Source organism: Micromonospora sp. NBRC 101691, from assembly GCF_030269285.1.
In the GTDB taxonomy this organism is placed as follows: Bacteria; Actinomycetota; Actinomycetes; order Mycobacteriales; family Micromonosporaceae; genus Micromonospora; species Micromonospora echinospora.
In genome coordinates this window covers 56,120-168,800 of record NZ_BSTB01000016.1, presented here as the reverse complement: position 1 = coordinate 168,800, position 112,681 = coordinate 56,120, and the positions used below count along the sequence as shown (strand labels likewise).

Annotated in this window: 107 protein-coding genes and 1 tRNA gene; 51 read left to right on the top strand and 57 right to left on the bottom strand. The window is 71.7% G+C overall.

Translation table 11 applies throughout. The features are described from left to right. Positions 1-107: 107 nt before the first annotated feature. From QSK20_RS23145 to QSK20_RS23135, 3 genes are all read left to right on the top strand, one after another. A complete protein-coding gene (locus tag QSK20_RS23145; RefSeq protein ID WP_285790690.1) occupies positions 108-1,145 on the top strand; it encodes a lactonase family protein in 1,038 nt (345 codons plus the stop codon). A 146-nt stretch (positions 1,146-1,291) separates the two neighbouring features. Then, positions 1,292-3,025: a VWA domain-containing protein gene (locus tag QSK20_RS23140; protein WP_285790689.1), complete on the top strand. Its 1,734-nt coding sequence runs from the start codon at positions 1,292-1,294 to the stop codon at positions 3,023-3,025. A gap of 206 nt (positions 3,026-3,231) precedes the next feature. Next, entirely contained in the window at positions 3,232-4,713 is a 1,482-nt protein-coding gene (locus tag QSK20_RS23135) for a sugar transferase (protein WP_416902665.1), read from the top strand. 91 nt (positions 4,714-4,804) lie between these two features. Here QSK20_RS23135 and QSK20_RS23130 read toward each other — a convergent pair whose 3' ends face one another. Beyond that, positions 4,805-5,935 carry a PP2C family protein-serine/threonine phosphatase gene (locus QSK20_RS23130; protein ID WP_285790688.1) on the bottom strand — a complete coding sequence of 377 codons (1,131 nt, stop codon included), beginning with the start codon at positions 5,933-5,935 and terminating at the stop codon, positions 4,805-4,807. A 57-nt stretch (positions 5,936-5,992) separates the two neighbouring features. Here QSK20_RS23130 and QSK20_RS23125 point away from each other — a divergent pair, with 57 nt between their 5' ends. Further along, the gene (locus tag QSK20_RS23125; RefSeq protein ID WP_285790687.1) at positions 5,993-6,628 is read left to right on the top strand and encodes a MarR family winged helix-turn-helix transcriptional regulator; all 636 of its coding nucleotides are present in this window, start codon (positions 5,993-5,995) and stop codon (positions 6,626-6,628) included. A gap of 137 nt (positions 6,629-6,765) precedes the next feature. Here QSK20_RS23125 and QSK20_RS23120 read toward each other — a convergent pair whose 3' ends face one another. From QSK20_RS23120 to QSK20_RS23110, 3 genes are all read right to left on the bottom strand, one after another. Then, complete coding sequence (locus QSK20_RS23120; RefSeq protein ID WP_285790686.1) at positions 6,766-7,764, bottom strand: cobalamin B12-binding domain-containing protein; 999 nt, start codon at positions 7,762-7,764, stop codon at positions 6,766-6,768. Then, positions 7,761-9,449 carry a SpoIIE family protein phosphatase gene (locus tag QSK20_RS23115; RefSeq protein ID WP_285790685.1) on the bottom strand — a complete coding sequence of 563 codons (1,689 nt, stop codon included), beginning with the start codon at positions 9,447-9,449 and terminating at the stop codon, positions 7,761-7,763. The genes QSK20_RS23120 and QSK20_RS23115 overlap by 4 nt, the downstream gene beginning before the upstream one ends. Positions 9,450-9,577: 128 nt before the next feature. Further along, a complete protein-coding gene (locus QSK20_RS23110; RefSeq protein WP_285790684.1) occupies positions 9,578-10,816 on the bottom strand; it encodes an ROK family transcriptional regulator in 1,239 nt (412 codons plus the stop codon). A gap of 79 nt (positions 10,817-10,895) precedes the next feature. On the opposite strand from QSK20_RS23110, the gene xylA reads away from it, so the two are divergent. The 4 genes from xylA to QSK20_RS23090 are packed head-to-tail and all read left to right on the top strand — an operon-like array spanning position 10,896 to position 16,240. Then, complete coding sequence (gene xylA / locus QSK20_RS23105) at positions 10,896-12,083, top strand: xylose isomerase (RefSeq protein ID WP_285790683.1); 1,188 nt, start codon at positions 10,896-10,898, stop codon at positions 12,081-12,083. An 11-nt stretch (positions 12,084-12,094) separates the two neighbouring features. Further along, entirely contained in the window at positions 12,095-13,546 is a 1,452-nt protein-coding gene (xylB, locus tag QSK20_RS23100; protein WP_285790682.1) for a xylulokinase, read from the top strand. Positions 13,547-13,586: 40 nt separating this feature from the next. Next, positions 13,587-14,783, top strand: coding sequence for a DUF5925 domain-containing protein (locus QSK20_RS23095; RefSeq protein ID WP_285790681.1), 1,197 nt, complete (start codon positions 13,587-13,589; stop codon positions 14,781-14,783). 53 nt (positions 14,784-14,836) lie between these two features. Next, positions 14,837-16,240, top strand: a complete 1,404-nt coding sequence (locus QSK20_RS23090) for an MFS transporter (RefSeq protein WP_285790680.1) — start codon at positions 14,837-14,839, stop codon at positions 16,238-16,240. A gap of 128 nt (positions 16,241-16,368) precedes the next feature. Here QSK20_RS23090 and QSK20_RS23085 read toward each other — a convergent pair whose 3' ends face one another. The 5 genes from QSK20_RS23085 to QSK20_RS23065 form a co-directional block, all read right to left on the bottom strand. Further along, positions 16,369-18,027, bottom strand: a complete 1,659-nt coding sequence (locus QSK20_RS23085; RefSeq protein ID WP_285790719.1) for a glycoside hydrolase family 13 protein — start codon at positions 18,025-18,027, stop codon at positions 16,369-16,371. 78 nt (positions 18,028-18,105) lie between these two features. Beyond that, positions 18,106-19,131 (bottom strand): LacI family DNA-binding transcriptional regulator, encoded by a 1,026-nt coding sequence (locus QSK20_RS23080; RefSeq protein WP_285790679.1) that lies wholly within the window; start codon positions 19,129-19,131, stop codon positions 18,106-18,108. Positions 19,132-19,195: 64 nt separating this feature from the next. Further along, complete coding sequence (locus QSK20_RS23075; RefSeq protein ID WP_285790678.1) at positions 19,196-20,164, bottom strand: carbohydrate ABC transporter permease; 969 nt, start codon at positions 20,162-20,164, stop codon at positions 19,196-19,198. Position 20,165: 1 nt separating this feature from the next. Next, a complete protein-coding gene (locus QSK20_RS23070; protein WP_285790677.1) occupies positions 20,166-21,218 on the bottom strand; it encodes a carbohydrate ABC transporter permease in 1,053 nt (350 codons plus the stop codon). Positions 21,219-21,290: 72 nt separating this feature from the next. Next, positions 21,291-22,637 (bottom strand): ABC transporter substrate-binding protein, encoded by a 1,347-nt coding sequence (locus QSK20_RS23065; protein WP_285790676.1) that lies wholly within the window; start codon positions 22,635-22,637, stop codon positions 21,291-21,293. Positions 22,638-22,895: 258 nt separating this feature from the next. On the opposite strand from QSK20_RS23065, the gene QSK20_RS23060 reads away from it, so the two are divergent. Further along, the gene (locus tag QSK20_RS23060; RefSeq protein WP_285790675.1) at positions 22,896-23,672 is read left to right on the top strand and encodes a M23 family metallopeptidase; all 777 of its coding nucleotides are present in this window, start codon (positions 22,896-22,898) and stop codon (positions 23,670-23,672) included. Between the two features lie 201 nt (positions 23,673-23,873). On the opposite strand, the gene QSK20_RS23055 is transcribed toward QSK20_RS23060, so the two are convergent. From QSK20_RS23055 to QSK20_RS23035, 5 genes are all read right to left on the bottom strand, one after another. Next, a complete protein-coding gene (locus QSK20_RS23055) occupies positions 23,874-24,362 on the bottom strand; it encodes a TspO/MBR family protein (protein ID WP_285790674.1) in 489 nt (162 codons plus the stop codon). Positions 24,363-24,531: 169 nt separating this feature from the next. Next, a complete protein-coding gene (locus QSK20_RS23050) occupies positions 24,532-24,675 on the bottom strand; it encodes a GPGG-motif small membrane protein (RefSeq protein ID WP_170107875.1) in 144 nt (47 codons plus the stop codon). A 41-nt stretch (positions 24,676-24,716) separates the two neighbouring features. Continuing rightward, the gene (locus QSK20_RS23045) at positions 24,717-25,439 is read right to left on the bottom strand and encodes a metallophosphoesterase family protein (protein ID WP_285790673.1); all 723 of its coding nucleotides are present in this window, start codon (positions 25,437-25,439) and stop codon (positions 24,717-24,719) included. Between the two features lie 13 nt (positions 25,440-25,452). Continuing rightward, complete coding sequence (locus QSK20_RS23040) at positions 25,453-25,728, bottom strand: hypothetical protein (RefSeq protein WP_285790672.1); 276 nt, start codon at positions 25,726-25,728, stop codon at positions 25,453-25,455. Beyond that, positions 25,725-26,306 carry a nucleotidyltransferase gene (locus tag QSK20_RS23035; RefSeq protein ID WP_088982430.1) on the bottom strand — a complete coding sequence of 194 codons (582 nt, stop codon included), beginning with the start codon at positions 26,304-26,306 and terminating at the stop codon, positions 25,725-25,727. Before QSK20_RS23035 ends, QSK20_RS23040 begins: the two co-directional genes overlap by 4 nt. Positions 26,307-26,457: 151 nt before the next feature. On the opposite strand from QSK20_RS23035, the gene QSK20_RS23030 reads away from it, so the two are divergent. Next, positions 26,458-27,186, top strand: a complete 729-nt coding sequence (locus QSK20_RS23030) for a dTMP kinase (RefSeq protein ID WP_285790671.1) — start codon at positions 26,458-26,460, stop codon at positions 27,184-27,186. Between the two features lie 16 nt (positions 27,187-27,202). Here QSK20_RS23030 and QSK20_RS23025 read toward each other — a convergent pair whose 3' ends face one another. Next, positions 27,203-27,880: an SDR family oxidoreductase gene (locus QSK20_RS23025; protein ID WP_285790670.1), complete on the bottom strand. Its 678-nt coding sequence runs from the start codon at positions 27,878-27,880 to the stop codon at positions 27,203-27,205. A 212-nt stretch (positions 27,881-28,092) separates the two neighbouring features. Between QSK20_RS23025 and QSK20_RS23020 the strand changes: the two genes are divergently transcribed. The 4 genes from QSK20_RS23020 to QSK20_RS23005 all read left to right on the top strand — a co-directional run bounded on the left by QSK20_RS23020 (position 28,093) and on the right by QSK20_RS23005 (position 32,524). Next, a complete protein-coding gene (locus QSK20_RS23020) occupies positions 28,093-29,100 on the top strand; it encodes an NAD-dependent epimerase/dehydratase family protein (RefSeq protein ID WP_285790669.1) in 1,008 nt (335 codons plus the stop codon). Between the two features lie 172 nt (positions 29,101-29,272). Further along, positions 29,273-30,142, top strand: coding sequence for a MurR/RpiR family transcriptional regulator (locus tag QSK20_RS23015; RefSeq protein WP_285790718.1), 870 nt, complete (start codon positions 29,273-29,275; stop codon positions 30,140-30,142). Further along, complete coding sequence (gene murQ, locus QSK20_RS23010; RefSeq protein ID WP_285790668.1) at positions 30,139-31,074, top strand: N-acetylmuramic acid 6-phosphate etherase; 936 nt, start codon at positions 30,139-30,141, stop codon at positions 31,072-31,074. The genes QSK20_RS23015 and murQ overlap by 4 nt, the downstream gene beginning before the upstream one ends. A 460-nt stretch (positions 31,075-31,534) precedes the next feature. Further along, entirely contained in the window at positions 31,535-32,524 is a 990-nt protein-coding gene (locus QSK20_RS23005; RefSeq protein ID WP_186543066.1) for a sigma-70 family RNA polymerase sigma factor, read from the top strand. Positions 32,525-32,617: 93 nt separating this feature from the next. Here QSK20_RS23005 and QSK20_RS23000 read toward each other — a convergent pair whose 3' ends face one another. The 3 genes from QSK20_RS23000 to QSK20_RS22990 form a co-directional block, all read right to left on the bottom strand. Further along, a complete protein-coding gene (locus QSK20_RS23000; protein WP_285790667.1) occupies positions 32,618-33,589 on the bottom strand; it encodes a C40 family peptidase in 972 nt (323 codons plus the stop codon). Positions 33,590-33,700: 111 nt separating this feature from the next. Then, positions 33,701-34,024: a DUF3817 domain-containing protein gene (locus QSK20_RS22995; protein WP_285790666.1), complete on the bottom strand. Its 324-nt coding sequence runs from the start codon at positions 34,022-34,024 to the stop codon at positions 33,701-33,703. A gap of 25 nt (positions 34,025-34,049) precedes the next feature. Beyond that, a complete protein-coding gene (locus QSK20_RS22990) occupies positions 34,050-34,541 on the bottom strand; it encodes a hypothetical protein (protein WP_285790665.1) in 492 nt (163 codons plus the stop codon). Positions 34,542-34,673: 132 nt separating this feature from the next. Between QSK20_RS22990 and QSK20_RS22985 the strand changes: the two genes are divergently transcribed. From QSK20_RS22985 to QSK20_RS22975, 3 genes are all read left to right on the top strand, one after another. Then, positions 34,674-35,018, top strand: coding sequence for a DUF6158 family protein (locus QSK20_RS22985; RefSeq protein ID WP_285790664.1), 345 nt, complete (start codon positions 34,674-34,676; stop codon positions 35,016-35,018). Continuing rightward, complete coding sequence (locus tag QSK20_RS22980) at positions 35,015-35,350, top strand: SRPBCC family protein (protein WP_285790663.1); 336 nt, start codon at positions 35,015-35,017, stop codon at positions 35,348-35,350. The genes QSK20_RS22985 and QSK20_RS22980 overlap by 4 nt, the downstream gene beginning before the upstream one ends. 61 nt (positions 35,351-35,411) lie before the next feature. Continuing rightward, positions 35,412-35,954, top strand: a complete 543-nt coding sequence (locus QSK20_RS22975) for a DUF1360 domain-containing protein (protein WP_285790662.1) — start codon at positions 35,412-35,414, stop codon at positions 35,952-35,954. A 93-nt stretch (positions 35,955-36,047) separates the two neighbouring features. On the opposite strand, the gene QSK20_RS22970 is transcribed toward QSK20_RS22975, so the two are convergent. The 3 genes from QSK20_RS22970 to QSK20_RS22960 form a co-directional block, all read right to left on the bottom strand. Next, positions 36,048-36,242, bottom strand: a complete 195-nt coding sequence (locus tag QSK20_RS22970) for a hypothetical protein (RefSeq protein ID WP_285790661.1) — start codon at positions 36,240-36,242, stop codon at positions 36,048-36,050. A gap of 38 nt (positions 36,243-36,280) precedes the next feature. Further along, entirely contained in the window at positions 36,281-36,463 is a 183-nt protein-coding gene (locus QSK20_RS22965; protein WP_088985577.1) for a hypothetical protein, read from the bottom strand. Positions 36,464-36,853: 390 nt separating this feature from the next. After that, positions 36,854-37,966 (bottom strand): 3-deoxy-7-phosphoheptulonate synthase, encoded by a 1,113-nt coding sequence (locus QSK20_RS22960; RefSeq protein ID WP_285790660.1) that lies wholly within the window; start codon positions 37,964-37,966, stop codon positions 36,854-36,856. Between the two features lie 591 nt (positions 37,967-38,557). Here QSK20_RS22960 and QSK20_RS22955 point away from each other — a divergent pair. The 9 genes from QSK20_RS22955 (at position 38,558) to QSK20_RS22915 (ending at position 47,482) form a co-directional block, all read left to right on the top strand. After that, positions 38,558-38,776 carry a hypothetical protein gene (locus tag QSK20_RS22955; RefSeq protein ID WP_285790659.1) on the top strand — a complete coding sequence of 73 codons (219 nt, stop codon included), beginning with the start codon at positions 38,558-38,560 and terminating at the stop codon, positions 38,774-38,776. 174 nt (positions 38,777-38,950) lie between these two features. Then, positions 38,951-40,243, top strand: coding sequence for a M16 family metallopeptidase (locus QSK20_RS22950; RefSeq protein ID WP_285790658.1), 1,293 nt, complete (start codon positions 38,951-38,953; stop codon positions 40,241-40,243). 49 nt (positions 40,244-40,292) lie between these two features. Beyond that, entirely contained in the window at positions 40,293-41,639 is a 1,347-nt protein-coding gene (locus tag QSK20_RS22945) for a M16 family metallopeptidase (protein WP_285790657.1), read from the top strand. A 73-nt stretch (positions 41,640-41,712) separates the two neighbouring features. Then, a complete protein-coding gene (locus QSK20_RS22940) occupies positions 41,713-42,738 on the top strand; it encodes an aspartate-semialdehyde dehydrogenase (protein ID WP_285790656.1) in 1,026 nt (341 codons plus the stop codon). Positions 42,739-43,075: 337 nt separating this feature from the next. Next, positions 43,076-43,516, top strand: coding sequence for a PPOX class F420-dependent oxidoreductase (locus QSK20_RS22935; protein ID WP_285790655.1), 441 nt, complete (start codon positions 43,076-43,078; stop codon positions 43,514-43,516). A gap of 100 nt (positions 43,517-43,616) precedes the next feature. Further along, complete coding sequence (locus QSK20_RS22930) at positions 43,617-44,033, top strand: CBS domain-containing protein (protein ID WP_088982448.1); 417 nt, start codon at positions 43,617-43,619, stop codon at positions 44,031-44,033. A gap of 215 nt (positions 44,034-44,248) precedes the next feature. After that, a complete protein-coding gene (locus QSK20_RS22925; protein ID WP_285790654.1) occupies positions 44,249-44,620 on the top strand; it encodes an SCP2 sterol-binding domain-containing protein in 372 nt (123 codons plus the stop codon). Next, on the top strand, positions 44,620-46,677 hold the full coding sequence (locus QSK20_RS22920) for an amylo-alpha-1,6-glucosidase (RefSeq protein WP_285790653.1): 2,058 nt from the start codon (positions 44,620-44,622) through the stop codon (positions 46,675-46,677). Before QSK20_RS22925 ends, QSK20_RS22920 begins: the two co-directional genes overlap by 1 nt. A gap of 58 nt (positions 46,678-46,735) precedes the next feature. Continuing rightward, positions 46,736-47,482, top strand: coding sequence for a lysophospholipid acyltransferase family protein (locus QSK20_RS22915; protein WP_285790652.1), 747 nt, complete (start codon positions 46,736-46,738; stop codon positions 47,480-47,482). Between the two features lie 18 nt (positions 47,483-47,500). Here the strand turns inward: QSK20_RS22915 and QSK20_RS22910 are convergent, their stop codons facing one another. The 7 genes from QSK20_RS22910 to yidD form a co-directional block, all read right to left on the bottom strand. Continuing rightward, positions 47,501-50,815, bottom strand: a complete 3,315-nt coding sequence (locus QSK20_RS22910) for an NACHT domain-containing protein (protein WP_285790651.1) — start codon at positions 50,813-50,815, stop codon at positions 47,501-47,503. A 98-nt stretch (positions 50,816-50,913) separates the two neighbouring features. Beyond that, positions 50,914-51,636, bottom strand: a complete 723-nt coding sequence (locus QSK20_RS22905) for a hypothetical protein (RefSeq protein ID WP_285790650.1) — start codon at positions 51,634-51,636, stop codon at positions 50,914-50,916. Positions 51,637-51,717: 81 nt separating this feature from the next. Next, the gene (locus tag QSK20_RS22900; protein WP_285790649.1) at positions 51,718-52,428 is read right to left on the bottom strand and encodes a response regulator; all 711 of its coding nucleotides are present in this window, start codon (positions 52,426-52,428) and stop codon (positions 51,718-51,720) included. Next, entirely contained in the window at positions 52,398-53,597 is a 1,200-nt protein-coding gene (locus QSK20_RS22895; RefSeq protein WP_285790648.1) for a hypothetical protein, read from the bottom strand. The genes QSK20_RS22900 and QSK20_RS22895 overlap by 31 nt, the downstream gene beginning before the upstream one ends. Further along, the gene (locus QSK20_RS22890; RefSeq protein ID WP_285790647.1) at positions 53,587-54,816 is read right to left on the bottom strand and encodes a sensor histidine kinase; all 1,230 of its coding nucleotides are present in this window, start codon (positions 54,814-54,816) and stop codon (positions 53,587-53,589) included. Before QSK20_RS22890 ends, QSK20_RS22895 begins: the two co-directional genes overlap by 11 nt. Positions 54,817-54,919: 103 nt before the next feature. Then, positions 54,920-55,246 (bottom strand): hypothetical protein, encoded by a 327-nt coding sequence (locus QSK20_RS22885; RefSeq protein ID WP_285790646.1) that lies wholly within the window; start codon positions 55,244-55,246, stop codon positions 54,920-54,922. Between the two features lie 104 nt (positions 55,247-55,350). Continuing rightward, positions 55,351-55,752, bottom strand: coding sequence for a membrane protein insertion efficiency factor YidD (yidD, locus tag QSK20_RS22880; RefSeq protein ID WP_285790645.1), 402 nt, complete (start codon positions 55,750-55,752; stop codon positions 55,351-55,353). Between the two features lie 152 nt (positions 55,753-55,904). On the opposite strand from yidD, the gene QSK20_RS22875 reads away from it, so the two are divergent. After that, positions 55,905-56,420 (top strand): M23 family metallopeptidase, encoded by a 516-nt coding sequence (locus tag QSK20_RS22875; RefSeq protein WP_285790644.1) that lies wholly within the window; start codon positions 55,905-55,907, stop codon positions 56,418-56,420. Between the two features lie 75 nt (positions 56,421-56,495). On the opposite strand, the gene QSK20_RS22870 is transcribed toward QSK20_RS22875, so the two are convergent. The 3 genes from QSK20_RS22870 to QSK20_RS22860 all read right to left on the bottom strand — a co-directional run bounded on the left by QSK20_RS22870 (position 56,496) and on the right by QSK20_RS22860 (position 58,604). Then, a complete protein-coding gene (locus QSK20_RS22870) occupies positions 56,496-57,398 on the bottom strand; it encodes an NlpC/P60 family protein (RefSeq protein ID WP_285790643.1) in 903 nt (300 codons plus the stop codon). A gap of 131 nt (positions 57,399-57,529) precedes the next feature. Further along, complete coding sequence (locus QSK20_RS22865; protein ID WP_285790642.1) at positions 57,530-57,724, bottom strand: DUF397 domain-containing protein; 195 nt, start codon at positions 57,722-57,724, stop codon at positions 57,530-57,532. Beyond that, a complete protein-coding gene (locus QSK20_RS22860; protein WP_285790641.1) occupies positions 57,717-58,604 on the bottom strand; it encodes a helix-turn-helix domain-containing protein in 888 nt (295 codons plus the stop codon). The genes QSK20_RS22865 and QSK20_RS22860 overlap by 8 nt, the downstream gene beginning before the upstream one ends. Before the next feature lie 307 nt (positions 58,605-58,911). Here QSK20_RS22860 and QSK20_RS22855 point away from each other — a divergent pair, with 307 nt between their 5' ends. The 3 genes from QSK20_RS22855 (at position 58,912) to QSK20_RS22845 (ending at position 60,121) form a co-directional block, all read left to right on the top strand. Further along, positions 58,912-59,091, top strand: a complete 180-nt coding sequence (locus tag QSK20_RS22855) for a hypothetical protein (RefSeq protein ID WP_285790640.1) — start codon at positions 58,912-58,914, stop codon at positions 59,089-59,091. A gap of 104 nt (positions 59,092-59,195) precedes the next feature. After that, positions 59,196-59,465 carry a hypothetical protein gene (locus tag QSK20_RS22850; RefSeq protein ID WP_285790717.1) on the top strand — a complete coding sequence of 90 codons (270 nt, stop codon included), beginning with the start codon at positions 59,196-59,198 and terminating at the stop codon, positions 59,463-59,465. A gap of 23 nt (positions 59,466-59,488) precedes the next feature. Further along, positions 59,489-60,121: a hypothetical protein gene (locus QSK20_RS22845; protein WP_285790639.1), complete on the top strand. Its 633-nt coding sequence runs from the start codon at positions 59,489-59,491 to the stop codon at positions 60,119-60,121. Between the two features lie 61 nt (positions 60,122-60,182). Here the strand turns inward: QSK20_RS22845 and QSK20_RS22840 are convergent, their stop codons facing one another. From QSK20_RS22840 to QSK20_RS22825, 4 genes are all read right to left on the bottom strand, one after another. Beyond that, positions 60,183-61,601: a hypothetical protein gene (locus tag QSK20_RS22840; RefSeq protein WP_285790638.1), complete on the bottom strand. Its 1,419-nt coding sequence runs from the start codon at positions 61,599-61,601 to the stop codon at positions 60,183-60,185. Between the two features lie 152 nt (positions 61,602-61,753). Continuing rightward, a complete protein-coding gene (locus QSK20_RS22835) occupies positions 61,754-62,194 on the bottom strand; it encodes a hypothetical protein (protein WP_285790637.1) in 441 nt (146 codons plus the stop codon). Between the two features lie 85 nt (positions 62,195-62,279). Then, the gene (locus QSK20_RS22830) at positions 62,280-63,104 is read right to left on the bottom strand and encodes a hypothetical protein (protein WP_285790636.1); all 825 of its coding nucleotides are present in this window, start codon (positions 63,102-63,104) and stop codon (positions 62,280-62,282) included. Between the two features lie 193 nt (positions 63,105-63,297). Continuing rightward, on the bottom strand, positions 63,298-64,323 hold the full coding sequence (locus tag QSK20_RS22825; RefSeq protein WP_285790635.1) for a hypothetical protein: 1,026 nt from the start codon (positions 64,321-64,323) through the stop codon (positions 63,298-63,300). A 149-nt stretch (positions 64,324-64,472) separates the two neighbouring features. Here QSK20_RS22825 and QSK20_RS22820 point away from each other — a divergent pair, with 149 nt between their 5' ends. The 3 genes from QSK20_RS22820 to QSK20_RS22805 all read left to right on the top strand — a co-directional run bounded on the left by QSK20_RS22820 (position 64,473) and on the right by QSK20_RS22805 (position 68,230). Continuing rightward, the gene (locus QSK20_RS22820; RefSeq protein ID WP_285790634.1) at positions 64,473-65,129 is read left to right on the top strand and encodes a TetR/AcrR family transcriptional regulator; all 657 of its coding nucleotides are present in this window, start codon (positions 64,473-64,475) and stop codon (positions 65,127-65,129) included. A 776-nt stretch (positions 65,130-65,905) separates the two neighbouring features. After that, the gene (locus tag QSK20_RS22810) at positions 65,906-67,315 is read left to right on the top strand and encodes an SIR2 family protein (RefSeq protein ID WP_285790633.1); all 1,410 of its coding nucleotides are present in this window, start codon (positions 65,906-65,908) and stop codon (positions 67,313-67,315) included. 15 nt (positions 67,316-67,330) lie between these two features. After that, positions 67,331-68,230, top strand: coding sequence for a DNA-processing protein DprA (locus QSK20_RS22805; protein WP_285790632.1), 900 nt, complete (start codon positions 67,331-67,333; stop codon positions 68,228-68,230). A 749-nt stretch (positions 68,231-68,979) separates the two neighbouring features. Here the strand turns inward: QSK20_RS22805 and QSK20_RS22800 are convergent. Next, a complete protein-coding gene (locus QSK20_RS22800) occupies positions 68,980-69,711 on the bottom strand; it encodes a primase 1D-like protein (RefSeq protein WP_285790631.1) in 732 nt (243 codons plus the stop codon). Positions 69,712-70,352: 641 nt separating this feature from the next. On the opposite strand from QSK20_RS22800, the gene QSK20_RS22795 reads away from it, so the two are divergent. Then, the gene (locus tag QSK20_RS22795) at positions 70,353-71,054 is read left to right on the top strand and encodes a hypothetical protein (RefSeq protein WP_285790630.1); all 702 of its coding nucleotides are present in this window, start codon (positions 70,353-70,355) and stop codon (positions 71,052-71,054) included. Between the two features lie 434 nt (positions 71,055-71,488). Here the strand turns inward: QSK20_RS22795 and QSK20_RS22790 are convergent, their stop codons facing one another. The 11 genes from QSK20_RS22790 to QSK20_RS22740 all read right to left on the bottom strand — a co-directional run bounded on the left by QSK20_RS22790 (position 71,489) and on the right by QSK20_RS22740 (position 79,558). Continuing rightward, entirely contained in the window at positions 71,489-73,444 is a 1,956-nt protein-coding gene (locus QSK20_RS22790) for a DUF3987 domain-containing protein (RefSeq protein ID WP_285790629.1), read from the bottom strand. 38 nt (positions 73,445-73,482) lie between these two features. Further along, a complete protein-coding gene (locus tag QSK20_RS22785) occupies positions 73,483-73,785 on the bottom strand; it encodes a hypothetical protein (protein WP_285790628.1) in 303 nt (100 codons plus the stop codon). Then, complete coding sequence (locus QSK20_RS22780; protein WP_285790627.1) at positions 73,782-74,069, bottom strand: DUF4326 domain-containing protein; 288 nt, start codon at positions 74,067-74,069, stop codon at positions 73,782-73,784. Before QSK20_RS22780 ends, QSK20_RS22785 begins: the two co-directional genes overlap by 4 nt. Further along, positions 74,066-74,305, bottom strand: coding sequence for a hypothetical protein (locus tag QSK20_RS22775; protein WP_285790626.1), 240 nt, complete (start codon positions 74,303-74,305; stop codon positions 74,066-74,068). Before QSK20_RS22775 ends, QSK20_RS22780 begins: the two co-directional genes overlap by 4 nt. Before the next feature lie 147 nt (positions 74,306-74,452). Beyond that, complete coding sequence (locus tag QSK20_RS22770; protein WP_285790625.1) at positions 74,453-76,639, bottom strand: FtsK/SpoIIIE domain-containing protein; 2,187 nt, start codon at positions 76,637-76,639, stop codon at positions 74,453-74,455. Positions 76,640-76,735: 96 nt separating this feature from the next. Continuing rightward, a complete protein-coding gene (locus tag QSK20_RS22765) occupies positions 76,736-76,933 on the bottom strand; it encodes a hypothetical protein (protein ID WP_285790624.1) in 198 nt (65 codons plus the stop codon). After that, the gene (locus QSK20_RS22760) at positions 76,930-77,769 is read right to left on the bottom strand and encodes a hypothetical protein (RefSeq protein WP_285790623.1); all 840 of its coding nucleotides are present in this window, start codon (positions 77,767-77,769) and stop codon (positions 76,930-76,932) included. The genes QSK20_RS22765 and QSK20_RS22760 overlap by 4 nt, the downstream gene beginning before the upstream one ends. Continuing rightward, on the bottom strand, positions 77,769-78,443 hold the full coding sequence (locus QSK20_RS22755; RefSeq protein ID WP_285790622.1) for an NUDIX domain-containing protein: 675 nt from the start codon (positions 78,441-78,443) through the stop codon (positions 77,769-77,771). Before QSK20_RS22755 ends, QSK20_RS22760 begins: the two co-directional genes overlap by 1 nt. Next, positions 78,440-78,766 (bottom strand): hypothetical protein, encoded by a 327-nt coding sequence (locus QSK20_RS22750; RefSeq protein ID WP_285790621.1) that lies wholly within the window; start codon positions 78,764-78,766, stop codon positions 78,440-78,442. Before QSK20_RS22750 ends, QSK20_RS22755 begins: the two co-directional genes overlap by 4 nt. Positions 78,767-78,778: 12 nt before the next feature. Then, on the bottom strand, positions 78,779-79,027 hold the full coding sequence (locus QSK20_RS22745) for a DUF6284 family protein (RefSeq protein ID WP_285790620.1): 249 nt from the start codon (positions 79,025-79,027) through the stop codon (positions 78,779-78,781). 363 nt (positions 79,028-79,390) lie between these two features. Continuing rightward, positions 79,391-79,558: a hypothetical protein gene (locus QSK20_RS22740; RefSeq protein ID WP_285790619.1), complete on the bottom strand. Its 168-nt coding sequence runs from the start codon at positions 79,556-79,558 to the stop codon at positions 79,391-79,393. A 214-nt stretch (positions 79,559-79,772) separates the two neighbouring features. Between QSK20_RS22740 and QSK20_RS22735 the strand changes: the two genes are divergently transcribed. Continuing rightward, positions 79,773-81,050: a hypothetical protein gene (locus QSK20_RS22735; RefSeq protein ID WP_285790618.1), complete on the top strand. Its 1,278-nt coding sequence runs from the start codon at positions 79,773-79,775 to the stop codon at positions 81,048-81,050. Here QSK20_RS22735 and QSK20_RS22730 read toward each other — a convergent pair. Next, positions 81,030-82,064 (bottom strand): NAD-dependent epimerase/dehydratase family protein, encoded by a 1,035-nt coding sequence (locus QSK20_RS22730; RefSeq protein ID WP_285790617.1) that lies wholly within the window; start codon positions 82,062-82,064, stop codon positions 81,030-81,032. The two genes, QSK20_RS22735 and QSK20_RS22730, sit on opposite strands and share 21 nt — an antisense overlap. A 310-nt stretch (positions 82,065-82,374) precedes the next feature. On the opposite strand from QSK20_RS22730, the gene QSK20_RS22725 reads away from it, so the two are divergent. Further along, positions 82,375-83,898 (top strand): serine/threonine-protein kinase, encoded by a 1,524-nt coding sequence (locus tag QSK20_RS22725; RefSeq protein ID WP_285790616.1) that lies wholly within the window; start codon positions 82,375-82,377, stop codon positions 83,896-83,898. 43 nt (positions 83,899-83,941) lie between these two features. On the opposite strand, the gene QSK20_RS22720 is transcribed toward QSK20_RS22725, so the two are convergent. The 4 genes from QSK20_RS22720 to QSK20_RS22705 form a co-directional block, all read right to left on the bottom strand. Beyond that, a complete protein-coding gene (locus tag QSK20_RS22720; protein WP_285790715.1) occupies positions 83,942-85,381 on the bottom strand; it encodes a tyrosine-type recombinase/integrase in 1,440 nt (479 codons plus the stop codon). A gap of 102 nt (positions 85,382-85,483) precedes the next feature. Then, positions 85,484-85,556: transfer RNA gene (locus QSK20_RS22715), tRNA-Arg, on the bottom strand. 119 nt (positions 85,557-85,675) lie between these two features. Next, on the bottom strand, positions 85,676-86,632 hold the full coding sequence (locus tag QSK20_RS22710; RefSeq protein ID WP_285790615.1) for an alpha/beta hydrolase: 957 nt from the start codon (positions 86,630-86,632) through the stop codon (positions 85,676-85,678). 113 nt (positions 86,633-86,745) lie between these two features. Then, positions 86,746-87,168: an HPF/RaiA family ribosome-associated protein gene (locus tag QSK20_RS22705; RefSeq protein ID WP_285790614.1), complete on the bottom strand. Its 423-nt coding sequence runs from the start codon at positions 87,166-87,168 to the stop codon at positions 86,746-86,748. A 415-nt stretch (positions 87,169-87,583) separates the two neighbouring features. Between QSK20_RS22705 and ssb the strand changes: the two genes are divergently transcribed. The 3 genes from ssb (at position 87,584) to QSK20_RS22690 (ending at position 91,391) form a co-directional block, all read left to right on the top strand. Then, positions 87,584-88,450 (top strand): single-stranded DNA-binding protein, encoded by an 867-nt coding sequence (gene ssb / locus QSK20_RS22700; RefSeq protein ID WP_285790613.1) that lies wholly within the window; start codon positions 87,584-87,586, stop codon positions 88,448-88,450. Positions 88,451-88,707: 257 nt separating this feature from the next. Next, the gene (locus tag QSK20_RS22695; protein ID WP_502888991.1) at positions 88,708-89,853 is read left to right on the top strand and encodes a cobalamin biosynthesis protein; all 1,146 of its coding nucleotides are present in this window, start codon (positions 88,708-88,710) and stop codon (positions 89,851-89,853) included. After that, complete coding sequence (locus QSK20_RS22690; RefSeq protein ID WP_285790612.1) at positions 89,850-91,391, top strand: cobyric acid synthase; 1,542 nt, start codon at positions 89,850-89,852, stop codon at positions 91,389-91,391. The genes QSK20_RS22695 and QSK20_RS22690 overlap by 4 nt, the downstream gene beginning before the upstream one ends. A 23-nt stretch (positions 91,392-91,414) precedes the next feature. On the opposite strand, the gene QSK20_RS22685 is transcribed toward QSK20_RS22690, so the two are convergent. Beyond that, the gene (locus QSK20_RS22685) at positions 91,415-91,816 is read right to left on the bottom strand and encodes a rhodanese-like domain-containing protein (RefSeq protein ID WP_088982465.1); all 402 of its coding nucleotides are present in this window, start codon (positions 91,814-91,816) and stop codon (positions 91,415-91,417) included. A gap of 92 nt (positions 91,817-91,908) precedes the next feature. Here QSK20_RS22685 and QSK20_RS22680 point away from each other — a divergent pair, with 92 nt between their 5' ends. The 4 genes from QSK20_RS22680 to QSK20_RS22665 all read left to right on the top strand — a co-directional run bounded on the left by QSK20_RS22680 (position 91,909) and on the right by QSK20_RS22665 (position 96,014). Continuing rightward, on the top strand, positions 91,909-92,562 hold the full coding sequence (locus QSK20_RS22680; RefSeq protein WP_285790611.1) for a nucleoside/nucleotide kinase family protein: 654 nt from the start codon (positions 91,909-91,911) through the stop codon (positions 92,560-92,562). Next, positions 92,559-93,926 carry a dipeptidase gene (locus QSK20_RS22675; RefSeq protein ID WP_285790610.1) on the top strand — a complete coding sequence of 456 codons (1,368 nt, stop codon included), beginning with the start codon at positions 92,559-92,561 and terminating at the stop codon, positions 93,924-93,926. Before QSK20_RS22680 ends, QSK20_RS22675 begins: the two co-directional genes overlap by 4 nt. A 67-nt stretch (positions 93,927-93,993) precedes the next feature. Then, positions 93,994-94,200 carry a hypothetical protein gene (locus QSK20_RS22670; RefSeq protein ID WP_285790609.1) on the top strand — a complete coding sequence of 69 codons (207 nt, stop codon included), beginning with the start codon at positions 93,994-93,996 and terminating at the stop codon, positions 94,198-94,200. A 230-nt stretch (positions 94,201-94,430) separates the two neighbouring features. Further along, on the top strand, positions 94,431-96,014 hold the full coding sequence (locus tag QSK20_RS22665) for an ATP-dependent DNA ligase (protein WP_285790608.1): 1,584 nt from the start codon (positions 94,431-94,433) through the stop codon (positions 96,012-96,014). A gap of 22 nt (positions 96,015-96,036) precedes the next feature. Here the strand turns inward: QSK20_RS22665 and QSK20_RS22660 are convergent, their stop codons facing one another. After that, on the bottom strand, positions 96,037-96,927 hold the full coding sequence (locus QSK20_RS22660; protein ID WP_285790607.1) for an SURF1 family cytochrome oxidase biogenesis protein: 891 nt from the start codon (positions 96,925-96,927) through the stop codon (positions 96,037-96,039). A gap of 362 nt (positions 96,928-97,289) precedes the next feature. Between QSK20_RS22660 and QSK20_RS22655 the strand changes: the two genes are divergently transcribed. Both QSK20_RS22655 and QSK20_RS22650 read left to right on the top strand, forming a co-directional pair. After that, entirely contained in the window at positions 97,290-98,738 is a 1,449-nt protein-coding gene (locus QSK20_RS22655) for a cobyrinic acid a,c-diamide synthase CobB (protein ID WP_285790606.1), read from the top strand. Then, positions 98,735-99,304 carry a GNAT family N-acetyltransferase gene (locus tag QSK20_RS22650; protein ID WP_285790605.1) on the top strand — a complete coding sequence of 190 codons (570 nt, stop codon included), beginning with the start codon at positions 98,735-98,737 and terminating at the stop codon, positions 99,302-99,304. Before QSK20_RS22655 ends, QSK20_RS22650 begins: the two co-directional genes overlap by 4 nt. 27 nt (positions 99,305-99,331) lie before the next feature. On the opposite strand, the gene QSK20_RS22645 is transcribed toward QSK20_RS22650, so the two are convergent. Next, positions 99,332-101,464 carry a transglycosylase domain-containing protein gene (locus QSK20_RS22645; protein WP_285790604.1) on the bottom strand — a complete coding sequence of 711 codons (2,133 nt, stop codon included), beginning with the start codon at positions 101,462-101,464 and terminating at the stop codon, positions 99,332-99,334. 155 nt (positions 101,465-101,619) lie between these two features. Between QSK20_RS22645 and cobC the strand changes: the two genes are divergently transcribed. The 3 genes from cobC to cobA all read left to right on the top strand — a co-directional run bounded on the left by cobC (position 101,620) and on the right by cobA (position 105,262). Next, positions 101,620-102,711, top strand: coding sequence for an Rv2231c family histidinol phosphate aminotransferase CobC (cobC, locus tag QSK20_RS22640; RefSeq protein ID WP_285790603.1), 1,092 nt, complete (start codon positions 101,620-101,622; stop codon positions 102,709-102,711). Continuing rightward, positions 102,705-103,778, top strand: a complete 1,074-nt coding sequence (gene cobT / locus QSK20_RS22635; RefSeq protein WP_285790602.1) for a nicotinate-nucleotide--dimethylbenzimidazole phosphoribosyltransferase — start codon at positions 102,705-102,707, stop codon at positions 103,776-103,778. The genes cobC and cobT overlap by 7 nt, the downstream gene beginning before the upstream one ends. 257 nt (positions 103,779-104,035) lie before the next feature. After that, positions 104,036-105,262 (top strand): uroporphyrinogen-III C-methyltransferase, encoded by a 1,227-nt coding sequence (cobA, locus tag QSK20_RS22630; RefSeq protein ID WP_285790601.1) that lies wholly within the window; start codon positions 104,036-104,038, stop codon positions 105,260-105,262. A gap of 171 nt (positions 105,263-105,433) precedes the next feature. Here the strand turns inward: cobA and otsB are convergent, their stop codons facing one another. Next, on the bottom strand, positions 105,434-108,037 hold the full coding sequence (gene otsB / locus QSK20_RS22625; RefSeq protein ID WP_285790600.1) for a trehalose-phosphatase: 2,604 nt from the start codon (positions 108,035-108,037) through the stop codon (positions 105,434-105,436). Then, the gene (locus QSK20_RS22620; RefSeq protein WP_285790599.1) at positions 108,034-109,434 is read right to left on the bottom strand and encodes an alpha,alpha-trehalose-phosphate synthase (UDP-forming); all 1,401 of its coding nucleotides are present in this window, start codon (positions 109,432-109,434) and stop codon (positions 108,034-108,036) included. The genes otsB and QSK20_RS22620 overlap by 4 nt, the downstream gene beginning before the upstream one ends. Positions 109,435-109,763: 329 nt before the next feature. On the opposite strand from QSK20_RS22620, the gene ettA reads away from it, so the two are divergent. The 3 genes from ettA to QSK20_RS22605 are packed head-to-tail and all read left to right on the top strand — an operon-like array spanning position 109,764 to position 112,587. Next, positions 109,764-111,440 carry an energy-dependent translational throttle protein EttA gene (gene ettA, locus QSK20_RS22615; RefSeq protein ID WP_285790598.1) on the top strand — a complete coding sequence of 559 codons (1,677 nt, stop codon included), beginning with the start codon at positions 109,764-109,766 and terminating at the stop codon, positions 111,438-111,440. A gap of 2 nt (positions 111,441-111,442) precedes the next feature. Then, entirely contained in the window at positions 111,443-111,895 is a 453-nt protein-coding gene (locus QSK20_RS22610) for an acyl-CoA thioesterase (RefSeq protein WP_285790597.1), read from the top strand. Then, positions 111,892-112,587, top strand: coding sequence for a DUF8185 domain-containing protein (locus tag QSK20_RS22605; protein WP_285790596.1), 696 nt, complete (start codon positions 111,892-111,894; stop codon positions 112,585-112,587). Before QSK20_RS22610 ends, QSK20_RS22605 begins: the two co-directional genes overlap by 4 nt. Positions 112,588-112,681: the final 94 nt, after the last annotated feature.

Below are 112,681 nucleotides of genomic sequence, written 5' to 3'. Positions count from 1 at the left end.
GGGGGATTCCCCGGGACCGGGCGGAAAAGTCCGGCGCAGCGGGTTCACCGGCGGGTGATCGTGGGAAGGCTGGTGGGATCGACCCGGACGGAAGGAGAGGCGACGCCGTGACCGACCAGGGGGACGTCGTCCACATCGGCGGCTACACCAGGGAGAGCGGCGGGACGGGTGACGGCATCGTCGCGGCCCGCCGCGACCCGGAGACGGGAGCGCTGACGCCGCTCGGCACGGTGGCGGTCACCGCGTCGCCGTCGTTCCTGGTCCGGCATCCGACCCTGCCGGTGCTCTACGCGGCGAACGAACTGCCCGAGGGGCAGGTCAGCGCCTGGCGGATCGGCCCGGACGGCGACCTGGCCCCGCTCGGCACCGGCGACACGGGCGGGGCGGAGCCCTGCCACCTGGCGGTCACGCCGGACGGCCGTCACCTGGTCGCCGCCAACTACGGCGGGGGGAGCGTGGCGGTCTTCCCGCTCGACGGGGCGGGGGCGCCGGCCGGGCGCAGTGACCTGGTGGTGCACTCCGGGCACGGCCCGGACCCGGAACGGCAGGAGAAGGCCCACGCGCACATGGTCTCGCCGGACCCCGACGGCGGGCCGCTCTACGTCGTCGACCTGGGCACCGACGCGGTGTACCGGTACGACCTGGACGCCACCACCGGCCGGCTGACGCCCCGCGCTCCCGAGGTGCGGACCCAGCCCGGAACCGGGCCCCGGCACCTGACCCGCCACCCGGACGGCCGGCGGGTCTACCTGGTCGGCGAGTTGGACGGCACGGTCACCGTCCTGGCGCGGGACGCCGAGGGGGCGCTGTGCCAGCGGGGGCGGGTGCCGGCGAGCGGCCGGGCCGGACACGTCCAGCCGTCCGAGATCGCGGTGGGGCCGCAGGGCAGGTTCCTCTACGTCGCCAACCGGGGCGTCGGCACGCTCGCGGTCTTCGCCATCGACGGCGAGCTTCCGGAACTCGTCGCCGAGGTGGACACCGGCGGGGAGTGGCCCCGGCACTTCGCCTGGTCCGGGCGGGACCTCTACCTGGCCGACCAGCGGGCCGACATGGTCCGGGCCTTCCGCGTCGACCCGGCCACCGGCGTGCCCGAGCCGGCGGGCGAACCGGTACCGGTGCCGAGCCCGAGCTGCGTCCTGCTGTGATCCCGTCACCACCTGTTCATGACCCTGCGTGAAGGATTGTGAATAACCGCAGGTCAACTGTTCATCCTGTGTAACTTTCGTCCGAACGGTGGTAGCCGCGTCGTTCATCGGTCCGCAACATGGTCAGGGTGTCGGGCCGCCATCGCATGCGTTCGGGTTTTCGCGGAGCAGGCGCCGTCGCGTCAGCGACGGCGCTTGTCGTCGTCGTCGCCGGGTCGTGGTTCGGCTACCGGCAACTGGCCCGGCCGGGCTGCTCCGGCCAGGTCGAGCTGACCGTCGCGGCGGCCCCCGAGATCGCCCCCGTGGTGCAGGCGGCGGCCGCGCAGTGGGCGGACGGGGGCGCGGCGGCCGGGGGCACCTGCGTCACCGTCCAGGTCTCCGCCCAGGAGCCGGTCGAGGTCGCGGCGGCGGTCGCCGGCAAGCACGGCGTCACCCTGTCCGGCGTCGGCCAGGCCAGCGGTACGGCGATCACCCCCGACGTCTGGGTGCCGGACTCGTCGACCTGGCTGCTGCGGATCAGGAACAGCGGTGCCACCGCCTTCGCCCCCGGCAACGGCGGGTCGATCGCCCGGAGCCCCGTCGTGGTCGCCATGCCGGAGCCGGTCGCCACCCGGCTGGGCTGGCCGCAGCAGAAGCTGACCTGGACCGACCTGGTCCGGCAGATGAACACCGACTCGAAGCTGCGGACCGGGATCGTCGAACCGACCCGGGACGCCGCCGGCCTCGCCGGGCTGCTCGCCCTCACCGCGGCGGCGGGCGCGGGCGGGGAGGACAGCCAGCAGGCCAAGACGGCCGCCCTGCGGGCACTGGCCACCGGCCGGTCCGCGCTGCGGCAGGACCTGCTCGCCCGGTTCCCCCGCTCCACCGATCCGGCCGCCCTCGCCGCCGGTCTCGGTGCCGCCGCCCTCTCCGAAGAAGACGTGATCGCCTACAACCGGACCCAGCCGCCGGTACCGCTCGCCGCGCTCTACCTGGACCCCTCGCCGTTGCCACTGGACTACCCGTACGCGGTGCTGCCCGGAATCGAGCCGGCCAAGGCGTCCGCCGCGGAGGTGCTGTTCGGGGCGCTCACCGCCCCGGCGTTCCGGGACCGGTTGGCCGGAGCGGCGCTGCGCGGGCCGGACGGGGTCGGCGGGGCCGGGTTCGACGCCCCGGCGGGGGCGCCGGCCGGGGACGTGGTCCCGCAGGGCAGCGGCGGCACGGCGGCCGGTGGGCCGGATCCCTCGGCGGTCGACGCCGCCGTGTCGGGGTGGTCGATCGCCACCCAGTCCGGTCGGATGCTCTGCGTCATCGACGTCTCCGGCTCGATGAAGCAGCCGGTGCCGACCGCCGGCAACGCCACCCGCGAGCAGGTCACCGTCGCCGCCGCCCTCCGGGGCATGGAACTCGTCGACGACTCGTGGGCGGTCGGGCTGTGGACCTTCTCCACCGAGATGGTCGGCCGTCGCGACTACCGGGAGCTGGTGCCGATCGGGCCGCTCTCCAACCAGCGGAGCCAGCTGAAGACCGCGCTCGAGGCGATCCGTCCCACGCCGGACGGGGACACCGGCCTCTACGACACGGTGCTCGCCGCCTACCGGACGGTCCAGGACGACTGGGAGCCCGGTCGGGTCAACTCGCTGGTGCTCTTCACCGACGGCAAGAACGAGGACGCCGACGGGATCAGCCAGCGGGAGCTGCTCGCCGAGCTGGCCCGGATCGCCGACCCGGACCGACCCGTCCAAGTCGTGATCATCGGGATCGGCGGGGACGTCAGCCGTGCCGAGTTGGAGGCGATCACCAAGGTCACCGGTGGCGGGGTCTTCGTCACCGAGGACCCGAACAAGATCGGCGAGATCTTCCTCCGGGCGGTCGCGCTCCGGCCGAACGCACCGCGCTGACCGGCCGGACAGGTGACGGGCGGCTCCGGGGCGTCAGGTGCGGACAGCGCGCCGCCAAGGTCCACATCGGACACTCCTACTGACGGCATTCCGTCCGTGGCTACCCTCACCGATGGCTGTTGGGGGAAGATGTCCCGGTGCTCCGCGGCACCGGCCACCGGGGGCCGGTCCGGGCGGGGTGCCATCGACGCTAGTGGGGAGGGTCGTTGACCTCGGCGCTGTTGACCCCCGCCTCGATGTCGTCCGCGTCCGCCGGTAAGCGGTCGACGCGGGCGGCCCGAGCCGACGAACGGGCCTACATCCGGACGTTGGTGGTGCTCGACACCGCCATCATCGCCATGGCCGTCCTGGTGGGCTACGTGACCCGGTTCGGTGAGTACGAGCCGCGCGGCTCCGAGATCCCGTACGTCCTGGTGGCCCCCGGGCTGATGATCGCCTGGCTGCTCTCCCTGAAGGTCCTGCGCTGCTACGACGACCGACTCCTCGGCTACGGCGCCGACGAGTACCGCCGGGTCACCTCGGCGAGTCTCCGGCTGGCCGCGACGATCGCCATCACCGGTTACATCGCCGACGTGGGTGTCTCGCGTGGTTTCCTCGCGATCACCCTGGCGGTCGGCACCGTCGGACTGCTGGTGGCCCGGTTCGCCGCCCGCAAGCGGCTGCACCTCGACCGCTGCCGGGGGGCCGGTTGGTCCCGGCGCGTGCTGGCGGTGGGGGACACCCCGCACGTGCTCGAACTCGTGCACACCCTGCGCCGCGAGCCGTACGCCGGCTACCACGTGGCCGGTGCCTGCATTCCGGACGCCCTGCTCGCCCCGGTCCCGCAGCGCCTGGGTGACGTGCCGGTGGTCGGGTCGTTCCGGGGCATCGTGGAGGCGGCCGAGGCCATCGGGGCGGACACCGTGGCGATCACCGCCTCGGCCGAGCTGACCGCGGCCCGGCTGCGCCGGCTCGGCTGGCAGTTGGAGGGCACCGGGATCGACATGGTGCTGGCTCCGGCGCTGACCGACGTGGCCGGCCCGCGTATCCACACCCGGCCGGTCGCCGGTCTGCCGCTGATCCACGTGGAGGCCCCCGAGTTCCGGGGCGCCCGCAAGCTGGTCAAGGGGCTCGTCGACCGGTCGATCTCCCTGTTCGCGTTGGCCCTGCTGGGGCCGCTGCTGGCGTTGATCGCCCTGGCGATCCGGTTGGACAGCCGGGGCCCGGTGCTGTTCCGGCAGGTCCGGGTCGGGCAGGGCGGACGCGAGTTCGGCGTCTTCAAGTTCCGCACCATGGTGGTGAACGCCGACGCGATGCTCGCCGGGTTGGCCACCCGGAACGAGACCGACGGGCTGCTGTTCAAGATGCGCGACGACCCCCGGGTGACCCGGGTCGGTCGGTTGCTGCGCAAGTGGTCCCTCGACGAGCTGCCCCAGCTCGCCAACGTGCTGATCGGGCACATGAGCCTGGTCGGTCCGCGTCCGCCACTCCCCTCCGAGGTGGCCCGCTACGACGGCGACGTCGCCCGCCGGTTGCTGGTCAAGCCGGGCATGACCGGGCTCTGGCAGGTCAGCGGCCGATCGGATCTGAGCTGGGAGGACGGCATCCGGCTCGACCTCTACTACGTGGAGAACTGGTCCCTGGCGGCCGACCTGACGATCCTGTGGAAGACGTTCGGCGCGGTGGTCAACAGCCGAGGCGCCTACTGACCGGTCGACCGCCGTCCCGCCTCCCCGGCGGACGGCGCCTCCCGTCTGCGGCGCCTCCCGTCAGTCGCTGCCGACCGGGAGAGCCCGGCCGTCAGGGCTGGGGGCCGGTCCAGTCCAGACACACCACGACCGCGTCGTCGATCAGGTCCCCGGCGACGAAGGCGCGCAGGTCGCCGATGAGCGACCGGACGGCGTCCAGTGGTGCCATCGGGCCGGTCCGGCGCAGGAACCGGGTCAGCGCCGTGTCGCCGTACCGGACGTCCTGTCCGGCGGCTTCGACCACCCCGTCGCTGACCACGAAGAGCCGGTCGTCGCGTTCCAGCCGGAACTGCTGGGAGTCGTAGTCGGTCCCGTCGAACATGCCGAGCGGGAACTGCGCCTCCAGCGGCTGTTCGTGCACCTCGCCCCCGCGCAGCAGCACCAGCCGGGGCGATCCCGCGTCGACCACGGTCACCGTCCCCTCCCGCAGGTCCAGCTCCAGCAGCAGCACCGAGAGGTGCTGGTCGCCGTGGTGCAGCGCGTAGACCGCCTGGTCGGCCAGTGCGGCCTGGTCGGCCAGGCCCAGCCCGGCCCGCCTGGCGTTGCGCAGCGCGTGCACGACGAGCGAGGTCAGCATCGAGGCGGCGACGCCCTCGCCCATCCCGTTGATCACCGACAGCCAGAGCCGGGTCCCGTCGTCGGACCAGTCGAAGCTGTCGCCGCGCACCGCGTACGCCGGTTCGAGCTGCCCGGCCAGGCTGAACGAGGGCCGGACCCGGCTGCGTCCGGGCAGCAGCTCCCACTGCATCTCGGCGGCGAGAGTGAGTCGCCGGCTGCGTCGTGCCGTGCGGTAGACGTCGGTGCCCGCCGACACGGCGGACAGCTCGTGCCCGAGCACGGTGGCGATCTCGGCCAGTTCGGCGACGACCACCGGGTCCTCCGGCACCGGGGCCAGCTGGAGCACGCCACGCCGCTCGCCCCGCATGCCCACCGGGAAGTAGCCCGTGCCGGCGACCAGGACCGGCTCCTGGTGGTCGAAGCAGCGCCAGCCGGGGTGGCCGGGCTCGGAGAGCGGCTTGCCCTCGCGCAGCGGCAGCAGCACCGACAACCGGTAGTCGACCTGGAACAACTCGGCGCTGGTGATCGCATACGACCGGGCCAGTTCGGCGGCGACCCGGTCCAGCAGGAGATCCGCTGGCGCGTCGGTCAGGACCGTACGTGCCCGGTTGACCGGTTCGCTCATGGCCGCTCCTTCGGAAAGTCCGCTCACCAGCGGTTCAGGGGTAGTCTCAGGCACACGATGGCCGAAGAACACCGTCCGCCGGAACCAGAAACGAGTATGGCCGCCGCGCTCGACGACGCGGTGGCCACCCTGTTGTCCGTGTGGGAGGAAGCACGGGAGCGGACGACGAACCGACTCTCCACCGCGCAGCTCCGGGTCGTCATGGTGGTGGAGCAGCACGACGGGATCAACCTCCGGCGGTTGGCCACCACCCTCGGGATGCTGCTCTCCTCGGCCAGCCGGCTGTGCGACCGGCTGGTCGCCGCCGGCATGCTCGAACGCGAACCCGGCCGGTCCGACCGCCGGGAGATCTCCCTGCACCTGACCCCGGAGGCCGCGCGGCTCCTCGCCGCGCTGCGGGCCGACCGGCAGGCGCGACTGGCCGAGGTGATCGCGGGCATGAGCCCGGCCGGGCGGGAGGCGCTGCGGAGCGGGCTCGGCGAGTTCCGGGAGGCCGCCCGCCGGTCCGCGCAGGCCGGGCCGCGCCACTTCCCACCTGGTCCCCGTGGCCCCGGGGGCGAGCCACGCTCCCCGGAGGAGCCACCGGAGCCGCACCGCCCCCCGCCCGGACTGCCCGAGCAACGGTCCACGGCCGTACCGGTCGACCGGCGTCGGACGTACGAGCCGCCGACCTCCACCGCCCGTCCCGCCTGAGCCCACCGACGGGCGGACGCGGACGGCCACCGGCACCCTGCCGGCCGGCCCGCCACCGTCGGCCGGCCCGCCACCGTCGGCCGGCCCGCCACCGTCGGCCGGCCCGCCACCGTCGGCCGGCCCGGCACGGCTGCCGGTCACCCGTCGGATCGGGCGAGGCGCAGGTAGCGGAGAGCGCGGGGGTGGTCGGTGAGCGCGGTGGCGTAGCCCGTCAGGAGCGGCTCGACCAGGGAGCCACGGTCGCCGAGGGCCTCACGCTGCCACCGGACGAATCCGGTGAGCAGTTCGGGGTCGCCGACCAGGAGCGCGGCGGCGAGCGCGTCCAGCACCTGGGCGGCGGCATGCGCCACCGGCTCCGCGTCGGTCCCGGCCAGGCCCAGCGCCCCGGTGACCCCCTGCACCACGTCGCGACGGCGGCGCAGCACCGCGACGTGCTCGTCGTCGGCCGGTGCCGGCTCACCCGTGGGGCCCCGGTGGTCGTGGCGGTCCAGCAGCCGCACCGCGTCCCGCGCGGAGGCGCCCCATGCGGCGGCGCCCACCGCCGTGGCCCAGCGGCCGTCCGCCCCGAAACCGGGCCCACCGGCCACGACCGGGACGTCCGCCGCCCGGCACGCCGCGATCATCCGGGCGGCCCGGATCAGCCGGGTCGACTGCACGCAGCTCAGCAGCACCGCGTCCGGACCGGTCTGGTGCAGGTAGCTGACCAGGTGGCGGGGCGGCACACTGGCGCCGAGGAAGGTGACCCGCCGGCCGCTGGCCCGGACCACCTCGGCGACGATCCGCGCGGCCAGCGCGTGCCACTCACCCTCGACGCAGGCCATGACCACGTGACCGGGGCCGGACGGACGGCCGGTCCGGCGGCTGACGGCGGCCACCACCTGCTCGCTCACGTGGGTCGCGGCGTGCTCCTGGACCACGCTCCACCGTCCGGCCAGCCAGCGCCGGCCGATCTCCCGCTGCGCGACGGCCACCACGTCGACCAGGACGTCCGCGACCGACCAGCCCCGGTCGAGCAGGTCGAGCGCGAGCCGGACGGCACCCTCCGGGTCCACCCGGTCCAGATGGTCCAGGTACGAACCGACGGTCCCCGGGTCGGACGTGGCCTCCCCGAGCGCCGTCGCGCCGTCCCCGGTCACGGCCCGGGGTGGTTCGACGTCGGGGCGATGGCGAGCATGGCGATGTCGTCCTGGCTCTGCCCGTCGAGCCACTCGTCGACCAGTTGCAGCACCCGGTCGATCATGGCCCGGGGCGGTAGTCCGGCCCCCGAGGCGAGCGCCTGGTGCAACCGGGCCTCGCCGAACATCTCCAGCACCCCCGGACCGCCGCGCGCCTCGGTCACCCCGTCGGTGTACGCCAGCAGCAGTTCCCCGGGGGCGAGCCGGATCCGCGTCTCGACGAACCGCGCGGAGGCCAGCGCCCCGACCGGCATCCCGCCGACGGTGGCCGGCCGGACGTCGCCGTCGGCCCCGACGACCAGCGGTGACGGATGTCCGCCCCCGGCGACCCGCAGGCACAGCGCGCCGTCCGGCTCCACGGTGAAGGTGCCGAGCAGCAGCGTGGTGAACTGGCTGCGCCGGGTCGCCTCGGGCGCGTCGAACAGGGCCCGGTTGAGCAGGGCCATCAGCTCCAGCGGACGCGGCTCGACCAGGCGCAGGGTCTGGAGGGACTGGCGCACCCGACCGGTGAGCACGGCCGCGCCGACCCCCTTGCCGCAGACGTCACCGAGGGCGAACGTGCCGCCGTCGGCGGTGACCGAGACGTCGTAGAAGTCGCCCCCGATGCGCAGGCTGTCGCCGGCCGCCCGGTAGCCGCCGGCCAACGACACACCGGGGACCTCGGGCAGTTCCGGCGGGAGCAGGCTGGTCTGGAGCACCCGGGCCAGGTGGGTCTGCTCACCGTAGAGGTCGGCGGTGGCCAGGGCCGCCCCGGCCCGCGCGGCGAACTCCCGGACCACCTCGACGTCGCGCCGGTCGAACCCGGCCCGGCCCGGTCGGCGTACCACGATCAGCGCTCCGGACGCGCCACCCGCCCCGAGCATCGGGGTGACCAGGGCGCTGCCGGGACGACCGAAGCCCGCCGGCAGCACGTGACCGAGGTCGGACAGTTCGGCGTCGAGGTACGGGCTGGCGTCGGTCCGCTCCCCGTCGAGCGCCTCGGCGAGTCCGGGCACCGAACCGGGGAGTCCGGCCGGGCCGCTCCCGCTGACCGGCGCGGGGTCACCGTCGGCGAACCGTACCCAGACCGGCCCGGCGTCGGCCGGGGCGGGCGGTGGGGGACGGTGGACGACCACGGCGGCGTCGGCGAGGTAGGGCACGGCCAGCGTGACCGTCGTCCGCAGCGTCTGCTCCCGGTGCAGGGAGAGCCCGAGCCGGCTGCCGGCCCGGGCGAGGAACGCGGTGCGGGAGCGTTCGGCCAGCAGCGCGTCGGTGCGGGTCCGTTCGTCGGTGACGTCTCGTACGTACCAGGCGCAGCCACCGGCGCGCAGGGGTCGGCAGACGCCGCGCAGTTGCCGCCCCCGGTGCTCGGCCTCGAAGCTGGCCGCGCCGTCCCGGGCCGCCTCGGCGAGCGGCGGCACGGCGACCCCCGCCAGCGTGCTGCCCGGGGTCACCTCGGGCAGCAGTTCGGCGGCCATCGCGTTGGCCAGGCTCACCACGCCCCGCGCGTCGGCGGTGACGACCGCCTCGGCCAGCCCGTCGAGCAGCTCACGGGCGAGTGTGTCGCCGGGAACGCTCCGGTCGGCGGCGGGGCGGTCGGCGGATCGCGGGGCCCGCCCGGTGTCGCTGACCGGGCCGGCCTGTCCTCCGCGGCGGGTGGTGGTCACCGTCGGTCGCCGGACGCCCTGGTCGGCTGGCCTGTGCACATGCTGGGGCGGAACTCCTCGGGTCCGGAAAGTTGCTTGGCGGCAAGCGTACCGAGCCCGGCGGCCGGACGCCCGCCGGCCGACGTGGGTCAGCCGGCGCGGGCCAGCCAGGCGGTGGGCCGGGCGACGACCCGGCGTACCACCGACCCCGCCGCGCCGATCACGGCGGCGTCCCCGCCGAGCAGCGCGGGGCGGACGGTGACCGGGGACCAGGGTGCGGCGAGCACCCGTCGGGACAGCTCGGTGGTCACCGGTGGAGTCAGCCACCGGGCGAGCGGGGCGTAGCCGCCGCCGAGGACCACGGTGTCCAGGTCGAGCAGGTTGACCACCCCGGCGACCGCCACGCCGAGCGCCGTCCCCGCCCCGGCCAGCGCGGCGAGGGTCGCCGCGTCGCCCCCGGTGGCGAGCCGGGCCAGCCGGACGGCGTCGCCGGCCACGTCCGCCCCGGTCAGGCCGGCGGCGGTGAGGATCGCCTCCTGGCCGGCGTACGGCTCCAGGCAGCCGCGCCCGCCACAGCGGCAGGGGCGGCCCTCCGGGTGGACCGGGAGGTGGCCGATCTCGCCGCTGAACCCGCGCGCGCCCCGGTACAGCGCCCCGTCCAGCACGATCCCGGCCCCGATGCCCACCTCGCCGGACACGTAGAGGAAGTCGGTGACGCCGGGCTCCCCGGCGTGCAGCTCGCCCAGGGCGGCCAGGTTGGCCTCGTTCTCCACCACCAGCGCGGGCAGGCCGGGCACCGCCCCGGTGAGCGGGGGATGGGCGGCGAGCAGCGTGGGCACGTCCACCTCCCGCCAGCCGAGGTTGGGGGCGAGCCGGACCACGCCGTCGGCGTCCACCAGGCCGGGTACGGCGAGCGCGGCTCCGGCCAGCGTGAGACCCTGCGCCTCGGCGTCGGTCCGGGCCCGCCGGGCCAGCTCGGCGACGCGGGCGAGGGTCTCGGTGGGGGAGAGCGGTCGCAGGTCGGCCCGGTGCACGGTGCGGTGGCGGACCGCGCCGGCCAGGTCGAGCACGCAGACCGCCAGGTAGTCGACGTTGATCTCCAGACCGAGACCGGCCGGGCCGTGTCCGGCGAGCAGCAGCCCTCGGGCCGGTCGGCCCGCCCCGGTGCGCGGCGCGGGCTCGGCCTCGGTGACCAGCCCACCGCCGATCAGGTCGTCGACGACGGCGGAGACGGTCGCCCGGGTGAGCCCGGTCGCGGCGGCCAGGTCGGCGCGGGACGGCGGTCGGGGCGCGGCGGCGATCCGCCCGAGCAGCAGGGCGAGGTTGATCTCGCGGAGGCTGGCCTGGCGGACCGCCCCGCCCGGCACGGGATCGGCGGAACTGCTCACAGCCTTGACACTGCCACACCGCGACCAAATAATTCAACCGGTGAACAAATAGCCCCCGTCCCCACCCCGGAGGTCCGCCATGGCACCCCGTCCCACCCCCGCCGACAAGTTCTCCTTCGGGCTCTGGACGGTCGGCTGGCCGGGCCGCGACCCGTTCGGCGACGCCACCCGCCCCGACCTGGACCCGGTCGAGGCGGTGCACCGCCTCGCCGAACTCGGCGCGTACGGGATCACCTTCCACGACGACGACCTGGTGCCCTTCGGCGCGGACGCGACCACCCGGGACGCGGGGATCGCCCGGTTCCGCAAGGCCCTGGCCGACACCGGCCTGGTCGTGCCCATGGTCACCACCAACCTCTTCACCCACCCGGTCTTCAAGGACGGCGGCTTCACCAGCAACGACCGGCAGGTCCGGCGGTACGCGCTGCGCAAGGTGCTGCGCAACGTCGACCTCGCCGCCGAACTGGGGGCGAAGACCTTCGTCATGTGGGGCGGCCGGGAGGGCGGCGAGTACGACGTCGCCAAGGACGTCCGGGCCGCGCTGGACCGCTACCGGGAGGCCGTCGACCTGCTCACCCAGTACGTCGTCGACTCCGGTTACGACCTGCGCTTCGCCCTCGAACCCAAGCCGAACGAGCCGCGCGGCGACATCCTGCTCCCCACCGTCGGGCACGCGCTGGCGTTCATCTCCACCCTGGCCCACCCCGACCTGGTCGGCCTCAACCCCGAGGTCGGGCACGAGCAGATGGCCGGGCTGAACTTCGTGCACGGCATCGCCCAGGCGCTCTGGCAGGACAAGCTGTTCCACATCGACCTCAACGGCCAGCGCGGCGTCAAGTACGACCAGGACCTCGTCTTCGGCCACGGCGACCTGCTCAACGCGTTCGCCCTGGTCGACCTCCTCGAACACGGCGGCGTCACCGGCGCCCCCGGCTACCACGGTCCCCGGCACTTCGACTACAAGCCCTCCCGCACCGAGGACGTCACCGGGGTGTGGGCGTCGGCGGAGGCGAACATGCGGACGTACCTGCTGCTCAAGGAGCGGGCGGCGGCGTTCCGGGCCGACCCCGAGGTGGCCGGGGCGCTCGCCGCCAGCCGGGTCGCCGAGTTGGCCGAGCCCACCCTCGCCCCCGGCGAGACCACCGCCGACCTGCTCGCCGACCGCTCCGCCTTCGAGGACCTGGACGTCGACGCGGTGGCCGCGAAGGGCTTCGGCTTCGTCCGGCTCAACCAGCTCGCCGTCGAGCACCTGCTCGGCGCGCGCTGAGGAGGCCGCCGATGCCGCTCGTCGCGGGCGTCGACTCGTCGACGCAGTCGTGCAAGATCGTCGTCCGGGACGCGGAGACCGGCACGCTGGTCCGGCAGGCCCGGGCCCCGCACCCGGACGGCACCGAGGTCGACCCGGAGGCCTGGTGGCACGCGCTGACCACCGCCGTCGCCACCGCCGGCGGCCTGGCCGACGTGGCCGCCGTCTCCGTGGCTGGGCAGCAGCACGGCATGGTCTGCCTGGACGACGCCGGCCGGGTGGTCCGGCCCGCGCTGCTCTGGAACGACACCCGCTCCGCTCACGCCGCCGCCGAGCTGGTCGCCGAGGCCGGCGCGGGGGAGACCGGCCGGCGGTTCTGGGCCGACGCGGTCGGCACCGTGCCGGTGGCCAGCCTGACCGTCGCCAAGCTGCGCTGGCTGGCCCGGCACGAACCGGCCCACGCCGACCGGGTCGCCGCGGTCTGCCTGCCGCACGACTGGCTGACCTGGCGGCTCGGCGGCGGCGCGGCCCAGGGCCGTTCCGGCGCGCGCGACCTGTCCGCCCTGCGCACCGACCGCAGCGACGCCAGCGGCACCGGCTACTGGTCCCCGGCCACCGGCGAATACCGGCTCGACCTGCTCGAACAGGCCCTCGGCCGGCGACCGGAGGTGCCCGTCGTGCTCGGCCCCGCCGAATCCGCCGGCACCCTCGGCGGGCTGCCCGGCGGGGCGCTGCTCGGCCCCGGCGCCGGCGACAACGCCGGGGCGGCGCTCGGCGTCGGGGCACGCCCCGGTGACGTGGTCGTCTCCATCGGCACCTCCGGCACCGTGTTCAGCGTCGCCGACACCCCGGCCGCCGACGCCACCGGCACGGTCGCCGGATTCGCCGACGCCACCGGCCACTACCTGCCCCTGGTCTGCACGCTCAACGCCGCCCGGGTGCTGGACGCCGCCGCCGCGCTGCTCCGGGTCGACCTCGCCGGCCTGGCCGACCTGGCGCTCGCCGCCCCACCCGGGGCGGACGGGCTGGTCCTGGTGCCCTACCTGGAGGGCGAGCGGACCCCGAACCGGCCGGACGCCAGCGGGGCGGTGCACGGGCTGACGCTGCGCACCTCCACCCCCGCTCACCTGGCCCGCGCCGCCGTCGAGGGGATGCTCTGCGCGCTCGCCGACGGGCTCGACGCCCTGCTCGCCCAGGGCGCCCGGGTCGAGCGGGTGGTCCTGGTCGGCGGGGGCGCGCGGTCGGCGGCCGTCCGCCGGATCGCGCCGCAGGTCTTCGGCTGCCCGGTGCTCGTCCCGCCGCCCGGCGAGTACGTCGCCGACGGCGCGGCCCGCCAGGCCGCCTGGGTCGCCCTCGGTGGCGCGGAGCCGCCCCGGTGGTCGGTCGGCGACACCGGGGAGTACGCCGCCGAACCGGTCCCGGCGATCCGCGAGCGGTACGCCGAGGCGCGGGAACGGTTCCTCGCCCGCCCCGCTGACGGGTAAACGACTGTACGGGGGAGGCCGGGCTCGCGATTATCGACAGATGTCGTCGCTCGACCTCCCCACCCCGTCGCTCGACCTTCCCCACGCGCCCGCCCCCGCGCCGGCGGCCGTCCCGGCCCTGCCGTCCGTCCTGCGTCACGACGACACGGACACCCCGTGCGACGTCATCGACGCGTTGGCGCTCGCCGACTTCATCACCGGGCGGCACCCCTGGTCACACACCGTCCGCCTGCCCCGCGCCCGCCCCGACGCGCAGCTCGTCCCCGCCGACGGGCGGCTGCTGCGCACCGCCATCGAGGCCCGGCAACGTTCCCAGTTGCTCGGCGGCGACGGCTGGACCGCGCGGGTGGTCACCTGGAAGGGCTACGGCGCGGAGGTGACCGTCACCGCGGTCAGCGGTGAGATCGGCCAGGCCGCGCTGGACCGGATCGTGGCCGGGGCGACCGCCCCGGAGGACGCCGGATCGGGCCGGATCGGCTTCTGGCACCAGAACCCGCGCCGGGGCGCGCAGCGGGACGTGCGGACCGTGGTCACCCCCGAGTGGGCCACCATCCGGGGCAACTACACCGCCACCGCCCGCCGCGAGCTGGACCGGCTGATGACCGTCACCCCGGAGAGCGTGGTGGGGCGACTGGTGCTCCTGCACGGCGCGCCCGGCACCGGCAAGACCACCGCGCTGCGTGCCCTCACGCACGCCTGGCGGCAGTGGTGCCAGGTGGACTGTGTCCTCGACCCGGACGTCCTCTTCGCCGACGCCGGTTACCTCTCCGAGGTGGCGGTCGGCAACGAGGACGAGCCGGAGGGCGGCCCCCGCTGGCGACTGCTGATCGTCGAGGACTGCGACGAGCTGATCCGGGGCGAGGCCCGGCAGACCTCCGGCCAGGCCCTGTCCCGGCTGCTGAACCTCACCGACGGGCTGCTCGGCCAGGGCCGGGACGTCCTCGTCGCGATCACCACCAACGAGGACCTGTCCCGGCTGCACCCGGCGGTCACCCGTCCCGGCCGGTGCCTGGCCCGGATCGAGGTGGGCCCGCTGTCCCACCGGGAGGCGACCGACTGGCTCGGTGCCGACACCGGCGACGACGCGGCGTCGCCCGGCGAGAGCACCGGGGCGTCGTCCGGCGGGGCCACGGTGGTGGTGCCGCCCGGCGGGGCCACCCTCGCCGAGCTGTACGCGCTGCGCGCCGGGGCCACGACCCCGCCCGCCGACCGGTACGAGCCGGGCGGATACCTCTGAGGCGCCCGCGCGTCGTCACCCGGTCGTTATCTGACCCTGGTTCAGTGCCGGACATGACCACCACCAGCGGCGGTACGCGGGCACACCGGCTCTACACCGTCGTCGTCTTCGTGCTCCTCGCCTCGCTGGACAACGTCGCGATCGGACTGGTCCCGCCGCTGTACGGTCCGATCGCCGACTCGCTGGACGTGCCGCAGCGCATGGTCGGGCTGGTCACCGCGGTGACCTTCCTGGTCAGCGCGGTGGCCGCGGTCGGCTGGGCGTACGTCGGCGACCGGACCAACCGCAAGCCGCTGCTCATGGCCGGCACACTGCTCTGGGCGGCCGGTACGGCCGGCAGCGCGTTCGCCCCCGGCTACGCGGTCTTCCTGCTGGCACAGCTGGTCGCGGCGGTCGGGCTCGGCGCGGTCGGCTCGGTCGGCTTCTCGGTGGTCACCGACCTGATCTCGCCCCGCCGCCGGGGCCTGGTGATGAGCTTCTGGGGACTCTCCCAGGGCATCGGCACGCTCGCCGGCACCCTGGTCGGCGGGATCCTCGGCGCGGCGGAGTGGCGTCGGCCGTTCCTGCTGCTCAGCGTGGTCGGTCTGGCCGCCACGGCGGCCTACCTGTTCACCTACGACGTCCGGCGGGGACAGAGCGAACCGGAGCTGGCCGGCGCGCTCGCCCACGGTGCCGAGTACGACTACCGGATCAGCCGGTCCGACCTGCCCCGGATCCTGGACCGGCGGACCAACCGCTGGCTGATCCTCCAGGGACTCACCGCGCAGGCCGCCTTCGGCTCGTTGGTCTGGCTGCCGGTGCTGTTCACCGAACGGGCCGAGGACCAGGGATACTCGGCGGCCACCGCGATCGTGGTGGGCAGCGTCTTCGCCACCCTGTTCCAGCTCGGCGGGGTCTTCTCCATCATCGGCGGGCTGGTCGGCGACGCGCTGCAACGGCGTACCCCACGGGGCCGGGCGCTGGTCGCCTCGGTCGGCATCCTCGCGGCCGTCCCGCTGTACGTGGTGCTCTTCTTCGTGCCGATCCGGATCGACGTGCCGGACGGCGCGGGCGCCGGCGCGGTGACCGTCGCGGTGCTGACCAGCGTGCTGACCGAACCGACGGTCGGGCTGAGCCTGCTCACCGCCGTCCTGGCGCTCGCCCTGACCTCGGCGAACTCGCCGAACTGGTTCGCCCTGATCGCCGACGTCAACCCGCCCGAGCACCGGGGCACCGTCTACAGCCTCGGCAACCTCGTCAACGGGGTCGGCCGGGCGGCCGGGAACGGCCTGGTCGGGGTGGCCTTCCACGCCCTGCGGGGGGCGTTCCCGCCGCCGTTGAACTTCGCCGTCGGGCTGGCCGCGTTCCAGCTCTTCTTCGTGCCGACCGGGATCATGTACTGGCTCGCCTCGCGGACCTCGCCCCGGGACATCGCCGACGTGCACACCCTCCTGCACACCCGAGCCGAACGCCTCTGACCGCCCCCTCCGCCGCACCCGCCCAGGTGGTAGCAGGGGTCCCCTGCTACCCGTCGGGTGGTAGCAGGGGACCCCTGCACGTCAAAAAGCGGTAACAGGGGGCCCCTGCTACCACCACCGAAACCACCTCAGGCGCGGTACCAGACGGTGACGTCGGTGGGGACCAGGCCGTCGTCGAGCGGGCCGCTGGCGTGCACCGGCTCCACGCCGTCCGGCAGCGGAACCGACGTCGCGCCGAAGTTGGTCAGCACGCCCAGCGGGCCGTTGCGGAAGTGCAGCACCTCGTCGCCGGAGGTCAGCCAGCGCAGGGCGCCCCGGCCGAGCCCGTGCTCCCGGCGCAGGCGCAACGCGGTGCGGTACAGCTCGTACGTCGAACCGGGGACGTCACGCTGCCGGTCCAGTGCGTACTCGGCCCAGAGCGGCGGCTGCGGGAGCCAGCTCGCGTCGGTCGGCCCGAAGCCGTACGACGGGGCGTCGGCCTCCCACGGGATCGGCACCCGGCAGCCGTCCCGACCCCGCTCGGTGTGTCCGCTGCGTTCCCAGGTCGGGTCCTGCCGGACCTCGTCGGGGAGCGAGGTGTGCTCGGGCAGCCCCAGCTCCTCACCCTGGTAGAGGTAGGCCGAGCCGGGCAGGGCGAGCATCAGCAGGGTGGCCGCCCGGGCCCGGCGCAGGCCGAGCGCGGCGTCCGGCTGCGGGTCGTCCACGCCGATGCCGTTGGGGCGGGGCGTGCCGACCGGCAGCCCGAGCCGGGAGGCGTGCCGGACCACGTCGTGGTTGGAGAGCACCCAGGTGGTCGGCGCGCCGACCCCGTCGGTGGCCTCCAGCGAGCGGGTGATCACCGCGTACTGGGCCGGCGCGGTCCAGGCGGCGAGCAGGTACTCGAAGTTGAACGCCTGGTGCATCTCGTCGGGCCGGACGTAGCGGGCCAGGCGCTCGGCCGGCTCCACCCACGCCTCGGCGACCAGGATCCGCTCGCCGTCGTAGCCGTCCAGCAGGCGACGCCAGTCGCGGTAGATGTCGTGCACGCCCTCCTGGTCCCACATCGGCGGGCGGGGCTTGTCGACGTCCTGGCCCGAGGAGAGGATCTCCTGCGGCTCCTGCCAGTTCGCCAGGTCGGCCTGCTTGACCAGGCCGTGCGCGACGTCGACCCGGAAACCGTCGACGCCCCGGTCCAGCCAGAACCGCAGCACGTCCAGGAACTCCGCCCGGACCTCGGGGTTGTCCCAGTTCAGGTCGGGCTGGGCGGTGTCGAACAGGTGGAGGTACCACTGCCCGTCGTCCACCCGGGTCCACGCCGGTCCGCCGAAGACGCTCTCCCAGTCGTTCGGCGGCTCCGCGCCGTCCGGGCCGAGGCCGTCCCGGAAGACGTACCGCTGCCGTTCCGGGCTGCCCGGCGCGGCGGCCAGCGCCGCCCGGAACCAGGCGTGCGCCGACGAGGTGTGGTTGGGAACCAGGTCGACGATCACCCGCATACCGCGGGCGTGCGCGTCGGCGATCAACCGGTCCGCGTCGGCGAGCGTGCCGAAGAGCGGTTCGACGTCCCGGTAGTCGGCCACGTCGTAGCCGGCGTCGGCCTGCGGCGACGGGTAGAACGGGGACAGCCAGACCGCGTCCACCCCGAGGTCGGCGAGGTGTCCGAGGCGGGCGGTGATGCCCGGCAGGTCACCGATGCCGTCGCCGTCGGAGTCGGCGAAGGAACGCGGGTAGATCTGGTAGATGACGGCTTCGGTCCACCAGCCGGTGGCCGGGCCACCGGCTGGTTCCTGCGGGTCGTGGTGGGTGTTCAGGGCCTTCTCCCGAGTGTCGAGCCGGACGGGTTCCCACCGGCCGTCGCCACGCTGCCCGGCCGGGGCGGTCGAATCCGTTCAGTGTGCCCGCGGAGGGGCGGTGGAATCACGCACCACCAGACGAGTGGGGAGAATCACCGAGGAGGCGGGCCGACCGGCCCCGGCGTCGCCGACGAGCGGGTCGAGCACGATCCGGGCGGCGAGCTGACCCTGCTCGGCGGCGGGCTGCGCCACCGTGCTGAGGCCCAGCACGACCGAGAGGTCGTGGTCGTCGATGCCGATGACGCTGACGTCCTGCGGCACCCGCAGCCCGGCCTCGCGGAGCGCGGCGATCGCGCCCATCGCCATCTCGTCGCAGGCGGCGAAGATGGCCGTCGGCGGGTCACCCCGGCGGAGCAGCTCGACCGTGGCCTGGTTGCCGCCGTCGATGGTGAACTGGGACTCCACGTCCAGGCGCGGGTCCGGCTGCACCCCGGCCGCCCGCAGCGCCTCCTGGTAGCCGCGCCGCCGGTCGATGTGGGTGGTGAACGCCAACTCGTCCTCGGGGTCGCCGGAGAGGTGCGCGATCCGGCGGTGGCCGAGGTCGAGCAGGTGACCCGTGGCGGTCCGGGCGGCGGCCACGTCGTCGATCCGTACGGCCGGCCAGCCGGGGACGACGGTGCCGGAGCTGACGATGACGCCGGGCAGGTCGAGCGTGGTGAGCGCGGTCAGGTCCGCCGACCGCAGGGGGGTGGCGACCAGCAGGACCCCGTCGGCCCGCTTGTGCAGGTTGGCGGTGCGCAGCACCCGCTGCCGGGCCTGGGCCTGGCCGCCGAGGTTGTAGAGGAGCAGGTCGTACCCGGCGGAGTGGAGGACCTCCTCGACCGCCTCGACCACGGTGCCGAAGAACCACCGGGTGATCCGGGGAACGACCACCGCGACCGTGCCGGTGCGGCCACCGGCCAGGCGGGAGGCGCTCGGTGAGATGGTGTAGTCGAGTTGCTCGGCGGCGGCGAGCACCCGTCTTCGGGTCGCCGCCGACACGGTGGGAAGGCCGCGCAGCGCCCGGGACACGGTGGCCGTGGAGACCCCCGCGAGCCTGGCAACGTCATCAATCCTGGTCACGGTCTCCCCGATCCGCTTACGTCGGCCGCCGCCCGTATGCCACGGGCGGCGGCCGACGCCGGAATCAGCCCTTGACGCTACCCGCGAGCAGGCCCCGCACGAAGTAACGCTGCAGGGACAGGAACACGATCAGCGGTACGACGATGGAGACGAACGCCCCGGCGGTGAGCCGCTGCCACTCGTTGCCCCGGGTGCCGGCCATCTCGGCCAGCCGGACGGTGAGTGGCGCCGTCTCGTCGCCGCCACCGGCGAAGATCAGCGCGACGAGCAGGTCGTTCCAGACCCAGAGGAACTGGAAGATGCCGAAGGCCGCCAGCGCGGGGGTGATCAGCGGCAGTACGACGGTGCGGAAGATCTTCGGGTGGGTGGCCCCGTCGACCCGTGCCGCCTCCATCAGGTCCTTCGGCAGCTGCGAGATGAAGTTGTGCAGCAGGAACACCGCCAGCGGCAGCGCGAAGCAGGTGTGCGCGAACCAGACCTGCACGAACTTCTGCTCGTCGGCGAGGTCCCACGCCGGCATCAGGGTGATGCCGCCGACGCTGACCCCGTTGGAGAAGAAGCTCAGCAGCGGCACCAGGGCCATCTGGAGCGGCACGATCTGCAACGCGAAGATGGCGATGTAGACCCAGTCCCGGCCCCGGAAGTTGATCCAGGCCAGGGCGTACGCGGCGAGCGCCGCGAAGGCCAGCGGGAAGAGCACCGACGGCAGCGTGATCACCAGCGAGTTGATGAAGTAGCTCGCCAACTGGCCGGAGGAGGACGACCGCCCGAAGAGGACCTGCTGGTAGTTCTCCAGGGTGACCTGCGGGTCGGTGAAGAACGTCCACCAGCCGGTGGACTTGATCTGGTCCTCCGGACGGAAGGACGAGATGAAGAGACCGAAGGTGGGGATGGTCCAGACGACCGCGATGACGATGGAGACCAGCGTCGCGGTCCGGCTGCTCAGCCGCTTGCGGACCCGGGCGGCGGCGGTGGTCCCGCCTCCGCCGGTCTTCTGGGCGCCGGCGGCGACCGGGGGAGTGGTGGTGGTCATCTCAGCCCTCCCGCTGCTGCCGCAGGTTGCGGATCTGGTAGATCACGATCGGGATGACCAGGACGAAGAGGAAGACCGCCAGCGCGGCGCCCTGCCCGTTCTGGCCGTACCGGAACGCCTGGTTGTACATCTCGTTGGCGACCACGCTCGTGTCGTAGTTGCCGTTGGTGCTGGTCCGGACGATGTCGAAGACCTTCAGCGTGGCGATCGAGATGGTCACCACGACCACGATCAGGGCGGGTCGGATGCTCGGCAGGGTGACCTGCCAGAACATCTGCCACGGGTTGACGCCGTCCAGCCGGGCCGCCTCGACGATCTCGGCGGGAATGGCCTTGATCGCCGCGGAGAGCACCACCATGGCGAAACCGGCCTGGATCCACACCATGATCACGATGAGCAGGAGCGTGTTCAGCGGCGACTCGAGCAGCCACTGCTTCGGCTCCCCGCCGAGGCTCACCACGATCTGGTTGAGCAGACCGATCTGCTCCTGGTCCTCGCTGCGGTAGGCGTAGACGAACTTCCAGATGATGCTGGCGCCGACGAACGAGATCGCCATCGGCATGAAGATCAGGGACTTGGCGAGCGCCTCCATCCGCGCCTTGTCCACCATCACCGCGTAGAGCAGGCCGATGGTGGTGGCGACCAGCGGCACCAGCAGCACCCAGACCATGGTGTTGATGATCACGCGCAGGATCTCGTCCTGGGCGAAGAGCCAGCCGTAGTTACGCAGTCCCACCCAGTTCTCGCTGCCGCCGTCCATGAACGACAGGATCGTGGTGCGGACCGCCGGCACGACCAGGCCGATGGTGAGCAGCAGCACGGCGGGCAGCAGGAAGAAGAGCGCGAAGACGCCCTCCCGTGGCTTGGCGCGTCGACGGGACAGCGGCGCTCCGTTGGCCGCTGCGGCGACCAGCTGGGCCTCCCGACGACGGGCGAACCAGGCCGGGACCGCGTCCAGCAGCAGGAGCAGACCACCCACCACCACGACGAAGGCCACCAGGCCGTACAGCAACATGACGAGCTTCGGTGACTCGTCGGCGAAGTCGAAGTTCATCCGCACTCCCAGGGAATCGCGGCCCGGCACCGGGGGTCCGGCCCGCGTGGCGCGGACCGGACCCCGGGCGACTTACTTGGGCCAGCTGCTCTCGATGGTGGAGAGCACGGTGGCGGTGTCCTTACCGTTGATCCACTCGATCATGCCCTTCCAGAAGGTGCCCGAGCCGACGGCGGCGGGCATCAGGTCGGAGCCGTCGAACCGGAAGACCGTTCCCTTGTCCTGGAGGATCTGGACGGAGAGCTTGTCGATCGGGTTGGCCACGTTCGCCGCGTCGAGCTTGTTGTTCGCCGAGACCCAGTTGCCGAGCTTGGCGCGGGCGTTGGCGTACTCACCGGAGGCGAGGTACGTCTGCACCGCCTGGACCTCCGGACGGTCGGCGAAGGCGGCGGTGAACTCGCCGCCACCGAGCACCGGCTTGCCCTTGGCCTCGTCGATGGCCGGGAAGTAGAACGCGAAGACGTCGCCGTCCTCGGCCACCTTGGTGCCCTCGGGCCACTGGTTGGCGTAGAAGGACGCCTGCCGGTGCAGGGCGCACTTGTTCTGCAGGATCGGCGTGCCGGCCTCCTGGAAGGAGGTGGTCGGGATGCTCTTGACGCCGCCGAAGCCGCCGTTGACGTACTTCTCGTTCTTGAGGATCGTGCCGGCCCGGTCGAGCGCCTCGGCGACCTTCGGGTCGTTGAACGGAATGCCGTGCGTGGTCCACTGGTCGTAGACCTCGGGGGTCTGCGTACGCAGCATCAGGTCTTCGATCCAGTCGGTGGCCGGCCAGCCGGTCGCGTCACCCGACTCGATGCCGACGCACCAGGGCTTGGTGCCGTCCGCCGCGATCTTGTCGCTCAGGGCGATGAGCTGGTCCCAGGTGGTCGGAACCTCCCAGCCCTTCTCCTTGAAGGTCTTCGGCGAGTACCAGACGAACGACTTCACGTTCGAGCCCAGCGGGGCGCCGTAGAACTTGCCGTCGACGGTGCTGTACTTCAGCCAGTCGGGCGAGTAGTTCTGCTCGGCCATCGACCTGGTGTCGGCCGACGCCTCCTTGAGCTTGCCGGCCTGGGCGAACCGGGCCAGCAGGCCGGGCTGCGGGATGAACGCGATGTCCGGGGCGTTGCCGCCGTCGACGCGCACCTGGAGCTGCGCCTCGAACTCGCCGCTGCCCTCGTAGTCGATCTCGATGCCGGTGCAGTCCACGAACTGCTCCCAGGACTGCTCGAGCAGGTCGGCCTCGGCGTCCCGGATGGACGCGTAGATCGAGACCTTCTTGCCGTCGTTGCCCTTGTACTTCTCGTATGCCGAGCACTCCGCCGAGTTGGCGTTGTTGCCGCTGCTGTCGTCGTCGCTGCCGCAGGCGGTGGCGGCGAGCGCCAGTCCGAGGGCACCGATGATCGCGATGGCCTGGCGTGGTCTGGCAGAGACCGCCATGCCGTCCTCCTTCAGTAGGCGGCGCGGTCGTAGCGGTGACCTCGCCGATCCGATTAGGCGTCTCCATATGTAAGCGCTTGCATTCGCATCGGTCCACCCCCTGTCGGACACGAGCAGGTAACAATCCCGAAACCCTGAAGTCGGTCCGGACCGCACCCCTACCAGCCGAGGAACCTTTGATCGATCCCTTTCGACGGCTGGAGTTTTCTGTCACTCTGTCATCCAGCAATGGAAAGCTTTCGACATAGGAGGCTCTGGATGCGTAAGCGTTTGCTCACCCTGGCCGCGGCGGCCGGGTTGCTGGCCGCGACGGTCGTGGCGCCGGCGGCCCCGGCGATGGCGGCACCCACCTTCAAGGTGCCGTTCAAGTGCGGGCAGGCCTGGTCCGGCCAGACCCGCACCAACCACAGCCCGGCGTACTCCATCGACTTCAACCGCACGGACGACCTCGGCGACCCGGTGGTGGCCAGCGCCCCCGGCACGGTGGACCGGGTGACGGACCTCGGTGGCACCAGCTACGGCAAGTACGTCCGGATCAGCCACAGCGGCGGCTACCACACCTACTACGCGCACCTCAACGGGTTCAACGTCTCGGTCGGCCAGTCCGTCGGCTACGGCTCGGTGATCGGCTACGTCGGCAGCACCGGCGGGTCGACCGGCCCGCACCTGCACTACGAGCAGCGGCTCAACGGCAACGACATCCAGATCCGGTTCAACGGCGCTCTCGCGCTGTACTGGGGCACCAAGACCTACACCAGCGACAACGGCTGCTCCGGTTCGGGCGCCACCGGCACGGTGAACACCAGCGGCACCCCGCTGACCGTGCGCTCCGGCCCGGGCACCGGCTACAGCGCGGTGGGCACGGTCGCCGACGGCACCCGGGTCACCATCCAGTGCCAGACCACCGGCACCACCGTCACCGGCACCTACGGCACCAGCAACATCTGGGACCGGATCGGCTCCGGTCGCTTCATCTCCGACGCCTACACGCACACCGGCTACGACGGCTTCATCCCCGGCGTGCCACGCTGCTGACCTCGCCCGTCACCGTCCTCCCGGGCTGCCGGCAGAGCTGAGCCGACAGCCCGGGTCGCGGTGCTTGCAGGCTGCGGCGCTTGTTACTGCGGTGCTTGCTGATGCTGAGGTGGTTGCAGGGGTCCCCTGCTACGCAGAAAGCGGTAACAGGGGGCCCCTGCTACCAACCGAGCGCCAACCCCTACCACCACCGGCTCGCGGTCAGTTCAGCTGCCAGATCGCGAAGTTGAGGCACGCGGCGAAGGTCACCCAGGCCCAGTAGGGCAGCATCAGCAGGGTGGCCGGTCGGGACACCCGCCGGAAGAGGGCGACGGTGAGCCCGATCAGCAGCCAGAGCACGACGATGTCGAGGAAGGCCAGGCCGTACCGGCCCGCGCCGAAGAAGATCGGGGTCCAGAGCGCGTTCAGTACGAGCTGCGCCGTCCATGCTCCGAGTGCGGGACCGAAGCCGACCCGACGCCACACCAGCCATCCGGACACGGCGATCATGGCGTAGAGCAAAGACCAGACCGGACCGAACAGCCACGACGGGGGCGCCCAGGCGGGCTGGCGCAGGCTGGCGTACTCGCCGGAGGTGTCGGAGACACCGAGCACCCCGATGCCGGCGGCGACGACCACCGCCGCGCCGAAGCCGAGCAGGGCGAGCCAGGGGCGGCCGTGCGTCCGGGTCGCGCTGTGGGTCGTCGTCATGTCCGGAATGGTCCCCGGACGCGCCGTACGGCAAACCCGCCGACGCCGACGGACCGGCCGCCGACGCGAAGCGCCGGGGTCGTCGGTCCGGGTTCTCCTGTCGGGAGGACGGAGATCCCGGTACGACGACCCCGGCGGGTCCTCGGGATACGGACTACGACTACGGACGTCAACTGAAGATGCTGACGCCACCCGGGCCGACCAGCAGGCCCACCACGATGAGGACGACGCCCCACAGGATCTGCCGGCGGAACAGCGCCATGATGCCGGCGACCACGAGTACGACTGCGAGAATCCAGAGAATCAGCTCCATGACCGCTGAGTACCCGACCGTCTGATTCGGGAAACCTGCGCTCAGTCGGTGTGGTTGCCCAGGTGGAAGATGCTGTAGGCCTGCTTGATCACGGGGTGCGCGACGTTGCGGACCCGGACCCCGCCCGGGGTGGTGCCGCGCTCGCTGCCGGCGTGCGCGTGCCCGTGCAGGGCCAGCGCGGTGGGCGCCGAGTCGATCGCCTGGCCGAGCTGGTACGCGCCGAGGAACGGGTAGATCTCCAGCGGTTCCCCGGCGAGGGTGTCCGGCACCGGCGCGTAGTGCGTCAGCGCCACCAGCACGTCGCACTCCAACCCGCGTAGCGCCTCGGCCAGCCGGTCGGCGCTGTCGGTGGTGGTCCGGACGAACGCCTTCATCTCCGGTTCGCCGAAGTCGCTGGCGCAGCGCCCGGCGAAGCCGCCACCGAAGCCCTTCACCCCGGCCACCCCGAGCCGGTGGCCGCCGCAGTCCAGCACCACGCCGTTGCCCTCCAGGACGGTGATGCCCGCGTCCTCCAGCACCTTCACCACCTGCGGCACCTGGTCGCACTGGTGGTCGTGGTTGCCGAGCACGGTGATGACCGGCACGCCGAGCCCGCCGAACTCCTCGGCCACGCAGCGCGCCTCGTTCTCGGTGCCGTGCCGGGTGAGGTCACCGGCGAGCAGCAGGACGTCGGCGCAGTCCGGCAGTTCCTCCAGGGCCGGCCGGAAGCGGCCCACCACGTCCTCGTCCAGGTGTACGTCGCCGACGGCGGCGATCCGGATCATGCGGTACTCCTCCTCACGGCAGCTCCTCGACCTCGGTGGGAGCCTGGGCCCGGATCACCCCGATGTCGCTGGTGACCGGTACGTCCGGAAAGCGCTCGGTCACCCGGCGCAGGATCTCGTCGCAGCGGTGCTCGCTCTCCACCTCGCCGGAGAGCACCAGGCCGTGTTCCCGCCGGGCCACGGTGATGCCCTGCTCGGCGATGTCCGGGTCCTCGGTCAGCAGTCGCTGGATCTCGGCCTCGACGTACTCGTCGGGCGGTCCGGTGGCGGCGCTGAGGTGGTCGGTCACGGTTGCTCCCTTCCTTCCGGGCCGGAGTACGGCACCACGTCGAGCCGGTCCAGCAGCACCAGGAACGCCTCGGCGTACGGGGAGTGCTGGGTCTCCTTCCGTACCCGTTCCCAGTCGATCTGCTCCCGCAGGGAGCGGGCGAGGGGGAGTCCCCGGGCGAAGTCGCAGTAGTGCTGGGAGAAGCTGAGCAACTTGTGCACCATGAGCTGGCTGGCCGACAGCACCGGCATGTGGATGGCGTCGACCGGCCGGACCACGGTGTCGGAGAAGGTCTCCTCGGTCACCGGGGTCTCGATCGGCCGGTGGATCAGGTCCACCATGCGGCCGTCGTCGTAGACCTTGACCAGCCAGTCCTCCGGCGGGCGCTCGGCGGTGAAGCCGTCGGCCACCAGCGCCTCCAGGGCCGACTCGACGTCCTGGTGGCGGATCAGGAAGTCCACGTCGTGCTCGCTGGAGTGTCCGCCGTGCGCGTAGACGGCGAAGCTGCCGCCCAGGGCGAAGGGGATGTCGGACTGCTTCAGCACAGCGGCGACCCGCTTGAGGGTGTGCAACAGACTGGCGTCCCCGTTTTGTGCCATCGAAGTCTCCCTGGTCGGTGGGCGGAACAGGTGCTCGCAGTGAAGTTGCGTACCCGGCATTCCGATCGGCCACACCTGTCACGGAGGCGGAGCCTGGACAGAAAACGAGCTAAGTCTTATTTGTGTGGTTATGACCGTAGGTTGACTATCTATGAAGCAGGCGTCGGATATCCTTTGGAGGGTGGCCAGATCACTGGGGGCGCGGCGCGGCACGGCCCGACTGCGCGCCGTCGCCCTGATCGGCATCGACGGCTCGGGCAAGACGACCCAGGCGCACCGGCTCGCCGACGCCCTCACCCTGGCCGGGCTGCCGGCCACCTACCACCGCAACGCGGGCGGACGCGCCTGGCTCGGCCGGCTCGCCCAGCGGCTCGGCCGCCGCGACGCCCAGGCACTGCTGGGCAACCGGGTCATGCTCGCCGTCGAGTCGATCCTGCGCTGGCTCGCCATCGCGCGGGCGCTGCTCGGCACCCTGCTCACCCGCCGGACGGCGGTGATGGACCGGTACGCCGTCTGCCAGTACGCCAGCATCCGGGCCCATGACGGCCGGCGGCGGGGCGAGCGGCTGGCCCGGATCGCCTACCGGCTCTTCCCGGCACCGCAGATCACCTTCCTGCTCGCGGTCGAGCCGGCGGAGGCGTACCGGCGGATCGAACGGCGCGGTACCGACCACGAGCCGATCGAGTACCTCGTGGCGGCCGACGCGGCGTACCGCTCGCTGCCGGAGTTCCCGACGTTCGTGGTGATCGACGCCAACCGGACCCCGGACGAGGTGACCCGGCAGATCCGCGACCACCTGGCGGCCTGGTTGCCGGCCACCGGTTCGCCGGTGTCCCGGCCGCCCCTGCTCGCCCCACTGGCGGCCCCCGCCCGCTCGTGACCCCCGAGGGGAGCGGTCAGGCGCGGCCGTGCACCGGAACGGCCGCGCCGCTGGTCGGCGCGGACTCGTCGCTGGCCAGGAAGCGCACCACCGGGGCGATCTCCGCCGGGTCGACCCACCGGCTGTGGTCGGCGTCGGGCTGGGCGGCCCGGTTGGCCGGGGTGTCGATCACGCTCGGCAGGACGGTGTTGCAGCGCACCCCGCTGGCGCGGTACTCCACCGCGACCGCGTTGGCGAACGCCAGCACCGCGGCCTTGGCCGTGACGTAGCCGGCGACGCCGGGGAAGGGCGCGAGCGCGGCCCGCGCCGACACGCAGACCACCGCGCCGCCGCCGGCCGCCGTCAACCGGGGCAGCGCCGCCCGGGTGACCAGGTACGTCGGGCGCAGGTTCAGGGTGAGCATCCGCTCGAACTCGTCGACCGGTGTCTCGTGCACCAGCCCGCCGCTGGCGTACCCGCCGACCAGGTTGACCACCGCGCGCAGCGGGGCCGACGGTTCGCCCGCGGCCACCTCCACCGCCCGGGCCGCCCCGGCCGGATCGGTGAGGTCGGCGGCGACGGTGAGCGGCCCGCCCCCGTCGCCCGGACGCAGGTCGGCGACGACCACCCGCCAGCCCGCCGCCGTGAAGGCGGCGGTCACCGCGCCGCCCAGCCCGCCCGTGCCGCCCGTGACCAGTACGCTCCGCTCCGCCATGCGGCACACGCTAGCGGTTCCGTGCCGGTGCCGGTGGCCGCCCGTGCTGTCGACGGAGGTTCCGGGCGACCGGTGCGGGCGCCACCGGCGTCGGCTCGGGCGTGCGCGGTGGCGGATCCGCGCCGGGACCCGGTTGCGCCCAGGGCGTAACCCTTCTGCCCAGGGCTAACCGGCCTGGTGGTTCGTTCTGCCCGGGGCGCAGCATCGTCGCCATGCGACTCCTCATCCTCGGCGGTACCCAGTTCCTCGGTCGGGCGGTGGCGCGGCTCGCCGTCGCGCAGGGGCACGACGTCACCTGCGTCGCGCGGGGCACCTCGGGCGCACCCGTGGCCGGCGTGCGCTTCGTCGCGGCGGACCGGTCCGACCCGGCCGGGCTCGCACCGCTCGACGGCGAGCGGTTCGACGCGGCGATCGACGTGACCCGCTGGCTGGACCAGGCCCACCACGCCATCGCCGCCCTCGCGGGCCGGGTCGACCACTGGTCCTTCGTCTCCAGCATCTCCGTCTACGCCGGGTTCGCGGCCCCCGGCGGGGGCGTGGCGGACACCCCGTTGCTGCCGCCCGCCCCGGAGGGCGTGACCGGCCCCGGCCCGGACTTCAGGTGGTACGGCGAGTGCAAGGTCAGCATCGAGCGGGCGTACGCCGAGGCGGTGGAGCGGCTCTTCGTCTGCCGCGCCGGCCTGATCATCGGACCCGAGGACCCGAGCGACCGGTTCCCGTACTGGGTGCGGAGGCTCGCGGCCGGCGGCGAGGTGCTCGCCCCCGGGGCGCCGGACGACCCGGTGCAGTACGTCGACGTCGACGACCTGGCCGCCTGGCTCCTGCACGCCGCCGTGACCGACCTCACCGGCACCTACGACGGCATCGGCGCGGCGGTGCCCCGGGTGGCGGCCCTGCGCGGGATCGCGGCCGGTGTCGGCTCACCCGAACCGCGATTGACCTGGGTGGATGCCGACTTCCTCCAGTCCCGGGAGATCCGTCCCTGGTCCGGGGAGCGGTCCCTGCCGCTGTGGGTGCCCGGCACCGACTGGGCCGGGTTCCTCGCCCGGGACGCTCGCCCCGCGCTCGCGGCCGGACTGGTCACCCGGCCGGTGGCGGAGAGCGCCCGGAGGACCCTGACCTGGATGGACGCCGATCCCGGAGCCGTCCGTCAGGGTGGACTCGACCCCGTGGACGAGGCGGCCGTCCTGCGGGAATGGCACGCTGGCGGTGGGCGGTGACCACTCGGAACGAGTTTTCCCGATAAGCCGGATCGTGGTTGACGCCTACGCCTGATGAAAGTAAGTTTCATCCGTGGCGAAGAGTCCGAAGATTTCCGCGAGGAGCGAGCCCGGTGATCCAGCGCGAAGCGGGCCGGGCGGTTCCGCGAGCCGGAGTCACGAGCCCGGGGGCCTGATCGTCCACATCAGCGGCCTGCTGCCCTCGCTCTCCCCGGCCGAACAGCGGGTCGCCCGCCTGGTCGTCGCCGACCCGGCCGATGCCGCGCGCCGGACCATCACCGACCTCGCCACCGCCGCCGAGACGTCGGAGGCGACGGTCATCCGCTTCTGCCGCTCGGTCGGCATGGACGGTTACCCGCAGCTGCGGATCCGGCTCGCCGCCGAGGCGGCGCGCCGGGTCGAGCCGCCGGACGCCCGGGTCGTCGGGGGTGACATCCCACCCGGCGCCGACCTCGCCCAGATCATCGCCACCATCGCGTTCAACGACGCCCGCGCCGTCGAGGAGACGGCCGAGCAGCTCGACCCGGCCGTGTGCGAGCAGGTGGTGGAGGCGATCTCCCAGGCCGGCCGGGTCGACATCTACGGCGCCGGAGCCAGTGGGTTCGTCGCCTCGGACTTCCAGCAGAAGCTGCACCGGATCGGCCGCACCGCCTTCTACTTCCCCGACGTGCACACCGCGCTCACCTCGGCCGCCCTGCTCGGCCGGGGTGACGTGGCGCTGGGCATCTCGCACACCGGGACGACCTCGGACGTCATCGAGGTGCTGGAACAGGCGCGCGCCCAGGGGGCGGCCACCGTCGCCCTGACCAACTACCCCCGGTCGCCGATCACCGAGGGCGCGGACTTCGTCCTCACCACGGCGGCCCGCGAGACGACGTACCGCTCCGGGGCGATGGCCAGCCGACTCGCCCAGCTCACCGTGGTCGACTGCCTCTTCGTCGGGGTCGCCGCCCGCAACCGTGCCAAGGCCCGGAAGGCCCTGGAGGTCACCGCCGACGCGGTCCGCTCCCACCGTGTCGGCTCCACCCGGAGGAAGGCATGACCACCGACCAGGTGCCGTCCGAGGTCCGTCCGGTGGTCCGGGTGGGTGCGCCGACCGAACGGCGTAATCCGCTCAGCGCCGACCTCGACCTGATGTCCACCCGGGACATGCTCGCGGTCATCAACGAGGCGGACCGACGGGCGCCGGCCGCCGTCGCCGAGGTGCTCGACGAGATCGCCGCCGCCGTCGACCTCGCGGTGGCCGCGCTGCGCGACGGGCACCGGGTGCACTACTTCGGCGCGGGCACGTCGGGCCGGCTCGGCGTGCTCGACGCGGTCGAACTCATCCCCACCTTCAACACCCCCCGGCACTGGTTCTGCGCCCACCTCGCCGGCGGTCAGGGGGCGATGTGGCAGGCGGTCGAGGACGCCGAGGACAACCACCCCCTCGGGGCGGCCGAGGCGAACGAGTGCGTGGCCCCCGGTGACGTCGTGGTCGGCCTGGCCGCCAGCGGACGCACACCGTACGTTCTCGGGGCGCTGGCCGCGTCCCGGGCCCGGCAGGCCGCGACGGTGCTGCTCTGCGCCAACCCGGAGGCCGAGGCCGCCCGGGACGTGGACGTCTTCATCGGCGTCGACACCGGCCCCGAGGTGGTGACCGGGTCGACCCGGATGAAGGCGGGCACCGCGCAGAAGCTGGTGCTGAACGCGTTCTCCACCGCCGTGATGGTCCGTCTGGGCCGGGTCTACTCGAATCTCATGATCGACGTGGTGGCGACCAACGCCAAGCTCCGGGGACGGATGATCACGATCCTGGTCGAGGCGACCGGATGCAGCGAGGAACTCTGCCGGCAGGCCCTGAACGCGGCCGACGGCGACCTGAAGACCGCCCTGGTCTCGCTGGTCTCCGGAGCCGACGTGACCCGGGCGCGGGCCGCGTTGGCCAGCTCCGCCGACCAGGTACGCGGCGCGCTCGCCCTGCTCGCCACCTAGCCCCGACCGGCGACGCCGTCCCGGCCCCCGGATCGAGCGCGTCCGCTCCCGCTCGCGTCCCGTGGGCCACCCGATCGGCCGGCTCCGCTCCGACGGCGGGATACTTCACCGGACGCCGGGGTATTCATCCGGGTGTGGATGAACCGACCGCTCCGCCCGTGCGTCTGTCACAGTGACCGGAATCGCAGTTCGGCGGTGACGTGCGTCGCTGTGCGGGACGGGTACCCGATGGTGCCATGACAGGGAGCGCCCGACCGTCGCGCCGCCCCGCACCGTGCCCGCCGACGACCATCCGGCGGGGTGTTGACAGCAAACGTCAACCGTGCTTTCAGCTAGCACTCAGGCATTCGTGACAGTTTCGACTCATGACATGGAATCCCCGACGCGTCCCATCTGTTGTGTAGGTGTCAGCACCGGTGGGCACAGCGGAGATTACGGGGGAGGGCTGATGGACGTGGGGATGGCAAGGAACCGGGCAACCGGCGCGAGCGAGGGGACCGTGGGCAAAGTGGACAAGAACATCGGCATGCGAACCGACGAGGTTGCCGAGGAGCGCGACCTGGTCGGAGTCTACCTGCACGAGATCTCCCGGACGCCGCTGCTGGACGCCGCCCGGGAGGTCGACCTCTCCAAGGCGATCGAGGCGGGCCTCTACGCCGAGCACCTGCTCGGTGAGGACCGGATCCCCGCTGGCGTCGACCGGGACGACCTGGAGCGCCTCGTCGTCGAGGGGGAGCGGGCAAAGGACCTGTTCATCCGGGCGAACCTGCGGCTGGTCGTGTCGATCGCCCGCCGCTACGTCCGCTCCGGGATGCCCATGCTGGACCTGATCCAGGAGGGCAACACCGGCCTGGTCCGCGCGGTCGAGAAGTTCGACTACGAGCGGGGCTACAAGTTCTCCACCTACGCGACCTGGTGGATCCGTCAGGCGATCAGCCGGGCGATCGCCCAGCAGGAGCGCACCGTGCGGCTGCCGGTCCACCTGGTCGAGGACGTCAACCGGATGCGCAACGTGGCCCGTCAGCTCACCCGTGAGCTGGGCAGCGACCCGGAGCCGGAGCAGGTCGCGGCCGCGCTCGGCGTCACCGTCGAGCGGGTCAACGAGCTGATCCGCTGGTCGCAGGACACCGTTTCGCTGGACACCCCGGTGGGCGACGACGGCGACACCAACCTGGGTGACCTGGTGGCCGACAGCGACGCCCCCTCGCCGGAGGAGATCGTCCTCACCGGCCTGGAGCGGCAGCGCATCGAGGGCCTGCTCAACCACCTCGACGACCGGTCCGCCGGCATCATGCGGGCGCGGTACGGCCTGGAGGACGGGCGGGAGCACTCGCTGACCGAGGTCGCGTCGCGCTTCTCGCTCTCCCGGGAGCGGATCCGGCAGCTGGAGATCCAGGCGCTCGGCCGGCTGCGTGAGCTGGCCCGGGCGGAGGGACTCCGGGCAGCCTGACCCGACCGCCCGAGAGCGGGCAACGACGGCGAACGGCCGGCGTCCGGAAGACGGACGCCGGACGTTCGCCGTGTCGGAAAGACGGGGCCGTGCTCAGCGCACCCGGCCGTAGCCGGACGGGGCCATCAGGTCGATGTCCCGGAGTTCGACGTTGCGGCCGAAGGTCGGGGCGTGGATCACCTTCCCGCCGCCGACGTAGAGCGCCACGTGTCCGAGACCACGGTAGAAGACCAGGTCTCCGGGGCGCAGATCGCCACGGCTGATCCGGTTGGTGGCGTTCCGCTGCATCGCCGCGTTGTGCGGCAGCGACTTCCCGGCCGCCCGCCAGGCCGCCGAGGTCAGCCCGGAACAGTCGTACCCGTTCGGGCCCGCGGCACCCCACTGGTACGGCTTGCCGAGCGCCCCGTAGGCGTAGCGGACGGCGACACCGGCCTGCCCGGAGACGGCCGGCGTCTTCGGGCGGGTGGCCGGTCGGGTGGGCTTCTCCGTGGCCGCCCCGTACGCCTGTCGGCGCAGTTCGTAGAGGCGGCTCAGGTCACGCTCGATCCGCTTCTTGCCGGCGGCCAGCTCCCGTGACTGGGCGGCCTGCCGGGCCAGGGTGGCCTCCAGCCGTGTCTTGGCGTCGACCAGCTTGCGGCGGTCCGCGCCGAACCCGGCGACCTGCTGCTCCCGACGCTTGGTGACCTGGTCGAGGGTGCCCAGCCGGGCGAGCAGGGCGGACCGGTCACCGGTGCGCAGCAGCACCTCGGTGGTGCCCAACCCGCCGGTCTTGTACGCGGTCACCGCGTACCGGTCCACGTCGGCGCGGCCCTGGGCCACCTGTCGCTCCAGCGGCCCGATCCGGGTGGTCAGCTTCGCCACCGCCGCCCGGTTGGCCTTGATGTCCTCGTTGAGCTTGTTCCAGGACTCGACGACCCGCTCCAGCTCGATCGAGGTGCGGTCGATCCGCCGGGTCAGCTCGGCCGGTGTCGGCTCCGCCCGGACCACCGAGGCCGGGGCGAGCAGGACGGTGGCCAGACCACCGATCACCAGGGAGCGCAACAGGATCCTGAGCGACGACGACACGAGGGGCGAACTCCTATCCCGAGAACAATGCGCTGAGTTGGTAGCAGGGGTCCCTTGTTACTCATTAATGAGTAACAAGGGACCCCTGCTACCACAAAAAGGGGGTGAAGGTCAGCCTGCCACGGGCTGGGGGGTACGGGTGTCCGTGGTGACCCAGCGGCTGACCCGGCGTTCGGCGTAGAACGAGACGAACGGCACCGTGCCGGCGAGCATCACCAGCGCCATCCGCTTCAGCGGCCAGTCGGCCCGGCGGGACAGGTCGAAGGCGGCGACCAGGTAGACCATGTAGAGGAAGCCGTGCGCCGGACCGATCGTCTCGACCACGATCGGGTCGTCGAACCCGTACTTCAGCGGCATACCGATCACCACGAGCAGGATCAGCACCACGCCCACGATCCAGGCGATCACGCGGTACCGGGTAAGGGCTGCGCCCACGGTCCTTCCGTCCTTCCGCCCCGGCTCAGCCGGGGTAGTCACCGGGTCGCGCGCCCGGGTTGGCGTTCAACCATGTCAGGTAGCGGTTGTACTCGGTCAGGTCGGCGTCCTCGCCGTCGCCGGCCGGGACGGTCGCCCGGGCGACCCGCACCGGGCGGCGTACCACCGGGGTGGTGGGCGCTGTGGACGACGTCCCGGCGGTTGCCGTCGGGCCGGTGCCGGGGGCCGCCGGGAGCGTGGCCGTCGCGGGGACGGCCGCCGGCTGGTCGGACGGAGCCGTTGCGTCGGCCGGCTCGTCCGGGGTCGGCTCCCCGCGCAGCGTGTGGCGGAGCTCCCGCCACCACACGAAGACCACGAAAGCCGCGAAGATCGGCCACTCCACCGCGTACGCCCAGCTCAGGGTGTTACCGGCGGCGGCCCGGCTGATCTGCCACCAGCCCAGCGCACAGAACCCGACGACCAGCACGACCATGGCCACGTGGCGGAAGATCCACGCCGGTGTCCAGAGCCGCTTCATGGCAACGAGGGTACCGGGCCGACCTGGCGACTCCGACACGACGTCGTAGTCCTGCGTCGGCGGGGTGGTTTGGTGCCCTGCGGTGTGGGCATCCGTCTAGATGCCAGCCCATACGAGATCAGGGGGGCGACGATGACCGGATCGGTACGACAGGACGGGTTCCCACGGGGCATGGCGGGCGACGCCAGTCCGGAGCAGCGGCTTCCGGAGTGGGACGGCGACCACCTGCACGACATGGCCGTCACCGACGCGACAGCCGATCCTGAGCTGCTCGGGGTCGATCCCGCCGAGCTGGGTGACGAGGACCTGATCCGCGAGATGCACAGCCTGCACCGGACCCGGCTGGACACGCTGCGGCACGCGGCGGACTCCGCGCTCGCCACCCATCTGCGGCGTACCGCCGAGCTGGAGACGGAGTACCTGGCGCGCCACCCCGGCCGCGAGGTGGACCCGGGCCGGCTGCGGGACGCCGGATGACGAGCCGGGAGCGGGGTATGTCCGCTCCGCCCGAGGTGGTGTTCAACACCGCCACGGACCCGGACCGGGCGTCGGCCTGGCTTCCGGAACCGTTGCGGACCGACGGCGACGAGCGACCACAGGTCGTGCCGGACGGGTTGCGCGCCCGGTGGAGCAGCAGCTCCGCGCCGGGATGGTCGGCCGAGATCCAGGTCGAGCCGGAGGACGCCGGTGGCGCCCGGGTCCGGCTCGACCTGACCGGTGGGTCCGAGGAACAGGACGTCGGCGCGTTGGCCGACGAGACCCTGACCAACCTCGCCCGCGAGGTGGACGAGAACCTGACCGCCGGCTGACCCGCCCGGACGTGGGCCGTCGCCCGTCCGTGGCACCGTTCGTAGCGAGGCGAGGAGAGACGTGGAGACGCAGAGCGGCCTCAGGGACAGGGTGGCGCGGCTACGCCGGGCGTACGCGCCGCACGAGCACCGGCCGCTCGGCGGCTACCTGGTGGCGATGGGCACCTACGCCGGCGTCACCGGGGCGCTCGCCGCGCTGGTGCGGGCCACCGGCCGACCGGTGCCGGACCGACCCGCGCCGGCCGACGTGGTGCTGCTGAGCATCGCCACCCACAAGCTGAGCCGGCTGCTCTCCAAGGACGCGGTGACCAGCCCGCTGCGGGCCCCGTTCACCCGCTACGACCGGCCGAGCGGCAGCGGTGAGGTGATGGAGCAGGTCCGTGACTCCGGCAGCTCGACCCGGCACGCGATCGGCGAGCTGTTGAGCTGTCCGTTCTGCCTGGCGGTCTGGGTGGCCACCGGACTCACCGGCGGGCTCGTCCTCGCGCCCCGGTTGACCCGGCTGGTCGCCACCGCGCTGACGGCGGTCGCCGCCTCCGACTTCCTCCAGATGGCGTACGCCGTCTCGCAGCAGGCGGCCGAGGGCGGTCGGCGGGAGGACTGAGCCGCGCGGTCCGGAGGACGAGAACGCCGGCTGGACGGTGACGGGGACCGGCTGCCCCCGCCACCGTCCAGTCGGTCCACGCTCCGACGAGGGTCAACGCTGCATGCCGGACCAGCCGCTCGGCGACTCCGGTTCCCGCTCCTCCTCGTCCTCGCCGGTGACGATGTCCCGGTCGACGGCCGTACGGTCGTGCTCGTTGGCGAAGTCGGGCTCCGGGGTGGTGTCCAGGCCTTCGGGGGGCTGGCCGAGAGCGGGCATCCGCTCCTGCTCGTCGTCCCGGTCGGTCATGGTCGCTGTCCTCTCCGTGGTCGGTCGGCCGCCGCGCCTCAGACCGCCGAGCCGCCGAGCAGGTCGGCCACCTCGTCCATCGCGTACTCGCCCTGGGGCAGGGCCGAGATGCGGGTCAGCAGGTCCGCGGGGAGTTCGGCGGCGACCGCCCGGCGTTGGATCTCGGCCTGGCTGATCCGTTCCTGCCCGTGGTAGATGTCGTCGAGCAGGTCGTCGATCATCCGGCTGGCTGGTTCGTCGGTCACGTGATCACCTACCCGTGCCGGAATCGGTCAAACGTCACGACGCTCCGGTGCCCGCCGGAGGGCCGACCGGTCGCGCTCGGGTCCGGCGGCCCGGTGCGACAATCGACGCCCGGCGGAGCGAGGTGTGACCCAGACCACACCGCCGCCCGGAACACCCGGGGTGCCCGACCCGTTGACTCAGGTGTCGGTGTGTCCAGTGTCCCCGGGCCTCACCTAACAGCCTTCGCGGAATACCGTCCGGCTGGAGCCGCGTCGCGCCACTCGCCGAGAGGCGACCTGCACACCGACACCAGCGCCGCCCCGGGCTTGCCCGGGGCGGCGCTGTGTTTCCTCGTCCGGCCCTGTCCCACCCCGCCGGTGGGGATGTCAGGCGGGGGCGGGGAGGCGTGGGGTGGTGGGGGCCTGCGGGGCGCGGGTCCGCCGGGCCCGGACGGCACCGGCCAGGGTCTCCAGCACCTCGGCGGTGTCCTGCCAGCCCAGGCAGGCATCGGTGATCGACTGGCCGTAGGTCAGGTCCCGGGTCGGGTGGAGATCCTGCCGTCCCGCCTCCAGGAACGACTCCAGCATGATCCCGACGATGCCGCGCTGGCCGGCGGCGAGCTGCTCGGCCACGTCCGCCGCGACCACCGGCTGGCGGCGGTGGTCCTTGCCGCTGTTGTCGTGGCTGGCGTCGATCACCACCCGCTCCGGCAGGTTGGCCGCCTGGAGCTGGGCCAGTGCGCCGGCCACCGAGTCGGCGTCGTAGTTGGGCACACCCCGGCCGCCGCGCAGCACCAGGTGTCCGTCGGCGTTGCCCCGGGTGTGCAGGATGGCCGGCGTGCCGGAGACGTCGATGCCCGGGAAGACGTGCGGCACCCCGGCGGCGCGGATCGCGTCCACGGCGGTGCCGATGCTGCCGTCCGGCCGGTTCTTCATGCCGATCGGCATGGAGAGGCCGGAGGCGAGCTGCCGGTGCACCTGGCTCTCCACGGTGCGGGCGCCGATCGCTCCCCAGGCCACCGTGTCGGCGATGTACTGCGGGGTGATCGGGTCGAGGAACTCGCAGCCCACCGGCAGGCCGAGCCGGATGACGTCGAGCAGGAGCGCGCGGGCGAGCCGCAGGCCCTTGTTGACGTCACCGGAACCGTCCAGGCCCGGGTCGTTGATCAGGCCCTTCCAGCCGACCGTGGAGCGCGGCTTCTCGAAGTAGACGCGCATGACCACCAGCAGGTCGTCGGCGTGCTGCTCGGCCGCCTCGCGGAGCCGGTGGGCGTAGTCGAGGGCGGCGACCGGGTCGTGCACCGAGCACGGGCCGACCACGACCAGCAGCCGGTCGTCGGTGCGGTCGAGCACCCGGCTGACCGCCCGGCGGCCGGTGAGCACGGCCGAGGTGAGCGTGGCGTCCAGGGGCAGTTCGTGGTGGAGCAGCGCGGGGGTGGTCAACGGCACGATCCGTTCGATCCGTTGATCGATGACGCGATCGCTGTCCGGGGTCGTCACGGTGGGTTCCTTCCGCCGACCACTCCCGGGGCCGGCGCCCGAGACCGAGCCGGCTGCTCGTAGGCAAGAGGGCAAGAGGATCGCCTGATCCCCCGCCTGGCCGGCTCGGAGAGTGGTGACGTCAGCTCATGATCGAGTCACCGGCTCCGAAGCCGGCTGCCTAAACCATCGATACGAGCGCGTCACGCCGACCAGACTACCCGACGGATTCGCCGCAAGCCCGTCCGATCATGGACGGAGCGGGCCGTCGTTTTTGCACATGTCGATGACGTGGAGTGGTCCGGGCGTCGCCGGGAGGGGCTTCCGGAACGTGCCGCGCCGACCGGGCAGCCCTGTCCACGCAGGCGTTCGGGGGGTCGGGGTGGCGGGGCGGCGCGGCCGGGTGCCGGCGGCGGGGAACGGGATGACCGAGCCCGGAAAGGCGCGGCAACCGGTCGAGCCGACGTACCAAAATATGGGATTTGGTGTTTCGGTCCCGCGTCGCGATGGCGTCGGAGGTGTCCTCCGGTCGTACCGGATCGTGGGATCTGTGGCGGGCGAGGGCACCCGGACGCGGCTTAGCGGAAGGAGCGGCGGGGTATCAGGGCCGCCATGACTGACGAGCTGAGCGACCAGGACCGGGTGGCGTCCCGCGCCATCCACCTGCTACCCGAGGAACGGGCGGCGGGCAGTGACGACCCGACGGCACAGGCGCAGGCCATCCTCGCCGAGTCGGACCGGCGGGAGGCGGACCGGAACGCCGCCCCGGACACCGTGCTGGAGAGGCGTACCTCGGAGGAGACGGTGACCCCGATCGAGCCGCCGGACTGACCGGCGGGCCGGTCGGGCGCGGGGACGACCACCCCCGCGACGGCACCGGACCGCGCTGGCACACGGGGGTGCCGGCGTACGACGACACGGGGGTCGTGGGGTCCGGGGGCGAACCGCCGGGCGCCCGGAGCCGGTCGGCACTCCCGGGCGGGGGCGATCGGATAGCGTCGTGCCATGCCCGACAGCGGTTACCCCTGGCCGATCGAGACGACCCGACTGGACAACGGCCTGCGCGTGGTGGTGAGCGAGGACCGCACCGCCCCGGCGGTGGCGGTGAACCTCTGGTACGACGTCGGCTCCCGGCACGAGCCGGCGGGCCAGACCGGTTTCGCCCACCTCTTCGAGCACCTGATGTTCGAGGGCTCGGTGAACGTCGCCAAGACCGAGCACATGAAGCTCGTCCAGGGTGCCGGTGGTTCACTCAACGCCACCACCAACCCGGACCGGACCAACTACTTCGAGACCGTCCCCGCCGAACACCTGGAACTGGCGTTCTGGCTGGAGGCCGACCGGATGGGCGGCCTGGTGCCGGCGCTGACCCAGGAGACGCTGGACAACCAGCGCGACGTGGTGAAGAACGAGCGCCGGCAGCGCTACGAGAACGTCCCGTACGGCGACGCATGGCTGCGGCTGCTGCCGATGCTCTATCCGCCGGGGCATCCGTACCACCACGCCACGATCGGGTCGATGGCCGACCTGAACGCCGCCGACCTGGCCACCTTCCAGGACTTCCACCGCACCTACTACGCGCCGAACAACGCGGTGCTCACCGTGGTCGGCGACGCCCGCGCCGAGGAGGTCGTCGCGCTGGCCGAGCGGTACTTCGGGGCGATCCCGCCGCGCGCCGACATCCCGCCCGCGCCGGACGGCCACACCGTCGCCGCCGCCGGGGAGCCGGTCCGGGAGGTGGTCACCGCCGACGTGCCCGCACCCCGTGTGTACCTCGCCCACCGCACCCACCCCTTCGGCAGCCCCGGGTACGACGTGGTGACCGTCCTCGCCACCGTGCTCGGCAGCGGCCGGGGCAGCCGCCTCTACCAGCGCCTCGCGGACGGGGAGCGGATCGCCCAGCCCGACCTGGTCGGCGCGTACGGGGTGGACCTGGCCCACGCCCCGGCCCCGTTGATCGCCACCGCCACCGCCCGCCCCGGCGTGACCGCCGAACGGCTGGAGGCCGGCCTGGCCGAGGTGGTCGACGAGCTGGCCAGCGTGCCGGTCACCGCCACCGAGCTGGACCGGGCCAGGGCGCTGCTCACCACCGCCTGGTGGCGGCAGATGTCCACCGTCGACGGCCGGGCCGACACACTGAGCCGGTACGCCACCCAGTTCGGGGACCCCGCGCGTGCCGCCGAACGGCTGCCGGCCTGGCTCGCGGTCACCGCGGAGCAGATCGCCGAGGTCGCCGCCGAGGTGCTCGCCCCACGGGACCGGGCGGTCCTGACCTACCTGCCCAAGGAGGGCGCGTGAGCTCCGCCGCCACCCACGGGACCGCAGTCGTGAACGGAAGGACGCCCCGATGAGCCTGATCGCCGAACGCCCGGGTCCGGGGGTCGCCCGCCCGTACCGGTTCCCGACGGTGACCCGCCGGACGGTGGCCGGTGGGGAGGTCGTCGCCGCCCACCTGCCCGGACAGAACCTGGCGGTGGCGCTGCTGCTGCTCGACGCCGGGGCCGGGCGGGAACCGCTCGGCCGGGAGGGGCTCGGCGGGGTCATCGCGAAGGCGGTCGAGGAGGGCACGGCGCAGCGGGACGCGACCGCGTACGCGCTGGCCATCGAGGCGCTCGGCACCGAGCTGGTGACCGGGCTGGACTGGGACTCCTTCCAGGTCAGCGTGCAGGTGCCGGTGGACCGGCTGAGCGCCGCCGTGGAGTTGCTCGCCGAGGCGGTCCGTACGCCGCGCCTCGACCCGGCCGACATCCTGCGGGTCCGCGACGACGAGGCCACCGCGCTGCGGATGGACTGGGCGAACCCGGGCCCGCGCGCGGACGCGGTGCTCCGCGCTGACCTGTACGGCGCGGACGTCCGGCACGGCCGCCCGATGTACGGCGACCCGGACTCGGTGGCCGGGCTGGAGGTCGACGACGTCCGGGTCTTCCACTCCGAGTGGTTCCTCCGGCCGGGCACCCTGGTCGTCGCCGGTGACCTGGAGCGGATCGACCTGGACGCGCTCGGCGCGGCGGCCTTCGCCGGCGCCGGCGGCGGCCCCGCCCAGCAGGAGGGACCGGTCCCGGTGACGCTGCGCGAGGGGCGGCGGGTCCTGCTCGTCGACCGCCCCGGGTCGGTGCAGTCGACGCTGCGCCTCGGCCACCCCGCCCCGCACCGGGCACACCCGGACCACGTGCCGACCAGCCTCGCCGGGACGGTCCTCGGCGGGGCCTTCACCTCCCGGCTCAACCACCTGATCCGCGAGGTGCACGGCTACACGTACGGCATCCGGGGCGACTTCGGGACGTCCCGCCGGTTCGGCCGGTTCGCGGTCGCCTCCGGGGTGCAGACCGCGGTCACCGCCCCGGCGCTGGTCGAGGCGGTGGGGGAGATCGCCCGTACCCGGGTGACCGGGGTGACCGAGGAGGAGCTGGCGGTGGCCCGCTCCTGGCGGGCCGGGCAGCTCTCGGTCGAGTTGCAGTCCCCCCGGGCGATCGCCTCGGCGCTGACCACCCTGGTGGTGCACGGGCTGCCCGACGACTACCACGCCCGGCTGCGGGAGTCGTTGCTCTCCGCCGACGTCGAGCAGGTCTCCGCGGCGGCCGCCGCGCACCTGCACCCGGAGGCGCTGACCCTGGTGGTCGAGGGCGACGCGGCGGTCATCCGGGACGAACTGGTGGCCACCGGTCTCGGCGAGGTGGTGGACGCCACGGTGTGACGTGCGTCGTCCGGGGTCCGGGCCGTGGGAAAGCGTTCCCGGTCCGGGCCCCGGCCTGGGTAGCCTCGCGGACATGAGGATCGGCATTGTGGGCGCCACCGGCCAGGTCGGTGGCGTCATGCGGCAGGTGTTGGCGGAACGGCGTTTCCCGGTGGACGAGCTGCGGCTCTTCGGCTCCGCCCGGTCGGCGGGGCGGACCCTGCCGTGGGGCGACGGCGAGATCACCGTGGAGGACGCGACCACCGCCGACTACCGGGGGCTGGACGTCGCGCTCTTCTCGGCCGGCAAGGGCACCTCGAAGGAACTCGCCCCCCGGGTCGCCGAGGCCGGCGCCGTGGTGATCGACAACTCCTCGGCGTACCGGATGGACCCGGACGTCCCGCTGGTCGTGGCCGAGGTCAACCCGCACGCCGCCGCCGTCCGCCCGAAGGGCATCATCGCCAACCCCAACTGCACCACGATGGCTGCGATGCCGGTGCTGCGTCCGCTGCACGCCGAAGCCGGTCTGGTCAGCCTGATCGTCGCCACCTACCAGGCGGTCTCCGGCGCGGGCCTGGCCGGCGTGGCGGAGCTGGACGAGCAGGTCCGCAAGGTGGCCGGCGAGGCGACCGGGCTGACCTACGACGGCAGCGCCGTGGACTTCCCCGCGCCGCGCGCCTTCGCCGACACGATCGCCTTCAACGTGCTCCCGCTCGCCGGGTCGCTCGTCGACGACGGGTCCGGCGAGACCGACGAGGAGCAGAAGCTGCGCAACGAGAGCCGCAAGATCCTTGAGATCCCGGGTCTGAAGGTCGCCGGCACCTGCGTCCGGGTGCCCGTATTCACCGGCCACTCGTTGCAGGTCCACGCGCGCTTCGCCCGGCCGATCACCCCGCAGCGTGCCCGGGAGCTGCTCGCCGACGCCCCGGGGGTGGCGCTCGCCGACGTGCCGACCCCGCTGCGGGCCGCCGGTCAGGACCCGACGTACGTGGGCCGGATCCGGGCTGACGAGACCGTCGAGCACGGGCTGTCGTTCTTCTGCTCGAACGACAACCTGCGCAAGGGGGCGGCACTGAACACCGTCCAGATCGCCGAGCTGATCGCCGCCGAGAACCGCTGACCCGTCCGCCGTCACCCGGTCCCGCCGGTCGAGCCGTCCGAGCCTGTCGTTCCTGTCGGTCCTGTCGCGCCGGCCCCGACGGTCGAGCCGACCGGCGCACGTCCGGTCCGCCTCGCACGTGGCCACCCACCGTCGACGGTGGGTGGCCACGCGCGTGTCCGGCACGGCCCAACTCCGGCGGCACACGAGGTCGATCGTGTTGGATGGGGTGCGGTGACCGCGCCTCGGGCGGTTGCAGGGGTCCCCTCCTACGCAGAAAGCGGTAACAGGGGGCCCCTGCTACCGACAAGGGCGGGGTGAAGACCGCAGACGGGCCGACCCGATTTTGGAGGAATCCGTGACGGACGCCGAGCGCGAGGACAAGCTGATCGACACCATCGCCGCCCACTCACAGGGGGTGCTGGCCACGATCCGGCGGGACGGCAGTCCCCAGCAGTCCACCGTGGTCTACAGCTTCGACCGGGCGGAGCGGCTGATCCGCGTCTCGGTGACCGGCACCCGGGCCAAGACGGCGAACCTGCGTCGCGACCCCCGGGCCAGCTTCCACGTCAGTACCGCGGACGGCTGGACCTACACGGCGGCCCAGGTCCGGGGCGAGTTGACGCCGGTGGCCACCGATCCGCACGACGCGGTGGTCGAGGAACTGGTCGGGCTCTACCGCGCGGTACGCGGCGAACACCCGGACTGGGACGACTACCGGCGGGCGATGGTGCAGCAGGGTCGCATGGTGCTGCGGCTGCGCGTCGAGCGGGTCGTCGGCATCCCCGCCGGGGACTGACCGCAGCGACCGGGGAAGGGGGCGACCCGGGCGTCCCGGCTGGCGTTACCCGGGGAACGGGGCGGGTAGACGGCGGGGCCGACACCGAGAGGGGAGCACCATGACTACCGTCGGAGAATTCATGACGACCCGTCTGGTGACCATGGACGCGAACGACACGCTCACCGCGGCGGCCCAGGAGATGCGGGACAGCGCCATCGGGGACGTGGTGGTGACCGACGGCGACGACGTGGTCGGGATCGTCACAGACCGGGACATCACGGTACGCGGGGTGGCCGCACAGCGGGACCCGGACCGCACCACGCTGCGCCAGATCACCAGCACCGACCTGGTCACGGTCAGCCAGTACGACGACGCGGTGGCCGCCGCCGACCTGATGCGGACGTACGCCGTACGTCGGCTGCCGGTGATGGACGGCGGGCGGCTGATCGGCCTGGTCTCCATCGGTGACCTCGCGGTCGAGCGCGAGCCGCAGTCCGTACTGGCCAACATCAGCGCGGACGACCCGAACAACTGACCGCCGACGGCGGTCGCGCACACGGCGCGCCGGTTCCCGGTCCGGGGCCGGCGCGTCCGCGTGTCCGGGCCGGCTGGCCCGGGTGGCCGGCGGTGCCGCCCGCACAACGTTCACCTGATCCGGGTGAGATTGCCCCGCTCCCCGGCGGGGACCCTGCTCGGGCGGCGGAGCGTCGCCGCTCGAGACCGGACGGGAACGACGGGGAGGAGACGCCGATGGCGGACGCGATCACTCGGTTCTTCGAGGACCTGGATCGGCGGGGATTCGAGCCGCTGCTGGAGAAGGCGTCCGGGACGGTCCGCTTCGATCTGAGCGAGGGTGCCCGGACGACGCACTGGTTGCTCGCCATCGAGCAGGGGCGGCTGCGGGTCGACCAGGAGGACCGGGAGGCGGACACGATCATCGGGACCAACCCGCTCCTGTTCGAGCAGATCGTCACCGGGCGGGAGGACGGGATCGCGGCGCTGTTGCGCGGCGACCTGACCGTCTCCGGTGACCGGCGGCTGTTGGTGCAGGTGGAGCGGATCTTCCCCAGCCCGCCGGGCAGCCGGGGGCCGCAGCGGGTCGGCGCGAGGGAGGCGTCCTGATGGGACAGAGCAACATGATCCGGATCCTCGACGGAAACACCTTCGTGGTCTGCGAGGACACCGGCGACATCGAGGCGACGCCGACCGAGCCGACCGGTCTCTTCTTCAGTGACACGCGGTACCTCTCCACCTGGGTCCTGACGCTCAACGGGGAACGGCTCAACGCGCTCTCCTACGACGACCTCCAGTACTACGAGGCCCGGTTCTTCCTGGTGCCGGGGACGGCCACCCACTACACCGACGCGAAGCTGTCGATCATCCGGGAGCGGGCGGTCGGTGGGAGCTTCCGTGAGGAACTGACCGTCCTCAACCACGACGAGCAGCCGGTGGAACTGGAGATCCGGATCGAGGCGGCCTCGGACTTCGCCGACCTGTTCCAGGTCAAGGACGAGATCCTGAACAAGAAGGGCGAGCTCTACACCGACGTGCAGCCCGACCGGCTCCGGCTGGGCTACCGGCGCGGCAACTTCAACCGGGAGACGGCGATCACGTCGTCCGAGAGCGCCCGGTTCGACGCGCGGGGCCTGACGTACTCGGTGCGGTTGGAACCCAACGAGCAGTGGCGCACCCGGATCGAGGTGCACACGCTCATCCTGGGTCAGGGCGGCCGGGACATACAGTTCGGCGCGCGGGCGCACGGCGAAGACCGGCTCGCGCTCCAGCACGACCTCCAGGAATGGATCGCCCGGGCGCCGAAGGTCAACTGCGAGTGGGAGACGCTCGCCCGGACGTACCAGCGGAGCATCATCGACCTGGCGGCGTTGCGGTTCGTGCCGACCTCCGTGCCCGGCGCGCTCCCCGCCGCCGGCCTGCCCTGGTTCATGACCATGTTCGGCCGGGACAGCATCCTGACCTGCCTCCAGACGCTGCCGTTCACACCGGAGCTGTCCCGGACCACGCTGCGGGTGCTCGGCGCGTTGCAGGGCAGTCGCTTCGACGACTTCCGGGACGAGGACCCCGGTCGGATCCTGCACGAGATGCGGTACGGCGAGACGGCCGCGTTCGAGGAGCAGCCGCACTCGCCCTACTACGGTTCGGTGGACGCCACGCCATTGTTCGTGGTGCTGCTCGACGAGTACGAGCAGTGGACCGGGGACGCCGGCCTGGTCCGGGAACTGGAGCGGGAGAGCCGGGCCGCGCTGCGCTGGATCGACGATTACGCCGACCTGGTCGGTAACGGCTACATCTGGTACGAACGCCGCAACACCGACACCGGCCTGGAGAACCAGTGCTGGAAGGACTCCTGGGACTCCATCTCGTACCGCGACGGCCGGCTGCCCGGCTTCCCCCGGGCCACCTGCGAGGTGCAGGGCTACGCGTACGACGCGAAGATGCGCGCCGCCCGGCTGGCGCGGGAGTTCTGGAACGATCCCGGGTACGCCGACCAGCTGGAGCGGGAAGCCGCCGACCTGAAGGAACGCTTCAACCGCGAATGGTGGGTCGAGGACGGTGAGTACTACGCCATCGCCCTGGACGTGGAGGGCCGGCAGGTCGACACGCTGAGCTCCAACATCGGGCACCTGCTGTGGAGCGGCATCGTCGACACCGACCGCGCCGCGAAGATCGCGGAGCACCTGGTCGGCCCCCGGCTCTTCTCCGGCTGGGGCGTGCGCACCCTCGCCGAGGGGGAGGCACGGTACAACCCGATCGGCTACCACAACGGCACGATCTGGCCGTTCGACAACTCGTTCATCGCCTGGGGTCTGCGCCGGTACGGCTTCGCCGAGGAGGCGGCCCAGGTCGCCGACGGCATCATCGCGGCGTCCGGCTACTTCGACGGGCGACTGCCGGAGGCGTTCGGCGGCTACCACCGGGACCTGACGAAGTTCCCGGTGGAGTACCCGACGGCGTGTTCCCCGCAGGCCTGGTCCACGGGGACGCCACTGTTGCTGATCCGGACGATGCTCGGCATCGAGCCGCACGAGGGGCACCTCGCGGTGGATCCCCGGCTGCCGGTCGGCATGGGCCGTATCGAGGTGCTGGACATCCCCGGTCGGTGGGGCAGGGTGGACGCCTTCGCCCGGGGCCGGCTGAGGGTGGAGCACCACCCCGAGTGAAGCCGCGCGCGTGGTCCGGGCGGGCTTCGGCACACGGCCGGCAGGGTAATGTCACGACATGCCGGAACTCGTGTACCCGCCCGTGATCGCCGCCGCCAAGACGATGTTCCGGGTCCTCGACCTGCGCATCACCGTGGAGGGCGCGCACCACGTGCCACGTACCGGCGGGGCGGTGATGGCCGCCAACCACGTCAGCTACCTCGACTTCATCTTCTGCGGCCTCGGCGCGCAGGAGTCGAAGCGGCTGGTCCGGTTCATGGCCAAGCAGTCGGTCTTCACGCACAAGGTCTCCGGTCCGCTGATGCGGGGCATGCGGCACATCTCGGTGAACCGGGAGGCCGGCGCCGGCTCGTACAACCAGGCGGTCGACGCGCTGCGGCGCGGCGAGGTGGTCGGCGTCTTCCCGGAGGCGACTGTCAGCCGCTCGTTCGTGCTCAAGCAGTTGAAGAGCGGCACCGTCCGGATGGCCAAGGACGCCGGGGTGCCCGTCCTGCCGGTCGCGCTCTGGGGCGGCCAGCGGCTCTGGACCAAGGGTCGCCCCCGTACGCTCACCCGCCGGCACGTGCCGATCACCATCCTGATCGGCGAGCCGCTGGACCCGGCCGACTACGCGTACGCCGGGAAGATGAACGCCGAGCTGAAGTCCCGGCTCGTCGCCCTGGTCGACCGGGCCCAGCGGGAGTACCCGGAGCAGCCGTCCGGCCCGGACGACGCCTGGTGGCTGCCGGCGCACCTGGGCGGCACCGCGCCCACCCCCGAGGAGGCCGACATCCTGGACGGCCGCCGCCCCGCCCCGACCGCCTGATCGCGTTCGCGACCGGTCTCAGTCACGAACGCGAACACCCTCCCGGTTGCGGAACTTCTGATGCGGATACGCGCGGACGGTGAGCCGCGGGTGGCCCTGTAGCGGGCCGAGGTCGAGACCGGGCTCAGCGGGCCCGGCACCGTGCAGGTGCACCTCCCGGAGTCGGGGCATCGAGGCGAGCGGCGTCAGATCCGTCAGCCCGGGGCAGTTCCGCACATCGAGTGTGGCCAGGGTGGCGTGGTCGGCCAGTGGCGAGAGGTCGAGCGGACCCTGGAACGAATCGAGGTCGAGGTGCCGAAGCGGGAGGACGGCCACTGCGGCCAGACCGAGCCGCGACCCGCCGAACCGCATCATCACCAGTTCTTCTAGGTGCGGGTGGGCGCTGGCGATGTGGTCCAGCGTCTGAGGATCGGCGCAGTCGTTGAGGGTGAGCGCGGTCAACGGTGGGAGGTACTGGAGGAAATCGACGTCTCGTATGGGGCGCCGATGTCCCGTGGCGTTCAGGAAGAGTTTGGTCAGCTGCGGCAGATTGGTCAGCGGGACCCAACTATTCGGCTGATCCAGGCCGCGCAGGTCCAGAGTGACCAGCTCCGGAAGACGGACCAGCCAGGAGAGGTCGCATCCACCACCCGACGTTGCACGGAGTCTCAGTACGAGGTGTCGGAGCTTGGTGAAAGTGTCCGGCAGGGTTCGTGGCACCACCGGCGAGAGTATGGCCAGGTTCTCCAGATCGGGATGAGCGTGAAAGAAACTGCTGAGATCGGGCGGGGTGCCCACGCGGCTGCCCACCCTTATGCCTTTCAGCGCGGGCAGGCTGCCGAGGGTGGCCGGGGAGGGCGCGGTGTCGAAGCGGACGCCGTAGAGATGTCGTAGGCGGTGCGTCATGGGGGCTGTCCAGTCGTTGACCAACAGCCACCCCCCGTCCAGGGGTGAGTCGGCGAGGACGCGCTGACCGTACTCGTCGGGATCGAAGTGGTCGGCCGCCCGGACCAGGGCGTCGACGACCGGTCGGCGGGGGTCGACGCCGTACCGGGCGAGCGTTGCCAACGCCCTGGGGCCGCCCACGAAGGCGGCGGTGGAGACGACCGCCGCCGCGACCCCGGGGGTGAGACCGGTGAGATCCTCGGGGAAGAACTCAAGGACACGCTCGCCAGCCAGGGCGAGAGAACGAGCTTCCACCCCGCTGCGCGGCGGCACCAGAGCCGACAGGCTGCCGTCGATGCGGTCCTGGATCGCCGGGCTCAGCCCGGGGGCCGTCTCCACGCAGGCCGCCGCGAGCAGCCGTAGCCAGCGCTGCTTCCGGCCGGACGCGGAATCGGCCCGGTCGAGGAGCCCGTGGATCAGTCGCTGCCGGTACTCGCTGTTGGCCAGACCGGCGGTCATGATGACGGTCTCCCGCCAGATGTCCCGCCCGGCCAGCTCCAGCAGCGGGTCGATGTAGTTCTCCTCGGCGATCTCCTTCGCCGCCAGGTACTCCTGGAACGTCCGGTGCACGAAGGAGATCCGGTCCTCGGTCACGTCCTTGAGCACCCCGCTGCGGTCCAGCAGGTGCTCGAACACGTCGGCCGGTTCGGCGGTGACCTTCGGCATGGTGCGGAGCTTCCGGGCGACGTGGTCGCGGGCCTGCCCGGTGTCCAGCTCCGAGCGGTTGCTGATCGCCAGCCGCCAGGCCAGGTCCTGAAGCAGCACCCGGGCGTGCTGCGCGCCGAGCCCCACCCGCCGGTACGCCGGCACGTTCCGCGCGGTGTCACGGCGTTCCAGCAGCATGTCCAGCGCGGCCTGGTAGAGGCTGATGCGGTCGTGCGGCAGGTCGTCGCCCCGGTCGAGGTTCAACGCGCAGAGCATCGCGCACATCAGCGGGTTGGTCGCCAGCCCGCGCAGGTGCCGGTTGGCGTCCAGTCGGGTGAGCAACCGGCGTTCGTACCGGGGTAGCTCGGCTGCCTGGCACGGCAGGTGGCGGGCCCCGCTGATCGCCTGGTGCCAGCGGCGGACGAAGACCGTGATGTCGGCCGGCGTCATCTGCTCCAGCATCAGTGCGGTGAAGTCGTCGTTGGCCAGCCAGCGCGCCGACGCCGCCGTGGGCCGGGAGGTCACTACCACGACGACTCCCGGGTATCGGTGCAGGATCCGCCGCAGCCAGTCCCGGACGGCGGCCCGCTGGCCGCTCACCAACTCGTCGACGCCGTCGATGAGAAGTAGGGCACGGCCCTCGTCGAAGATCCGTTCGACCCAGCCGGGCGGTGCCTCCGTCGCGAACTGGGCCATGTCGTCGCCGAGCTGCGGGCCGACCGCCGGCAGTGGACGATCGGCGTAACTGCGGAGTTTCACCAGGAACGGCACGCGCGTGTTCCACTCCTGGAGCTCGTTGCCGAAGTCGTGGCGGGCCGCGTTGATCGCCAACCAGCGCAGCAGGGTGCTCTTACCCGACCCGGCCTCGCCCCGCAGGAGGACCCGTCGGTGCTGACCGAGCGCCCCTTCCACCCGCAGGCCGAGCTGCTCGTCCCCGACCAGGTTCTTGTCGGACGCGCCGTCGGTCAGCCGGCCAAAGGCACCCCGGGAGTACAGACGGGCCTCGTGGGCCCGGCGCCGTCCGCCGCCGGAGCCGGTGACGCTGAGACTGAGGTACGCGATGCTGAGCGTCGTTTCCGGGGTGAAGTTGTGCACGTCCACCCCGAAGAGTTCGAGCTGGTCGTGGTGCGTGGAGACGAACTGTAGATAGCGCTGCTCGAAGGAGCCGTCGTCGCCCGCGTCGGCGCTCGGGGGAGCGGGCAGCCGGGCCAGCACCTCGGCCAGGTCGGCGGAGAGCCGGGAGAAGCGGGCGAGGATCTCCTGGCTGGCCCGGTTGGTGAACTCCGGCAGGTGCCGGACCAGCTCGACGTGGCAGCGTACGCAGTCGGCCAGCAGGCGTTCGCCGAGCCGGGTGGCCGCCTCGCCCAGCCCGGCCCGCTCGGCGGCGGCGGTGTAGGCGGGCTGGAGCGCCCGGGTGAGCCGGACCGGGTCGGCGTCGGCGGCGAAGAGCTGCTCGTCGGACGCCACGCCGTCGGTGACCACCCGCCCGACCGTGTCCAGGGTGGCCGCCACCTCGTGTTCGGGCAGGTTGCCGTACTCGGTCTCGAAGGTCTGCTCGATGCGTTCGGTGACCTCGGTGACCAGGCTCCGGACCTGCGCCTCGGCCTTGCGGCGCACGATCCGGTCCTGGAACGTCGTGGCGATCAGCTCCGAGAGGTCGAGGCTGCGGGCGTCCCGGGCCTGGCGGTGTCCCAGCCACTGGCCGACGGCACGGGTCACCACCGCCTTCGCCAACCCGGTCGCGGCGGTCTCGATCAGCGGCATACGACGCTCCCCGTCCATGGGCCGGCCCCGGGCCATGCCACCGGGTTGAGGAGCCTAGGGGACGGCCGGCGACTCGTCCACAGTGGCCTGCGGAGTCGTCAGCAGGCCGAGCCGGGGCGGTCGGCGGTCGACCGGCGCGGTGGGCGGCGCAGCCGGGACGAACCGGGGTGGTAGTAGTCGTCCCGGCTGAGGAACTCCACCGGCAGCGACCCGGGCAGGGTGACCCGCGTGCCGCGCACCACCGAGCCGGTGCCCGCCCGGCGCAGCAGGACGTCCCGCTCGGCCACCGACAGTTCCACAAGTGTCGGGTTGGCCAGCCGGAACGCGGCCACCGCCCGCCGGACCAGCCGGGCCAGCGTGGCGATCTCCCGGGCCGGGCCGCCGAGGGCGAGCGCCGGCTGCGCGATGGTCCGCAGTGCGTCGCAGACGACCAGCAGGTCGGCGGTGCCGTCCGGGGCGGTCGGGCGCAACTCCAGCCGGGACGGCCACTGCCAGCGGATCTGCCCGCTGGCCGGGCGGACCGTCCGCCGCCGGTGCCGGGGGCCCGCGTCGACCGGGGCGAGGGCCAGGTCACCGCAGACGTGCACGATCCGCCGGTCGGTGACGGTCACCGTGGCGGCCGGGGCGAGCGACCACTGCCGCCGGTCGAGAGCCGGGCCGAGCAGGTGGCCCGCGACGGTCAGCCGGTGCCGCGCGAGCACCCGCTCACCCGGCTCGGGGACCGGTTCGTGGTGTCGGTCCAGCACCGGCTGGTCGGCGGTCCCGGTGGCGTCGAACCGGTGCGGTGCGATGAAGAACGGGGAAGCGTCGTCGGATGTCATCTCGGCCTCCCGGCGGCGACGGCATGCGGGCGGTCTGCCGTCGAGCCTTCCCGGGCAGGTGGGCCGGTGTCATGACACCCGTTAGGGGGTCGGCCGGTCGGACGACGCGTACGACTGGTAGACGCCGATCTCCTCCGGACGGATCAGGCCGTCCTCGATCGCCCGGGCGAGCAGCGCCGACTTGGTGGCGGCCGGGCGTCCGGCCCGGGTGTACTTGATCCGCGCCCGGTCGACGTACTGCTTGACGGTGTGTTCGCTGATCCGCATCCGGCGGGCCACCGACGCCTTCGACATCGACTGGAACCAGAGCAGCAGCGCCTCCCGTTCCTTGTCGGAGAGGGCCGGCCGGTCCGGGCGGGCGTCGCCGACCAGCGCGCCGGCCAGCGCCGGCGGCACGTACGGCCGGTCGTCCGCCGCCGCCAGCAACGTGGCCACGCAGTGCTCCCGTCCCTCGTGCTTGGCGAGGAAGGCCACCGCCCCGGCGTCCAGCACGGCGAGGATCGTCGTCGGATCGGTGTGCTCGGAGTAGACCACCACCCGCCGTCCCGCCGCGCTCAGCCCGGCGACGCCGTCCACCGCCATCCGGCCGTGCAGCCGCAGGTCGAGCAGGACCACGTCGGCGTCCGGGGCGTCACGCAGCACGGCGTCGGGATCGTCCCCGGTGGCCACCACGGTGAGCCGGGGCTCGACGGCGAGCCACGACCGGATCCCCTCGACCACCACAGGATGGTCGTCGACGATCGCCACGCGCACCGGCCTGTTCACCGGGCCGGCCACCGGGTCCGTGTCCATCCGACCTCCCCGTCGCGTTCGTGTTCGTACCCGACCGTGTCGTCCGTCCAGCCGGACGTGACGTTCTCCAGGATGCCCCGATCCGGTGCGATCAAGCCGATCTCCACGCCGTCCGGTCCGGCCACGACGGTGAGCCGGGCCCGCTCCCGCGCGCCGGCCAGGCCGGCGGCGAGCGGCTCGACCAGCTGGCGGCGCACCGGCACCGGCAACGGTGGCGGGGACCCCACGACGACCAGGTCCACCACGACCCCCCGTCGTTCGGCCAGGTCCGCGCTGGCCCGCAACTCGTGCAGCAGCGGGTCGGGCACGTCGTCGGACTCGGCGATCAGCCGGCGTAGCCGGGCGGCGGCGAGGGCGCAGCGCCGCTGCACCGCCGGGTCGCCCGGGTCGGCCCGGCCGGCGGCCAGGTCGGCGAGGATCTCTCCGGCTGCGGCGTCGACCAGGGCCAACCGTTCCCGCCGTTCCCGTTGGGCGTGCGCGGCGGCGAGCCGCTGGGCGGTCACGGCAGCACCGGCCGAGGCAGCGTGGGCCCGTTCGGCGGCGAGCGTGGTGAGGGTCGCCGCGCCGACGGCGAGCGCCAGCGGCAGCACCGCCACGCCGTAGACGTACATCGCGTACCGGCTCAGGTCGGCGGCGTCCGCGCCGGCGGTGAGGACCGCGACCAGCGCGATCACCGCCCCGGCGGCGATGGTGGCGACCAGTTGCCGCAGGGGCCGTCCCCAGAGGAACAGCACCGCGAACCAGCCGACCGTGCCCCAGCCCCAGTTCGCCGAGGCGAACAGGAACGCCTCGCCGCTGGCCGGGAAGACCGCCGCGTCGACCACCAACAGTCCCACCACCAGCGGCCAGGCGGGCAGCGGCGCGTCGCGCAGCAGCCGCCACGAGGCGAAGGCCCCGGCCAGTGCCACCGCCAGCCAGCCGCCGCCGACCACCCACGGCCACCGCAGGTCCGACCAGTTCATTCCGACGGCGGGCAGGCTGATCAGCAGGTGCCAGCCGTACGCGATGACCACCGCCGCGATCCGGGCTCCCCGGTCGGAGGCGCTGGCCACCGCACCGGCCGTCCCGCCGGCCGGCGGCGGAACGCGCTGGGGCGGAGCGACGGTCGACGGCTCCAGGGTCGAGGTCGGCGGTACCGGAGAAGCGGAGGCCGGCGGTTCAGTGCGCATGCGGCCACTCCAGCCGGATCCGGGTGCCCCGTCCGGGAGCCGAGTCGACCACCGCCCGTCCGCCCACCGACGCCATCCGACCCCGGATCGACTCGCGCAGCCCGTACCGGTGGGCCGGGACCCGGGCCGGGTCGAAACCCGGTCCGTCGTCGACCACCTCGACCACGACGGTGCCGGCGGGCCCGGACAGGCGCAGCCGCACCGCCGCGCCCGGTGCGTGCCGCAGCACGTTGGCCAGGGCGGCGGCGGTGCTCTCCGTGACTGCGGCGGCCACCGCCGCCGGTGCCGTGACTCCCGGCGCGAGGTCCACGACCGTCGGCAGTTCCGGGAGACGAGCGGCCACCTCGCGCAGCCGCCCGTCCAGCGCCGGGTGGGTCGCTTCGCCCCGGTCGGTCGCGTCGACGTCCACGTCCGCCGCGCTCCGGGCGGCGGCGAGGGTACGCAGGTCCGCGGCGGCCCGTGCGCGCAGCAGCGGGGAGTCGGCGCGAACCGCGCCCAGACCCACCATGGTCAGCGTGGAGAGCACCGTGTCGTGCAGGTCCCGGTTCTGCCGTCGCTCGGTCTCCCGTGCGGTCCGGGCGATGACCGCCTCCCGCAGGACGCGCTGCCGCTCGGCGAACGCCGTGTCGGCCCGGCGGCTGCTGGCGCGCAGCACCACGGCGAGCGCGGTGCCCGACGCGGTCTGCACCACGAGGGTGGTGGCGTGCGCGACGGCCTCCACGTCGTCGCCGGCACGATGCGCCCCGAGGGCGTACGCGGCGGCGACCAGCAGCCCGGCGGGCACCGCCCAGTGGGGACGCAGCGCGAGCTGGGCGATGATCACCGAGGTGCTGGCGAGGATCGCCACCCAGCTCACCTCACCGGGAAGCACCTCGGCGGCGACCAGGCGAGGGATGAACAGGCAGGTGACCACGGTCAACGCCACGTCCACGCCGATCAACCCGGGGGTGAGCCCGGACCGGGTCCCCGACCGGGCGAACCAGACCGACCAGCCGGTGAGGACGAGGACCGCGACAGCCAGCGGCACCGGTTCGACCGGTGGGGTGCGGACCGCCAGGGCGGCGACCGCCCCGGCGAGGCCGCAGGTCAGCCGGAGCATGATCGGCAGGGTGGTGGAGACCCGGTTCAGCGCCTCGCCGGCCGGGCTGGCCGGCACCGGGGCGTCGGCGGGAGGGTCCGGTGCATCCACCGGCGAGGACGGGGCGACGACGGCCGGCATCAGGGCAGGCGTCCTTCCAGCAGTGATCCGTACGGGCGCTCGACAGCTGATGGACGCCGGACGATACCACGGGTGAACGGACGAGCGCCCGCGGTGACGGCGGTCAGTTGGTGTGTCCGGCGATCCGGGCCGCGTGCTGCGCGACCGTCGCGCCGAAGATCCCGTCCAGGTGGCCGCACTCCCGGCAGCTCAGGTCCCGCCCGAGGCGTCCGTGGCACTGCCCGCAGCGTCCCGCGTCGTCCGGGTCGTGCCAGGCGTCCAACGCCTCGGCCAGTGCCGCCACCTGCCGGTCGGTCAGCTCGAACCGCCCGCGCAGCCGGCCGTTGCGCAGTTCCACCGTGGTCGTCGGGGAACCCGCCGGGGCGTCGTACGGGGCGGTCCGGGCGAGGAACCGTTCCATGGCCTCGATCGGGTCGGCGTGCCGGCTCATCCGGGCATGCTACCGGCGCGGGAGGGCGGAAGCCCGGCGCTGCCCGTGATGCTGGCGCGGGAGGGCGGAAGCCCGGCGCTGCCCGTGATGCTGGCGGCGTCCGGTCAGCGCACCGGGTCGTGGGTGCCCCGGCGGACGCCCGGCCGGCAGCGGCGGAGACGGTCGGCCGCCATCCGGCCACCCACCGCGAGGCCGTAGCGCTCGACGGCGGTGAGGCCGTACGCGCTGCACGTGGGCGTGAACCGGCACTGTCCGGGCCAGCGGTGCGACAGCCAGCGGCGGTAGCCGAGGATCGCCGCCCGGCCCGCCCGGTCCACCACCGGGGCGCGCACCGCCGAGGCGGTCGTCGCCCCGAGGGTCAGCAGGAACGAGAAGAGGCCGAAGTTGCAGCAGTCCGGGCCGTCGCAGTTGTCGCAACCGGAGCAGCCGTCGCAGCCGTCGAGGTGCCGGCTCTTCCGCTTGCGGTTGTGGCCGTGGCCGTGGCCGTGGCCCTTGATCTTGAACATGCGGAACATCATGGGTCATGCCCGCCACCGGCCGGACGGCCGTCCGGACGATCGGCGGAGACCGCGCCGCGCGGGATGCGGATCTTTCCAGGACCCGCCCGTTCTGCCATCATCCATCGAAACATCCATACGTATGACAATGGAGGTCTCGGATGCGGATCCGTCTGGCGAGCGCCCTCAGTGCCGGCATGATGCTGGCTGCGACGTTCCTGGTTCCGGCGTCACCGGCGTCGGCGGCCCCCTCGTTCCGGACGCCCTTCCCGTGCAACCAGACGTGGTCCGGGGAGACCCGGACCAGCCACAGCCCGGCCTACGCGATCGACTTCAACCGGTCGGGCGACCACGGGATGCCGGTCAAGGCCAGTGCCCCGGGCACGGTCGACATCGTCACCAACCTCGGTGACACCAGCTACGGCCGGTACGTGCGGATCAACCACGGGGGCGGCTACACCACCTACTACGCCCACCTCAGCGGGTTCAACGTCTCTGTCGGCCAGAGCGTCGGCTACAGCACCACCATCGGGTACGTGGGCAACAGCGGCGGCTCCAGCGGCTCGCACCTGCACTACGAGCAGCGGCTGAACGGCAGCGACATCATGGTGCGGTTCAGCGGCAACCTGGCGCACTACTGGGGGACCCAGAACTACACCCGGACCGCCGGCTGCTGATCCACCCCGATCCTCCGCCAGGAGTCCCACGGCCGGTGACGGCGGGACTCCTGGCGGAGGTGGGCCGGAGCGGGGTCAGGCCCCCGGAACGCGGTGGGCGGTGTACTCCGAGCTGTTCAGGTAGTTCGTGGCACTGCTGATCACCACGCCGGTCCAGGTGCCGTCGGCGTTCTGCCACTTGGGGGTCGCCTCCAGGACCGACGCGACCCCGTCGCCGTCCCCGTCACCGAGGTAGACCGCGACGTGGCCGTTCTTGGCGAGCAGGTCGCCGACCTGGATCTGCGACTTGGCGACCTGCGGGATGCCCGACTTCATGGCGCTGGAACTGGTCCAGGGGAAGTACACCCCGGCGTGCTGGAACATCTGGTGGATCAGGCCCGAGCAGTCGTATCCCCGGACCCCGGCGGGCTGCTTGTACACCCGGCTCTGACCGCAGACCCTGCCGTCGTGGTGGAGCGTGCTGGTGGGCACGGTGCCGAACCGGTACGTCCCGGCGGCGCAGCCCACGTAGACCGAGTCGAGCTGGGCCAGGCCGTAGCTGAGCGCCTGCCGGACCTTGACCGACGGCGACTCCTGCACCTTGCAGTTGTTCATGAAGTACGGGATGCCGTGCGCCGGGATGCCCACCACCTGGACGCCGTCGAGGTGCACCAGGTAGTCGTCGTTCGGCACGATGGCCACGTGGGCGATCGCGCCGACCTTCCACTCCCCGGGCGCGGCGGTGTAGCTCTGGTCGGACTGGATGCCGACCCCGGGCCGGTTGACCAGGACCCGGGCGGTCTGCCAGCTTCCGGTGCCGTTGAGCAGGTTGTTGCTCACCTGGTAGACGCCGCCGTAGGCGGTGACCTTGTCCCAGCAGGCGCCGACGTGCGGGCTGGTGCGATAGAAGGTGAAGTCCGCGTGGGCGGCCGAGGCGGCCACGGTGCTGCCCAACACCACGGCCACCGTCACGGCACCGATGCGACGTGCGGTCGACATGTGCTCTGCCTCCCGTAGCTGGTTCTGGCGCTACCGGTACCGCCACGGCCCGGCGAGCCAATCGATTGACGTAAATCTATTCGCGTGATCTTACGCGCGGAGAGGCGAGCGTCAATGCCGGGGCGGGACTGCTATCCGCGCTGCGGGAGGCCGCGGACGAACGCCGACCAGGTACCGGTGCGGAAGGCGAGCGCGGGGCCGTTCGGATCCTTGCTGTCGCGTACGGCGACGAAGTCGGGCAGGTAGTGGGCCACCTCGACGCAGTCGCCGCCGCTCCCGCCGCTGCGGGTGCTCTTGCGCCAGACGGCGCCGGCAAGGTCAGTCATGATGCTCCTCGATGATCGACCTGATCAATCTCTCTGATTCTGCCTCAGCGGAAGCGAGCGTTTCGAGGTCGCGCCAGACATGTTCGTAGGCCGCGATCTCCGCCGGCCGGTCGAGGTAGAGCGCGCCGGTGATGCCCTCGACGTAGACCGTGGTCGGCTCGGTCGAGGCGCGGCCGACCGGGTGGGGGAAGTCGAGCAGGACGAAGGTGCCCGTCTCGCTGGCCAGGGGCGGGCCGGCGGCGAGCGGGAGCACCCGGAGGTGGACGTTCGGGAGTGCCGCCACGTCGAGCAGGTGCCGCAGTTGGTCGGCCATCGCCGCCCGGTCGGAGATGGTGCGCCGCAGCACCGCCTCGCTGAGGACGGCCGTGAGAACCGGTGCGCTGGGCAGCCGACGGACGAGGATGCGCTGCCGCTGCAACCGCACCGCGATCAGTTTTTCCCGCTCCTCGGCGCTCAGGTGCGGATTCTTCCGGCGGAACAGTTCGTCGGCGTACTCACGGGTCTGGAGCAGGCCCGGGATCAACTCGGAATCGTATCGGCGGAGCGTGGAGGCGGACGATTCCAGGCCGACGTAGAGGGAGAACCACGACGGGACGACGTCGCCGTAGGAATGCCACCAGCCGCTCGCACGGGTCTCCTTGGCCAACCCGACGACGATCGCCGTCACGTCCGCCGGGACCCGATAGCGCTCGCACATGACCCGCGCGTCCACGGTCCGGACCGGAACGAGCCCCTTCTCGATGCGCCAGACCTTCTGGCGGGAGCAGTCCAGCGCCCCGGCCGCCGCGTCCAGGGTCACCCCGGCCTCCTCCCGCAGCTCGGTGAGGAGGCGGCCGAGCTGACGGCGGGGGACCGTGGAACCGCTTGTTTCATCCGTCATGCAACATCACCACTTTCTCCCTGCAACAGTGGACGTTTCTTTCCGCCCGCATTTCTTTCCCATTCATCGCGCGTTTCGGATAAACGAGAATAGGATGGCGCGGGGCATTGCGCAACGTGGTGTCGGGGTTGCATTCTGTGGGTGTCGCGCAGTTGCCGGCGACCCGGAAACGGGCGTCCGTGCCGGTGATCCGGAAACGGCGTCACCGATGGCCCGCCGCCCGCACTCGTCGGCCCGCAGCCGGGACTGGCTGACCCACGCCAACGGCACCCGGCGTCGCGACGTCAATTCCCGGAAAGGACGTTCGATGCGTGTGTCGTACGACCACTACCTGGCCGCCACCGCGCTGACGCTGGCGCGGCGGCACCGGCCGGTGTGGAACCACATCCTCCGGCGGCTGACCTGCCGGTGCGGCGCGGACCTGCCCTGCCGGATCCGCCACCGGATCCCGATCCGCCGGATGCACTGGCCCGGGGAAGCCCGATGACCACGCACGGACCGGTGCTGCCGACGGGTACGGGCACGGCATGCTCCCGGCGGCCCGGTCTGCTCACCGGGCCGGCCGGACCGACGCTCCGGGCGGGCGACCTGATGGAGGTGACCCGGGAGGCGAGCGTGCAGTTCGTCCGGCCGTTCCTGTTCCGGGTGATCCGGGTGCTCGACCTGGTCACGTACGACGGCTGGGTGTGGCTCGACGGCTACCAACTGAACGCGAAGGGCGACGCGGTCGCCCGGCGCGCGATCTTCGTGCAGCCGGCCGGGCTGCGGAGGCCCCGGACGGTTCCGGTTCCGGCCCCCGCGCCCCGCCGGTCGACCCGGCCCGCCACGGCACCGGCGCGGACGGCACACCGGCGGCTGTGACAGCGGTGCTACCTTCACGGCCAATGCCCCCTGAGCAGTCGGAGCCCGCCGTGGAGAAGAGGCACGCCGGTACGTTGGCCGTCATCGCGGTGATGGCCTGCCTCGCCGTCGTCGGTGCGGTCGGGGGGACGTACTTCGCCAACCGCAACGCGTCCCCGCTGCCCGATCCGACCCCGACCGTCACCGGATCGTCCGAGTCGCCGCAGCCGTCGGCCTCCCCGTCGGACTCGGCGGACCCCGCCACGTCGACGGAGCCCTCCGCGTCGCCCCGGCCGGCGGAACCCGGGACGTACCAGATCAACGAGGTGGTCTACGACGCGTTGTCGTTGAGCGTCACGCTGGTCAGCGCCGAGGTCACCGGCGACAAGCTGAAGCTGAACTTCCGGTACCGCAACGACGCGCTGATCGCCTGGCCGCTGACCTGCCCGGTCGCCGAGATCGACCGGATCTCGTCGAAGGTCGTCGTGGGCGACGACCAGACCGTCTACGCCGAGAGCAGTTGGTGCGCCACGACGCGGGCCGGCGAGACCTTCAACCTCGCCCCCGGCACCCAGGCGATGAGTTGGGCGCTCTACCCGGTGGTGCCGGGAGCCGGCGCACCCTTCGACGTGACCTGGTACGACTTCCCCGTCGTCGAGGACGTCCGCCTGCGGTGACCAGCCCGCGACCCCGGCCGGCGCGGCGTACCACCGACGCGGGCCGGGGCCGGACGGCCCGTCAGCTGTCGTAGCGGCAGACCCCGCCGGTGTTCGCCGAGCAGTCGTTGAGCTGGAGACTGTCCACGTGCAGCGCGTGGTTGCCGGTGGTGCTCTGGTTCGGCACGGCCACGGTGACCCGCACACTGGCGGCGTTCGCCGGGGCGGTGCCGGTCACCCGGTACTCCACCCAGCTGCCGGTGACCGTGGAGGTGCTGCCGGAACCGGTGGAGAGCAGCGTCCCGCCCGCGTTGTACCAGGCGAGCTGGAGCTGCGCGTCGACGGCGGTGGCGCTGCGCAGCCGGGCGAACGCCTTGTACGTCCGGCCGGGGGTGACCGCCGGGCGGCTGGAGAGCGCGATCGACGACGCGTTGTACGGGCCGCTGTAGGTGTTGAACTGCACCGAGCGACGGCCGTCGGAGTAGACGCAGGAGTTCGCGGCGACCCCGCAGGCCGGGGTGACCTGGTGCCAGCCGCCGGACGAGGTGAACGTCGACGTGCCGCTGCCCGGGGTGGCCGCCTCCACGGTCCGTTGCTCGGCGGTCAGCAGGTCGTTGCTGGCGCCGTTGTCGCAGCAGACCGGAGCGGTCAGCATCGGGTGGTTGGCGATGTTGCCCAGCGTCGTGGACGGGTGGTTGTCGATGTGGAACTGGGCGGAGAGCTCACTCGGGTCGTAGTAGGTGCGGAAGCCCGGGTCGACGTTCCAGTTGTCCCACCAGCCGTACATGATGTCCTGGTAGTAGGGCTGCCCCGTCTCGGCGAACCAGGCGTGCGGCGCGCCGAGGACGTGGAACAGCTCGTGCCCACCGACCCCCACCGTCCAGGACTCGGTCACCGCCGAGCAGTGCACGCCGCTGGAGGTGCCGCCGGTGGGGCAGAGGTACGCGTCGGAGTTCGACGCGAAGTCGGTGAAGATCAGGTAGATCCGGTTGCTGTCCTGGTACCCGGCGGAGATCAGGTCGCTGCGGACCGTACCGGCCGGGGTGTTCGGGTTGGTTCCGGCCTCGATCTTCTCGGGGACCACCAGGGACCGGGCATAGCCGGCGTACGTGCTGGTGTCGTACCCGGTCCGGCAGCTCAGATTGAGATGCTGGTCGTAGTTGGACGACTGGTCGAACGCCCAGTCGATCCGGTCCACCACCTTGGCGAGGTACTCGACGTTGGCCTCGTAGTTGTTGCCGTTGCCGTCGTGCCAGGCGTAGATCACCTGGAGAGCGTTGGTCGCCCCGGTGGGGGCGGTCGGGTCGGCGACCGTCGACTGGCAGCCGCGCTTGGGCACGTCGGGCAGGGCCGGCAGCGCGTACGGCTGCGTGGGCTCGGCACCGGGCCCCCAGGCGAGGGCGGGGGCGGGGTGGACCACCGCGAGGGCGGTGGCCAGGAGGGCCGTGGCGGCGAGGGCGAGACCGCGTGGCCGGCGCGTCCGGAGCAGGGATCGGGGCAAGGAGATCTCCTGGAATCGTGGTGGAAGCGTTCCCACCGGGACGATGCCCGCTCATCCAAGCCGATTCGAGTGACGTTTATCAATGAGTCGAAAGGTGAAGAAGATCATTCCCGAGTCCTGGGTGGACACTTGCCGGCGCGGGCCGGCGCTGACTACCGGGTGTCGGGTGGGAGAAGATGCGCGGTGGGGGCGTAGTCGATCTTCCAGTCGGTGTAGACGCCGAGGGTGCCGTCGGCGAGGCAACGCAGGCCGACGCTGACCCAGCGCACCTCACCATTGCCGGTCAGGGCGTATCCGACGGTGACGGTGAAGGTCTCGGCTCCACAGGGACAGGCGCACTCCGCCAGCTCGGCGTCGTCCAGATGGTCGTCGCTGTCGGCGAGGGCCGCCTCGGTCCCGCACCCCAGGCAGAGGACGAGCGCACAGCCCTCCTCGTCGTCCACCGCGACCCGGAACGCCCTGCCGTCGCACTGCCGGCACACGACGTCCACGACCTGGTGCACCGGGTAGCCGCCCGCGCGGTACTCCCGGACGTAGGCGGCCAGGGCCTCGGAGTCGTTCCGGCCCGACCGGTCGGGGACTTGTGCGGACATGACCGGCTCCTGAACACGTGGGGCGGACGGTTACCGCGAGCACGGTAGCGGTCGGGTGGGTCGCCGGGGCGGCGCCCGGCGGGGTTCAGTAGGCAGGGCGTGGTGCGCGGGCCGCTCGGCGCAACGCCGGCACGCGGCCGACCTCCTCGGGTGAGGCAAGGCTCGCGTCGATGGACAACAACGACAGCAGCTGTACGGGGCGCTCGGCGGTGGCGGCGGCTTGCATCTTGTGGTGGCCGTCGAGGAGAAAATGGGTCAACGCCCAGTGCGTGTAGTAATCCGTGCCCTGCTCGACCGCTGGTGCGCAGATGTCGAGCGTCGAGACCGCGACCGCAGTCAGATTCGCCGAACGGGCCAGCTCGGCGGCGTACCGGGCTACCCGCTCCTCGTCGTTCCACGACGGCGGAACCATGGGTACGACGAACTCGTAGAGATGCGCCTCAGCGTCGACCGGGGATTCGTACGTCCGGTAGTAGGGGGTGCGAGGATGTTCGGGCAGCCCCCAGAAGCTGTTCACACCCCAGGTCGCCACCTGCTCCGCGGCGAAGTAGTCGCCGGTCTGAGCCGGACGCACCAGGCGCGGCTCGATCCGCAGCAGCAACGGCAGGTACCGCGCACGGGGCAGCAACGAGCCGAACAGGGCCAGCACCTGCTCGTCGATGCCACTCAGACCGTCGACCAGGCGACGCTCGACGTCCTCGACGGAACACGTGGAGGTCGCGCCTTCGAGACGCTCGAACAGGCAGGGGCACGTGCCGCACCAGTGGCTCAACTCGAAGGCCGGCTGCTCGTCCAGCCAGAGCAGCCGCCGGCCGGCCCACGCCCGCTCGTCCTTCGGCCCCTCTCCGAAGCGCAGGCGCGACTGCGAGGCTGCGCCCAGAGAGCGCGCCGGGCCAGCCGCCAACAACATGCCGCCCAGGCTAGTTGATCTCGTCACGCAGCCTTGGACGGGCAACCCGGGCGGCGGATTCTCGCCTCTACACCACCCGGGGGTCCGAGGCTTCGTGGCTGCCTGAGGTGTGATCCGCTCGGCGTGTCGTATGTCTGAGCTGCCACAACTGCGTGTGGTAGTTCCGAGCCGTGGTCACCGTGCACGGGGTCTGTCACCTCCGATACCGCTGCGCCACCGCCGTGAAGGCGGCCTTGGGTTCCCACTCCATGTCGGGGTAGGTCTGTCCCCGGCTCCCTTCGAGGAGTTTGACGATGCCCAGGCTGGCCCGGTCCAGGTCGTGCTCGGGGTCGCCGTCCGGGCGGTGCGGATAGCCGGGCAGGGCGAACAGGAACACGAACGCGCTGTCCACGCCCTCGGTCTCGAAGATCTCCAGCAGTTCGCTCAGGTATGCGGCCTGGCCGGCCTCGTCACGCTCGTACACGCCGTTCAGCCGTACGGGAGCCCTGGTCTCCGGGTCGTGCTCGACCACTTCCAGCACCCGCCCACCGCGGTCCCCCGCGCCTCGGTAGGCCGCGGTGCCGAATCCGGTGATGGCGAGCGGCTTCGGACCTTGGGCCAGGGTGCGTACCGCGTCCCGGAACCGGTCGGCGACCTCGGCGGAGCGGATCAGCTCGAACGTCACCACGTCGAAGGGAGTCCAGTCGACCTGCTCGAACTGGATGGACGCGTAGGTGAGCCTGCCCTGGAAACGCTCGCGGACCGTGGCCGCAGCCTCGCGGAGGAAGGTGTTGATGCGCACGGGAAGCTCGCGCATCGCCTCGGCCCGCCGTTCGGGTTGGCTCATCAGCCGCTCGACCCGCTCCTCGGGACTGTCTCCGGACAGGAACCCGCGGTTCATCACGCTCAGCTCGACCCCGGCGACGAACACGACGGTGGCCCCCTGTTGCCGGAGCCGTTCCGCCCGCCCGGCACAGTCGCGGAAGAGCACGAGGATCTGCTCCGGATCCAGCTCCAGCGGATAGGGCGAGAACCAGATCTCCAGGCCGAGCTCGGCGGCGGCACCGGCGGCCAGCTCCAACCGATCCGGGTCGCCGCCGATGATCTGGACCGCGTTGCAGTGCAGGTCGTCGCGGATGATGGCGAGCTCGCGTCGGACCACCTCGGGGTCGAAGTGCTCGCGGGACGTCTGGTCGTGCACGACGAATCCGGTGTCGTAGGTCATACCTCTTGCCCGCATGGCGACGTCCTCTCGGTCGGTCCCGGTCGAGCCGAGACTGACAGGAAAACTGCGTGCACGCAAGTTTTCGTGCGCGAAAGTTTTCGTGCGCGCGGCTCTGCGTCAGTGCAGCTTTGAGCGTGTGCAGTCCGGCGTGGGACGCTGACACCGTGACGACGCCACCACCGGGGCTGCGGGAGCGGAAGAAGCAGGCCACACGCGAGGCGCTACGCGAGGCGGCCCTGCGCCTGGCCGAGGAGCGCGGACCGGACAGGGTGCGGGTCGAGGACATCGCCGAAGCGGCCGGGGTCTCGCCGCGCACCTACAACAACTACTTCGCCAGCCGGGAGCAGGCGATCGTCTCTGCCGTCACCGCGGACCGGGAGGCGCGCATCGCGGCGGCGGTCGCGGCCCGGCCCGCAGGAGTACGCCTGGCTGACGCCGTCACCCAAGCGGTGGTCGAGCAGTACACGAACACCGGCGAGCGCGAACACCGGGCGCTGCTGCTGATCACCACCCAGACCGCGCTGCGCGACGCGTTCCTCGATACCACCGCCGGCATCGAGCCCCCTCTCACAGCGGTGATCGCCGAACGCCTGGACGACGCCGGAGCGCACACGGCCCGCGTCCTCGCGGCAAGCGTGGCCGCAGCAGTTCGCATCGCGCTGGAAGGCTGGCTCCAGCCGGCCGGGAACACAACGGCTGCCGAGAGTTTCGCCGCCGGAGGACTGGTCGTGCCCTCCGGCTCACTGGCCGACCAGCTCCGCAGGGCGCTGGCCCCGCTCGCGCCCGCGTTCGACGCCGCCGAGCGACGCACCCAGGCGTGAAGCCAACCCAACTGGGGGCATCCACTGAGGTCCAGCGCGCCTGGCAGGATTCGAACCTGCGGCCTTGGGATTAGAAGTGGTATCTACGTCATAACCTTCGGCTTCATTGGCTTCCTTAACTGCGGAAACTCTATCTCTGGTTTGCCTGACACTCTCTAGTCACCTGCGTTTCGCACCACGAATAGCTCCATGACCGATCCAGAGAGGACCTCTCAGGTGTCCTACGGCCTGGTGACTCTCCGTACACCATCGGGGGGCATCGTTTCAGCGGCTGCCCGCGCCAGTGCTGTGAGACGTTTCGGTGCGTCTTAAACTCGGCCCTGACAGGCCGCATGCGCCACCACTTGGGCGCCCGACCTCCCCCTGCGAGCCGTCAGGTTCGCTTGACGTTCGCATCGAGTGCGGGTGGCGCGAGCGGGTGCTGTTTTCGGCGCCCATGTCGTCGCACGCGGCCAGGCGGCGTAGTAGTCGCCGAGCAGGGCGGCCTTGTCGATTGTGCCAGCGGTGACGGGCCTGTCCCATCCGTCGCGGAGGTGTTCGGCCAGGTGAATGAGGCCGGCGATGCGGACGAGGGCGCCGCCGTAGGGCGAGTCACCGCCGGCCGTGGTTGGGATGCGGCGCGGAGTGTGCGGGGCCGGCAGTCGTCGGCAGGCCAGGGGCCTGCCCGTGTGCGCGCCGCATCCCACCACGGCCTCCTGAGGCAGTTGCTCCGCAGTCTCTAGACCTGTCGAGTAGGGACTGCCGTCGAAGAGATGGGTGTCGCTTACGCTGTGACGGTGCCGATCAGTGAACACGAGCTTCTGAGCCAGTACGGCAGCGCGGTGCGGGCAGGCAACGCGTCGCTCTTCGTAGGAGCTGGGCTGTCGAAGAGTGCAGGCTACCCTGACTGGTCAGGACTTGTGATGGACCTCAGGCAGCGGGCCGACATCCCGGATGACCTCGCAGATCTCCCGCTCGTCGCTCAGTACTTCATTGTTTCGACGCCTGGTGGCCGGGAGGCGTTGGAGAGCCACGTGCTGGCCGAGATGACGAAGAGGACCTACGCGCCAACCGCAGGACACCGGGCACTGGCCCGCCTGCCAGTAGACGATCTGTGGACCACGAACTACGACTGCCTGCTCGAAGAGGCGCTGCCAGACGCACGAGTCATCTGCAACGAGGACGACCTGCTCGTGAGACACAAGCCCACTCGCCGCAGGTTGACGAAGATGCATGGCAGCTTGACACAAGGCCCTGGGATCGACTGGAGAGCGTCTCCGACCATCACCCGTCAAGATTACGAAGAGTACGAATTCAAACACCCGAGGATCTGGGCCGCGTTGCGGGCCAGCTATCTGACGAAATCCTTTCTGTTCCTCGGATTCAGCTTTATGGATCCAAATATCGAGGTGATGCTGCGACTTTCTCGGACGTTGCTGAACGTTGGTGCGCCGGAGCATTACACGCTTATCAAACGACCAGATGGCGACCTCAATCAACTGAAGCTTCATGAGCACCGAGTGAAGGACCTAGAACAGTCGGGCGTAGCGGTATGCGAAATTAGTGAATATTCCGAGATAGACAGTATCCTGGCTCGGTTAGTTCGTAGAACACGAGAGCCCGCACTCTTTGTGTCGGGCAGCGTAGAGACGAATACCGACGGCGAGCGAGCCGCCCAGTCTATTGGTCATCGGCTCTCCGAGCATGACGTCCAAGTCGTGTCCCTGGGAGGCAAAGCGGGCTTGGCTGTCTCGTTCGCCCTCGGTCGATCCCTTCTTGCTCAGGAGCGCTATGATCCCGAGCGCGTTAAATTTTACTTCCGCCGCAGTAAGCAAGAAGCTCCGGGGCTGCCCCAGCGCATCGGCACAGCGGTTTACACCGGACAGGACCAAGCGGCGGTTCGTGCAGCCGTCCTGAGTGAGAGCAGAGCTGTCTTGGTCCTCGGAGGTGGCGACACCACGGAAGCCGAAACAACTGCGGCGAAGAACGCCGGAATACCGGTGATTCCCCTCCCTCTTTCCGGTGGTACCGCCCGAAAGCTGTGGTCCGCATCGGCGATAGACGACCTATTAGGCATGACCAACCCCACGGAGTCTGACCGCCGAGACTGGCAACTCCTCAATCACGAGGACCTCGAAATCGCCACCGCAGCAGCTGTTCGTCTCATGTCGACCGCTATGTACCTAGACAGCTCCGTCAGGCCCTAGCTGTATCGTTGCGCTATGGACATCAGCTCATCTGCGGCGGCCGCGCTGCTCGCTGCCACCGAAGTGCTGCCGGCGGACTGGCGCGACCTGTCGAGCGTTCTGGAGCAGTCGGGCGGCCCTGCGGCTCTTCTGGGATCTGGGCCGGTGCCGACGTCAAGAGATGGTGCACTGCTGGCTTTTCTGCGTCGAGGGATAACTGCAGAGCGCGTAGCTTATTGGAAGCGCTGCTTGAGCCTGTTGGCAGAAGAGTTGCCCTCTGCCCGGCTGCTCTCGGTAACTGACCCTGACTATCCTTCCAATCTTCGAAGTGCCTACGGTCGGCCCCCGTTCATTTTCGTTGCCGGCTCGATCCTGACAACAGACAGGCAGTCCATTGCGGTTGTCGGAAGCAGAAATGCGTCTGAGCAAGGTATGGCCGCAGCAAGAGCCATCGCTGAAACCGCCGCGCAGCAAGGTTTTACCTTGATTTCCGGTCTCGCGGATGGTATCGATTCTGCGGCACACGAGGCGGCCCTGGGATACGGACGTACTATTGCTGTAGTGGGAAGCGGGCTGGACAACTATCTTAGGAACGCCAGAAACTTGTTGGCAAAGAAGATTAGTGCGCAAGGTGCCATCGTTTCTCAATTCCGTCCAGGATCGCCGGCGACCGCGAGTTCCTACGTCGCGCGCAACGCGATCATCAGCGGTCTGTCTACCGTTAGCCTATTGGTCGAGGCGACCGAGAGGAGCGGAACCCGCAGCGAAGCAGATCATGCTATTCAGCAAGACAGAACTGTCCTTCTTTGGGAACCGACCCTCGGTGGGCAGGAATGGGCTCGGCGCTATAGTCTCCATCCGCGAGTCAGGATGGTAAGCAGCGTGGACGAGGTCATGGCGATCCTTGCTCGTGCCGTCGAGGAGGCGGCACCATGACGTCGAAGCAATCGTGGCCTTCGCTTGAGTTTCTCTCGGAGAATCTAGTCCTCCCTCCCGCAGATGCTCCGGATGTTTGTCCTCAGTGTCGGACTGCAAAACGTGCATCGGAAAGCGTGTGTGAGAACTGCGAACAAATCGCACTGGAGCTATCATTTCCATGCAAAATCGTAATCCCGATCAGTCTCTATTGCAAACCTTCCGTTCTGCGAGATTGGCTCAAGTATTACAAGCCGCAGACGGACGGCTTTGAACCGGAGTATGGAAGGTACGTCCAAGGGATCCTTCGCGGATACTTCGATCACTCTGGTCCTGAACTACGAAGGCTCATTGGGGACTGGGATGTCGTCACTGTAGTTCCATCGACAGTGCGCCGTCCGCCCCATCCGCTGGAACTGCTGGCGAACGGATCAGTCGACTTCGGCGCCCCCATGCAACGACTCCTTTGCCGGACCGCGAGCGAGATTGGGCATAGGTCACCGAATGACGAAGCTTTTGAGGTGACGGCAAATGTGGTCGGGTTACGAATTTTGATACTGGATGACGTGTATACCACTGGGGCGCGGAGTCAGAGCGCCGCCTCCGTGCTTCATAAATCGGGTGCTGTGGTCCCTGCAATCGTACCTGTCGGCAGGCGCATTAACCCCGGCTACAGTGAGGCAACTGAGCGGGTATGGAGGCGACAGGCAGCGCTTGGGTTTTCGTTCGAGCAGCAGTTCTGGCGTCAGTAATACGGAGTACTGAGGCAATCAACGAACTTCTAGCAACACGCGGGGCGAATATGAGAAACTCTTGCCTCTGGAGATCCTCAGGGCACAGGCGCCCTCCACGAGTTGATGGGCGATCCAGCGATAATCCACAATCGGCGCGTACAGAATAGCTCGCCCCAGAAGTTCCCTTAGCTCTTTCGGAGATAGCAAGCGTCGGCCGTAGAAGTGATATGAGTTGCCGGATTCAAGGACGATTCCCTGAAGCTCAAGGCGTCGCACCACATCCTCGATAATGGCAGAAGATGTCGCTGATACGGGAAGCCGGAAGTCCAATAACGGCAGATGGTTTTCCGTGCCGTCGGGCATTACGAGTCGGGAGGAAAATACCGAAATGCTTCCCTCCTTTGCCGTTGTCAAAATGCTACGGAGTGTCGGTGAATCGAGGTCTGTGACAGAAATCCGATGCTGTGCGACCGCAGCCGACATGGGCTGATGAAGCCCGCAAGCATCTAGAAGGATCGACCGAACATCTTCCGGCTGTGAGAGGGAATTGAGCATCATGGCGTCCCAGAAGGGAACGCCATGGTCGGAGCGTAGACGAAGCGAAGCCTGAATTACCGCCTTGAGCTCAGGGCGATGCACAACCCGTTTTTGAGCCTCTGGTGGAACCGTGAGCTCGAAGATTGTTAGCTCGGCACCCCCTGGCGATACTTCCCTGAGCAAGCTGGGTAGGACTTCGATAATCTCCAAACGGGATGGTGTACCGGCCACGGCTGTCCTTTCGCTGACCAATGCTTGACAAGAGCGGACGAGCGCCAACTGTTCGAAGAGGGTATCTCAGCAGTACGACAAGACAGTTGGAGGAGGCAGCCCGACGGCGTCAGGTGGCGGTCGTTTGCCGCGAACACAGGGGGGCGACCACTGGATGTGAGCCCATCGTCAACCGAACGCCTGGGCTGCGGCTGCGGGTTGTCCCGGCAGTTGGCGAGTGTGCTACATCCGCGCCTCCGGTGTGCCGAGCTCATCCTGTGGTCGAGCAGGAACATGTCCGAAGCCGGCACTTGGCGCACACCCACGACGAACTCCGGCCCGACGCCTTGCACTTCTGGGGTGAGCTGTAGAACATGGACGGTAGTCGTCACCCCCCCTTGTCGCTGACGTGGTGGCCGCCGCTTGCCTGTTGGCCTGCACCATTGGCCGTCTGCGCAGGCGGCACCACACCCGCCACTGGCGGGACCTGTCGACTCAAGTAAGCGCTGCCTCAGCGGCATTCGGCAAAGTTCTGTGCGCAGGACTAGGGCGGGTCCACCATGTGGACCTTCCGGAGTGGAGGGATGCATATGCGGCTACGTCGAACCGGACGCACAATTCTAAAAGACTTGCGATCGCGCCGCAATATCGATCTCTACGCGATGGCACTCGTTGCACTCGCTTTCGCTGCGCTCTCAACAGTCGGTGATCTTCTGTCTACGAATCTTCGCTGGACTGCCGCCCTCGGAGGAATTGGGTTGTTGATTTTGCGTGCAGCCCTGCCAGAGAGGGCTGATCTTGACGCAGTAGAGCGAATTTTCGGTGATCGTTCCGCGTTTGACCTCGACCCGCTGACTGACCGACTGAAAGATGCCCAAGAAGTCTGGATATATGCTCCTTCAGCCGTGAACCTACTCTCTCCCGAGCGGTGTGAAGTTCTCAGACATAGAGTGCTAGGAGGCGCTGCAGGGCGCGCTCGGATTGTGGTCCTTGATCCAACACAGGAAGTGGCGGTTGCTGAGGTCAGCCGGCAACTTGACGACTCTCTCGATTACCCACTCCAGGAGTTCGGCCCATCTCTCGCGTCGGTCGTACAGCAGTTGCGGAGGATGGCGTCCTGGCAGGTTGCAGGGAAGCTGGAATATGGATTCTTGTCCTATAATCCTGGCTTTAGTCTGGTTGCTGTAGACCCAAAGTCGCATAAGGGTGTAGTGATTGTAGAGATGCATGCTTTTCACAACACTTCTACGGCGTCACGCATGCATCTACGTCTGACGCGCGCCGAGACCGAGAAGTGGTACTTTTACTGGCTTTCTCAGTTCGAGCGGATCTGGGATTCCGCGAGAAAGCCTGATGACAAATAGAGTGACGGAGCCCGAACCCTAGCTAGTATCCCTGACAGCAGCCGGTCGGGACGAGGACAGCGGTCGGGTGCCGACCGCGAACAGTCGCCTGAGCCCGCGGAAGCGTGCGTCCGATGACAGGCGACCGATACAAACCTGTAAGCGAGGCGCCGGGGCTTTGCGATCCACTCAATGTGTACCAATCACGAAAACGAGCAGCCAGACCGGCGACCAATGGCGGGATCTCAGCGGGGGCGAGGCTGGTGGGTGCGGTGACTCGACACCCTCCTCGACCGGGTCGGTCAGCTGGATGCCCCCGTCGAGCGGCTGGGTCCGGCACGCGGCCGAGGCGACCGCAGCGAGGTGGTGGCCCGGGTGCTGGTCTAAATGGCGAGAATGGTCGAAATCCCGTCCGGCCCTGGCTTTCTGCCATTGCGGCCATTTAGACCAGCGGCTCACGCTGGTCTGCGGCCAGCCGATGGGGGCAGGGCTTGGACGGTGCCGGTGCTCTGGAACACGTCCGGGTGGACGTGGAACGCGGGCGACGGTGGCCGTCCGGCCCTGGTCCGGGCGGGTGGTTCGAGTTGGCGTACGTGGCCGTGGGTCTCCAGCAGTGACAGCACCGGATCGAGGTCGGCGGCGGTGGGGATTTGGCTGCGGACGGCCCGGTACAGCTCTTTCTTGGTGAAGGTCGCCGAGGCGGTGCGTTCGATCCAGGCGAGCACGAGCCGGGCGTAGCGGGTGATCTTGTCGGTGCCCATGTCGTCGAACGCGGCCAGGGCGTGAGCGGCGAAGTATTCGCCGAGCAGCGCGGCTCGCTCGATGGTCTCGGCGGTGACGGGCTTGCCCCACCCGTCGCGGAGATGCTCGGCGAGGTGGATCAGTCCGGCGAGGCGGACGACGGCACCGGTGTACTTGCTGCCCCAGTCCACGATGTGTCCCCACGCGCCGCCGGGGGCGAGGCGTGGCTCTACGGCCTGTTCGATGTCCAACACCCGCTCGTTGGCGTCGGGGGTGAGCGGGAGTACGGCGGGGTCGGTCCATTCGGCGAGGGTGGCGACCAGGGCACCGAGGTTGGTCATGTACGTGGTAGCGACGGGTTCGGGTACCGGGTCGGCACCGATCTTCCGTCGTCCGACGGTGTTCTCCGGCAGGCTGAACAGGATGCGGGCCAGCAGGCCCTTGCCGCGGAAGCCGGGCATGTCGGCGATGTCGCGCAGCACATCCGGTTGTACGGCCAGGCCGAGGGTGAGGGCGGGGTGTTCGACGTGTTCGGGGGCGCGGGAGCGGCGGTTGACGCGCAGCATGTCCCCGGCGTGGCCTTTGAGGAAGACTTCGAGGTTGGGCGTGCCGGAGTAGCGGCCGGCGATGGTGGCGAAGATGCCCCCTTCCGGGGAGAGAACAGCGAGGCGTCCGCCCTGCTCGGCGAGCAGAGACGCGGCTTCCTCGCTGGTCACGTCGTCGGCGACCAGTTGGGGCAGGACGGGGACGGTGACGGCGTCGGCGTTCATCGCGGCGGCCGTGGCTTCGGCGAGCAGGGTGTCGCGGCCGGATGCGTCGGCGTTCGCGGCGGCAATCGCGGCTTTCTCCGCTGCCTTGCCGGCGACGCGGGCGGCCAGCTCGGCTTCCACGATGGCCGGTTTGGTCCGCTCGACCAACGCCTTCTCGGCGGCCAACAGGGGGCCGGTCATGGCGGCAAAGACGGCCGACTTGCGGGAGCCGGGCGGGAGCACGACGACGGTGAACAGGTTGGTGGGTTCGCGCCAGGAGCCGCGTACCTCGACTTCGGCGCGGCCTCCGGCGGCGGTGGACAGAGCGGCCAGGGCGATGCAGCCGGCCAGGTCGACGGGGGTTTGGGTGAACTCGGCGACGGCGTAGATGTGCTCGGCGACCCAGTCGGGCAGGACGTAGGCGGGGAAGTCGGGCAGGTGGCGGCGGTCGCCGAGGGGGATCAGCGGGGCCCAGTCGCTGCCGGTGGCGGCCTGGTCGAGCATGGCGCGGCCGGTGGCCAGGATGTCGGCGACGTCGGTGCTCTGGTCGGCTTTCTGCGCTAAGTACGCGCCGAGGTCGGCGACCTGGCGGCGGCGCGCGTGGTCGGCGACGATCCGGGCGTAGTGGCCAGCGTTCGCGGTGGTCGGCACGGCCGCGATGAGGGTGTGCAGGTACGGTGCTCCGCCGACTTTGGCCAGGTCGCCGGTTTCGGCGAGACGGGCGGCCAGGGCGATCGGGTCGACCGGTTCACCGGCGGCGTGCATCGCGCAGAGCGCTTCCCACAGCCGGCCGTGCGCCGGCCGGTAGAAGTCAGCCGGGGCGAGCGACGGTGCCAGTTCAGCGATGACGGACGGGTTGAGCAGCGCAGCGCCAATCACGGCCTGTTCGGCGGCGTGGTCGTGCGCGGGCGGTCGGGTCACGATGACGTACTCCTGTCGAACCGGATGGGGAGGAATGGTCAGGCGGCGGTGCGGCCGGGTTGCGGCCGGCGAATCGCGGCGGCGCGGATCACCAGGTCGCGCAGGTCGGCGAGCAGGGTGCCGAGCTGGCGGCGGGCGGCCGGCTCGACGTCGACCAGGGCGACCCGTACGCGGATCTCGGCGTGTTCGCGGCCGTCGCTGGCGCGCACCCGCACGAGGACGGCCCGCGCGTGGCCGGGCAGGTCGACCAGGATCTCCGCGGAGCGGTGCTCGGCGAGGTTGCAGCGGTGGTCACGGGCACACCACCGGGTGTGCTGGTCGACGCGGGTGCGGCGGGTCATCGGGGCACCTCGTTGGCGATGCGGAGCAGTTCGTCGGCGTGGCAGGGCTGGTCGAGGGGGCACCAGCAGGCCAGGGTTTTGCCGGCCAGCTCAGCGCGGACGGCGTCGGTGTAGTCGGGGTGCGAGGCGACCCAGAGCCGGAACAGGCGGACCGCGTTGGCCTTGCTTGACGGGGTGTCGCCACGGAAGGGGTTGCCCCAGCGGGTGGGGCGGCCGACGTAGACGGCTCCGGTGGGCATCCGCCATCCGGCGGTGCGGCGGCGTTGGATGCGACGGGCGGTCATCGGGTGCCTGCCCGGTACTCGTCGCGGATGTGCTCGATGATGCGGCGGCCGGTGCGGACGCGTAGGCGGGTGCCGTCGCAGCGGCGGCATTCGCGGCGGGTGCCGATGATGGTGCGGTGGTGGCCGGTGCCGTCGCAGTGGTCGCAGCGTTTCCACGGGGCGACCAGGCACAGGAGCAGGTACCACGCTGCGTAGCCGAGGGTGGCGAGGCTAGCGAGCAGCAGGATGGGGGTCACAGGATGCCTCCACAGGCCGGTTTCAGGGTGCGGAAGGCTGGCGCCGCTAGGAGTTAGGGCGCTGGCCAGGGATCGTGTGGGTTGCTAGCGGGGGTGCTAGGTCTAGCGAGGGCTACCGCTAGACCCAGCACCCGCGTGCTGTCCGGGTTAGGCGGCTTTGTCCCCGCGCCGCTTGTTACGCTCCGCTACCGCTTCGGCGACGTGGGATCGTTCGATGCCGCGCCGGTTGGCGCCCTTGCCGGTGGCCGAGTCGGTGCCCCACACCTGCCCGGTGGTGATCCCGTACGGCTTCAACGCCGCGGTGAGTTGGTCGCGGGTCATGTCCGCGTACACGTCGGGGTTGAGGTCGACGAGCCGGGCGGTCAGGATCTCCGTCCACACCTTCGCCTCACCGAGCGGCACTACGGTCAGGATGTCGTCCAGGAGCGTGTCTCGACGGGTGGCGGCCGGGCTGGTGGTGTCCTGTCCGGCGGCGTGGCCGGTCAGGGTGCCGGCGGCTTCCCGGAGGGCACGGCCACGTTGGCAGATGCGTTCGGCGGCGGGTCCGTCGAGGTAGAAGGTGCGGACGATCTGTGCGTCGTCGGCCGCGCCGACGAGGTAGCCGACGCCCTTGTCCCGCCGGGTGAACATGGTCGCCCGGATGCCGTTGCGGTACGCCGAGGTGCCCAGGATCATGTCGTTCTCCACCTGGCCCATGACCCGCAGGCAGAACCGGGTTCCCACGTTCGCGGACACTCCGGTGGGCAGGCTCTTCGCGTCGGGTCGCTGGGTGGCCAGCATCAGGTGGATGCCGAGGGCGCGGCCGAGTTTGATGACCTTCTCGGCCAGCTCGCCGGCTTCCTTGCCGAACTCCGGATGCGAGAAGAGTTCCTGGCATTCGTCGATGGCGACGACGAGCGGGTGCAGGCCGAGGTTCTTGCGGCTGGCGAGTTCGGGGGTGACCTTGTTCTCCGGGCACACCGACTTGGGTAGGCCCTTGATGACGGTGGCGCGGCGCTGGCATTCCTTGCGCAGCTCCCGCAGCGCGTGCAGGGCTTCCTCGATCGTGTCGTCGTCCGCGCCGGATGCGTAGCGGGTGGCGACCAGGGCGAGGGGTTCGAGGTCGCCGGTTCCCTTGAGTTCGAACACGCGCAGTTCTGCCCGTGCGTCGAGAGCGGCGGCGAGCAGGGGCACGCGCAGGCTGAAGGTCTTGCCGGCGCCGGGGATGGAGCCGACGAGGAGGTTGGTGTACATCAGGTCCATCGACACGGTTCGGCCGCGCGGGTCGGTGCCGAACGGGAACGGCCGGAACAGGTCCACCGTCCCCGACTTCACCAGCGGCCACGCCGGCTGACGGGCCGACGCGACGTCCTGGTCGCCGACCCAGAGTACGAGTCGGCCGGGGTGGACCTCGGGGCGTCCTTCCGGCCACACGCATCCGAGGGGGCGGGCGAGGCCGGCGGCGAGGCGGTCACGACGTTCGATCACGTCCCCGGCGGTGACCCCGGCGGGGAGGTCGATGTCGGCGCGCCAGCCGGGACCGTCGCGGGTGATTGGCGCGGTGAACCCGATGGCTTTCGGTCCCTGCTTGGAGATGGCCTGGTTGATGCCGGCGATACCCAGCACGGCCAGGGCGCCGACGACGACGTTGCTGGTCAGCTTCGCCACCCGGGGCACCACCACCGCCGTGTCCAACAGCGGCTTGTCGGCGGGGCGGCCGACGATGCCGAACAGGCCGACCAGCAAACCGAGGGTCGACCAGCGCACCCACTCGGGGGCCAGCGCGAACAGGACACCGCCGACGATCGCCGCCGTCAGGCTGCCGGTGGCGACGACGATGCCGCGCCAGCGGACCCGCCGGTCACGCTGCCGCGACAGCTTGAGGTATTCCTCGGCGCTGCCGCTGCGGACGGTGGCCTGCCGGACGGGCTCGCCTTCCAGGTCGAACAGCCACCGCAGGCCACCGGAGAGCACCCGCCACACCCCGACCGGGGCACGCAGCGCGAGCCGGGCGGCGTACTTCGGGACGCGGACGGTGTGGTAGCCACTGATGTGCAGGAGGTGGCCGACTGCCCACCGCAGCATGTCGCGCAGTTCGTCGGTGGAGCGCAGCCACGGGGGCAGGATCGGTCGACGCTGACCCACCCGGACACCGTCGAGGGTGAACCGCGGGGACCGCTGCGCGGCGGGCGAGTCGACCAGCACCGGCCCACCCTCGTCGGCGTCGGCCGGGCCGGTGGTGCGGGTGGCGCGGACGGCGTCCAGGTCGACCACATCGGCGTCCGGGCCGGTGGGGTTCAGGTCCGTTTCGGCGGCCTGCCAGTCGAAGCGGTCGTCAGGGTTGTGGGGAGTCATGATGGTGTTTCCTCCAACTGATCCGTTACGGGTTGGGAGTGGGGGGCCGGCGGCACGGCGCGGTTTGCGAGGCCAGGGCCGTGCCGCCGGGCGGGGTCAGTGCTGAGCCGGTCGGGGGGTGTCAGCGAGCCGGGTCAGGTTGTTGGCGAGCTGGTCGTCACCGTCGAGCCAGCGGATGTGGCATCGCTGGGTGCACGGCTCGATGTAGGGGCAGCCGCGCGCACCGCCACGCAGGTCCGGGTTCGGGTGGCACGGCGGGGTCTGCGCGTCGGTCGGGCGGGTCGGGCGGGTCATACGGCCACCTCCAGGCGGGTGCCGTTGACCGACGTTTCCGCAGCGTTCGGGCGGGATGGTGAACCGGCCACGGGGCGGGGACGGTGCCGCTTGACGGTGCTCAGGCTGACCTGTGCCAGTTCTGCGATCCGCTCGTGGGTGGCGGCGGGCTCGTTCAGGTGCGCGGCGGTGACCCGCTGCGCGGCGGTCAGCGACCGGGCGGTGACCCGAGACCGGTGAACCGGCTCACGCACCAGCTCAACCACCGGGACCGGTACGGCGTCGGTCGGCTCGCCGGGCTCGCTCGGGTCCGGGCCGCTGGTCTGCTCGGCCGGGGTCGGCGTGGCTTCCGGCACGGTCGGGCTCGGCGGTTCAGTCACCTGCGTGACCGGCACGGGCACCGGTGCGGGCGTCGGGGTGGCGTGGGCGCGGATGCCGGTGGCGAGCAGAGCACCGGTCGCCATGACCATCAACCCGTCCACGGCCAGAGGGCCGATCATGGCGGTCAGCGCGTCCTCACCGTAGAAGGTGAGCAGCCCGGACAGGTGCTTGTAGGACACGATCGCGGCGACCGTGGCCACCGGCACCAGACCACCGAAACGCAACGCCGACCAGCGACGCCCGGCGGGCCACGCGACCCGGGCCAGGATCTCCACGGCGACGAACAGCGCCACCGGCCAGAAGATCGCGCCGACCACCGCGCCGGTCTGGGGCGTCCAGTCCGCCGGGACCGGCGGTGCCCCCTCCGCAGGGGCCGGGGGGACGTAGGAGTGGGCGACGTTCGCGGCGATCGACACCGCACCGCCGAGGATCGCGCCGAAGTAGGCCCAGCCACGGCCAGAGACACGGAAACTCATCACGGGCGCTCCTGTCCGTGGTCGAGGATGTCGGCGAGCAGGTCGCGGTGAGCGGCGAAGATCCCGCCGCCCCAGAAGGTGCGCAGGTAGTCGGTGAGCCGCTGGTACGACTCGGCGTGCGCCCACGTGACCTGTCGGGCGTCGTCCGCACCGTCGACCCACGGCAGGCAGGGCACGGTGCCGAGGTCGATCAGGACGGGGACGGTGACCATCCACGCCTCATCACTGGCGCGGGGATCGGGCACGTACCGGGCCGGAAACCGGGTGTGCGGCGTGGACGCGGGGTCCAGCCTCAGGCAGGTTTCCTCGGCCAGTTCCCGGAACGCCGCGTGCCTCGGGTCCTCACCGGGGTCGACGTGGCCACCGGGCAGCGCCCACCCGTGGTTGTCATCGCGCTCGACCATCAGGATGCGACGCAGGCCGTTGACGGTGGCCACCACCACGGCGTCGGCGGCCAGGGCCTCACCCCAGTGGCCCAGCTCGTTGCGGCCGTAGCGGATGCCGGTCGGCGCGTACGGGTTGACCGGGCGTCCGTCCACCAGCGGGAACGGGATCGCAGCGAGCGCCCGGCGGGCGGTCCAGTCGATGCGGGTCGGGTCCATCTCCGGGTCCGCCCACACCGCCCCGGCGGCGATACCGGCCAGGACGCTGGGATGGGTGTAGTCGACGGTCATCGGGCCACCGCCGACAGGAACTCGGCCGGGGTGTCGGTGGTCGGCTCGCAGCAGTGCAGCCGCACCCGGATGCCACGCCAGGCGCCGTACACGTTCGTCAGCACCTTCGGCACGTCGTCGCGCTCGTAGGGCTGGCTGTTCCACTGCTCGACGGGCAGGCGCATGTACCGCGCCCAGCGGCGCAACTCCGTGTGCGTCGCCAGGTCCAGTTCCAACCCGTACGCGTCCGACGCCTCCACCTTGACCGGCAGCGGCAGCGCGTTACGGCCCATCGCGTCGGCGACGGTGAACAGGACAACGGGAATGCTCGGCGAAGTCTTCATCGCGGCCACCACCTACGCGGCCCGCTCGAACGACGCGCGAACGGCCAACAGCGCGCGGGCCTGGCGCATCACCTGACGCTGTGCCCGGCGTACCCGCTGCCAATCCAACTCGGACGGAACCGGCTCGGCGCACAGGATGGCGATCTGCGCGTCCAGCAGCAGAACTTCCGCCTCGATCAGCGGCATTTCCTGCTCGATCGCAGCGAGGTCGGTGGTGCTCGGCTCGCGGAACTCGTCGGGGTGTCTCTGCGGCTCAGCCACGTCGGCTGTCCTTTCGTTCTAGGAAGGGACTGGTCCAGAGATGCGATTCTCTGTTGCGCAACAAGGTAGCGATACGCGGCGAGGTTGCGCAAGTGGGTAGCGGTAATCTTGTTCGGGTGACTGACCCTCGGGATGAACTTTCAGCAGCTACGAAGCGCTATCGGCGTACCGAAGCGGCCCACGAAGCGGCGCGTGAGGCGGTGGTCGCGGCCGTCGTTGCCGCGCTCCGGCAGGGCGTGGGCCCGACCGAGGTCGAGCGGCTGTCGCCCTTCAGTGGTGCGTACATCCGGAAGCTCGCGCGGCAGAACGACGTACCCGCCGCGCCTCCTGGCCCCAAGCGTGCGGCTCGGTGACGGCGAGAGATCAACTGGCCTTCCGTCGCGTGTAGTGCTCGGCGTCGACCAGGCCGGTGGCGAGCGCGGATTCTTCCATGTCGTCGAGGACCCGAGCGGGGATGACCAGCCGGCCACGGACCTTGATGGCCGGGAACTGGCCAGCGTGGATCGCTCGGTACAGCGTCACCTCCGACATGCGGAGGATGGTGGCGGTCTCCGACACCGAGTGGAAGCGGGGGCGCTGGTGGGGGGTGATCGTGCGTACGGTGCTCAACCTGATCTCCTGAACCATCGGGCGGGGCTTGCTCTTGCCGTCTGGAACCAGTGAAATCGATAAGAGGCGCTTGGCTGGCGCAAGTCGGATGCAAGACGCGGCAAGGCAGTGCAACCCACGGCCACAGGGGACGGCAATGGCGAGGATCGAGCGGTGGACGGGTGCTCTGGCCTGCCTGCTTCAATCGGCATCCGGCATGACGAACGAGGGGTTCGCGAACTGGCTGGGCGTTGCGATCCGGACGGTTTCCTATTGGCATAGCCGGCCGGACACGGTCCCCGGAAACTCCAACCAGGAAATTCTTTACGCTGCATTGGATCGGGTGTCCGACGCGGTGCGAAGCCGGTTTTCCCGCATGGTCGCGGACTCGCTCAAGGAAGCCGGAATTCCCCGTACAGGAAACGTCGTTGTTGACCTCGTGAGTGATGCCGCGAATTCCGTCGCCAACGATCCGCTGTTGACCACTGGTCCGGTCGGAGACGAATCGATCGAGTCGTTGCAGGAGGAGATAGCGCTGCTCGCCCGTGCTGCTGGGATGGCCGCGTTCGACATGTTCACCAGTGCCCGTCGCTTGCGGGATGAGGCCAGGAAGCTGGCCGAGCGTACCCGCAGGCCGGGCGACCTGGCCGACCTGTACGTCATCGTCGGCCAGGGGACAGCGCTGATGGCGTCCACCGCGTTCGACCTCGGACACTGGAACGACTCAGCAGCGCTCGCGCGGGCTTCCACGCAGTACGCGGACCTTGCCGGACACGCTTCGCTCAAGGCGTGGACGTACGGCCTGCAAATGACGCTGGCGAACTGGCGCAACGAACCAGATGCCGCGCTGACCTACTTTGCTCGCGCGATGCGGGCGGCTCCAGACGGTGAGCCGAAACTCAGGCTCCGGTACATCGCTTCCCGTTCCCACGCCCTGCTGGCCGACGCGGAATCGGTCGCCGAGGTGTTGGAAGCGGCTCGACGTGATCGGGACATGGCGGCTTCCCGACCCGACGACCTGAGCGGGTCGGTCGGTGGTGAGTTTGCATTCGGGGAAGCCAGGGCAGCGGCGTGCGCGGCGGCGGGCTGGCTGGATCTCCGGAACGGCGAACAGGCGGCGAGGTACGCCCGTGAAGCCTTGCAGGTCTACGAAGCCCTGCCGCTGTCCCGGCGGCCGTACTCCCAGATCAATGGCACGCAGATCGACGTAGCCGCCGCACACCTGCACATGCACGACCGGGACGGCGCGGCCGAAGCTTTGCAGGGCGTCCTCGACCTACCGGCCCAGAAGCGGAACGTGTCGTTGACCGGGCGACTGGAGAAGGTCGGGCGGCTGCTGACCACGCCAGCGTGGCGCAACGACTCGGAAGCGCAGCAGTTGACCGAGCGGATCTCCGTCTGGCTCGCGGAAACGTCAGCCCGTCCGCTCGCCTGACGCTCGCCACGCGGCAAGGACCCGCGCTTCCTTCTCGCTGCTGAGCCCAATCTCGGTGGCCCGGTCGTGCGTACTCATCTCGCCCGTCTCGACCATCCACCGCCAGGTGTCGGCGACGGTGTCGGCCAGCGGCCGGGAGAGCAGGCCGGCGCGATGCGCGCGGGCGGCGTCGACCCGCCAGACGCCCTCGAACGTGCGCCAGAGCGGCAACTCCGACCACTGCCGCACGCCCTGGTCGAGAAGCACATCATCGGGTACCCACTCGAACCGCGGTGCGGCACCGGTCGCGTCGGCGCACGCGGTGAGCAGCTCCCCGAACGTGGCCCGGTCGACGGGGGCGCAGACGTTGAACGCGCCGGAGATGCCCTCGGCGGCGGTACGCAACGCGAACGCGGCCAGGTCGCGGACGTCGACGGGCTGAATCGACCGATCCGGCGACCCCGGCGCGAGAACCGTCCCACCGCCAGCGACCCGGCGCAGCCACCAGGGCAGCCGGCCGACATACTCGCGTGGGCCGAGCACCACACCGGGCCGTAGGACCGTCGTCCGGTCGGGGCCGAACGCGGCCAGCGCCGCAGCCTCGCACCCCGCCTTCTGGTAGCCGTACTGCGTCGGCCCGTCTTCCGTATCGGTGCCGTAGTCCGGCCCGGCATCGGGCGGGCAGTACAGCACATCGGATTCCTCGCTGAGCGGCTTCACCGGCCAGTCGCGGTAGACGCTCACCGTCGACATGAAGACGTATCGACCGGCAACGGGAGCCAGCGCGCGAGCCACGTCAAGGGTGTTCCTCGGTACGTAGCCGGAAGTGTCCACCACGGCGTTCCACGGCCCGACGGTTGCCAGGGCGTCAACGTCGGCCGGTTGGGTCCGGTCCCCTCGGACCGCGCGCACGCCATCGACGTCCGGTCCGGAGGTGCCCCGGTTGAACGTCGTTACGTCCCACCCTGCGTCGAGAGCCGCGGTGACGACCGCGCGGCCAACAAACCATGTTCCCCCGAGCACGAGCAGACGCATAGACCCATCATGCCGAGCAGGGAGTTAGAAGGCGAATGAGGATCTTCGGAGGCTCAAGGGGCGGGACGTCCGCCATGCGGCCGGTCGTTGCCGCATTGGCCGGCGAGTTGCGCTGGCGAGGCCGTGACGGAGCCCGACGAGGCTGCTTTGATCGCCTGGTTGCGGCCTTCGTGCTTCCGAGGATCTTTTCCCAGCAAGGCCTAGGTGAGTGTGTAGGAGTCAATGAGCTGAAGGAAGTGCGGGTTAGTAGGACCCGATCACGCGGGATAAGCTGTCCCGGCTTGGCGGGTCGCTAGAAGGGTGTCGGTCGGTGGCGAGTACGGCTCTAAGGCTCAGCGAGGAATGGGTGCTCGGCGAGAGCATAGGGGAAGGTGGTTTCGGTAGGGTTTATGCGGCTGCCTCTCCCCGGCATCAAAGTGCCGTTGCCAAGTTGATCCCCAAAAAGCCCGGTTCTGCTCGCGAGATGCTTTTTGTTGATCTCGGAAGTGCCCGCAATGTCGTCCCGATCATCGACAGCGGGGAGACGGCAGACAGTTGGGTCCTGATAATGCCGCGCGCTGAGAAGTCTTTGCGTCAGCACCTGCGAAGTGCGCTTAGCCCAACTGAGGCGGTTTCGATTCTTTCGGACGTGGCTGCGGCGTTGAGTGATTTGGACGGCAGAGTGGTTCATCGGGACCTTAAGCCTGAGAACATACTCTTGCTTGATGGTCGATGGTGTATCGCGGATTTTGGTATCTCGCGTTATGCTGAAGCAACAACGGCGCCTGATACCCAAAAATATTCCATGACCCCGCCGTATGCTGCTCCAGAGCAATGGCGTGCAGAGAGGGCCACAACCGCGACTGATGTATATGCCTTTGGTGTCCTTGCCTATGAGTTGCTAGCTGGAACGAGGCCGTTCCGTGGGCCGGGAAAAGGCGATTTCCGGGATCAGCATCTACATCATGAGCCGCCCCCACTGGACGGGGTGTCCATCTCGCTGGCAAGTCTGGTGGAGGAGTGCCTCTATAAGGCTCCACAAACGCGCCCTTCGCCTAGTAATCTTTCAGCGCGTCTTGAGCGTGCGGCACATACTTCCCCGAGCGGAGGGCTTGCCCTTTTGCGGAGGGCGAACCGCGCTGAGATCGCTCGACGTGGCGAGGAGGCGCGCGCTGCTGAACGTGCTCGTTCGGAGAAGGAGCGCCGCGCTGAGATAGCCAAGTCAGCAAATAAGGCAATCCGTCGCATCATGGATGCTGTCAAAGTGGCGATTTTGGATAGCGCCCCTGCTGCGGAATGTCGGGTACGAGTTCCCGAGCTCGATCCTGATAGCAAGCTGCCCTACCTGAGGCCGCAGGGTTGGTCGATCACCTTGAACAAGGTGACGCTTGACTTCATGATCCCGGTTGGCGCGCAGATCGACCTGCACTCGAGATTTGACCTGCCAATAGATGTCGTCTATTACGCTCGAATTGGTGTCGAGCGTCAGAAGAGCCATCCAAGGGATACCCAGTATCTTGGGAGAAGCCACTCCTTGTGGTACTGTGACGCGCAAGAGGAGGGTCGGTATCAGTGGTTTGAAACGTCCTTCATGGGGGCGTCTTGGCAGGCTAACCCGCAGGACCCTCAAGTTGAACCGTTTGCGCTGGACCCAAACGATGAAGCTGCGAAGGCGTTAACTTCGGGAGTCTCGGCCTACCGACTTGCTTGGCCCTTCACCCCGGTCACCATCGATAATCTCGATGATTTCATAAGCCGGTGGGCTGCGTGGTTCGCTGATTGTTTGTTCGGCGAAATGCGGCGGCCGTCACCGATGCCGGAGCGTCCGGTCGCGGGAAGCTGGCGCAGGGGATGAGTCGGCAAAGTCCGGTAGTTGGCCAAACCGTCGTTTTTGTGCACTACCCTGCGACAGTCGTACGGCGACCTCGGGCGAGATTCACCAAGCCCTCTTCGGCGAGTAGAAGAACGGCCCGATGCGCGGTGCCGACCGAGACCCGATGTGCCGTCGCCAGTTCGGCAATCGCAGGGAGTCGCGCCCCTCTCGCCAGCCGGCCGCTGCGAATCTGCTCCCGCAGGTCTTTGGCGATCCTGCGGTACGGGCTGTCTGCCAATGTCGGTTGCGTCGGTGCCACCGGACGGGGAGGCATCCGGGCGGCGAGGGTGCCGGCGGCGCGTTGGTCGGATTCGGAGAGCCACGCGGCGTAGACCCTGAGGGTGGTGGTACCACCGCCACCGTGGCCGAGCCGGCCGGCGACGGTCCGTACGTCGACACCCGCATTGATCAGTTCGGTTGCGGAGTAGTGGCGTAGGGCGTGAATGTGGCTGTCGATGCCGAGTCGCTTGGCGAGTCGCCCGTACCGCTGGGTGATGGTGTCGGGTCGGTAGCCGCGGCTGTTGTCCGGCTCGGGGGAGAAGACGTAGTCCGCCGGGTCGGCCGTCGCGTCGAGCTGGGCCAGGCGGTCGACGTACCGCGCGTGCAGCTCGGTGAGCACGTCGACCGTCTCGGGGTCGAGGGCGACCCGTCGTTGCTGGTGGGTCTTGGTGTCCTTCTCCTGCAACTCGCCGTTCGCGTCAAGGTAGGCGCTGCGTCGGAGGGTCAGCACGCCGGCGGCGAGGTCGAGGTGGTGCCAGCGCAGGGCGCAGAGTTCACCGCGGCGGGCGCCGGTGGTCATGGCGAGCCAGACCAGCGCGCCCCAGTCCGGGTCGCGCCACGACTCGGTGATGATGCGGGCGGCGTCGGTCGGGTTCGGCGGCTGCGGGTCGGGGTGGGGCGCGGCGGGTGGTTCAGCCTGTGCGGCGGGGTTGACGGCGATCCAGCGCCACCGCACCGCCCGGCTCAGCGCGCCGCTCAGAATCCAGTGGATCTGGCGCACCGAGGACGCGCTGAGCGGCTTGCAGACGTGCCGCCGGCATCTCGCGGTGCAGGTGTGCTCGCCGGCCATCCGGTGCGTCACGGACGCCTTGCCGCCGCACCGGTCCCGGCAGCGGCGCAGGCTCGCGTAGAAGGATTCGAGCGTCTCGGCATCGAGCCGATTGAGCGACAGCTTGCCGAGCACCGGCCGGACGTGCTTGTTCAGCTTGTTCCCGTAGCCCATGCGGGTGGTCGGCTCGATGTCGGCGACGTCCAGCCACTTGTCGAGTAGTTGGTTCAGCGTCGCTCGGGTGCGCGGGTTGCGCTTCTCGTCGACCTCGTTGAGGAAGCGGGTCCGGACCTTCTCGGCTTCCCGCTGGGCGTTCCGACCCGCCGGGACCGTTTCGGTGAGGTAGTGCCGCTTCCCGGTGAGCGGGTCGACGCCCGCATAGACCCTCACTCTGAGTGACCCGCTGGGGAGTTCCATGATCTCGCCGCGTTGCCGCTTCGTGTCTGCCACGAGGCCGACAGTAGCTCGATAGCTCCACGAATAGCTCCACGCGAGCTGTTCGGCTGGGAGAAAGTCCAGCGCGCCTGGCAGGATTCGAACCTGCGGCCTTGGGATTAGAAGTCCCCTGCTCTATCCGCTGAGCTACAGGCGCATGGCGTGGTGGTCCGGCGGGCCGGACCGTACCGGGTGTGCGCCAAGAGGGTACCGCTGACCGGGGGTGTCGCGGTGGTACGGGGCGGCGCGGATCCGTCCGACCCCGCGTCACCACGGTCAGCGGCCGGCGTCGACGAGGGACGCGTCCACCCACCGGTCGATCTCGGCGAAGACCCTCTCGCGTACGGCGGGGCCGGAGAGCGTCAGGTCGTGCATGCCGCCGTCGATGCGGGCCACGGTCACCTGGGGCCCGAGTCGGGGTGCCCAGCGGACCATGTGCGCCACGTCCAGGACGGCGTCGGCGAGCATCGCCGACCCGTGCCACCGTTTACGCCGGAAGGTGCGGGTGGAGCAGGCCACCAGCACCGGCACCGGGATGTCCAGCCCGGCGCGGAGCTGCCGTTGCGCCCGGCGGATCGCGGCCAGCCAGCCGATCCGGACCGGGAACCCGGCGAGCGGCTTCCAACTCAGGTCGTAGCTCCACTCGCCCCGGTGGTCGGCGTGCAGGCACTCGCCGTACACGGTGCCCAGGCCGAAGGGGAGGACGCGGTGCGGCGCGCCGCGGCCGAGCCGGGTCACGGCCGCCGCGAGGGGCCGGCGGACCAGCCAGGGCGCGTTGATGTCGAAGAAGGGGCTGTTGAGCAGCAGTCCGTCGACGAGGCCGGCGTCGCGCCGCGCGTGTGCCCACACGGCGGCGAGCAGGCCGCCGGTGGAGTGGCCCATCACCAGCAGCGTGTCGTGCTCGTCGGCGGTGCGGACGAAGGTGGCGGCGGCGTCCAGTTCGGGGAAGTAGTCGCCCAGGTCGTGGCAGAAGTTCGGGGTCTGGTGCGGCAGCAGGCTGCGGCCGTACTTGCGCAGGTCGAGGGCGTAGAAGTCCCAGCCCCGGTCGGTCCAGAACTCGGCCAGGTGGGCCTGGAAGAAGTAGTCGACGAACCCGTGCACGTAGAGCACGGCCCGCCGGCTCGGCTGCGCGGCCCGGCAGCGGACCAGGGTGGCGACGACCGGGCCCTCGTCGTCGGGGTCCAGCTCGATCGTGTACCGCTCGAAGGGCGGTCCGAGTACGTCCGGTTCCACGCCGGTCACGCTACGCCCGCCGGTTACCGGGCGGTAGACCCGTGTCTTCCTCGCGTACCCGGACGCCGTCGCCGCCCACCGGGGAGCCCGGTGGGCGGCGACGGGCGGTGCGGTCAGGCGACGCCGGTGTGGGCCGGTGCCTCCGCGTCGTCGTCGGTCGACGGGGCTTCGGTGCCGGTGTGGCCCTCCTCCCGCAGGTGCTTGTTGTGCCGGGGCTCCTGCTTGGTCTTGGCGTCGTTGAGCCGGCGGCGCAGGTCGTCGCGGACGTCGTTGAGCGCGGCGTGCAGGTCTTCCTCAGAGGAGGTGGTGACGATCTTCTGCCGGCCCGCGATCCAGCACTCCAGGGTGACCTTCTGCCCCCGGGCCTCCCGGTCCTTCACCGACACCTCCAGCTCGGTGGCGTCGGCGTGGAACGAGGCCAGCCGGGCGTCCAGCGTGGCGAACTGCTCGGCGATCCAGTTCCGGTCGCCCTGGGAGAATCCGGCGCCGACGCGCAGGCACTCGGCGACGGTGGCGGGATTCGCGACGGCGCTCATCGGGTCACCTCACGCCGGGTGGCGACGGTCGTACCGGACGAGGCTGTTCTGCACATGGTCGCTGACCTTTCCGTTGGACGATGCGGCGCGGTGGCTTCCGGACGGTGCCGGCCCGTGCCCGCGTCGGCTTCTCCTGCGGTACGCGTGGACGCTCCCCGCTTGATCGAACCCATACCCAGCCGACCTCCCCGCGGAAACCGCCCGGCGACTCCGGGCGATCCGATCGTCGCCCGCCGTGCGGCCGGCCGCCCAGGGCCGGTGGACCTAGCACACCGGGACCTTGATCAGGTCGTTGTCCACAGCCGGCCGGGTTGTCCACAGGTCGGCGGAGACGGGTGGACCGCTGGGCGGCGGTGGGACACGCTCGGCATCGAGTCGACTCGTCACCGCAGGTCCCGATCCCTCTGGAGGGGTGATGTTCGATACCTATGTAACGATTGTTGGAAATGTTCTGACCGCGCCGGAATGGCGGCGAACCACGCAGAGCGGCACGCTGGTCGCCAACTTCAAGGTCGCCTCGACCGCCCGCCGGCTGGACCGGGAGAGCGGTCGCTGGGTCGACGGCAACAGCCTCCGGGTCCGCGTCAACTGCTGGCGCAAGCTCGCCGAGGGGGTCGCCGCCTCGGTGATGGTGGGCGACCCGGTGGTGGTCGCCGGGCGGCTCTACACCCGGGACTGGATCGACGACGCCGGGAACCAGCGCACCCTCTACGAACTGGAGGCGGTCACCGTCGGGCACGACCTCGCCCGGGGACGGGGCCGGTTCCTGCGCAACCGGCCCAGCATGGCGACCAGCAGCGTGGAGGACGCGGAGGCGGAGCGGCGCGTCCACGGCGCGCCGACCGAGCCGGTGCCGGGCGACGAGGTGCCCGTCTCCCTCGACGACCGTCCGCTGGACGACGACCTCGACCGGCCGGTGCCGGTCGACCCGCGCCGGCTGACCGGGTTCGCCGCGACCGCGGTCGATCTCGGCGCCGACCCCTTCGACGCCCCGGACGGTGGGTCCGGGTCGGTGGCGAACGCCGGAGCCGACCCGGGCCTTGAGCTGTCGGTCGCCCCGATCGGCGAGCTGTCCGAGGAGGCGGACGACCTGACCGACCGGGCGACGGGGGTCGGCTCGGGTGAGCCGTTCGGGGAACTCGACCCGCTGCCCGAGGGCACGGAGCCGTCCGAGGGCACGGAGCCAGCCGAGGAGGTGCCGTCGACCGTCGGGGATCCGGCGACGCCGTCGGTGCGCCGGTCCCGGCGCGGCGGCCGGACGCGGGAGGCCGTGCCGGCCTGAGCACCCGGCCCGTGGCGGGGCGACGGCAGCGGAGCCGTCGACCCGTCCCGGGCGCGGCGGGCGGGGGTTCGGTGTGCACGGGGAACGGTTCGATGTGCACGGGGAACATGGCGTTCGGCTGGGAGAGTGCCTTCGCGCGCCGGCCGGTGGACACCCTCCGCCATCGGCTCGTCGCGTTCCCGTCACCGGGCCGCCGGGCACCGGGGCGGCTGGGTGACGAAGGCTAGGCTTACCGGCCGGAGGTGGTGCGGGTGCGGATGCGGCAGGCAGTCATCGTCGCCGACGCGGCCGGGCTGGCGGCGGGGTACGCGCTGGACGCGCTCCTCGGCGACCCGCGCCGATGGCACCCGGTCGCCGGGTTCGGTCGGGCCGCCGGTGCCCTGGAGCGACGTCTCTACCGCCCGGACCGGACGGCGGGTACGGCGTTCACCGCGCTCGCGGTCGGGGTGCCGGTGCTGCTCGGCGCGGCGGGAGCGCTCGCCACCCGGCGGCGTCCGGTGGCCCGTGCGGTCCTGGTGGCGGCCGGCACCTGGACGGTGCTCGGCGGTCGCACCCTGCGCCACGAGGCCGAGATGATGGGCCGGGCGCTGCGCGACGACGACCTGCCGGCCGCCCGGCGTCGGCTCAGTCACCTCTGCGGACGTGACCCGTCCGTCCTGGACGAGCCGGAACTCGCCCGGGCCACCGTCGAGTCGGTCGCCGAGAACACCTCCGACGCCGTGGTGGCACCGCTGTTCTGGGGTGCGGTCGCCGGGCTGCCCGGCCTGCTCGGCTACCGGGCGGCGAACACCCTGGACGCGATGGTCGGTCACCGCTCGGAGCGGTACGCCCGCTTCGGCACCCCCGCCGCCCGCCTGGACGACCTGCTCAACCTGGCCCCGGCCCGGCTGACCGGGCTGCTCACCGTGGCCGTGGCCCCGGTGGCGCGAGGCGACCGGGAGCGGGCCTGGCACGTGTGGCGACGGGACCGGAACGACCATCCGAGCCCCAACGCCGGGCAGTGCGAGTCGGCCATGGCCGGGGCGCTCGGGGTGCGGCTGGGCGGCCGGAACGTCTACTTCGGGCGCTCCGAGGTGCGCCCGTTCCTCGGCGACGGGCCCCGGCCGGAGGCCCGGCACCTGCGTCGGGCGGCCCGGATCTCCGGAGCGGTCGGCCGGTCCGCGCTCGCGTTGGCCGTCGCCGTCGCGGTGGGCCGGGCGGCGCTGGGCCGGTCGGTACCGCGTCCGACGGGGCTGGAACGGCGGGTGCGGGGGGCGCTGGGTCGGGTCGTGCCGCGTCCGGCGGACACGGGGGCCCGGGTGCGGGAAGCGCTGGGCCGGGCGACGTCGGCCGGGGTGGCGTCGGCGCGGGGCATCCGGGCGGGGGCGTCCCGGGGCGGGACGGAGCGAGGGAGAGCGGCATGAGTGGCGGGTTGCTGGTCGCCGGGACCACCTCGGACGCCGGCAAGAGCGTGCTGACCGCCGGCATCTGCCGCTGGCTGCACCGCCGGGGCGTCAAGGTGGCCCCGTTCAAGGCGCAGAACATGTCCAACAACTCGGCCGTGGTGGTCGGGGCGGACGGGCGGGGCGGCGAGATCGGCCGGGCGCAGGCCATGCAGGCCGCCGCCTGCGGGCTCGAACCGGACCTGCGCTTCAACCCGGTGCTGCTCAAGCCCGGCAGCGACCTGGCCAGTCAGGTGGTGCTCCTCGGCGAGGCGGTCGACACGGTCACCGCCGGCAACTTCCGGGTGCTGCGTCCCCGGCTCGCCGAGACGGCGTGGGCCGCCCTCGCCGAGTTGCGCGCCGAGTACGACGTGGTGATCTGCGAGGGGGCGGGCAGCCCCGCCGAGATCAACCTCCGGGACGGCGACTACGTCAACATGGGGCTGGCCCGGCACGCCGGGCTCCCGGTCGTCGTCGTCGGCGACATCGACCGGGGCGGGGTGTTCGCCTCGATGTTCGGCACGGTGGCTCTGCTGGACCCGGCCGACCAGGCGCTCGTCGCCGGCTTCGTGGTCAACAAGTTCCGGGGCGATCTCGGCCTGCTCCAGCCCGGGCTGGACATGCTGCGCCAGGTGACCGGTCGCCCCACGTACGGGGTGCTGCCCTGGCACCTCGACCTCTGGCTGGACGCCGAGGACTCGCTCGCCTACGGCCGGGTGCTCGGTCGGCCGGCCGCCCCGCACGGCGACGAGTGGCTGGACGTGGCCGTCGTCCGGCTGCCCCGGGTCAGCAACGCCACCGACGTGGAGGCGCTCGCGACCGAGCCCGGCGTACGGGTCCGGCTGACCGTCGAGCCGGCCGAACTCGCCGCCGCCGACCTGGTCGTCCTGCCCGGTTCGAAGTCGACCGTGGCCGACCTCGCCTGGCTGCGGGAGACCGGGCTCGCCGACGCGGTTCTCGCGCACGCGGCGGCGGGAAAGCCGCTGCTCGGCATCTGTGGCGGCTTCCAGATGCTGGGGCGGGCGATCCATGACCCGGTGGAGAGCCGGCGGGGCAGCGTGCCGGGGCTCGGGCTGCTGCCCGTCGAGATCACCTTCGACCCGCGCAAGACCGTCCGCCAGTCGGCCGGTGCCGGCTTCGACGGCGTCGAGGTCCGGGGCTACGAGATCCACCACGGGTACGTCTCCAGCGTCGACCCCGACCTGCCCCCGCTGCTCACCTACGCCGACGGCCGGAGCGAGGGAGCCCTGCTCGGCGCGGTGTACGGCACGCACTGGCACGGAGCCTTCGAGTCCGACGACTTCCGCCGCCGCTTCCTCGCCGAGGTGGCGGGACAGGCCGGGCGGCGGGGCTTCCGGCCGGCGCCGGCCACCTCGTTCGCCGCCGCCCGGGAACGCAGCCTCGACCTCCTCGGTGACCTGGTCGAGGAGCACCTGGACACTGACGCCCTGTGGCGGCTCGTCGAGTCCGGCCCGCCGAGCGGCCTGCCCTTCATCCCCCCGGGTGCCCCCACCGGCTGAGTGCACGCGGTGGCGGTGGCGGCTCAGTGACGGACGTCGGCGGGACGGTCGGACATCGGCAGGCCCGCCGCCCGCCACGCCTCGACCCCGCCGACCATGTCCGTCGCCCGGTGCAGCCCGAGCGCCCGCAGGCTCGCCGCCGCCAGGCTGGAGCTGTAGCCCTGCCGGCACACCACGACGACCTCCAGGTCGTACCCGGTGGCCTCGGGAATCCGCCAGGTGCTGGCCGGGTCCAGTCGCCACTCCAGCACGGTCCGGTCGATCACCACCACGCCGGGCAGTTCGCCCTGCTCGCGTCGTTGCAGATCGGTGCGGGTGTCGACCACGAGCGCGCCCCGGCCGGCGGCCTGGATCGTCTCGTGCGGGGTGAACCGACGTACGCCGGCCCGCGCCTGTTCGAGCAGGGCGTCGACACCGGGACTCATCACGGAATGGGACACGAACCGATCATGCCGACCCGGTCGGCGAGCCGCCCGCCGAACCCCCTCCCGCCACCCGATCGGTAGCGTCGGCGGACGTGGTGGCGGTGGTGGAGGCGTACGCGGGGCTGGCCCGGCGGGTGCTGGCCCGGCCGGCGCGGTTGGGGCGTACCCGACTCGTGGCGGTCGACGGGCCGAGCGGCGCGGGCAAGAGCGTCTTCGCCGACCGGCTCGCGGACGCCCTGGCCGCGCTCTCCGGCGGCGGCCGGCCGCCGGTGGTGCACACCGACGACCTGCTCGACGGCTGGGCCGACCAGTTCACCTTCTGGCCCCGGCTGGAGGAGCAGGTGCTGTCCCCGTTGCGCGCCGGCCGGCCCGGCGGTTACCACCGTTACAGCTGGGTGCGTCGCGAGTTCCTGCCCCGGGTGGTCCCGGTGCCGGTCACGCCGGTGCTGATCGTGGAGGGGGTCAGCGCGGCCTGCCGGGCGGTCCGCCCCGAGACGACCCTCGCGGTCCTGGTCACCGCACCGGCGGAGTTGCGGCTGGCGCGGGCGGTGGCCCGCGACGGCGCGCGGATCCTGCCCGAGCTGCGCCGCTGGCACGCGGGGGAGCGGGCCCACTTCGACGCCGACGGCACGGCGGCCGGGGTAGACCTCGTGGTGGACGGCGCGCCGACCCTGCCGCACGACGGCCGGCACTACTTCGTGCGCCGGACCGGGCCCGGTAAGGCCGGCATACGATGCCGGTCATGACCACTCCGATCATGACCGAGTCCGAGCTGCGGGCCGCCGTCGAGCGGGAACTGCCCGGCGTCCGCGCCGACCTGGAACGCCTCGTCCGCATCCCCGGCATCGCGTTCGACGGCTTCGACCACACGCAGGTGGAGCGCTCCGCCGAGGCGGTGGCCGAGTTGCTGCGCGGCTGCGGCCTGGAGGCACGGATCGTGCGTTCCGGCGGCCAACCCGCCGTGATCGGAACGAGGCCCGCCCCGCCCGGCGCGCCCACCGTGCTGCTCTACGCCCACCACGACGTCCAGCCGGTCGGCGACCGGTCCCTGTGGGAGTCCGACCCGTTCGAGCCGGTCGAGCGGGACGGCCGCCTCTACGGCCGGGGCGCCGCCGACGACAAGGCCGGCATCATGGCGCACGTCGCCGCGCTGCGCGCCTTCGGCGACGCGCTGCCGGTCGGGGTGGTGCTGTTCATCGAGGGGGAGGAGGAGTACGGCTCCGACTCCCTGGAGCGTCTCCTCGCCGAGCACCGGGACGAACTCGCCGCGGACGTCATCGTCATCGCCGACTCCACCAACTGGGACATCGGGGTACCGGCGCTGACCACCTCGCTGCGCGGCATCGTCAACTGCTTCGTCGAGGTGCGTACCCTCGAACACCCGGTGCACAGCGGCATGTTCGGCGGACCGGTCCCGGACGCGCTCACCGCGCTGTCCCGTCTCCTGGCCACCCTGCACGACGAGGCGGGGGACGTGGCCGTGGAGGGGCTGGCCCGCGCGGCGGACGCGACGGTCGACTACCCGGAGGACCGGTTCCGGGCCGAGGCCGGTCTGGTCGACGGGGTGTCGCTGATCGGCACCGGGAAGATCACCGACCGGATCTGGGCCCGTCCGTCGGTGGCGGTGCTCGGCATCGACGCCCCGGCCACCGCCGAGGCCCCGAACGCCCTGGTCCCGGCCGCGAAGGCCAAGCTGAGCGTACGGCTGGCGGCGGGGGACGACCCGAAGCAGGCGTACGAGGCGATCCGTGCCCACCTGGAGCGGCACGCCCCCTGGGGGGCACGGATGGAGGTCACGTTGGAGCACGACGGCGCGCCCTGCGTCATCGACTGCTCCGGCCCGTTGTTCGATGCGGCCCGCGCCGCCTTCCGGGCCGCCTGGGACGGCGTCGAGCCGGTGGAGACCGGGATCGGCGGCTCGATCCCGTTCATCGCGACCTTCCAGGAGATGTTCCCACTGGCGGCGATCATGGTGACCGGGGTCGAGGACCCGCACTCCCGGGCGCACGGGCCGAACGAGAGCCTGCACCTCGGCGAGTTCGCCCGGGTCTGCCTCGCCGAGGCGCTGTTGCTGGCCCGGGTCGCCGAGGCGGGCACGAAGCGGAACTGACCGGACACGCGGTCCGATTTCCGGGATTCCGGCACGTCAGGGACGTGCGTACGCTAGCCTCTCGAACATGAGTACGAACGAGGTGATGGTGCGGCTGGAGGCCGCCGTCAGCGCGCTGGGGGACGTCGACGTCTCCGCCTGGCCCGACGAGACGCTCCGCGAGCGGCTCGGCGAGCTGTCCACCGCGCTGGTGGCGCTCGACGCCGTCCTGGCGCGGGTCGCCGGCCAGGTCCGCGACCGTGGACTGCGGATCGAGGAGCCGGTGTCGGCCTGACCCGTCCCGGTCGGGCCTTCCGGCGGGTGGTCCCGGTCTCCCGGTCCCCGGCGGCCCGGCATCTCGGCCTCCTGGGCGGTCCCGGCGTCCCGGTCTCCGGTGGGCCCGGCGTTCCGGTCTCCGGGCGGTTGGCCCGGAGGGCTCGCCAGCGTCGGTCTTCCGGCGGCTCGCCAGCGTCGGTCTTCCGGCGGATCGCCGGTGTCGTCGGAGGTGGCTGGCAGGATGGGAGCGTGCGGTTCCTCGACCTGGCGGCCACCTCCGCCGCGGTCAGCGCCACCAGTGGCCGACGAGCCAAGGTGGAACTGCTCGCGGGGGCGTTGCGCGCGCTCGACCCGGCGGAGGTGCCGGCCGGCGCCGGCTGGCTCGCCGGCGAACTGCGCCAGCGACAGACCGGTGTGGGCTGGGCCAGCCTCCGCGACCTGCCGCCGCCGGCCGGCGTCCCGACGCTGACCGTCGCCTCGGTCGACGCGGCGATCGACGAGATCGCCGCCGTGCACGGACCGGGCTCCCAGGCCCGCCGCCGCGCCCTGCTGCACGCTCTCCTCGCCGCGGCCACCGCCGCCGAGCAACGCATGCTGGTCGGCCTGTTCAGCGGCGAGCTGCGCCAGGGCGCGCAGGCCGGGCTGCTCGCCGACGCCGTCGCCCGCGCCGCCGACGTGCCGTTGGGTGCGGTCCGCCGGGCCCTGCTCGTCGCCGGTGACCTCCGCGCGGTGGCGGTCGCCGCCCTCGACGGGGGTGCCGCCGCGTTGGCCGGGTTCGGGCTGCGGGTCGGGCGTCCGCTCGCCCCGATGCTGGCCCAGAGCGCCCCCACCGTGGCCGACGCGCTCACCGCCACCGGTGCGCCCGCCGCCGTCGACGTCAAGCTCGACGGCATCCGGATCCAGGTGCACCGCTCCGGCTCCGACATCGCCGTCTTCACCCGCAGCCTCGACGAGATCACCGCGCGCGTTCCCGAGGTGGTGGCGGCCGTCCGTACGCTGCCCGCCCGGGAACTGGTGCTCGACGGGGAGGCGATCGGGCTCGACGCCACCGGGCGACCGCTGCCGTTCCAGGAGACGGCCAGCCGGGCCGCCCGCCGTACCACCCCCAGCGTCGCCGGCCGGACCCCGGTCGCCCCGGCCGTGCTCGCCGCCGCCACCACGACCGGCGGCACCGTGCTGACGCCGTACTTCTTCGACCTGCTGCACCTCGACGGCGAGGATCTGATCGACGCGCCGGGCCGGGACCGCTGGGCCGCGCTGGCCGGGGCGGTCGACGCCGAGCTGCTGGTCGGGCGGACGGAGGTCGACGGCCCGGAAGCGGCGTCGGCGGCCTTCACCGCCGCGCTGGCCGCCGGTCAGGAGGGGGTCGTGGTCAAGTCCCCCGACGCACCGTACGACGCCGGCCGGCGCGGGGCGGCCTGGGTGAAGGTGAAGCCCCGGTACACCCTCGACCTGGTCGTCCTCGCTGTGGAATGGGGCAGCGGCCGGCGGCGGGGCTGGCTGTCCAACCTCCACCTGGGCGCGCGGGACCCGGCCACCGGTGGCTTCGTCATGCTCGGCAAGACCTTCAAGGGGCTCACCGACGAGCTGCTGCGCTGGCAGACCGAGCGGTTCCTCTCGATCGCCGTGGAGCGGGGCGAGCACGTGGTGCGGGTCCGCCCCGAACAGGTGGTCGAGATCGCCTTCGACGGGGTGCAGACCAGCCCCCGGTATCCGGGCGGGGTGGCGCTGCGTTTCGCCCGGGTGGTGCGCTACCGCGACGACAAGAGCGCCGCCGAGGCGGACACCATCGACGCCGTCCGTGCCCTGCGTGCGGCCCCGGCCACCGGCTGACCGACCGGGCGGGGCCGACCCGTCAGACCGGGCCGGTCCGGGTGGGTTCCTCGACCCGGTCGCCGGTGGGCTCCCCGACCCGGTCAACCGAGGGTTCCTCGGCCCCGTCTCCGGTGGCCTCGTCGACCCGGTCACCCGAGGGACGGCGGATGCCAGCCCGTCCGTGCGCCTCACGACGGGCCACCCAGCCGTACGCGACCAGCGTCATCGCGGCGAAGAGCCACCACTGCACCACGTAGCCGAGGTTCTGCCAGTTGTTCTCGTGCCGCACCGGCACCGCCTGGAAGACCGGTTCGGCCTCCGGGGTCTGCCCGTCGAGCAGCACGTACGCCCCGTGGACCGGGTAGGGCAGTTCCCGGGCGAGCTGGGCGACGCCGATCCGGCGGGTCTCCAACCGGCCGTCACGCCGCTCGACGGCGCCCGCCCCGCTCTCGCTGAGCCGGACCCGGCCGACCACGGTCACCTCCCCACCCGGCGTCGCCGGCAGCTCGGGCCGCGCGGTCGCGTCCCCGCCGGGGGTGGGCGGCACCCAGCCCCGGTCCACCAGGACGGCCGAGCCGTCGGCCAGTAGCAGCGGGGTGACCAGCTCGAAGCCGACCTGGCGTTCGACGCTCCGCCCCCGGATCCAGACCGAGTTGGCCGCGTCGTACCGCCCGGTGACGGTGACCCGGGTCCAGACGTCCTCCGCGTCCGGCGCGGCTCCGGCCGTGCCGGACGCCCCGGTCGGGGCCGCGAGCACGTCGCCCAGCGGCACCGGCGTCATCCGCGCGGTCGCGTCGATGCGCTCGTTGATCGCCGAACGGCCCTGGTATCGGTCGAGCTGCCAGTTGCCGAGCTGCACCATCGCCGCGGCGGCGACCAGCGCCAGCACGAGATAGCCCAGCCAGCGGGGCGTCAGGAGGAACCGGTACACGCCCCGAGGCTACTCGCCCGACCGGCGGTCACTGCCCGGGACCGGTGCCGGACGGACCGGGGGAGCGCCGGACCGGCACCGACCCGGGAACCGGACCGGCACCGGACCAAGAACCGGACCGGCAGCGGCCCCAAGAACCGAACCGGCACCGGACCCAGCGCCGGACGGGCAGCGGACCCGTGCCGCCGTCGGGTGATCCCGTCGGTGCGTGGCGGGTCGGTTACCGCGATTCGGCGGGGTGGTTGGGTATCGTCACGCGGACGAACCATCGGGCGGCGTCCGGGTCACCGTGGCACGACCGCCCACGCGCCGCCACCGACCGTGCGCGTTCGCCGCGTACCGCCGCCACGGAGGATCGATCAATGAGCGTCGTGCCACGTCTCGTGGTCGCCGCGCCCTCGTCCGGGCACGGCAAGAACGCCGTCTCGATCGGCCTGGTCGCCGCCTTCCGGAAACGGGGCCTGGACGTCGCCGGGTTCAAGGTGGGGCCGGACCACGCCGACGCCGCCTACCTCGGGGTCGCCGCCGACGGACGACCCGGCCGCAACCTCGATCCGCGGCTGGTCGGGCCGGAACGCGTCGCCCCGCTCTTCGCGCACGGGGCGGCCGGGGCGAAGCTGGCCCTGGTGCAGGGCACGATGGGCCTCTACGACAGCGTCGCCGGCCCGTCCGAGGTCGAGTCCACCGCCGCGGTCGCCACCGCGCTGCGCAGTCCGGTGGTGCTGGTGGTCGACGTGTCGACGATGGGGCAGTCGCTGGCCGCGCTGGTGCACGGCTTCCGCTCGTTCGACGAGCTGCTCTGGCTGGGCGGGGTGATCCTCAACCGGGTCGCCTCGCCCCGCCACGAGGGGCTGCTGCGCGAGGCGCTCGACGACATCGGCGTACCGGTCTTCGGGTCGCTGCGCCCGGGGGACCTGCCGCCGATGTTCCCCGCCCGGTCGTACGGCATGGTGCCGGCGCTGGCCGGCGATCCGGAGGTGACCCGGGCGGTGCGGCGGCTGGGGGAGGGCATCGCCGACCGGCTCGACCTGGACGGCCTGCTCCGGCTGGCCCGCTCCGCGCCGCCGCTGGCCGTCGAGCCCTGGTCACCCGCCGCGCCGACGGCCGTGGCCCGGCCCGACCGTCCGGTGGTCGCGCTCGCCGGCACCGCGCGCGGCGGCTACGGGTACGCCGAGACCGGTGAGCTGCTCGCCGCCGCCGGGGCCGAGGTGGTCCCGGTGGACCCGTTCCGCGACGAGGCCCTGCCGGCGGGCACCGCCGCGCTGGTCGTCGGGTCGGGGCTTCCCGAGGCGTACGCGGAGCAGCTCTCCGCCAACGGCCCGCTCCGCGCGGCGGTGGCGGAACTGGCCCGGGCCGGGCGCCCGGTGCTCGCCGAGGGGGCGGGTCTGCTCTGGCTGGCCCGGGAGCTGGACGGCCGACCGATGTGCGGGGTGCTCGACGCGACCGGGACGACCCACGAGGGCATGGTGCTCGGCTACCGGGAGGCGACCGCCGCGACGGAGAGCCTGGTGGCACCCCGGGGCGCGGTACGCCACGGCTACAAGCAGCACCGGGCGGTGCTCACGCCCCGGGCCGGGGAACGACCGGCCTGGAGCTGGCCGGGCGGGCCGCCCGAGGGGTACGTCTGGTCCGGCGGGTACGCCTCACAGCTCGCCCTGCACTGGGCCGGCGCGCCGGACGTCGCCTCCCGGCTGGTCGCCGCCGCCGTGGCAGCCACCCGGCGTGCGCCGGTGCCGACCAGCCCCGGACCCGCCGGGCCGGTGGCCGTCGCCCAGGCCCGGGGCGGTCGCACGCCGGAGGTCCCGGCGTGATCGGGCAGGTGGCGGTGCGCCGCTTCCCGGATCTGACCGTCTCCACCCCGCGCACCGAGGTACGCCGGCACAGCGCGCGGGACGCCGACCCGGTCTCGGGGATCTTCGCGGACCGGTTGACCCAGCGCTGGCTGCCGCTGGCCGACGAGTCGGGACAGATCGACGGGCTGGCCTGGTGCACGGACCTGGCCCGGCAACGGCGGGACAGCGGCGACGGCGACCACTTCGCGGTGGTGCGCCGGGAGGACGCCCGGGTGGTCGGCTGCCTCTGGACCAAACGGACCGACTGGGGTGCCCGGCTCACCGAGGTCTCGTACGCGATGGCGCCGGAGGCGCGGGGCTACGGCCTGGCGGCGGAGGCCGTCCTCGCGCTGGCCATCGCGCTGATCATGGAGCACGGCTTCCAGCGGGTCGAGTTGCGGGTGGCCCCGGGCAACGTGGCGTCCCGACGGGTGGCGGAGAAGGCCGGGTTCAGCTACGAGGGGCTGCTGCGCAACGCCGGCTATGTCCGGGGCAACCGCGTCGACCTGGAACTCTGGTCCTTCGTCACGGCCGACCTTCACTGAGACCACCACCCCCGGCGTCGGGCGGGGTCACCCGACCATGCGGTCGGGAGGCGGGGTGAAGTCGCGGCTGGGCTGGCCCTTGAGAGCGTCCCGGAGGGTCCCGGCGACCGCGTCGATCGGTCTCTGGGACTGACCGTCGCCGACCGCGTTGAACGGGTTGTCCGGGTCGGAGATGAAGCTCGCCGCCGCCAGTTCCGGGGTGTAGCCGACGAACCAGGCGGACCGGGTGCTGTCGGTGGTACCGGTCTTGCCGGCCACCGGGCGACCGACCGTGCCCCGGACGCTGTCGGCGGTGGACCAGCCCCCGCAGCCTCCCCGGGCCGGTGTGTCGCCGGTCGGGCAGCGGGCCGCGTCGGTGGCGGCCTGGGCCGCGCCGGCGTCCACCACCTGCCGGCAGCGCGGCTTGGCCACCTCGCGTTCCAACCCGCCCGCGGTCCGGTAGGTCGCCGGGGTGCCGTCCCGGTTGGTGATCGAGAGCACCGGGATCGCCTCGCAGTACCGGCCGTCGGCGGCGATCGCCCCGTACGCGTTGGCCAGCTCCAGCGGCGTCGCGTCGGAGACGCCGAGCGTGAACGCGCCCCACGTCTTCGCCTTCTCCGGCGACGCGTGGTCCCGGTCGACGTCGGTACGCCAGCGCAGTCCGAGCTGCTCGGCGAGCCGGACCGCCCGGTCCGCGCCGACCTTCTCCTCCAACCAGACGAAGTACGTGTTGACCGACTTGCCGAAGCCGGACCACATGGTCTGCGTCCCGCTCATCGCTCCGCTCGCGTTCGACGGGGACCAGCCGTTGTAGACCTCGGAACGGTACCGGTGCGGGGCGTTGAACGAGGTGGACAGCGGCATCCCGGCGTCCAGCGCGGCGAGCATCGGGAACATCTTGAACGTCGAGCCGGCCTGGTAGCCGGGGAGGGTGCCGCCGCCGAGCAGCGGGGCGACCGTGTTCGGGTAGTTGGCCTTGACCTTCGGGTCGGCCTCCGGGTTGGAGGTCGGCGGGTTCTCGCTGGTGTCCAGGGAGTACTTCCGGTTCACCGCCATCGCCTTCACCCGGCCGGTGCCCGGCTCGGTGACGACCAGCCCGTGCGCGAACGGGCTGCCGGTGCTGCCCTCGGCGTCGATGTTCTTCTCCGCGGCCTCCTGGATCTTCGGGTCGATGCTGAGCACGATCCGGTAGCCACCCCGGCGTAGTTCGTCGATGCGTTCCAGCCGGTTCTCGCCGAAGGCGGACTGGGAGCTCCACCAGTTCTTCAGGTAGTCGCAGGCGAAGCCGAGGCTGTTGTGCTGCTGCGGGATCGAGGCGCAGTCGTTGCGCGGGTCGCTCTGGTCGATCCGCAGCGGCTCGGTGCTGGCCTGTGCGGCGGCCTCCGGCGAGAGGTAGCCGAGCTGGCCCATCCGCTCCAGCACGTAGTTGCGGCGGCCGACGGCCTCCTGCTGGTCGGAGGTGACCGGGTCGTACTCGGACGGGGACTTGACCAGGCCGGCCAGCGTGGCGGACTCGACCGGGGTCAGGTCCTTCGGCTTCTTCGAGAAGAAGATCTGCGCGGCGGCGTAGATGCCGTACGCCCGGTGCCCGAAGTAGGCCGAGTTCAGGTAGCGCTCCAGGATGTCCTCCTTCGACATCTGCTTCTCCACGTCCAGGGCGAGCCGCATCTCCCTGATCTTGCGGATGCTGGTCTGGGCGGTCGCCTCCTGCACCTCCTGCGGTGTGGTGGCGCTGTCCCGCAGGGCCATCCGGACGTACTGCATGGTGATCGTCGAAGCGCCCTGGGAGACCCCGCCGGACTGCGAGTTGGCCACGAAGGCCCGGACCACGCCCTTCGGGTCCACGCCCCGGTGCTGGTAGAAGCGGGAGTCCTCGGCGGCGACCATGGCCTGCTGCATGCTCGGCGCGATGTCCTTGAGCTTCGTGTACTGCCGGTACTCCTCGTAGAACATGGTCAGCACGGTCTTGCCGTCGGCGGCGTAGACGTAGGAGGTCTCGGCGGGCAGCGAGGCACGGAGCAGGTCGGCCCGGTGTTCGGAGAACTCGGCGCCGACCTTGGCGCCGATGCCGGCGGCGGCCACGATCGGATACGCCACGGCGGCCAGGATGATCCCGGCGATCAGCCCGGCGCGGAGAAGAGGGACACAGTGACCGAGGGAAGAAAGGGGTCGGTAGCTCACGCCGTCAAGCTATGACATATCCCGTTAAGAGATGAGTCATATTCATAATCCTTACGAGGGACGCGGACGTCACCGGACTGCCGTCCGAAGGTGGTGACGCGCCCCACGCCCCGATCCGCTGTCCCGCGCGCCGGCTTCCCGGCAGGATCGCGGGCATGCGTGGTCAGCCGATCGGAGCGCCCCCGGGCGTCATGCCGGAACCCGACCTCGGTCACCACGGTGACGTCGAGGTCGGCGAGGGTCTGCTCGACCTCGCGGTCAACGTCCGTCAGGCCCCGATGCCGCCCTGGCTGGCCGAGCCGCTGGCCGCCACCCTGGTGGACCTCGCCCGCTACCCCGACCCGGCCCCGGCCCGCGCGGCGGTCGCCGCCCGCCACCGCCGTCCCCCGGCGGAGGTGCTGCTCACCGCCGGGGCCGCCGAGGGTTTCGTGCTGATCGCGCAGGCCCTGCGCGGGATACGCCGACCGGTGGTGGTGCACCCGCAGTTCACCGAGCCGGAGGCCGCCCTCGCCGCCGCCGGGCACCGGGTGGAGCGGGTGCTGCTCGACGCGGCCGACGGGTTCCGGCTCGATCCGGCCCGGGTGCCCGCCGACGCCGACCTGGTCATGATCGGCAATCCCACCAACCCGACCTCCGTGCTGCACCCGGCCGCGACGATCGCCGCGCTGGCCCGCCCCGGCCGGGTCCTGGTGGTGGACGAAGCGTTCGCCGACACCACCGCCGCGCCCGGGGTGCCGGGCGAACCGGAGTCGCTCGCCGACCGGCGCGACCTGCCCGGACTGCTGGTGCTGCGCAGCCTCACCAAGACCTGGGGGCTGGCCGGGCTGCGGATCGGCTACCTGCTCGGCACGGCCGACCTGCTGGCCCGCCTCGCCCGGGTCCAGCCGCTCTGGGCGGTCTCCACCCCGGCGCTGGCCGCCGCGACCGCCTGCGCGACCCCGGAGGCGGTCGCCGCCGAACGCGCCATCGCCGCGCGCCTCGCCGTCGACCGCGACCACCTGCTGGCCCGCCTCGCCACCCTGACCGGGGTACGCGTCGCGGGTCGTCCGGCCAGCGCGTTCGTGCTGCTGGAGGTTCCCGGCGCGGACCGGATCCGGCTCGCCCTGCGCGACCGGGGCTGGGCGGTACGCCGGGGCGACACGTTCCCCGGGCTGGGCCCGGACTGGCTGCGCGTGGCGGTCCGCGACCCGGCGACCACCGACGCGTTCACCGAGGTACTGGCGGAAATCCTGGAGGCGTCATGTTGACAACCACCATCGCGGCGATCGGCCCGCTCGACCACACGGCCATGGCCGCTGCCCGGGATCTCCAGGCGCGGCTGACCAAGCCGGCCGGCTCCCTCGGCGCCCTGGAGGAGCTCTCGGTACGCCTCGCCGGCCTGGCCGGCGCCTGCCCGCCGCCGCTGCCCGAACCGGCCGCGGTGGCGATCTTCGCCGGGGACCACGGCGTCCACGCCCAGGGGGTGACCCCCTGGCCGCAGGAGGTCACCGCGCAGATGATCGGCAACTTCCTGGCCGGCGGGGCGGTGGTCAACGCCTTCGCCCGCCAGGCCGGCGCCTCGGTCACCGTGGTCGACGTCGGCGTGGCCACCCCGCTGCCGCCGGTCGCCGTCGCCGACGCGGCCGAAGCCCCGCGGCTGGTGGCGGCGAACGTCCGCCCCGGCACCCGCGACCTGGCGGTCACCGCCGCGCTCACCCGGGACGAGGCGCGGGCGGCGGTGGAGACCGGGATCCGGGTCGCCGACGACCTGATCGAGGCGGGGGCCGGCATCCTGCTCACCGGGGACATGGGGATCGCCAACACCACCCCGTCGGCCGCCCTGGTGGCCGCCTTCACCGGCACCGACCCGGCCGAGGTGACCGGCCGGGGCACCGGGGTGGACGACGAGACGTACCGGCGGAAGGTGGACGTGGTGCGGCGGGCGCTGGAGCGGCACCGGCCCGACCCGGCCGACCCGCTCGGGGTGCTCGCCACCGTCGGTGGTCTGGAGCACGCCGCGCTGGCCGGGCTGATCCTGGCCGCCGCCGCCCGCCGGGTCCCGGTGCTGCTGGACGGCGTGATCGCGGTCTCCGCCGCGCTCGCCGCCGCCCGGTTCGCGCCGGATGCGGTGGGCGCGATGATCGCCGGGCACCGGTCCGCCGAGCCGGGTGCCACCGTCGCCCTGCGCCATCTCGGCCTCGACCCCCTGGTCGACCTGGGGCTGCGCCTCGGTGAGGGCACCGGCGCGCTGCTCGCCCTGCCGGTGGTGACCGGGGCGGCCCGGGTGCTGCACGAGGTGGCCACCTTCGACTCGGCGGGAGTGGCCGAGAAGTGAGCGGACGGGGCGGCGACGTGAGCGAGCGGTGCGAGCGAACCATCGGGCTCGGTGGCGGGGCGTCTCGCGCTGCCGGGGAGCGGAGCGGGGCGGCGACGTGAGCGAGCGGTGCGAGCGAACCATCGGGCTCGGTAGCGGGGCGTCTCGCGCTGCCGGGGAGCGGAGCGGGGCGGCGACGTGAGCGAGCGGTGCGAGCGAACCATCAGGCTCGGTAGCGGGGCGTCTCGCGCCGCCGGGGAGCGGAGCGAGGCGGCGGCGTGAGCGTGAACCCGTACCCGCTGGGGTTGCGGCTGGCCGGCCGGCGGGTGGTCGTGGTGGGCGGCGGCACGGTGGCCACCCGCCGGGTGCCGGCGCTGCTGGATGCCGGCGCGGACGTCCTGCTGGTCTCCCCGGAACTCACCCCGGCGCTGCGCGCGCACGTCGACGCCGGGCGGCTGCACTGGGAGCCGCGTCGCTTCGTCCCGGCGGACCTGAACGGGGCGTGGCTGGTCCACGTGGCCGTGGACGACCGGACCGCCGCCGCAGCGGTCAGCGCCGTCGCGGCCGAACGCCGGATCTTCTGCGTACGCGCCGACGACCGGTTCGCCGCCAGCGCCTGGACCCCTGCGGTGACCCGGCACGGTCCGGTCACCGTCGCCGTGCTCGGCGGTGGCGACCCGCACCGGTCCCGGGCGACCCGGGACGCCGTCCGTGACCTGCTGGACGGCCCGGACAGCCCGCTGCGACCGGAGGCGGGGACGGGGAAGCGGCGGCGGGTCGGGCAGGTGGCCCTGGTCGGGGCGGGGCCGGGCGACCCGGAGCTGATCACTCTGCGGGGCTGGCGGCTGCTCGCCGAGGCCGACGTGGTGGTCGCCGACCGGCTGGTGCCCGGGCTGCTCCTCGACGAACTGCACCCCGACGTCGAGCTGGTCGACGCCTCGAAGATCCCGTACGGGCCGTCCCGGGCCCAGGAGGAGATCAACCGGATCCTGGTGGAGCGGGCGACGGCCGGCGCGTTCGTGGTCCGGCTCAAGGGCGGCGACCCGTACGTCTTCGGTCGGGGCGGCGAGGAGTTGCTCGCCTGCGCGGCGGCCGGGGTGCCGGTGACCGTGGTGCCCGGGGTGACCAGCTCGATCGCGGTTCCGGCGTTGGCCGGTATCCCGGTCACCCACCGGGGCGTGGCGCACGAGTTCACCGTGGTCTCCGGGCATCTCGCCCCGGACCACCCGGACTCCCGGGTGAACTGGGCGGCGCTCGCCGCGCTGCGCGGCACCCTGGTGATTCTGATGGGGTTGAAGAACCTGGCGGCGATCACCGCCACCCTGCTCGCCCACGGTCGCGATCCGGCGACCCCGGCGGCCGTGGTCCAGGAGGGCACCACCGCCGCCCAGCGCGCGATCCGCTCCACCCTGGCCGGGGTGGCGGCGGACGCGGAGGCGGCCGGCCTGCGTCCCCCCGCCGTGGTGGTCCTGGGCGACGTCGTCGCCGCCCTGCCCCACCCCTGACCCCCGGCCCGGCCCCGGCCGCCTCGGCCCGGGGCGCGGTTCCGGCGGAATGGCGGTGTCGGAGCCCTACGACACCGCCGTTCCGCCGGCACGGAGTCGATCTCGGGGCGGGACACGAACGACGGCGGCGGCAGGAGACCGAGGTCTCCTGCCGCCGCCGGCCGTGTCAGGTCAGACCTTGAGCATGTTGTCCAGCAGCAGGGCGCAACGGATCAGCCCGAGGTGGCTGTACGCCTGCGGGTGGTTGCCCAGCCCGCGTTCGGCGAGCGGGTCGTACTGCTCGGGGAGCAGGCCGGTCGGCCCCGCCGTGTCGACCATCTGGGTGAACAGCTCCTCCGCATCGGTGCGCCGACCGGTGCGCAGGTACGCCTCGATCAGCCACGCGGTGCAGATGTGGAAGCCGCCCTCCCGGCCCGGCAGACCGTCGTCCCAGTGGTACCGGTAGACCACCGGTCCGCTGCGCAGGTCCGCCTCGATCTTCAGGACCGTGGAGAGGAAACGCGGGTCGTCGCCGGGGAGCAGCCCGGACAGGCCGATCCAGAGCGACGAGGCGTCCATGTCCTCGTCCCCGTACGCCACGCTGTACGCCTCGACGCCCTCGTGCCAGCCGTGCTCCAGCACGTTCGCGCCGATCCGGTCGCGCAGCTCCACCCACTCCGGCCGGTCGCCGTCGCCGTGTCGCCGGACCACGTGCAGCGCCCGGTCGACGGTCATCCAGCACATCACCTTGGAGAAGATGTGGTGGCGCGGGGGGAGACGGGCCTCCCAGATGCCGTGGTCGGGCTCGTGCCAGCGGCGGCGGACCGCCTCGACCATGTTCTCCAGCACCCGCCACTCGGTCTCGCGCACCGAGCCCCGGGCGTCGGCCACGCCGGCGATGAGGTCGGCGATCGGGCCGAACACGTCCAGCTGGAGCTGGTGGTTGGCGAGGTTGCCGACCCGGACCGGCCGGGAGCCGGCGTAGCCGGGGAGGGTGTCGATGACCGCCTCGGCGCCCAGCTCGTACCCGTCGACGGTGTAGAGCGGGTGCAGCCGCTCCGGGTGTCCGCCGGTGCGCTCGACGCAGCCGTCCACCCAGCGCAGCAGCGCCTCGGCCTCCTCCAGCGAGCCGAGGTCGACCAGCACCCGCGCGGTCATCGCCGCGTCCCGGAGCCAGCAGTACCGGTAGTCCCAGTTCCGGACGCCGCCCAACTCCTCGGGGAGCGAGGTGGTCGCCGCCGCGAGGATCGAGCCGGTCGCCTCGTGGCAGAGCCCGCGCAGCGTCAGCGCGCTGCGGGCGACCAGGTCACGGGCGGTCTGCGGCAGGCGCAGCGACGACACCCACTCCTTCCACGGCTGCTCGGCGGTGGCCTGCCGCTCGTGCACCGGGAGCCGGTGGTGCTCCAGGCTGTGCGTGCCGAAGCGCAGCTCGCAGGTGACCTGTCCACCGGCGGCGGAGAGGTCCACCACCGCCTTGGCGGTCTCGTACCCGCCGTCGTTGGTCACCTGCCACTGCACGCCGGGGGAGTAGAGCGACACCGGCTCGTTGGAGCCGAGCACCAGCAGCCCGTCACCGAGCGGCTGGAGCTGCACCGCCACCTGACCGAACTCCGGCCGGGGGGCGAACTCCAGCTTGACCCGGCCGGAGCCGGTGAGCACCCGGATCAGCGTCGAGTCGCCGGAGACGACCGTCGACCCGCTCGGCACGTCGTCGCTGGACGGCCGGTCGAGCCAGTCGGTCACGGTCAGTCCGGACCAGCGGGTCTCCACCGTCATGGTGCCGTTGCGGTACCGCTGACCCAGCGGGATGCCGCCCCGCTCGGGGGCGACACTGAAGTGCCCGGCGGGGCTGCCGCCGACCAGGTCGGCGAAGATGGCCGCCGAGTCCGGCTTGGGGTGGCAGAGCCAGGTGATCTTGGCTTCCGGGGTGAGCAGCGCGACGGTCCGCCCGTTCGCGAGCATCGAGTGCCGCTCGATCGGCACGGCCCGCTCGCCGAACAGCCAGTGCCGCCGGGTCTCCAGCAGCAGCGCCAACGCCCGGGCGGCCTCGATCGGCTCGGCGACCCGGAAGTGGGCCTTCGTGTCACCCGGGCCGATCTTGATGCCGACGTCCGGCCCGTGCAGGTTGCCGAAGGCGTTCTCGTCGGTGACGTCGTCGCCGATGAAGAGCACCGCGCTCGCGGAGAGCTGGGTGCGGAGCTGGTCGACGGCGGTGCCCTTGTGGGTGGCGACCACCGACAGCTCGATGACCTCCTTGCCCTGGGTGACCGTGACCCCGTCCCAGGTGGCCGGACCGCTGCGGACCGCCTCGACGGCGCCGGCCGCGATCTGCGGCGGCACCCCCCGGGTGTGCACCGCGACGCTGGCCGGCTTGCGCTCCAGCCGGACGCCCGGGTGGGCGGCGGCGATCTCGCGCAGCTCGTTGCGGAGCCGGGTGCGGACGGCGATCAGCTCGGGGCTGAGCCGCTCGACGAAGCCGATGTCGAACTCGGAGCCGTGACTGCCGACGAGGTGGACCTCGCTGGGCAGCCGGGACAGGGCGGCCAGGTCACGCAGCGCGCGCCCGGAGACCACCGCGACACTGGTCTGCGGCAGCGCGGCGAGCGCCCGGACGGCGGCAACCGACTCGTGCAGCGGCACCGCCTTGCTCGGATCCTCGACGATCGGAGCGAGTGTGCCGTCGTAGTCGCAGGCGACCAGAAGCTGGGGGACCCGGGCGATCCGGCCGATCGCCGCCCGCAGTTCGGGGTCGATGACCCCGTGGGTCTGTGCGGGCTCGGTGACGCTCGTGTTCACGCAGCCTCCACGCCGGGTGTGCCGAGTTCACTGAGGAACGACTTCGCCCAGTGACCCACGTCGTGGGTCCGCAGGTGTCGTTGCATGATTCGCATGCGGCGGCGGGCCTCCGTCCGCTCCACGTGCACCGCCTTCAGCAGGGCTTCCTTGACCGCTTCCGGGTCGTGCGGGTTACACAGAAAAGCCTGGCGCAGCTCCGTCGCAGCACCGGCGAACTCACTGAGCACGAGCGCGCCGCCCTGGTCGGCGCGCGATGCCACGTACTCCTTGGCCACCAAATTCATTCCGTCTCGCAGCGGGGTCACCATCATCACGTCCGCCGCAACATACATTGCGGCGAGCTCACTGCGAGAGTACGACTGGTGGAGGTAGTGGACCGCCGGCACGCCGACTCTCCCATACTCGCCGTTGATCCGGCCGACCTCGCGCTCGACCTTCACTCTCAGCGCCTGGTAGTGCTCGACACGTTCCCGGCTCGGGGTGGCCACCTGCACCATGACGGCGTCCGGAACTGTCAGCTTTCCGTCAGAAAGCAGTTCCCGGAAGGCCTTGAGGCGCAGCTCGATGCCCTTGGTGTAGTCCAGCCGGTCCACGCCCAGGATGATCGTCTTCGGGTTGCCCAGCTCCTCCCGGATCTGCTTGGCGCGCGCCTGGATGGCCGGGTCGGCGGCGAGCCGCTCCATCTCCCTGACATCGATGGAGATCGGGAACGCGCCCGCCTTGACCTGGCGTCCGTCGACCTGGATCATCTGCCCCTCGTAGCGCAGCCCGAGCAGATGCCGGGCCAGCCGGACGAAGTTCTGCGCGGCCAGCCGCTGCTGGAAGCCGACCAGGTCCGCGCCGAGCAGGCCGCGCAGCACCTCGGCGCGCAGCGGCATCTGCATGAACAGCTCGATCGGCGGGAACGGGATGTGCAGGAAGAAGCCGATCTTGAGGTCGGGACGGAGCTCACGGAGCATCGCCGGGACCAGCTGGAGCTGGTAGTCCTGCACCCAGACCGTCGCGCCCTCGGCCGCCACGTCCGCCGCGGCCTCCGCGAACCGGGCGTTGACCAGCCGGTACGCGTCCCGCCAGCGCCGCTTGTACGCCGGGGTCTCCACGGCGTCGTGATACAGCGGCCAGATCGTGGCGTTGGACTGCCCCTCGTAGTAGCGCTCCAGCTCCTCGGCGCTCAACGGCACCGGGTGCAGTCGGATGCCCTCCAGGTCGAACGGCTCGGGAGCGGCGCCGGTGCCACCCGCCCAGCCGACCCAGGTGCCCTGGTGCTCGGCGAGGACCGGGTGGAGCGCGGTGACGAGTCCGCCCGGACTGCGGCGCCACTGCCGTCCCTCCGGAGTGCTCACCTCGTCGACCGGTAGACGGTTCGCCACAACGACAAAGGAGCTACGGACGGTCACGATCGGCCACCTCCGGTAAACGACGGGTCCACCGCACGAGCGTACTGAGCGTATCTGCGGTGTCTGGGGCCCCGTGCGGCAGTTACTTCCCCGGTCGACGACCACCGAACCTGGACGTGATCTGCCTGACGTCTCCTTGACGCCGTCGCGGCGACCTGGGCGGGTGGCGTGTGCCGGTAGGGGCGGGGTGATGTGGGCGGAGCACGGCGAACCTGTCAGGATTGAGGATGGCGTGTGTGTGCCCGGCCGACGGCCGGCGGCACGCGGGCGGGCCGATCCGCCCTTCGCTCGCCGGCTCCCAATCGCAACGTACGGAGGTAGCCCGCACCGTGGCCCAGTACATCTACGTCCTGGAAAAGGCGCGCAAGGCGCACGGCGACAAGGTCGTGCTCGACAACGTGACGCTGAGCTTCCTGCCGGGTGCCAAGATCGGTGTGGTCGGCCCGAACGGCGCGGGCAAGTCCAGCCTTCTCAAGATCATGGCTGGGCTGGACCGGCCGAGCAACGGGGAGGCCCGGCTGATGCCCGGCTTCACCGTCGGTCTGCTCGCCCAGGAGCCCCCGCTCAACGACGCCAAGACCGTGCTCGGCAACGTCGAGGAGGCGGTCGCCGAGACCAAGGCGAAGCTCGACCGGTTCAACAAGATCGCCGAGCAGATGGCCACCGACTACTCGGACGAGCTGATGGAGGAGATGGGCAAGCTCCAGGAGGAGCTGGACCACGCCGACGCGTGGGACATCGACTCCAAGCTCGAACTGGCGATGGACGCGCTGCGCTGCCCGCCGCCGGACGCCGACGTCACCCAGCTCTCCGGTGGTGAGCGCCGCCGGGTGGCGCTCTGCAAGCTGCTGCTGGAGGCCCCCGACCTGCTGCTGCTCGACGAGCCCACCAACCACCTGGACGCGGAGAGCGTGCAGTGGCTGGAGCAGCACCTCGCCAAGTACGCCGGCACCGTCCTGGCGATCACCCACGACCGGTACTTCCTCGACAACGTGGCCGGCTGGATCCTGGAGCTGGACCGGGGCCGGGCCGTCGGCTACGAGGGCAACTACTCCACCTACCTGGAGAAGAAGGCCGCCCGGCTCTCCGTCGAGGGTCGCCGGGACGCCAAGATGAAGAAGCGGCTCGCCGACGAGTTGGAGTGGGTCCGCTCGAACGCCAAGGCCCGGCAGACCAAGTCCAAGGCCCGGCTCGACCGGTACGACGAGATGGCCGCCGAGGCGGAGAAGACCCGGAAGCTGGACTTCGAGGAGATCCAGATCCCGCCGGGCCCGCGCCTGGGCAACACGGTCATCGAGGCGAACAAGCTGACCAAGGGCTTCGGCGACCGGATCCTGATCGACAACCTCTCCTTCTCGCTGCCGCGCAACGGCATCGTCGGCATCATCGGTCCGAACGGCGTCGGCAAGACCACGCTGTTCAAGACGATCGTCGGGCTGGAGGAGCCGACCGACGGCGGGGTCCGGGTCGGCGAGACCGTCTCCCTGTCGTACGTCGACCAGAACCGGCAGGGCCTCGCCGGCGACAAGACCGTCTGGGAGGTCGTCTCCGACGGGCTGGACCACCTCATGGTGGGCAAGGTCGAGATGCCGTCCCGGGCGTACATCGCCGCGTTCGGCTTCAAGGGACCGGACCAGCAGAAGCCGACCAAGGTGCTCTCCGGCGGCGAGCGCAACCGGCTCAACCTGGCGCTGACCCTCAAGATCGGCGGCAACGTGATCCTGCTCGACGAGCCGACCAACGACCTGGACGTGGAGACCCTCTCCAGCCTGGAGAACGCGCTGCTGGAGTTCCCCGGCTGCGCCGTGGTCATCTCCCACGACCGGATGTTCCTGGACCGGGTCGCCACGCACATCCTGGCCTGGGAGGGCGACGAGGAGAACCCGGCGAAGTGGTTCTGGTTCGAGGGCAACTTCGAGTCGTACGAGAAGAACAAGATCGACCGGCTCGGCGCCGAGGCGGCCCGTCCGCACCGGATCACCTACCGCAAGCTCACCCGCGACTGAGCATGAGCGACCGGTTCGTCTACCACTGCACGCTGCGCTGGTCCGACCTGGACGCGTACGGCCACGTCAACAACGCCCGCTTCCTCACCCTCTACGAGGAGGCCCGGGTGGCGTTGATGTTCGCCGGCGGCCGGGCGTGGGGGGTCGGCTCGTTCGCCGAGGGCGTGGTCATCGCCCGGCACGAGATCGACTACGTCCGCCCGGTCGACTACGCGCTCGGCCGGGCCACCGCGGACGCGGCCCCGACCGTCCGGATCGAGCTCTGGGTGGAGGAGATCCGTCGGGCCGCCTTCACCATCGCGTACGAGCTGTACGACGGTGACGTGCTGGCCAGCCGGGCCCGGTCGGTGCTGGTCCCGTACGACCTGGCGGAGAAGCGGCTGCGTCGGCTCACCGACTCCGAGCGGACCTTCCTGGAGAACTACGCGCTGCCGCCGGTACGGGAGCCGGCGTGACCGGCACACCGGCGTCCGCCCCGCCGGTCGGCCACGGGCTGGCCGGCGTCGCCGACGCGGGCGCGTTCCTGGCCCGGCTGGTCCGGTTCGACCCGGCGGCGATGGTCCGGCTCCGGCCGGTCGGCCGGTCCGGCCCGACGGCGCTCTGGGCCCGGTTGCCCTGGGGGGTGCTGGTCTGCCGGACGGTCGCCGGCCCGGGACCGGGTGACGCGACGGTCGCCGCCGCCGACCTCCTGGCCGAACTGGGCCGGGACGGGACGGACCTGCCGGTGCGGCGGGACGCGCAGTGGCGCTGGCCGCTGCCGTCGGCCGCCGGCCGGGTGGTGGAGACCATCCCCGCCGGTGAGCTGCGCCGGTTGGCCGACGCGGCGGCCGGCACCCTGCGCGCCGCCGCGACGCACGGCGTGGCCGGCCGGGCGGTCGGCCAGCGCGCGGTCCGGGACGCCCTGCTGGACCACGTCGCGGTGGTGGTCACCGGCGCGGCGGGGGAGCGGGTCGAGGTGAGCCAGCGACTGGTCCAGGGGGTGGTCCGGATGGGCTTCCTCGGGCCGGCCGGTGCCACCGTCGCGGCGGGGGTGCAGGTGCGCCTGGCCAACCGTTGGACCGGACTGGTAGCGCCATACGGAGTGGTTTGGTCGCAGAAGGTGGCAGACCTTGCCATAAAGCCACAGGGTGATCATCCGAACGGATGACCCCTATTCCTTCTTCTGTCCCGGGGCTGGCGTTGGGGGGATGCCTCAAGCCGGCTGTCCGGGTACCGTCCATCCTCGGATCCAACGCACGGTA

What these genes read in the sequence shown, in the direction of transcription:
- xylB (WP_285790682.1), top strand. Translation starts at nt 12,095, where the DNA reads ATGCCGCTCGTCGCGGGCGTCGACTCGTCGACGCAGTCGTGCAAGATC.
- QSK20_RS22945 (WP_285790657.1), top strand. Translation starts at nt 40,293, where the DNA reads ATGAGCCTGATCGCCGAACGCCCGGGTCCGGGGGTCGCCCGCCCGTAC.
- QSK20_RS22855 (WP_285790640.1), top strand. Translation starts at nt 58,912, where the DNA reads ATGCGTGTGTCGTACGACCACTACCTGGCCGCCACCGCGCTGACGCTG.
- QSK20_RS23020 (WP_285790669.1), top strand. Translation starts at nt 28,093, where the DNA reads ATGCGACTCCTCATCCTCGGCGGTACCCAGTTCCTCGGTCGGGCGGTG.
- QSK20_RS22720 (WP_285790715.1), bottom strand. Translation starts at nt 85,381, where the DNA reads ATGGAACTCCCCAGCGGGTCACTCAGAGTGAGGGTCTATGCGGGCGTC.
- QSK20_RS22885 (WP_285790646.1), bottom strand. Translation starts at nt 55,246, where the DNA reads ATGAGCCGGCACGCCGACCCGATCGAGGCCATGGAACGGTTCCTCGCC.
- QSK20_RS22730 (WP_285790617.1), bottom strand. Translation starts at nt 82,064, where the DNA reads ATGCGTCTGCTCGTGCTCGGGGGAACATGGTTTGTTGGCCGCGCGGTC.
- QSK20_RS22755 (WP_285790622.1), bottom strand. Translation starts at nt 78,443, where the DNA reads ATGACCGTCGACTACACCCATCCCAGCGTCCTGGCCGGTATCGCCGCC.
- QSK20_RS23095 (WP_285790681.1), top strand. Translation starts at nt 13,587, where the DNA reads ATGTCGTCGCTCGACCTCCCCACCCCGTCGCTCGACCTTCCCCACGCG.
- murQ (WP_285790668.1), top strand. Translation starts at nt 30,139, where the DNA reads ATGACCACCGACCAGGTGCCGTCCGAGGTCCGTCCGGTGGTCCGGGTG.
- QSK20_RS22765 (WP_285790624.1), bottom strand. Translation starts at nt 76,933, where the DNA reads ATGACCCGCCCGACCCGCCCGACCGACGCGCAGACCCCGCCGTGCCAC.
- QSK20_RS23130 (WP_285790688.1), bottom strand. Translation starts at nt 5,935, where the DNA reads ATGAGCGAACCGGTCAACCGGGCACGTACGGTCCTGACCGACGCGCCA.
- QSK20_RS22825 (WP_285790635.1), bottom strand. Translation starts at nt 64,323, where the DNA reads ATGCGGGCAAGAGGTATGACCTACGACACCGGATTCGTCGTGCACGAC.
- yidD (WP_285790645.1), bottom strand. Translation starts at nt 55,752, where the DNA reads ATGTTCAAGATCAAGGGCCACGGCCACGGCCACGGCCACAACCGCAAG.
- QSK20_RS23035 (WP_088982430.1), bottom strand. Translation starts at nt 26,306, where the DNA reads ATGGCACAAAACGGGGACGCCAGTCTGTTGCACACCCTCAAGCGGGTC.
- QSK20_RS22735 (WP_285790618.1), top strand. Translation starts at nt 79,773, where the DNA reads ATGGCGAGGATCGAGCGGTGGACGGGTGCTCTGGCCTGCCTGCTTCAA.
- QSK20_RS22835 (WP_285790637.1), bottom strand. Translation starts at nt 62,194, where the DNA reads ATGTCCGCACAAGTCCCCGACCGGTCGGGCCGGAACGACTCCGAGGCC.
- QSK20_RS22850 (WP_285790717.1), top strand. Translation starts at nt 59,196, where the DNA reads ATGGAGGTGACCCGGGAGGCGAGCGTGCAGTTCGTCCGGCCGTTCCTG.
- QSK20_RS22780 (WP_285790627.1), bottom strand. Translation starts at nt 74,069, where the DNA reads ATGACCGCCCGTCGCATCCAACGCCGCCGCACCGCCGGATGGCGGATG.
- QSK20_RS22760 (WP_285790623.1), bottom strand. Translation starts at nt 77,769, where the DNA reads ATGAGTTTCCGTGTCTCTGGCCGTGGCTGGGCCTACTTCGGCGCGATC.
- QSK20_RS23045 (WP_285790673.1), bottom strand. Translation starts at nt 25,439, where the DNA reads ATGATCCGGATCGCCGCCGTCGGCGACGTACACCTGGACGAGGACGTG.
- QSK20_RS22685 (WP_088982465.1), bottom strand. Translation starts at nt 91,816, where the DNA reads ATGAGTCCCGGTGTCGACGCCCTGCTCGAACAGGCGCGGGCCGGCGTA.
- QSK20_RS22785 (WP_285790628.1), bottom strand. Translation starts at nt 73,785, where the DNA reads ATGACCCGCCGCACCCGCGTCGACCAGCACACCCGGTGGTGTGCCCGT.
- QSK20_RS22920 (WP_285790653.1), top strand. Translation starts at nt 44,620, where the DNA reads ATGGGACAGAGCAACATGATCCGGATCCTCGACGGAAACACCTTCGTG.
- QSK20_RS23075 (WP_285790678.1), bottom strand. Translation starts at nt 20,164, where the DNA reads ATGACCACCACCACTCCCCCGGTCGCCGCCGGCGCCCAGAAGACCGGC.
- cobC (WP_285790603.1), top strand. Translation starts at nt 101,620, where the DNA reads ATGCGTGGTCAGCCGATCGGAGCGCCCCCGGGCGTCATGCCGGAACCC.
- QSK20_RS22675 (WP_285790610.1), top strand. Translation starts at nt 92,559, where the DNA reads ATGACCACTCCGATCATGACCGAGTCCGAGCTGCGGGCCGCCGTCGAG.
- QSK20_RS22910 (WP_285790651.1), bottom strand. Translation starts at nt 50,815, where the DNA reads ATGCCGCTGATCGAGACCGCCGCGACCGGGTTGGCGAAGGCGGTGGTG.
- QSK20_RS22805 (WP_285790632.1), top strand. Translation starts at nt 67,331, where the DNA reads ATGGACATCAGCTCATCTGCGGCGGCCGCGCTGCTCGCTGCCACCGAA.
- cobT (WP_285790602.1), top strand. Translation starts at nt 102,705, where the DNA reads ATGTTGACAACCACCATCGCGGCGATCGGCCCGCTCGACCACACGGCC.
- QSK20_RS22965 (WP_088985577.1), bottom strand. Translation starts at nt 36,463, where the DNA reads ATGATCGACGACCTGCTCGACGACATCTACCACGGGCAGGAACGGATC.
- QSK20_RS22950 (WP_285790658.1), top strand. Translation starts at nt 38,951, where the DNA reads ATGCCCGACAGCGGTTACCCCTGGCCGATCGAGACGACCCGACTGGAC.
- QSK20_RS22985 (WP_285790664.1), top strand. Translation starts at nt 34,674, where the DNA reads ATGACCGGATCGGTACGACAGGACGGGTTCCCACGGGGCATGGCGGGC.
- QSK20_RS22705 (WP_285790614.1), bottom strand. Translation starts at nt 87,168, where the DNA reads ATGAGCGCCGTCGCGAATCCCGCCACCGTCGCCGAGTGCCTGCGCGTC.
- QSK20_RS22670 (WP_285790609.1), top strand. Translation starts at nt 93,994, where the DNA reads ATGAGTACGAACGAGGTGATGGTGCGGCTGGAGGCCGCCGTCAGCGCG.
- QSK20_RS22865 (WP_285790642.1), bottom strand. Translation starts at nt 57,724, where the DNA reads ATGACTGACCTTGCCGGCGCCGTCTGGCGCAAGAGCACCCGCAGCGGC.
- QSK20_RS22845 (WP_285790639.1), top strand. Translation starts at nt 59,489, where the DNA reads ATGCCCCCTGAGCAGTCGGAGCCCGCCGTGGAGAAGAGGCACGCCGGT.
- QSK20_RS22655 (WP_285790606.1), top strand. Translation starts at nt 97,290, where the DNA reads ATGAGCGTCGTGCCACGTCTCGTGGTCGCCGCGCCCTCGTCCGGGCAC.
- QSK20_RS22695 (WP_502888991.1), top strand. Translation starts at nt 88,708, where the DNA reads ATGCGGCAGGCAGTCATCGTCGCCGACGCGGCCGGGCTGGCGGCGGGG.
- QSK20_RS22860 (WP_285790641.1), bottom strand. Translation starts at nt 58,604, where the DNA reads ATGACGGATGAAACAAGCGGTTCCACGGTCCCCCGCCGTCAGCTCGGC.
- QSK20_RS22610 (WP_285790597.1), top strand. Translation starts at nt 111,443, where the DNA reads ATGAGCGACCGGTTCGTCTACCACTGCACGCTGCGCTGGTCCGACCTG.
- QSK20_RS22870 (WP_285790643.1), bottom strand. Translation starts at nt 57,398, where the DNA reads ATGTCGACCGCACGTCGCATCGGTGCCGTGACGGTGGCCGTGGTGTTG.
- QSK20_RS23070 (WP_285790677.1), bottom strand. Translation starts at nt 21,218, where the DNA reads ATGAACTTCGACTTCGCCGACGAGTCACCGAAGCTCGTCATGTTGCTG.
- QSK20_RS22795 (WP_285790630.1), top strand. Translation starts at nt 70,353, where the DNA reads ATGGCACTCGTTGCACTCGCTTTCGCTGCGCTCTCAACAGTCGGTGAT.
- QSK20_RS22750 (WP_285790621.1), bottom strand. Translation starts at nt 78,766, where the DNA reads ATGAAGACTTCGCCGAGCATTCCCGTTGTCCTGTTCACCGTCGCCGAC.
- QSK20_RS22770 (WP_285790625.1), bottom strand. Translation starts at nt 76,639, where the DNA reads ATGACTCCCCACAACCCTGACGACCGCTTCGACTGGCAGGCCGCCGAA.
- QSK20_RS23090 (WP_285790680.1), top strand. Translation starts at nt 14,837, where the DNA reads ATGACCACCACCAGCGGCGGTACGCGGGCACACCGGCTCTACACCGTC.
- QSK20_RS22970 (WP_285790661.1), bottom strand. Translation starts at nt 36,242, where the DNA reads ATGACCGACCGGGACGACGAGCAGGAGCGGATGCCCGCTCTCGGCCAG.
- QSK20_RS22925 (WP_285790654.1), top strand. Translation starts at nt 44,249, where the DNA reads ATGGCGGACGCGATCACTCGGTTCTTCGAGGACCTGGATCGGCGGGGA.
- QSK20_RS22900 (WP_285790649.1), bottom strand. Translation starts at nt 52,428, where the DNA reads ATGGACACGGACCCGGTGGCCGGCCCGGTGAACAGGCCGGTGCGCGTG.
- QSK20_RS22830 (WP_285790636.1), bottom strand. Translation starts at nt 63,104, where the DNA reads ATGTTGTTGGCGGCTGGCCCGGCGCGCTCTCTGGGCGCAGCCTCGCAG.
- QSK20_RS23060 (WP_285790675.1), top strand. Translation starts at nt 22,896, where the DNA reads ATGCGTAAGCGTTTGCTCACCCTGGCCGCGGCGGCCGGGTTGCTGGCC.
- QSK20_RS22930 (WP_088982448.1), top strand. Translation starts at nt 43,617, where the DNA reads ATGACTACCGTCGGAGAATTCATGACGACCCGTCTGGTGACCATGGAC.
- QSK20_RS22895 (WP_285790648.1), bottom strand. Translation starts at nt 53,597, where the DNA reads ATGCGCACTGAACCGCCGGCCTCCGCTTCTCCGGTACCGCCGACCTCG.
- QSK20_RS22915 (WP_285790652.1), top strand. Translation starts at nt 46,736, where the DNA reads ATGCCGGAACTCGTGTACCCGCCCGTGATCGCCGCCGCCAAGACGATG.
- QSK20_RS22955 (WP_285790659.1), top strand. Translation starts at nt 38,558, where the DNA reads ATGACTGACGAGCTGAGCGACCAGGACCGGGTGGCGTCCCGCGCCATC.
- QSK20_RS23030 (WP_285790671.1), top strand. Translation starts at nt 26,458, where the DNA reads ATGAAGCAGGCGTCGGATATCCTTTGGAGGGTGGCCAGATCACTGGGG.
- QSK20_RS23050 (WP_170107875.1), bottom strand. Translation starts at nt 24,675, where the DNA reads ATGGAGCTGATTCTCTGGATTCTCGCAGTCGTACTCGTGGTCGCCGGC.
- QSK20_RS22740 (WP_285790619.1), bottom strand. Translation starts at nt 79,558, where the DNA reads ATGTCGGAGGTGACGCTGTACCGAGCGATCCACGCTGGCCAGTTCCCG.
- QSK20_RS22690 (WP_285790612.1), top strand. Translation starts at nt 89,850, where the DNA reads ATGAGTGGCGGGTTGCTGGTCGCCGGGACCACCTCGGACGCCGGCAAG.
- QSK20_RS22990 (WP_285790665.1), bottom strand. Translation starts at nt 34,541, where the DNA reads ATGAAGCGGCTCTGGACACCGGCGTGGATCTTCCGCCACGTGGCCATG.
- QSK20_RS22940 (WP_285790656.1), top strand. Translation starts at nt 41,713, where the DNA reads ATGAGGATCGGCATTGTGGGCGCCACCGGCCAGGTCGGTGGCGTCATG.
- QSK20_RS22890 (WP_285790647.1), bottom strand. Translation starts at nt 54,816, where the DNA reads ATGCCGGCCGTCGTCGCCCCGTCCTCGCCGGTGGATGCACCGGACCCT.
- QSK20_RS23125 (WP_285790687.1), top strand. Translation starts at nt 5,993, where the DNA reads ATGGCCGAAGAACACCGTCCGCCGGAACCAGAAACGAGTATGGCCGCC.
- QSK20_RS23055 (WP_285790674.1), bottom strand. Translation starts at nt 24,362, where the DNA reads ATGACGACGACCCACAGCGCGACCCGGACGCACGGCCGCCCCTGGCTC.
- QSK20_RS23065 (WP_285790676.1), bottom strand. Translation starts at nt 22,637, where the DNA reads ATGGCGGTCTCTGCCAGACCACGCCAGGCCATCGCGATCATCGGTGCC.
- QSK20_RS23025 (WP_285790670.1), bottom strand. Translation starts at nt 27,880, where the DNA reads ATGGCGGAGCGGAGCGTACTGGTCACGGGCGGCACGGGCGGGCTGGGC.
- QSK20_RS23005 (WP_186543066.1), top strand. Translation starts at nt 31,535, where the DNA reads ATGGCAAGGAACCGGGCAACCGGCGCGAGCGAGGGGACCGTGGGCAAA.
- QSK20_RS22980 (WP_285790663.1), top strand. Translation starts at nt 35,015, where the DNA reads ATGACGAGCCGGGAGCGGGGTATGTCCGCTCCGCCCGAGGTGGTGTTC.
- QSK20_RS22875 (WP_285790644.1), top strand. Translation starts at nt 55,905, where the DNA reads ATGCGGATCCGTCTGGCGAGCGCCCTCAGTGCCGGCATGATGCTGGCT.
- QSK20_RS22905 (WP_285790650.1), bottom strand. Translation starts at nt 51,636, where the DNA reads ATGACATCCGACGACGCTTCCCCGTTCTTCATCGCACCGCACCGGTTC.
- QSK20_RS23140 (WP_285790689.1), top strand. Translation starts at nt 1,292, where the DNA reads ATGCGTTCGGGTTTTCGCGGAGCAGGCGCCGTCGCGTCAGCGACGGCG.
- ssb (WP_285790613.1), top strand. Translation starts at nt 87,584, where the DNA reads ATGTTCGATACCTATGTAACGATTGTTGGAAATGTTCTGACCGCGCCG.
- xylA (WP_285790683.1), top strand. Translation starts at nt 10,896, where the DNA reads ATGGCACCCCGTCCCACCCCCGCCGACAAGTTCTCCTTCGGGCTCTGG.